This is a genomic window from Streptomyces monticola (genome assembly GCF_042665355.1).
In the GTDB taxonomy this organism is placed as follows: Bacteria; Actinomycetota; Actinomycetes; order Streptomycetales; family Streptomycetaceae; genus Streptomyces; species Streptomyces monticola.
Genome location: NZ_JBHTCF010000006.1, coordinates 1 through 114,606, shown reverse-complemented (window position 1 = coordinate 114,606; position 114,606 = coordinate 1). Strand labels below are relative to the sequence as shown.

Annotated in this window: 102 protein-coding genes, 1 tRNA gene and 4 pseudogenes (1 of these 107 only partly in view); 65 read left to right on the top strand and 42 right to left on the bottom strand. The window is 71.6% G+C overall.

All coding sequences use genetic code 11. The features are described 5' to 3' along the window. Positions 1–719 carry the end of an APC family permease gene (locus ACFQVC_RS16440; protein WP_381831172.1) on the top strand. Its footprint begins 1,216 nt before the window's first position, so only the last 719 of its 1,935 coding nucleotides appear in the window; its start codon lies off the left edge, out of view; its stop codon occupies positions 717–719. Here ACFQVC_RS16440 and ACFQVC_RS16435 read toward each other — a convergent pair whose 3' ends face one another. Further along, positions 720–1,769: a M6 family metalloprotease domain-containing protein gene (locus tag ACFQVC_RS16435; protein WP_381831171.1), complete on the bottom strand. Its 1,050-nt coding sequence runs from the start codon at positions 1,767–1,769 to the stop codon at positions 720–722. It abuts the gene before it with no gap. Positions 1,770–2,121: 352 nt separating this feature from the next. Here ACFQVC_RS16435 and ACFQVC_RS16430 point away from each other — a divergent pair, with 352 nt between their 5' ends. Further along, a complete protein-coding gene (locus tag ACFQVC_RS16430) occupies positions 2,122–2,583 on the top strand; it encodes a hypothetical protein (RefSeq protein ID WP_381831170.1) in 462 nt (153 codons plus the stop codon). 67 nt (positions 2,584–2,650) lie between these two features. On the opposite strand, the gene ACFQVC_RS16425 is transcribed toward ACFQVC_RS16430, so the two are convergent. Continuing rightward, a tRNA-Gly gene (locus tag ACFQVC_RS16425) sits at positions 2,651–2,724 on the bottom strand. Between the two features lie 507 nt (positions 2,725–3,231). On the opposite strand from ACFQVC_RS16425, the gene dcd reads away from it, so the two are divergent. Further along, a complete protein-coding gene (gene dcd / locus ACFQVC_RS16420) occupies positions 3,232–3,807 on the top strand; it encodes a dCTP deaminase (RefSeq protein ID WP_381831169.1) in 576 nt (191 codons plus the stop codon). Positions 3,808–3,839: 32 nt separating this feature from the next. Further along, positions 3,840–4,340, top strand: a complete 501-nt coding sequence (locus tag ACFQVC_RS16415) for a phosphoribosyltransferase (RefSeq protein ID WP_381831461.1) — start codon at positions 3,840–3,842, stop codon at positions 4,338–4,340. 70 nt (positions 4,341–4,410) lie between these two features. Here ACFQVC_RS16415 and ACFQVC_RS16410 read toward each other — a convergent pair whose 3' ends face one another. From ACFQVC_RS16410 to ACFQVC_RS16390, 5 genes are all read right to left on the bottom strand, one after another. Next, positions 4,411–5,334 (bottom strand): Yip1 family protein, encoded by a 924-nt coding sequence (locus ACFQVC_RS16410; RefSeq protein WP_381831168.1) that lies wholly within the window; start codon positions 5,332–5,334, stop codon positions 4,411–4,413. An 83-nt stretch (positions 5,335–5,417) separates the two neighbouring features. Then, entirely contained in the window at positions 5,418–6,842 is a 1,425-nt protein-coding gene (locus tag ACFQVC_RS16405) for an FG-GAP repeat domain-containing protein (protein WP_381831167.1), read from the bottom strand. A gap of 238 nt (positions 6,843–7,080) precedes the next feature. After that, positions 7,081–8,535 carry an FG-GAP and VCBS repeat-containing protein gene (locus ACFQVC_RS16400; RefSeq protein ID WP_381831166.1) on the bottom strand — a complete coding sequence of 485 codons (1,455 nt, stop codon included), beginning with the start codon at positions 8,533–8,535 and terminating at the stop codon, positions 7,081–7,083. Between the two features lie 32 nt (positions 8,536–8,567). Further along, positions 8,568–9,965, bottom strand: a complete 1,398-nt coding sequence (locus ACFQVC_RS16395) for an FG-GAP repeat protein (protein WP_381831165.1) — start codon at positions 9,963–9,965, stop codon at positions 8,568–8,570. A 126-nt stretch (positions 9,966–10,091) separates the two neighbouring features. Next, complete coding sequence (locus ACFQVC_RS16390) at positions 10,092–11,546, bottom strand: FG-GAP repeat domain-containing protein (protein ID WP_381831164.1); 1,455 nt, start codon at positions 11,544–11,546, stop codon at positions 10,092–10,094. 320 nt (positions 11,547–11,866) lie between these two features. On the opposite strand from ACFQVC_RS16390, the gene ACFQVC_RS16385 reads away from it, so the two are divergent. Continuing rightward, on the top strand, positions 11,867–12,841 hold the full coding sequence (locus tag ACFQVC_RS16385) for a hypothetical protein (RefSeq protein WP_381831163.1): 975 nt from the start codon (positions 11,867–11,869) through the stop codon (positions 12,839–12,841). Between the two features lie 155 nt (positions 12,842–12,996). Here the strand turns inward: ACFQVC_RS16385 and ACFQVC_RS16380 are convergent, their stop codons facing one another. Then, complete coding sequence (locus ACFQVC_RS16380; protein ID WP_381831162.1) at positions 12,997–15,264, bottom strand: (Fe-S)-binding protein; 2,268 nt, start codon at positions 15,262–15,264, stop codon at positions 12,997–12,999. Positions 15,265–15,472: 208 nt separating this feature from the next. After that, positions 15,473–16,726, bottom strand: a complete 1,254-nt coding sequence (locus ACFQVC_RS16375) for a nucleotide sugar dehydrogenase (protein WP_381831161.1) — start codon at positions 16,724–16,726, stop codon at positions 15,473–15,475. A gap of 142 nt (positions 16,727–16,868) precedes the next feature. Between ACFQVC_RS16375 and ACFQVC_RS16370 the strand changes: the two genes are divergently transcribed. Genes ACFQVC_RS16370 through ACFQVC_RS16340 form a run of 7 tightly spaced genes read left to right on the top strand, consistent with a single transcriptional unit; the run spans position 16,869 to position 23,885 of the window. After that, positions 16,869–17,909 (top strand): NAD-dependent epimerase/dehydratase family protein, encoded by a 1,041-nt coding sequence (locus ACFQVC_RS16370; RefSeq protein WP_381831160.1) that lies wholly within the window; start codon positions 16,869–16,871, stop codon positions 17,907–17,909. A 12-nt stretch (positions 17,910–17,921) separates the two neighbouring features. Next, the gene (locus ACFQVC_RS16365; RefSeq protein WP_381831159.1) at positions 17,922–19,001 is read left to right on the top strand and encodes an MraY family glycosyltransferase; all 1,080 of its coding nucleotides are present in this window, start codon (positions 17,922–17,924) and stop codon (positions 18,999–19,001) included. Positions 19,002–19,006: 5 nt separating this feature from the next. After that, a complete protein-coding gene (locus tag ACFQVC_RS16360) occupies positions 19,007–19,840 on the top strand; it encodes a WecB/TagA/CpsF family glycosyltransferase (protein ID WP_381831158.1) in 834 nt (277 codons plus the stop codon). Then, positions 19,837–20,580, top strand: a complete 744-nt coding sequence (locus ACFQVC_RS16355; protein WP_381831157.1) for an FkbM family methyltransferase — start codon at positions 19,837–19,839, stop codon at positions 20,578–20,580. Before ACFQVC_RS16360 ends, ACFQVC_RS16355 begins: the two co-directional genes overlap by 4 nt. Continuing rightward, positions 20,577–21,755 carry a glycosyltransferase family 4 protein gene (locus tag ACFQVC_RS16350; protein WP_381831156.1) on the top strand — a complete coding sequence of 393 codons (1,179 nt, stop codon included), beginning with the start codon at positions 20,577–20,579 and terminating at the stop codon, positions 21,753–21,755. Before ACFQVC_RS16355 ends, ACFQVC_RS16350 begins: the two co-directional genes overlap by 4 nt. After that, entirely contained in the window at positions 21,752–22,867 is a 1,116-nt protein-coding gene (locus ACFQVC_RS16345; RefSeq protein WP_381831155.1) for a glycosyltransferase family 4 protein, read from the top strand. Before ACFQVC_RS16350 ends, ACFQVC_RS16345 begins: the two co-directional genes overlap by 4 nt. Continuing rightward, positions 22,857–23,885 (top strand): LCP family protein, encoded by a 1,029-nt coding sequence (locus ACFQVC_RS16340; RefSeq protein WP_381831154.1) that lies wholly within the window; start codon positions 22,857–22,859, stop codon positions 23,883–23,885. Before ACFQVC_RS16345 ends, ACFQVC_RS16340 begins: the two co-directional genes overlap by 11 nt. Positions 23,886–23,921: 36 nt before the next feature. Here ACFQVC_RS16340 and ACFQVC_RS16335 read toward each other — a convergent pair whose 3' ends face one another. From ACFQVC_RS16335 to ACFQVC_RS16305, 7 genes and pseudogenes are all read right to left on the bottom strand, one after another. Further along, positions 23,922–24,938 carry a glycosyltransferase family protein gene (locus ACFQVC_RS16335; protein WP_381831153.1) on the bottom strand — a complete coding sequence of 339 codons (1,017 nt, stop codon included), beginning with the start codon at positions 24,936–24,938 and terminating at the stop codon, positions 23,922–23,924. Continuing rightward, on the bottom strand, positions 24,935–26,095 hold the full coding sequence (locus ACFQVC_RS16330; RefSeq protein WP_381831152.1) for a glycosyltransferase family 4 protein: 1,161 nt from the start codon (positions 26,093–26,095) through the stop codon (positions 24,935–24,937). The genes ACFQVC_RS16335 and ACFQVC_RS16330 overlap by 4 nt, the downstream gene beginning before the upstream one ends. A gap of 29 nt (positions 26,096–26,124) precedes the next feature. Next, a complete protein-coding gene (locus ACFQVC_RS16325) occupies positions 26,125–27,573 on the bottom strand; it encodes an oligosaccharide flippase family protein (RefSeq protein WP_381831151.1) in 1,449 nt (482 codons plus the stop codon). 175 nt (positions 27,574–27,748) lie between these two features. Next, positions 27,749–28,831 carry a glycosyltransferase family protein gene (locus ACFQVC_RS16320; protein WP_381831150.1) on the bottom strand — a complete coding sequence of 361 codons (1,083 nt, stop codon included), beginning with the start codon at positions 28,829–28,831 and terminating at the stop codon, positions 27,749–27,751. A gap of 158 nt (positions 28,832–28,989) precedes the next feature. After that, positions 28,990–29,976 (bottom strand): annotated as a pseudogene (gene gmd / locus ACFQVC_RS16315) (GDP-mannose 4,6-dehydratase); the annotation flags it as partial. Further along, complete coding sequence (locus ACFQVC_RS16310) at positions 29,955–31,265, bottom strand: hypothetical protein (RefSeq protein WP_381831149.1); 1,311 nt, start codon at positions 31,263–31,265, stop codon at positions 29,955–29,957. The pseudogene gmd and the gene ACFQVC_RS16310, both read right to left, overlap by 22 nt. After that, complete coding sequence (locus ACFQVC_RS16305; RefSeq protein ID WP_381831148.1) at positions 31,256–32,098, bottom strand: glycosyltransferase family 2 protein; 843 nt, start codon at positions 32,096–32,098, stop codon at positions 31,256–31,258. Before ACFQVC_RS16305 ends, ACFQVC_RS16310 begins: the two co-directional genes overlap by 10 nt. A 96-nt stretch (positions 32,099–32,194) precedes the next feature. On the opposite strand from ACFQVC_RS16305, the gene ACFQVC_RS16300 reads away from it, so the two are divergent. Genes ACFQVC_RS16300 through ACFQVC_RS16285 form a run of 4 tightly spaced genes read left to right on the top strand, consistent with a single transcriptional unit; the run spans position 32,195 to position 36,112 of the window. Beyond that, a complete protein-coding gene (locus tag ACFQVC_RS16300) occupies positions 32,195–33,259 on the top strand; it encodes a GDP-L-fucose synthase family protein (RefSeq protein ID WP_381831147.1) in 1,065 nt (354 codons plus the stop codon). Next, positions 33,238–34,686, top strand: a complete 1,449-nt coding sequence (locus tag ACFQVC_RS16295) for a tyrosine-protein kinase domain-containing protein (RefSeq protein ID WP_381831146.1) — start codon at positions 33,238–33,240, stop codon at positions 34,684–34,686. The genes ACFQVC_RS16300 and ACFQVC_RS16295 overlap by 22 nt, the downstream gene beginning before the upstream one ends. Next, a complete protein-coding gene (locus ACFQVC_RS16290) occupies positions 34,683–35,594 on the top strand; it encodes a hypothetical protein (protein WP_381831145.1) in 912 nt (303 codons plus the stop codon). Before ACFQVC_RS16295 ends, ACFQVC_RS16290 begins: the two co-directional genes overlap by 4 nt. Continuing rightward, on the top strand, positions 35,591–36,112 hold the full coding sequence (locus ACFQVC_RS16285; RefSeq protein WP_381831144.1) for an arsenate reductase/protein-tyrosine-phosphatase family protein: 522 nt from the start codon (positions 35,591–35,593) through the stop codon (positions 36,110–36,112). Before ACFQVC_RS16290 ends, ACFQVC_RS16285 begins: the two co-directional genes overlap by 4 nt. 69 nt (positions 36,113–36,181) lie before the next feature. Here ACFQVC_RS16285 and ACFQVC_RS16280 read toward each other — a convergent pair whose 3' ends face one another. Both ACFQVC_RS16280 and ACFQVC_RS16275 read right to left on the bottom strand, forming a co-directional pair. Next, the gene (locus ACFQVC_RS16280) at positions 36,182–37,108 is read right to left on the bottom strand and encodes a polysaccharide deacetylase family protein (RefSeq protein WP_381831143.1); all 927 of its coding nucleotides are present in this window, start codon (positions 37,106–37,108) and stop codon (positions 36,182–36,184) included. Continuing rightward, positions 37,105–37,953 carry a class I SAM-dependent methyltransferase gene (locus ACFQVC_RS16275; RefSeq protein ID WP_381831142.1) on the bottom strand — a complete coding sequence of 283 codons (849 nt, stop codon included), beginning with the start codon at positions 37,951–37,953 and terminating at the stop codon, positions 37,105–37,107. Before ACFQVC_RS16275 ends, ACFQVC_RS16280 begins: the two co-directional genes overlap by 4 nt. A gap of 220 nt (positions 37,954–38,173) precedes the next feature. On the opposite strand from ACFQVC_RS16275, the gene dnaK reads away from it, so the two are divergent. The 6 genes from dnaK (at position 38,174) to ACFQVC_RS16245 (ending at position 44,669) form a co-directional block, all read left to right on the top strand. Next, positions 38,174–40,054 (top strand): molecular chaperone DnaK, encoded by a 1,881-nt coding sequence (gene dnaK, locus ACFQVC_RS16270; protein WP_381831141.1) that lies wholly within the window; start codon positions 38,174–38,176, stop codon positions 40,052–40,054. Next, a complete protein-coding gene (grpE, locus tag ACFQVC_RS16265; protein WP_381831140.1) occupies positions 40,051–40,725 on the top strand; it encodes a nucleotide exchange factor GrpE in 675 nt (224 codons plus the stop codon). Before dnaK ends, grpE begins: the two co-directional genes overlap by 4 nt. Before the next feature lie 45 nt (positions 40,726–40,770). Beyond that, positions 40,771–41,961, top strand: coding sequence for a molecular chaperone DnaJ (dnaJ, locus tag ACFQVC_RS16260; protein ID WP_381831139.1), 1,191 nt, complete (start codon positions 40,771–40,773; stop codon positions 41,959–41,961). Positions 41,962–41,965: 4 nt separating this feature from the next. Next, positions 41,966–42,421 carry a heat shock protein transcriptional repressor HspR gene (locus ACFQVC_RS16255; RefSeq protein WP_381831138.1) on the top strand — a complete coding sequence of 152 codons (456 nt, stop codon included), beginning with the start codon at positions 41,966–41,968 and terminating at the stop codon, positions 42,419–42,421. Positions 42,422–42,649: 228 nt separating this feature from the next. Beyond that, positions 42,650–43,558, top strand: coding sequence for a helix-turn-helix transcriptional regulator (locus ACFQVC_RS16250; RefSeq protein WP_381831137.1), 909 nt, complete (start codon positions 42,650–42,652; stop codon positions 43,556–43,558). 7 nt (positions 43,559–43,565) lie between these two features. Then, positions 43,566–44,669: a LuxR C-terminal-related transcriptional regulator gene (locus ACFQVC_RS16245; protein WP_381831136.1), complete on the top strand. Its 1,104-nt coding sequence runs from the start codon at positions 43,566–43,568 to the stop codon at positions 44,667–44,669. Here ACFQVC_RS16245 and ACFQVC_RS16240 read toward each other — a convergent pair. Beyond that, complete coding sequence (locus tag ACFQVC_RS16240; RefSeq protein WP_381831135.1) at positions 44,632–45,612, bottom strand: helix-turn-helix transcriptional regulator; 981 nt, start codon at positions 45,610–45,612, stop codon at positions 44,632–44,634. The two genes, ACFQVC_RS16245 and ACFQVC_RS16240, sit on opposite strands and share 38 nt — an antisense overlap. A 325-nt stretch (positions 45,613–45,937) precedes the next feature. Between ACFQVC_RS16240 and ACFQVC_RS16235 the strand changes: the two genes are divergently transcribed. Next, positions 45,938–46,258, top strand: a complete 321-nt coding sequence (locus tag ACFQVC_RS16235; RefSeq protein WP_381831134.1) for a (2Fe-2S)-binding protein — start codon at positions 45,938–45,940, stop codon at positions 46,256–46,258. 91 nt (positions 46,259–46,349) lie between these two features. Here ACFQVC_RS16235 and ACFQVC_RS16230 read toward each other — a convergent pair whose 3' ends face one another. Next, a complete protein-coding gene (locus tag ACFQVC_RS16230; RefSeq protein ID WP_381831133.1) occupies positions 46,350–46,775 on the bottom strand; it encodes a pyridoxamine 5'-phosphate oxidase family protein in 426 nt (141 codons plus the stop codon). Positions 46,776–46,924: 149 nt separating this feature from the next. Here ACFQVC_RS16230 and clpB point away from each other — a divergent pair, with 149 nt between their 5' ends. Beyond that, positions 46,925–49,510: an ATP-dependent chaperone ClpB gene (gene clpB, locus ACFQVC_RS16225; RefSeq protein WP_381831132.1), complete on the top strand. Its 2,586-nt coding sequence runs from the start codon at positions 46,925–46,927 to the stop codon at positions 49,508–49,510. Between the two features lie 14 nt (positions 49,511–49,524). On the opposite strand, the gene ACFQVC_RS16220 is transcribed toward clpB, so the two are convergent. Further along, complete coding sequence (locus ACFQVC_RS16220; RefSeq protein ID WP_381831131.1) at positions 49,525–50,001, bottom strand: hypothetical protein; 477 nt, start codon at positions 49,999–50,001, stop codon at positions 49,525–49,527. Positions 50,002–50,107: 106 nt separating this feature from the next. Between ACFQVC_RS16220 and ACFQVC_RS16215 the strand changes: the two genes are divergently transcribed. Continuing rightward, positions 50,108–50,644, top strand: a complete 537-nt coding sequence (locus ACFQVC_RS16215; protein WP_381831460.1) for a type III secretion system chaperone family protein — start codon at positions 50,108–50,110, stop codon at positions 50,642–50,644. A gap of 36 nt (positions 50,645–50,680) precedes the next feature. Here ACFQVC_RS16215 and ACFQVC_RS16210 read toward each other — a convergent pair whose 3' ends face one another. Together ACFQVC_RS16210 and ACFQVC_RS16205 are read right to left on the bottom strand one after the other, a co-directional pair. Beyond that, positions 50,681–51,877: a glycosyltransferase family 39 protein gene (locus ACFQVC_RS16210; protein WP_381831130.1), complete on the bottom strand. Its 1,197-nt coding sequence runs from the start codon at positions 51,875–51,877 to the stop codon at positions 50,681–50,683. A 76-nt stretch (positions 51,878–51,953) separates the two neighbouring features. After that, positions 51,954–53,153: a pyridoxal phosphate-dependent aminotransferase gene (locus ACFQVC_RS16205; RefSeq protein ID WP_381831129.1), complete on the bottom strand. Its 1,200-nt coding sequence runs from the start codon at positions 53,151–53,153 to the stop codon at positions 51,954–51,956. 135 nt (positions 53,154–53,288) lie between these two features. Between ACFQVC_RS16205 and ACFQVC_RS16200 the strand changes: the two genes are divergently transcribed. The 18 genes and pseudogenes from ACFQVC_RS16200 to ACFQVC_RS16115 all read left to right on the top strand — a co-directional run bounded on the left by ACFQVC_RS16200 (position 53,289) and on the right by ACFQVC_RS16115 (position 69,931). Next, positions 53,289–53,528, top strand: coding sequence for a hypothetical protein (locus tag ACFQVC_RS16200; protein ID WP_381831128.1), 240 nt, complete (start codon positions 53,289–53,291; stop codon positions 53,526–53,528). Between the two features lie 162 nt (positions 53,529–53,690). Further along, entirely contained in the window at positions 53,691–53,843 is a 153-nt protein-coding gene (locus ACFQVC_RS16195; RefSeq protein ID WP_381831127.1) for a hypothetical protein, read from the top strand. Positions 53,844–54,273: 430 nt separating this feature from the next. Then, the gene (locus tag ACFQVC_RS16190) at positions 54,274–54,792 is read left to right on the top strand and encodes a DUF2617 family protein (RefSeq protein WP_381831126.1); all 519 of its coding nucleotides are present in this window, start codon (positions 54,274–54,276) and stop codon (positions 54,790–54,792) included. A gap of 95 nt (positions 54,793–54,887) precedes the next feature. Beyond that, the gene (locus tag ACFQVC_RS16185) at positions 54,888–56,531 is read left to right on the top strand and encodes a polyamine aminopropyltransferase (RefSeq protein WP_381831125.1); all 1,644 of its coding nucleotides are present in this window, start codon (positions 54,888–54,890) and stop codon (positions 56,529–56,531) included. Positions 56,532–56,613: 82 nt separating this feature from the next. Beyond that, positions 56,614–57,627, top strand: a complete 1,014-nt coding sequence (locus ACFQVC_RS16180) for an SRPBCC domain-containing protein (protein WP_381831124.1) — start codon at positions 56,614–56,616, stop codon at positions 57,625–57,627. A gap of 29 nt (positions 57,628–57,656) precedes the next feature. After that, positions 57,657–58,448, top strand: a complete 792-nt coding sequence (locus ACFQVC_RS16175) for an aldose epimerase family protein (protein WP_381831123.1) — start codon at positions 57,657–57,659, stop codon at positions 58,446–58,448. Positions 58,449–58,658: 210 nt separating this feature from the next. Next, positions 58,659–59,213, top strand: a complete 555-nt coding sequence (gene pyrE / locus ACFQVC_RS16170) for an orotate phosphoribosyltransferase (RefSeq protein ID WP_381831122.1) — start codon at positions 58,659–58,661, stop codon at positions 59,211–59,213. 214 nt (positions 59,214–59,427) lie between these two features. Continuing rightward, a complete protein-coding gene (gene fbaA / locus ACFQVC_RS16165) occupies positions 59,428–60,450 on the top strand; it encodes a class II fructose-bisphosphate aldolase (RefSeq protein WP_381831121.1) in 1,023 nt (340 codons plus the stop codon). A gap of 137 nt (positions 60,451–60,587) precedes the next feature. Beyond that, the gene (locus ACFQVC_RS16160; RefSeq protein WP_381831120.1) at positions 60,588–61,001 is read left to right on the top strand and encodes a DUF3151 domain-containing protein; all 414 of its coding nucleotides are present in this window, start codon (positions 60,588–60,590) and stop codon (positions 60,999–61,001) included. Positions 61,002–61,195: 194 nt separating this feature from the next. Further along, complete coding sequence (locus ACFQVC_RS16155; RefSeq protein WP_381831119.1) at positions 61,196–62,041, top strand: tryptophan 2,3-dioxygenase family protein; 846 nt, start codon at positions 61,196–61,198, stop codon at positions 62,039–62,041. Beyond that, entirely contained in the window at positions 62,034–63,230 is a 1,197-nt protein-coding gene (gene kynU, locus ACFQVC_RS16150; RefSeq protein ID WP_381831118.1) for a kynureninase, read from the top strand. Before ACFQVC_RS16155 ends, kynU begins: the two co-directional genes overlap by 8 nt. Before the next feature lie 189 nt (positions 63,231–63,419). After that, positions 63,420–64,280: an alpha/beta hydrolase gene (locus ACFQVC_RS16145; RefSeq protein ID WP_381831117.1), complete on the top strand. Its 861-nt coding sequence runs from the start codon at positions 63,420–63,422 to the stop codon at positions 64,278–64,280. A gap of 520 nt (positions 64,281–64,800) precedes the next feature. Continuing rightward, a complete protein-coding gene (locus ACFQVC_RS16140) occupies positions 64,801–65,082 on the top strand; it encodes an alpha/beta hydrolase (protein ID WP_381831459.1) in 282 nt (93 codons plus the stop codon). Next, positions 65,061–65,589 (top strand): annotated as a pseudogene (locus tag ACFQVC_RS16135) (LuxR C-terminal-related transcriptional regulator); the annotation flags it as partial. The gene ACFQVC_RS16140 and the pseudogene ACFQVC_RS16135, both read left to right, overlap by 22 nt. 91 nt (positions 65,590–65,680) lie before the next feature. Then, complete coding sequence (locus tag ACFQVC_RS16130) at positions 65,681–66,505, top strand: NAD(P)H-binding protein (protein ID WP_381831116.1); 825 nt, start codon at positions 65,681–65,683, stop codon at positions 66,503–66,505. A 118-nt stretch (positions 66,506–66,623) separates the two neighbouring features. Further along, positions 66,624–67,937 (top strand): sensor histidine kinase, encoded by a 1,314-nt coding sequence (locus ACFQVC_RS16125; RefSeq protein ID WP_381831115.1) that lies wholly within the window; start codon positions 66,624–66,626, stop codon positions 67,935–67,937. Then, on the top strand, positions 67,934–68,662 hold the full coding sequence (locus ACFQVC_RS16120; protein ID WP_381831114.1) for a response regulator: 729 nt from the start codon (positions 67,934–67,936) through the stop codon (positions 68,660–68,662). The genes ACFQVC_RS16125 and ACFQVC_RS16120 overlap by 4 nt, the downstream gene beginning before the upstream one ends. Before the next feature lie 18 nt (positions 68,663–68,680). Next, positions 68,681–69,931 (top strand): cytochrome P450, encoded by a 1,251-nt coding sequence (locus ACFQVC_RS16115; RefSeq protein WP_381831113.1) that lies wholly within the window; start codon positions 68,681–68,683, stop codon positions 69,929–69,931. Here ACFQVC_RS16115 and ACFQVC_RS16110 read toward each other — a convergent pair. The 3 genes from ACFQVC_RS16110 to ACFQVC_RS16100 all read right to left on the bottom strand — a co-directional run bounded on the left by ACFQVC_RS16110 (position 69,914) and on the right by ACFQVC_RS16100 (position 72,210). Next, a complete protein-coding gene (locus tag ACFQVC_RS16110; RefSeq protein WP_381831112.1) occupies positions 69,914–70,180 on the bottom strand; it encodes a hypothetical protein in 267 nt (88 codons plus the stop codon). The genes ACFQVC_RS16115 and ACFQVC_RS16110 overlap by 18 nt on opposite strands. A gap of 55 nt (positions 70,181–70,235) precedes the next feature. Beyond that, on the bottom strand, positions 70,236–70,820 hold the full coding sequence (locus ACFQVC_RS16105; RefSeq protein ID WP_381831111.1) for a Uma2 family endonuclease: 585 nt from the start codon (positions 70,818–70,820) through the stop codon (positions 70,236–70,238). A gap of 106 nt (positions 70,821–70,926) precedes the next feature. Beyond that, positions 70,927–72,210, bottom strand: coding sequence for an adenylosuccinate synthase (locus ACFQVC_RS16100; protein ID WP_381831110.1), 1,284 nt, complete (start codon positions 72,208–72,210; stop codon positions 70,927–70,929). A 175-nt stretch (positions 72,211–72,385) separates the two neighbouring features. Here ACFQVC_RS16100 and ACFQVC_RS16095 point away from each other — a divergent pair, with 175 nt between their 5' ends. Beyond that, the gene (locus tag ACFQVC_RS16095) at positions 72,386–73,243 is read left to right on the top strand and encodes a diacylglycerol kinase (RefSeq protein ID WP_381831109.1); all 858 of its coding nucleotides are present in this window, start codon (positions 72,386–72,388) and stop codon (positions 73,241–73,243) included. Between the two features lie 109 nt (positions 73,244–73,352). Here the strand turns inward: ACFQVC_RS16095 and ACFQVC_RS16090 are convergent, their stop codons facing one another. Next, positions 73,353–73,850: a GbsR/MarR family transcriptional regulator gene (locus tag ACFQVC_RS16090; RefSeq protein WP_381831108.1), complete on the bottom strand. Its 498-nt coding sequence runs from the start codon at positions 73,848–73,850 to the stop codon at positions 73,353–73,355. A 93-nt stretch (positions 73,851–73,943) separates the two neighbouring features. On the opposite strand from ACFQVC_RS16090, the gene ACFQVC_RS16085 reads away from it, so the two are divergent. Both ACFQVC_RS16085 and ACFQVC_RS16080 read left to right on the top strand, forming a co-directional pair. After that, the gene (locus ACFQVC_RS16085; RefSeq protein WP_381831107.1) at positions 73,944–74,858 is read left to right on the top strand and encodes an ABC transporter ATP-binding protein; all 915 of its coding nucleotides are present in this window, start codon (positions 73,944–73,946) and stop codon (positions 74,856–74,858) included. Next, the gene (locus ACFQVC_RS16080; protein WP_381831106.1) at positions 74,855–76,483 is read left to right on the top strand and encodes an ABC transporter permease; all 1,629 of its coding nucleotides are present in this window, start codon (positions 74,855–74,857) and stop codon (positions 76,481–76,483) included. Before ACFQVC_RS16085 ends, ACFQVC_RS16080 begins: the two co-directional genes overlap by 4 nt. A gap of 100 nt (positions 76,484–76,583) precedes the next feature. Here ACFQVC_RS16080 and ACFQVC_RS16075 read toward each other — a convergent pair whose 3' ends face one another. From ACFQVC_RS16075 to ACFQVC_RS16060, 4 genes are all read right to left on the bottom strand, one after another. Further along, a complete protein-coding gene (locus tag ACFQVC_RS16075; protein ID WP_381831105.1) occupies positions 76,584–78,122 on the bottom strand; it encodes a PstS family phosphate ABC transporter substrate-binding protein in 1,539 nt (512 codons plus the stop codon). Between the two features lie 88 nt (positions 78,123–78,210). Next, positions 78,211–79,989: a serine/threonine-protein kinase gene (locus ACFQVC_RS16070; RefSeq protein WP_381831104.1), complete on the bottom strand. Its 1,779-nt coding sequence runs from the start codon at positions 79,987–79,989 to the stop codon at positions 78,211–78,213. Between the two features lie 112 nt (positions 79,990–80,101). After that, the gene (locus ACFQVC_RS16065; RefSeq protein ID WP_381831103.1) at positions 80,102–80,578 is read right to left on the bottom strand and encodes a MarR family winged helix-turn-helix transcriptional regulator; all 477 of its coding nucleotides are present in this window, start codon (positions 80,576–80,578) and stop codon (positions 80,102–80,104) included. Further along, positions 80,575–81,186 carry a type 1 glutamine amidotransferase family protein gene (locus ACFQVC_RS16060; RefSeq protein WP_381831102.1) on the bottom strand — a complete coding sequence of 204 codons (612 nt, stop codon included), beginning with the start codon at positions 81,184–81,186 and terminating at the stop codon, positions 80,575–80,577. Before ACFQVC_RS16060 ends, ACFQVC_RS16065 begins: the two co-directional genes overlap by 4 nt. A gap of 163 nt (positions 81,187–81,349) precedes the next feature. Here ACFQVC_RS16060 and ACFQVC_RS16055 point away from each other — a divergent pair, with 163 nt between their 5' ends. Continuing rightward, positions 81,350–82,030 carry a DUF4956 domain-containing protein gene (locus ACFQVC_RS16055; protein ID WP_381831101.1) on the top strand — a complete coding sequence of 227 codons (681 nt, stop codon included), beginning with the start codon at positions 81,350–81,352 and terminating at the stop codon, positions 82,028–82,030. After that, positions 82,027–82,830, top strand: a complete 804-nt coding sequence (locus tag ACFQVC_RS16050) for a VTC domain-containing protein (protein ID WP_381831100.1) — start codon at positions 82,027–82,029, stop codon at positions 82,828–82,830. Before ACFQVC_RS16055 ends, ACFQVC_RS16050 begins: the two co-directional genes overlap by 4 nt. Here the strand turns inward: ACFQVC_RS16050 and ACFQVC_RS16045 are convergent. Next, positions 82,827–84,182, bottom strand: coding sequence for a sensor histidine kinase (locus ACFQVC_RS16045; protein ID WP_381831099.1), 1,356 nt, complete (start codon positions 84,180–84,182; stop codon positions 82,827–82,829). The two genes, ACFQVC_RS16050 and ACFQVC_RS16045, sit on opposite strands and share 4 nt — an antisense overlap. A 185-nt stretch (positions 84,183–84,367) precedes the next feature. Next, positions 84,368–85,060 (bottom strand): annotated as a pseudogene (locus ACFQVC_RS16040) (response regulator transcription factor); the annotation flags it as partial. 161 nt (positions 85,061–85,221) lie between these two features. Here ACFQVC_RS16040 and ACFQVC_RS16035 point away from each other — a divergent pair. After that, positions 85,222–85,746, top strand: a complete 525-nt coding sequence (locus ACFQVC_RS16035; RefSeq protein WP_381831098.1) for a hypothetical protein — start codon at positions 85,222–85,224, stop codon at positions 85,744–85,746. 113 nt (positions 85,747–85,859) lie between these two features. Beyond that, positions 85,860–87,230 carry an aspartate aminotransferase family protein gene (locus ACFQVC_RS16030; RefSeq protein WP_381831097.1) on the top strand — a complete coding sequence of 457 codons (1,371 nt, stop codon included), beginning with the start codon at positions 85,860–85,862 and terminating at the stop codon, positions 87,228–87,230. Between the two features lie 87 nt (positions 87,231–87,317). On the opposite strand, the gene ACFQVC_RS16025 is transcribed toward ACFQVC_RS16030, so the two are convergent. From ACFQVC_RS16025 to ACFQVC_RS16010, 4 genes are all read right to left on the bottom strand, one after another. After that, positions 87,318–87,968: a hypothetical protein gene (locus ACFQVC_RS16025; protein ID WP_381831096.1), complete on the bottom strand. Its 651-nt coding sequence runs from the start codon at positions 87,966–87,968 to the stop codon at positions 87,318–87,320. Between the two features lie 125 nt (positions 87,969–88,093). Next, positions 88,094–90,559 carry a glycosyltransferase gene (locus tag ACFQVC_RS16020; RefSeq protein WP_381831095.1) on the bottom strand — a complete coding sequence of 822 codons (2,466 nt, stop codon included), beginning with the start codon at positions 90,557–90,559 and terminating at the stop codon, positions 88,094–88,096. Between the two features lie 32 nt (positions 90,560–90,591). Next, positions 90,592–91,257: a GntR family transcriptional regulator gene (locus ACFQVC_RS16015; RefSeq protein WP_381831094.1), complete on the bottom strand. Its 666-nt coding sequence runs from the start codon at positions 91,255–91,257 to the stop codon at positions 90,592–90,594. A 72-nt stretch (positions 91,258–91,329) separates the two neighbouring features. Further along, positions 91,330–91,743: an ArsR/SmtB family transcription factor gene (locus ACFQVC_RS16010; RefSeq protein WP_381831093.1), complete on the bottom strand. Its 414-nt coding sequence runs from the start codon at positions 91,741–91,743 to the stop codon at positions 91,330–91,332. 212 nt (positions 91,744–91,955) lie between these two features. Between ACFQVC_RS16010 and ACFQVC_RS16005 the strand changes: the two genes are divergently transcribed. Genes ACFQVC_RS16005 through ACFQVC_RS15995 form a run of 3 tightly spaced genes read left to right on the top strand, consistent with a single transcriptional unit; the run spans position 91,956 to position 95,834 of the window. After that, entirely contained in the window at positions 91,956–93,698 is a 1,743-nt protein-coding gene (locus tag ACFQVC_RS16005; RefSeq protein ID WP_381831092.1) for an ABC transporter permease, read from the top strand. Positions 93,699–93,749: 51 nt separating this feature from the next. After that, the gene (locus ACFQVC_RS16000) at positions 93,750–95,105 is read left to right on the top strand and encodes an ABC transporter ATP-binding protein (RefSeq protein ID WP_381831091.1); all 1,356 of its coding nucleotides are present in this window, start codon (positions 93,750–93,752) and stop codon (positions 95,103–95,105) included. A gap of 3 nt (positions 95,106–95,108) precedes the next feature. After that, a complete protein-coding gene (locus ACFQVC_RS15995) occupies positions 95,109–95,834 on the top strand; it encodes an MgtC/SapB family protein (RefSeq protein ID WP_381831090.1) in 726 nt (241 codons plus the stop codon). Positions 95,835–95,873: 39 nt separating this feature from the next. Here the strand turns inward: ACFQVC_RS15995 and ACFQVC_RS15990 are convergent, their stop codons facing one another. Continuing rightward, on the bottom strand, positions 95,874–96,674 hold the full coding sequence (locus tag ACFQVC_RS15990) for an SLATT domain-containing protein (RefSeq protein WP_381831089.1): 801 nt from the start codon (positions 96,672–96,674) through the stop codon (positions 95,874–95,876). A gap of 323 nt (positions 96,675–96,997) precedes the next feature. On the opposite strand from ACFQVC_RS15990, the gene ACFQVC_RS15985 reads away from it, so the two are divergent. From ACFQVC_RS15985 to ACFQVC_RS15950, 8 genes are all read left to right on the top strand, one after another. Further along, the gene (locus ACFQVC_RS15985) at positions 96,998–97,342 is read left to right on the top strand and encodes a YbaB/EbfC family nucleoid-associated protein (protein WP_381831088.1); all 345 of its coding nucleotides are present in this window, start codon (positions 96,998–97,000) and stop codon (positions 97,340–97,342) included. An 84-nt stretch (positions 97,343–97,426) separates the two neighbouring features. Beyond that, entirely contained in the window at positions 97,427–98,026 is a 600-nt protein-coding gene (recR, locus tag ACFQVC_RS15980) for a recombination mediator RecR (RefSeq protein WP_381831087.1), read from the top strand. Next, on the top strand, positions 98,019–98,777 hold the full coding sequence (locus ACFQVC_RS15975) for a DUF5063 domain-containing protein (RefSeq protein WP_381831086.1): 759 nt from the start codon (positions 98,019–98,021) through the stop codon (positions 98,775–98,777). The genes recR and ACFQVC_RS15975 overlap by 8 nt, the downstream gene beginning before the upstream one ends. A 55-nt stretch (positions 98,778–98,832) precedes the next feature. Beyond that, positions 98,833–99,540, top strand: a complete 708-nt coding sequence (locus ACFQVC_RS15970) for a L,D-transpeptidase (RefSeq protein WP_381831085.1) — start codon at positions 98,833–98,835, stop codon at positions 99,538–99,540. 227 nt (positions 99,541–99,767) lie between these two features. Next, a complete protein-coding gene (locus tag ACFQVC_RS15965; protein ID WP_381831084.1) occupies positions 99,768–101,039 on the top strand; it encodes an aspartate kinase in 1,272 nt (423 codons plus the stop codon). Further along, entirely contained in the window at positions 101,039–102,133 is a 1,095-nt protein-coding gene (locus ACFQVC_RS15960) for an aspartate-semialdehyde dehydrogenase (protein ID WP_381831083.1), read from the top strand. The genes ACFQVC_RS15965 and ACFQVC_RS15960 overlap by 1 nt, the downstream gene beginning before the upstream one ends. Before the next feature lie 663 nt (positions 102,134–102,796). Further along, positions 102,797–103,372, top strand: a complete 576-nt coding sequence (locus ACFQVC_RS15955) for a SigE family RNA polymerase sigma factor (protein WP_381831458.1) — start codon at positions 102,797–102,799, stop codon at positions 103,370–103,372. Continuing rightward, complete coding sequence (locus ACFQVC_RS15950; RefSeq protein WP_381831082.1) at positions 103,369–104,688, top strand: hypothetical protein; 1,320 nt, start codon at positions 103,369–103,371, stop codon at positions 104,686–104,688. Before ACFQVC_RS15955 ends, ACFQVC_RS15950 begins: the two co-directional genes overlap by 4 nt. 256 nt (positions 104,689–104,944) lie before the next feature. Here ACFQVC_RS15950 and ACFQVC_RS15945 read toward each other — a convergent pair. Further along, positions 104,945–105,734 (bottom strand): annotated as a pseudogene (locus ACFQVC_RS15945) (SURF1 family protein); the annotation flags it as partial. A gap of 287 nt (positions 105,735–106,021) precedes the next feature. Continuing rightward, positions 106,022–107,809 carry a S9 family peptidase gene (locus ACFQVC_RS15940; protein WP_381831081.1) on the bottom strand — a complete coding sequence of 596 codons (1,788 nt, stop codon included), beginning with the start codon at positions 107,807–107,809 and terminating at the stop codon, positions 106,022–106,024. A gap of 160 nt (positions 107,810–107,969) precedes the next feature. Here ACFQVC_RS15940 and ACFQVC_RS15935 point away from each other — a divergent pair, with 160 nt between their 5' ends. Then, entirely contained in the window at positions 107,970–108,353 is a 384-nt protein-coding gene (locus tag ACFQVC_RS15935) for a nuclear transport factor 2 family protein (protein ID WP_381831080.1), read from the top strand. Positions 108,354–108,467: 114 nt separating this feature from the next. Here the strand turns inward: ACFQVC_RS15935 and ACFQVC_RS15930 are convergent, their stop codons facing one another. Then, entirely contained in the window at positions 108,468–108,635 is a 168-nt protein-coding gene (locus ACFQVC_RS15930) for a hypothetical protein (RefSeq protein ID WP_381831079.1), read from the bottom strand. A 379-nt stretch (positions 108,636–109,014) separates the two neighbouring features. On the opposite strand from ACFQVC_RS15930, the gene ACFQVC_RS15925 reads away from it, so the two are divergent. Continuing rightward, the gene (locus ACFQVC_RS15925; RefSeq protein WP_381831078.1) at positions 109,015–111,093 is read left to right on the top strand and encodes an alpha-galactosidase; all 2,079 of its coding nucleotides are present in this window, start codon (positions 109,015–109,017) and stop codon (positions 111,091–111,093) included. 132 nt (positions 111,094–111,225) lie between these two features. Here the strand turns inward: ACFQVC_RS15925 and ACFQVC_RS15920 are convergent, their stop codons facing one another. Continuing rightward, positions 111,226–112,086: a lamin tail domain-containing protein gene (locus ACFQVC_RS15920; protein ID WP_381831077.1), complete on the bottom strand. Its 861-nt coding sequence runs from the start codon at positions 112,084–112,086 to the stop codon at positions 111,226–111,228. 529 nt (positions 112,087–112,615) lie between these two features. Here ACFQVC_RS15920 and ACFQVC_RS15915 point away from each other — a divergent pair. Both ACFQVC_RS15915 and ACFQVC_RS15910 read left to right on the top strand, forming a co-directional pair. Further along, positions 112,616–113,722, top strand: a complete 1,107-nt coding sequence (locus ACFQVC_RS15915) for a ferredoxin reductase (protein ID WP_381831076.1) — start codon at positions 112,616–112,618, stop codon at positions 113,720–113,722. A 57-nt stretch (positions 113,723–113,779) separates the two neighbouring features. Beyond that, positions 113,780–114,606 (top strand): fatty acid desaturase family protein (locus ACFQVC_RS15910; RefSeq protein WP_381831075.1); only part of this gene is annotated, 827 nt, incomplete at its 3' end.

Below are 114,606 nucleotides of genomic sequence, written 5' to 3'. Positions count from 1 at the left end.
ACACCCTGGTCCCGCTGTTCGCGATCGGGGTCTTCGTCGGCTTCACGATCGCCCAGGCCGGCATGGTCCGGCACTGGCACGCCGAACGCGGCCCGCGCTGGCGCGCGAAGTGCGCCCTGAACGGTCTGGGCGGGCTGCTCACCGGTGTCTCGGCGATCGTCGTCACGGCCACGAAGTTCCACGACGGGGCCTGGCTGATCGTGGTGGCGCTGCCCGTCCTGGTGGCCGCGTTCGAGACCGTCCACCGTGCCTACGCGAAGATCGGGGACCGCCTCGGCCTCGGCCGTATCCCCGAAGGCCCGCACCGCGACCGCTCGCTGGTGGTCGTCCCGGTCTCTTCCCTCTCCCGGCTCACGAGCGAGGCCCTGACCGTCGCGGTCTCCCTCGGCGACGAGGTCCGCGCGGTCACCGTCTGCCACACCGACCCGGAGGACCGCGCGGCGACGGAGGCCCTGGAGCGCGACTGGTCCCTGTGGAACCCCGGCGTCGACCTGATCCGTCTGCCCTGCGACCGCCGCACGCTGGGCCGCCCCATAGCGGCGTACGTACGAGACCTCGCCGCCGCGGAACCCGGCACCCGCGTCACGGTCCTCATCCCGGAGGTGGAGCCCGCCCGCCTCTGGCAGCGCGCACTCCAGAACCAGCGCGGCGCGGTGGTGGCACACGCGGTACGCACATCCACGGACGCGACGATCTGCAGGCTGCGACTGCGCCCGTGACTACCGCGCCGCAGGCGGCAGCCCACCCACCGCCTGACGCCCCAAGGCAACCCGCACCCGATAACCCTGATGGCCCTGATGGCCCCCCGAGCCGTCCACACCAAGCACCTGCACGGCAACAGAACGCCCCGGACCGGTAAAGGTCTGTCCCGGCAGATAGGTCGCGTCGCTCAGCTCGGTGGCGACGTCGTCCGCCAGCTCGCACCCGCCGCTGCCCGGCCGGGCGTCGAAGACGCGCACGGGCCCGGCACCGGACTTGACGCCCACGCCCACGGTGGACACGAGCACGCCGGGCCGGCAGACGGCGGGATCGAGCTCACTCTTCGTACGGACCTCGATGTTGATGGCCCACCGGTCGTTCAGCCGCACGGAAACGAGCTTGAGGCCACCGGCGTCGGACACCGGCGTGAGCGTGAACTCCCGTACCCCCGGCCCGGACACACACCCCACCTGCTCACGGTCGAGCCAGCCGAGCTTCCACTTGTGCCAGGCCATGAAGTCATTGGTGGGCCCCCAGTCCTCGTCCATGGGATCCCAGTGGCCGACGGGATGCGGGGGGTACCCCTGGAAGCCGTACAGATCGGGAAGGCCGAAGGCATGCGCGTTCTCGTGCGCGAGGACCCGCCAGGCACTGTCACCGGTCTGCCGGCTCCAGATGAAACTCGTCCCGCCGAAGGTCACGGAGAGCACCTTCTCGGTGGCGGGCGGCCCGGCGTTGGGAGTGAAGAGAACGTTGAGAAGGTCGTACGAGGAGAGATCCACGCCGTCACCGACAGCCGCGTCCACCTCGGCAGAGACGGCCGAATACCCCGGCCGGAACGAGACCCCACGGTCGATCCCATACGCAGCCAGAGGCTTGGCCATCCGAATCCACCGGAACCGCGGCGTCGACTCGTACCGCAGCTTGCCGTACGAGCTCTTCGCGAAGTAGTCGGGCACGGCCGGGAAGAACTCGCGGTACCGCTCCTGCGGGGTGCCTTCGGCGGGAACGTCGGGAAAGTCGACGAAAACGGTGTACGCCTTCACCACACCGGCAGCCTTACGGAACACCCCCGGCGTGGGCACCCCTTCAGAGCTCTCCCGCACACTGCCAGGAGCGAGCGCACACGGCCCGGCGGGAGTATCGGCCACAGCCCCCGCACCACTGACACCGAACACCCCGAAGACCACGGCGACGACAAGCGAAAGCCGAAGACACATCCACGACATATGGCTGGCTCCAACACTGCTGCCCCCTTACCGACCTACCGCCCTGAACGCCCCCCCACTCACCCAGCACAAACCCACCCTCCCCACCCCGCACCTCACCTGCTCCGACTGGCCCAAGCCGCCCGCCGCCCGCCGGAGGCCGAGGGCCTGGTTAGTGCTGGTGCTCCTGAACGAGCCGACCTAGTGTGCGGCTGTGGATATCGGGACGCTGATAGGCACGGGACTGGGCGCGGTGGTCGGAGTCGGCTCCACGCTGATGGCCGACCGTGTGCGGTGGAAACGAGATCGCGCGGCACGTCGGGAGGACCTCAAACGCGAGCTGTACGGCGAGTACCTGGCGGCGCTCACCAGGACCAGGAACCAGCTCAAGGACCTCGTCAAGGCACGGAACTTCACCCCGGACGAGCGTGCCCATCAGGCCGGAGAGCTGTACCGGGAGGGCGGCGCTTACGAACTCCGCTACCAGATGTCGATCACGGCACCGGAGCAGGTCGTCAAGCGTTCCGACGACGCGCTGAGAAAGCTGCGAGACGTGCGGGACAGGCTCCAAGAGCAAGTCACAGACAGCGAGTTGGACACCGAATTCACCCGCCTGATCAAGTCCGTCAAGAGCCTTCGAGACGCCATGAGAGCTGACCTCGGAGCGGATTCATAAGGGCGGCTCGGCCCGGGCGAGGCCGGACAACGAAGAAGCCCCGGGCGCTTGGCCTGGGGCTTTCTGCTGGAGCGGGTGACGGGAATCGAACCCGCGCTCTGAGCTTGGGAAGCTCATGTTCTACCATTAAACTACACCCGCATGATGCGCGGCCGTGACCTGTCGCATCGTTCGGACACGATACCTCATCCCAGGCTCCCGGTGTATGCGCAGGCTTCTCACCGTGGGGCCTTTGTGGTGTTCGCGGGGTGGAAGCGGCTGCGGGGTGCGGGAGTTGGGGCGTACCGTTGGTGTGCGGAGTGCCGCCTGGAGCGGCGTCCCTTTCATCCCGTAATGTGAGCTTTCGTCGTCAGCGACTCAGCGACCAGCGACACTCACTGGTGTGGGGAAGGGACTCGAGGACTTGATGGAGCGCACCGTCGTCCGATGTGCCGAAGGGCACGTGTTCAGCACCGCTTCGTTTCCGATGCAGCAGCTCGGTTCCGAGCGGATCGGGCCTGGACGGCTCATCCGCTGTCCGCGCTGCGCTCGGCTACGGCATGCCGTGCCGGTGAATCAGTCGGCCAAGCGGTAACGAGCACGGTTCGTCAGAGCGCGTGGGCGACGTCCGATTGGGGCGGGCCCGCGCGCTCTGCGTATCCTCGGGGCGTGCTTCTCTCAGACAAGGACATCCGGGCCGAGATCGATGCCGGGCGGGTGCGGATCGACCCGTACGACGAAACCATGGTGCAGCCCTCGAGCATCGACGTGCGGCTGGACCGCTACTTCCGGGTGTTCGAGAACCATCGCTATCCGCATATCGATCCGGCCGTTGAACAGGTGGATCTGACGCGGATGGTCGAGCCGGAGGGGGATGAGCCCTTCATCCTGCACCCCGGCGAGTTCGTGCTCGCGTCGACCTACGAGGTCATCAGCCTGCCCGACGACCTCGCGAGCAGGCTTGAAGGCAAGAGTTCCCTCGGGCGGCTCGGGCTGGTCACGCATTCCACCGCCGGATTCATCGACCCCGGATTCTCGGGGCATGTGACGCTCGAACTGTCGAATCTCGCGACGCTGCCGATCAAGCTGTGGCCGGGCATGAAGATCGGGCAGCTGTGTATGTTCCGGCTCAGCTCGCCGGCTGAATTCCCTTATGGGAGCGAGCGGTACGGCTCGCGTTATCAGGGGCAGCGGGGGCCGACTGCCTCGCGGTCCTTTCTCAACTTCCATCGGACGCGGGTGTGATGAGCGGCGTGAGCAATGAGGTGCGCAACGAGGTGAGCGACGGCGTGCGCGAGAACCTTACGTACGAGGGGTTCGGCCGGGCCGTTCGCGAGCTGGCGCAGGCGGTCGCCGACGACGGGTACGAGCCCGACGTCGTGCTCAGCATCGCCCGTGGCGGGGTGTTCGTCGCCGGTGGTCTGGCGTACGCGCTCGACTGCAAGAACATTCACCTGGTGAATGTGGAGTTCTATACGGGCGTCGGCACCACCCTTGAAATGCCCGTCATGCTGGCTCCCGTGCCCAACGCGATCGACTTCTCGAACAAGAAGGTGCTGATCGCGGATGACGTCGCCGATACCGGTAAGACGCTGAAGCTTGTTCATGACTTCTGCCTCGACGCCGTCGCCGAAGTCCGGTCCGCCGTCATTTACGAGAAGTCGCATTCGCTCGTGAAGTGCGAGTACGTGTGGAAGCGCACCGACGAGTGGATCAACTTCCCCTGGAGCGTGGAGCCGCCCGTCGTGCGGCGTGCGGGGCAGGTTCTCGACGCCTGAGCCCCACCCCCGGTGTACAAAGGGCCCCGCCTCACGGCGGGGCCCTTTGCCGTTCGTTCGTCTCAGCGGCTCAGAACGTGCCCAGCTTGATGATCGACAGCAGTGCGATCAGCTGGATCGCCGAGGCGCCGAGGGCCTTCGGCCACGGCAGGTCGTGGGACTTGCTCACCATCGTGGTGAGCAGGGCGCCCGCCGCCAGCCAGGTCGCCCAGCCGAGGATCTGGACCAGCGGGGCGTCGCCGCCGAGGAACATGGCGAAGACCAGACGCGGGGCGTCCGTCAGCGACATGATCAGCATGGAGAGGCCGACCGTGGGCTGCCACGCGCCGTCGCCGCCCAGCTGGCGGGCCAGGGTGTGGGTGACCGCGCCGAGCACCAGGGCGCTGATCACGATGGCCACGCCCGTGGTCAGGACGATCGGGATGCTGGTCGCGAGGGTGGCGTTGATCGCGTCCTCGCGGGCGCCGTCGAAGCCGAAGACCGCGAGCAGGCCGTAGATGAAGGTGACGATGAGCGCCGGGGCCCACATCGCGTGGTCCCGCATCTGCAGGAAGGTCGGGCCGGGGCGCAGGACGATGCCGCGCAGCAGCTCCTTCCAGTGCAGGCGGGGGCCGACGGGCGCGGGTGCGGTGCCCGCGCGGTAGGTGCCGCCCTGGCTGTACGGGTCCTCGCCGATGGAGAACGCCTGGGTGTGACCCGGGTTGTTGTTCGGTGCGTACGGGTCGTGCGGGGCGCCCTGCTGCGGGTACTGGTGCTGCTGCTGATACGGATCGCCGAAGTACTCCGGCTCGCCGTGCGCGCCACCGTGACCGCCGTGTGCCCCGCCTCCCTGCGGGCCGCCCGCCGGGGGCCACTGCTGCTGGGGGTACGGGGGCGCGGGCGGGCCGCCGTACGGCGGGGCCTGCCCGGCGTACGGCTGCTGCTGCGGTTGTTGTTGCGGACGCGGTCCCTGTGAGCGGTTGTCCCGGCCGCGTCCGATCCTGAATCCAGCCACGTATTCGAACGTACCTGGTCTCGGAGAGTGGTGTGTGACGCCCGTCGCAATGAGGACGGTTTGCTGCCGAGCTGTGACAACCCCTAGGGGACGGTCCCCAGGAAAGCGGGCCGGTCCGTGGGGGATGTGCCCTCGGTGACGTAGAGCTTCGCGCCCTGCATCAGCGCTCCCCTCACGAAGACCACCTCCTCGCGGCCGTCACCGTCGAAGTCCCGGATCGCGTGGGGTGTGGTGTTGCGGGGGATGTGCGGGAGCGCGCGCGGGGCGCGGGTGGCGGAGAGGAGTGTCACACCGAGTGACTCGGGCGATGCCGGGTCCTCCATCTCGTCCTCCGGGTCGCCGTGTCCGATGAGGAGTTCCTCGGGGCCCGTGCCGTCCAGGCGGCCCGCGTCCATGGGGGCGGCGGCCTTGGGGATCCTGACCGTACGGGCGACCCGGGTGCCGTCCAGGATCTTGACGGTGGTCGCGGCGCCGGGCGGCGGCTCCCACTCGGGCCCGGACTCCTCCTCCACGTAGAAGTCGCACGTCGGGTCGTTGGCGACGGCCACTTCGCGGCCGGGGTCGCCGTCGAAATCGCCCCAGGCCGGCAGGCTGCCCGCGGGGATCTCACGGGGCGGGCCGAGGCCCGCGGGGCCCGCGCCGAACAGCAGGCCGGAGTCCTTGCTTCCGGTGTGGCAGGAGGCGGCCACGACGCCGGTGGCGCGGCCCGGTGCGATCTCGTCGACGTACAGGCCCTCCTCCCGCATCCCCTTGTGCTCGGTCACCCTCGCGGGCTCGCCGGCGCGGGAGAAGGGGCCGTAGAGGACGAAGAAGCGGTCCGCGGTGCCGTCGCGGCCCGCACCGGACGCGAGCAGGTCGTGCTTGCCGTCGCCGTTGAAGTCGCCCCGTTCCAGGCCGCTTTCGGGACTGATGCGATGGCCGCCGAGCCGGACACGGGTGGCCCTGCGGCCGGGGCGCGGGCCCTTGGGGGTGCCCCAGCTGATGTACGCCTCGGTGCGGCTCGTGCCGGTGCCCGCGGTGTCGTCGGGGGTGCGGTCGCGGGTGGTGGCCACGTCGGCGTAGCCGTCGCCGTCCAGGTCGGCGGTCTTCACGGGCGCGGTCAGGGAGGTACGGGGGGTGTACTCGTCGTGGAAGACGCGGCGGGTGGGCAGGCCGAGACCGGCGGCGTCGAGGATCGTGCGGGTCTTCGGGTCCGGGCCCTTGCCGGTGCCGTAGAGGAAGGCGACATGGGTGGGGACCAGGGCGTCCTTGTCGCCCGCGTGCAGCTGCAGCTCCGGGCGGCCGTCGCCGTTGAGGTCGTCGGGCAGGGTGCTGCCCTTGCCCGCGGGGATCGGCCTGCTGGTGTACGGGGGGTGGGTGGACGGCACGTCGGAGGGCGGCGGCCGGTCGCTGCCCGTGCACCCGGTGAGCAGGAGCGCCCCGCAGACCGCCCCGCACAGTGCCGTACGCCCCGTGCGCCCTGCACCCTTCGTACGCCTTATGGACCTCGTGGACCTTGTGGACCTCATGGCAACAAAGATCACGGCGTACGTTCGCACGGTTGCGGCGCGGCGGTTGCGATCGGACAACAGCCGCGCCGCACAAGGGATTCAGCCGTACCAGGGATGTACCTGCCCGGCACCGATCCGTAAGGGATTCAGCCGTACCAGGGATGTACCTGCCCGGCACCGATCCGTAAGGGATTCAGCCGTACCAGGGATGTACCTGCCCGGCATCGATCCGTAAGGGATTCAGCCGTACCAGGAATTACCTGCCCAGCACCGATCCGTAGGCGAAGGCGCCGGTGATCTCCAGCTTCGCCGGGGTGATGGCGCGCGACACGGCCGGGGTGCCCGTCGCGCCCTGCAGGTACCAGACGCCGCCGGTGGGGGCGTTCTCGCCGGGTGCGCCCGCGGCCACGTCGTGCAGTCCGTCGCGGCTGTAGTCGGCCGAGGCGAGCGCGGCGCCGAAGCGGTCGCCCGCCTCCGCCGTACCGGGGATGCCCGCGGAGTTCTGCGTGAGGGAGAAGGGCCGCTGCACCTGGCCGTCGGCCGCGCCGAACAGATACGTGAGCGAGCCCGCCTCCTTGAGGCTGCCGACCGCCTCGCGGCCGGTGCCGGCCACCAGGTCGTCGAAGGTGTCGCCGTCGATGTCACCGGCCGCGAGCGCCGCCCCGAAGTCGTCCTCGGTCTCCGCGGTGCCGGGCACCCCGGGAGTGTTCTGGGTGACGCACTGGTGGTGCCGGCCGAAGCCGTCCAGGCGTGCGCCGTACATCATCAGGACCGCGCCGCCGAGCCGGTCCGCGCAATGGGTGCTGTCCGCCTCGGGGTTGGGGCGCACGAGGCCGACGGCCAGGTCGTCGGGGCCGTCCCCGTCGAAGTCACCGGCCGCGAGGGCGGCGCCGGAGTCGGGGTCCGACCAGTGCCGCGCCGGCTTGCCGTCCGCGCCCCAGCGGTAGATGACGGTGCCCGCGTCCTCCATGGCCGACCAGGTCGCCGCGAGGTCGTCGGTGCCGTCGCCGTCGAAGTCACCGCTGGCCAGGGCGCGGGCGCCGCCGCCCATGCCGAAGGAGCGGATCGCGGAGGTGGACGTGGGCGAGCCGGCGGTGAACGGGCCCGGCCGCAGCCGCAGCGAGCCGCCCTCCTCGCCCGCCGCGCCGAGCGCCAGGTCCCGGTCGCCGTCGGCGTCGTAGTCGCCGCTGGTCAGGGTGCGGCCGATGGCGGCGAACTCGTCGGCGCCCTTCGCGGCGGTGAGCCCGCCGCGGGAGAAGCCGGTCGCCGTGCCCCAGATGACGGAGACGGTGCCCTCGTTGCGGGTCGGCGTGTCCGTCAGGGACTCGCCGGGGGTGCCCACGATCAGATCGCTGTAGCCGTCCGCGTCGAGGTCGGCGGCCTCGACGGCGGTGCCGAAGCGGTCGTCGGCCTCGGGGGTGCCGGGGACGCCGGGCAGGGCCTGGGTGACGACATCCGACGCGACCGGGTCGAGGCCGTCGGCGCTGCCCCACACCACGCTGACGTACCCGGCCTTCGCCTTGCCGCCCGCGGTCGCGTCGGGCACGCCGACCGCGAGGTCCGCGTAGCCGTCGCCGTTGAAGTCGCCCTTCGGGCCGGCGGGTGCGGCGGCGGGTGCGGCGGCAGGCGCCGCACCGGCGCTGGGAGCGGTCGGGCCGAGGACGGCGACGGTGGCGCAGACGGCCGCCGCCAGCAGCGTCTTCCTGGTCATGCTGTCTCCAATTCGCGTACGGAAAAGGGGAGTTAGCGCAGTACGTCGCCGAAGCCGCGGCCCGCGCCGCCGATGCCGAAGTCCGAGCCGTTGAAGGACGTGGCGTACGACGTGGTGAGGCCGGTGGCCGTGCCGCGCAGGACCCAGACGGCGCCCGCGTCCACAGCTGTGGAGATGTCCTCGCCGATCGCGGCCGTCGCGAGGTCGGCGCGACCGTTCCTGTTGATGTCCTTGAGGCGGACCGTGGAGCCGAAGTGGTCGTCCGCCTCCGGGGTGCCGGGCACGCCCGCGGTGCCCTGGTGCCACGACGTGCCCGCGCCCAGGCCGCTGGTGCCGGTCTTGTGACCCTTCAGGAGGACGACGTTGCCCACGCGCGTGGTGCTGCCCACGGTCTCGCCGGGAGCGCCCACGGCGACGTCGGCCGCGCCGTCGCCGTCCACGTCGCCGACGCTCACCGAGGCGCCGAAGCCGTCGCCGGGCTCGGTGGTGCCGGGCACGCCCGGCTCGTCCTGGGTGTACGTCTCGTCGCCGCGGGCCTCGCCCAGGCCCTGGGAGCTGCCGTACCAGACGGTGACGAGGTTGTGCGCGCGGTTGCCGGTGACGAGGTCCGGGTAGCCGTCGCCGTTCACATCGCCGGTGGCCGCCGTTTCGGAGGCGGCGCGGCGGTCCGGGCCCGCGGCGAGGACGCGCAGGCCGTGGCCCACGTCGCCGGGGCCGCCGGGGACGAGCGCCAGATAGCCGCCGCCGTCGGCGCGCTTGCCGTACACGGCGTACTGCCCGCCGTTGCCGCTGTCGGTGAAGTCGGCGCCGGTGACGCCTTCGAGGCGGACGCCGGCCGGCAGGCCCTCGCCCTCCAGGCCGATCGCGCCGCCGTCCGGAACCCCGTCGGCGTACCACCAGAAGCGGTTGGCGCCGACGACGACGAGGTTGCCGTAGCCGTCGCCGTCGAGGTCGATGAAGGAGGCGCCCTCGCCGAAGCGGATGTCCTCTGCCGTGGGGGCGTTGAGGACCATGCCGCCCTTGGTGAAGCCGCCGGACGACCCCCACACGAGCGTCATCGACCCGTCGGGCTTGCCGTCGACCTTCTCGCCGGGCGCGCCGACGATCAGATCCGCGAACCCGTCGCCGTTCACATCCGCGCTGGTGACGTTCTCGCCGAACTCGTCGCCCGCCTCGGTGACCCCGGGCACCTCGGCCGTGTCCTGGGTGACGGTCACGGAGCGGGACGGGGAGACGCCGGAGGCCGAGCCGAAGGTGACCGTCACGGCGTTCGCCTTCGGCGTGCCGATGGCCAGGTCGCGGTAACCGTCGCCGTTGAAGTCGTCGCGCAGGGCGGTGGCCGCGGCGGCGGTGCCCGCGAGGGGCAGGGTCAGGCCCGTGGCGGCGAGGGCCGCCACGGTCGCCGCGACGGCAAGGGACTTGGCGCGCAAGAGGAACTCCCGGAGTCCGGACGTGGGGGGGCAGGCTTCCGGGGGTGTGACTCGTGAGGTGTACGAAGGGTTGTGCGCGGGTGACGCCTCAGCGAACCCCGGCAAGTGGGTCCGGCGCGGTGCGCCTCATCGCGTCCCCGTCACGAACGCCGAAGTGGAGAAGGTGAGTTCGGGGCTGCGGGCGAGCCCGGTGCGTGTGCCCCGGTAGAGGGCCACTTCGTCCTCGGTCTCGCCCTTGTGCGTCCGTACGACCAGATCGTCCATGCCGTCGCCGTCGAAGTCGCCGGCCGTGATCACTTCCGAAGTTCCCTTCGCGGCGGGGGACAGGGTGGTCGAGGCGGAGCGTGCCAGGCCCTCACGGCGCCCCTCGTGGACCGTCAACTCCCGTCCGCCCACGACGAGTTCGCTCCGCCCGTCGCCGTCGAAGTCACCGGACTCCACCGTGAGGGCGGGGCCGGCGGGCGCGTCGAGGGTGGCGCGGCGGGTGCCCGGCACGTCGTAGCGCAGGGCGATGCCGGTCTTCGTGGCGATGGCGGCGTCCAGGGCGGCGCCCCCGTCGAACCGGCCGAACGCCAGGCCCTGGCCCGCGGGGAGCACCACCGCCGTACGGGTCGGCCCCGCGGGTCCGCCGAGCACCAGGCTGCTGCGGGACGTGCCGCCGCCGGCGCGCACCAGGAGGTCGTCGTACCCGTCGCGGTTCACGTCCACCGCGGGGCCGCGCGGCACCGTGCCCGGGGCCTTGAGCACCTTGCCGGAGCGCGGGGCGCCGCGCTCGGTGAACGGGCCGCGCAGAAAGCTGACCTGGGCGTTGCTGGCGTGGACGACCAGGTCCTGCGCCCCGTCGCCGTCGAAGTCCCCGCACACCGGCTGGTCGGGCCACTCGTTGCCGTCCCTGGCGCCCGCCGGGATCGCCAGCTTGACGGCCTTGCCGGTCAGGCCGGCCGGGGAGCCGAAGAGGATCTGCAGCGGTACGGGGGGCCGGCCGATGCCGTTGTACGGCGGGTCGGTGGCGACCACCAGATCCGTGAAGCCGTCCTTGTCGAGGTCGCAGCGGGCCGCCGAGTCGAAGGCCGCGGGCAGCTCGCCCTTGGTGGGCGCGGCCTGCTTCGCGGGGCTGAGCAGCTGCCGGGTGCGCACGTCGACGGCGCGCCCGTTCTGCGCCGAGCCCTTCGCCGAGCTCTTCGCCCCGTCCTTCGCCCCGCCTTCAGCGCCGCCCTCAGCGCCGCCTTCAGCGCCGCCCTCCGCGCCGCCCTCCGCGCCGCTCTTCGGGCCACGAGGCGCCCCGTACACCACGCCGATGCCCGCGTCGTCGCCGTGACTGTCGTGCACCAGGTCGTCCAGGACGAGATCGCGCAGCCCGTCACCGTTGAAGTCGTCGCCCCGTGCGGCGCCACGGTCGCCGTCGCCCCGCGGCACGGGCAGCAGCGGCACGGCCGCCGCCTTGTCGGCCCGGGGCGCCGGCCGCCGGTCCGCACCGCCGCGGTCGTCGTCGGCCGGGCCCCCGCAGGCCGTGGCCGTGAGCAGCAGTGCGCAGCCGGCCACGGTCACCCCCATCGCCGCCGCCCGTCTCCGTACGATCACGACCGCGTCCACGACCCGTATCCGCACGACCCGCCCACCCCATCCGTACCGCTCGAATCAACCTCCCCATGATGCTGTGGGCGCGTTCCGGAGATAAGGCGCCGAAGGCAACGGACGGATCCCGATTACGGCGCTGAGTGTCCGTGATGTCGCTGAGTGTTGGTGATTGCTGGAAATGTGAAGCGCTTTACGATCTCGCTGGCAAGGCTGAGGCCGGTCGTTACATTCCTTACCGGTTACGCAGACATCGCCCTCCTAACTTCGTAGTCATCAGCACCGCATCAGCACCGCAGACCACGAGTGACGACGAGGGACACAGCATGCGCGCCACCCGACGCACCATCCGTACCGCCGCGATCGCGACGGGGGCCGTCGCCGCCTTCGCCCTCCCGGCCGGTGCCGCGTTCGCCGACGCGTCCGCCGCTCCCTCCGCCACTCCGTCCACGGCTCCGTCCGACGCTCCGGCCACCGGAGCGCCCACGCAGCCCGCCAAGCCCACGCCGCCTGCGCAGTCCGCGAAGCCGAAGCCCACGCCGCCCGCGGAGTCCTCGAACCCCGCCAGGCCCGCCAAGCCCGGCACCGTCCGTGAGTTCATCGGCACGACCAGGCTGGAAGACGGCTCGGTGGCCAAGGTCTACAAGGTGTCCGCGGACCGCGTCGAGGCCGAGATCTGGGCCGACGGCAGCAAGCTCGACACCCTGGTCTCCGAGGGCGGCAAGCCCGCGCACGGCGAGAACAACGGCCTGCACATCACCGTCAGCCCCGACGCCACGGTGAAGTCCTGGACCGACGGCGGCAAGGGGACGGGCAAGGGCAAGGACAAGAAGCGGTCCGCCGCGTCCGCCGTGAAGGTGACGATGCCCGACGGCCGGATCGCCCGGCTGATGGACGGCCCGCGCATCGAGATCTCCATGCCGAACGGAAACGTCCTGGGCACGCTCGACCGCACCAAGATGACCACCGTCAACGACGGCTGGACGTACAAGATCGACCGCAGCGGCCATCTGCACAAGTTCGTGGTCGTCGACGGCCGCAGCGGCTGCACCTGGGTCTACGACTTCGGCGGCAAGCTGATCGAGAAGTACTCCGTCAAGGGCGGCAAGCGGGTCTCCACAGCGAGTGACAAGAAGATCGCGGCTCCGCAGGGCGGCGTGAAGGCCGGTGCCGAGGGTGCCGAGGCCACCGCGGAGCGGACCACGGGCAGCGCCCCGATGGTCGCGGCCGGCGGCGGCATGGCCGCTCTGGGCGCGGCGGGCCTGGGCTTCGCGATCCTGCGCCGCGGCACGAACGGCTGAGCCGCTCACCGCACCGACAGCTGAACGCAGCTCAAAACAGCTCAAAACAGCTGAACACAGCCGAACACAGCTGAACCGGCCCGGTTTCAGGGGGGGCCGAGAACTGACTGAGGGGGCCGTCACGGGGCGGCCCCCTCAGTCGGTGTGCGCAGGTACTACTTCACCGGCTCGGGCTCCGGCTCGCCCGCCGTCTCCTCGGAACCGGCCGGGTCCACCGGGGTCCTGACCGAGTCGAGCAGCAGCTGGGCGACATCCACGACCTGCAGGGACTCCTTGGCCTTGCCGTCGTTCTTCTTGCCGTTCACGGAGTCCGTGAGCATCACGAGGCAGAACGGGCAGGCCGTCGACACGATGTCCGGGTTCAGCGAAAGGGCTTCGTCCACGCGCTCGGTGTTGATGCGCTTGCCGATCCGCTCCTCCATCCACATCCGCGCACCGCCGGCGCCACAGCAGAAGCCGCGCTCCTTGTGGCGGTGCATCTCCTCGTTGCGGAGGCCCGGGACCTTGCCGATGATCTCGCGCGGCGGCGTGTAGATCTTGTTGTGGCGGCCCAGGTAGCAGGGGTCGTGATAGGTGATCAGGCCCTCGACCGGGGTGACCGGGATCAGCTTGCCCTCGTCGATGAGGTGCTGGAGCAGCTGGGTGTGGTGGATGACTTCGTAGTCGCCGCCGAGCTGCGGGTACTCGTTGCCCAGGGTGTTGAGGCAGTGCGGGCAGGTCGCGACGATCTTCTTCGCGGTCTTCGGCTTCTTGGTCGACTCGTCCTCGTCGTCCTCGCCGAAGGCGGCGTTCAGGGTCGCGACGTTCTCCATGCCGAGTTCCTGGAACAGCGGCTCGTTGCCGAGGCGCCGTGCCGAGTCACCGGTGCACTTCTCGTCGCCGCCCATGATCGCGAACTTGACGCCCGCGATGTGCAGCAGCTCAGCGAAGGCCTTGGTGGTCTTCTTGGCCCGGTCCTCGAGGGCGCCCGCGCAGCCGACCCAGTAGAGGTACTCGACCTCGGTGAGGTCGTCGATCGTCTTGCCGACGACCGGCACCTCGAAGTCGACCTCCTTGGTCCACTCCAGGCGCTGCTTCTTGGCGAGGCCCCAGGGGTTGCCCTTCTTCTCCAGGTTCTTGAGCATCGTGCCCGCCTCGGACGGGAACGCGGACTCGATCATCACCTGGTAGCGGCGCATGTCGACGATGTGGTCGATGTGCTCGATGTCGACCGGGCACTGCTCGACACAGGCGCCGCAGGTGGTGCAGGACCACAGGACGTCCGGGTCGATGACGCCGTTCTCTTCGAGGGTGCCGATCAGGGGGCGCTCGGCCTCGGCGAGCGCGGCGGCGGGCACATCGGCGAGCTGCTCGGCCGAAGCCTTCTCGTTGCCCTCCATGTCCTTGCCGCCGCCCGCGAGGAGATACGGCGCCTTGGCGTGCGCGTGGTCCCGGAGCGACATGATCAGCAGCTTCGGGGAGAGCGGCTTGCCGGTGTTCCAGGCGGGGCACTGCGACTGGCAGCGGCCGCACTCGGTGCAGGTGGAGAAGTCGAGCAGGCCCTTCCAGGAGAACTGCTCGACCTGGCTGACGCCGAAGGTGTCGTCCTCGCCCGGGTCCTCGAAGTCGATCGCCTTGCCGCCGCTGGTCATCGGAAGGAGCGCGCCGAGCGCGGTGCCGCCCTCGGCCTCGCGCTTGAACCAGATGTTGGGGAAGGCGAGGAAGCGGTGCCAGGCGACACCCATGTCGGTCTTCAGGGCGACGGTGATCATCCAGATGAAGGACGTCGCGATCTTCAGGCCTGCGAAGAAGTACGTGAGGTTCTGCAGCGTGGCGAGGTCGAGGCCCTCGAGCGCCGAGACCACCGGGTACGAGATGAAGAACGAGGCCTCGTAACCGTCCACATGGTGCTGGGCGCCCTCGAGCGCGTGCAGCATGAAGATGCAGACGCCGACGATGAGGATGACGGCCTCGACGAAGTACGCCTGTCCGGTGTTGGAGCCCGCGAAGCGGGACTTGCGCCCCGGGCGGCCCGGCCGGTTCAGCTGCCGGATGACGATCAGGGTCAGGATGCCGAGCACCGTCATCGTGCCGAGGAACTCGACGAAGACGTTGTACGGCGCCCAGTCGCCGATGACCGGAAGCAGCCAGTCGGCCTTGAAGAGCTGGCCGATGGCGTTGACGATCGTCAGCAGCAGTGAGAAGAAGCCCACCGCCACGAACCAGTGCGCCACACCGACGATGCCCCACCTGTTCATCCGGGTGTGGCCGAGGAACTCCCTGACCACGGTGAGTGTGCGCTGGGCGGGGGCGTCCGTCCTGGTACCTGCGGGCACGGGCTGGCCGAGCCGCATGAAGTGGTAGATCTGCAGGATGGCACGGCCGAACAACGCGACGCCGACCGCGATGAGGACCAGCGACACAATGATCGCGGCGAGTTGCATGGGCGGGCTCCTCGAACCTGCGAGAGCGGGCATTACTAACGGCATTACTAAGCGGTAACTTATGCAGTCCGTCTGAGACTACCCACTTATGGGGCCGCACTGTAGCCAGGGGTGCGGTGATCTGTGTCGCTCAGGCAACCCTGAGTACCTGCCTTGCTCACTCCCGGTCCCGTCGGGCCTCTCCGGGGACTCACTCGGGCGCAACCCGTCAGAGCCGGTCGATGTGCGCGGCGCGGCAGCGGTTACGGGTGTCGAGGACGTACGACGCCTCGTGTGCGACCAGGTCGTAGTCGAAGGAGTCATGGTCGGTGGTGATCACCACGCCGTCGGCGGCGCGCAGCTCGTCGGCGGTCAGTTCGACGCAGAGCACGTCGGCGGGCAGTTCGCGCGGGTCGGCGTAGGGCTCCACGGCGCGTACCCGGGCGCCGCGCGCGAGCAGGAGCCCGGCCACGGTGACGGCCGGGGACTCGCGCACGTCCCCGGTGTTGCGCTTGTACGCCAGGCCGAGGACGAGCAGCCGGGCGCCGGCCAGTTCGCGGCCGATGCCCGCCTCGACGCGGTCCACCACGTGTTCGGGCATGTGCTCGTTGATCTCCTGGGCGAGGGAGACGAAGCGGACGTCGTGCCGGAGCTGGCGGCGTACCTGCCAGGAGAGGTACGAGGGATCGACGGGCAGGCAGTGGCCGCCGACGCCGGGCCCCGGGTAGAAGGGCATGAAGCCGAAGGGCTTGGTGGCGGCGGCCTCGACGGCCTCCCAGATGTCGACGCCGAGCGGCCGTGCGCACATCGCCAGCTCGTTGACGAGGGCGATGTTGACCTGTCTGAAGGTGTTCTCCAGGAGCTTGGTGAGCTCGGCGGTGCGCGGTGTGGAGACCGGCACGGTGCGGTGCACGAGACGGTCGTAGAAGGCCTCGACGGCTTCGAGTGAGGCGTCGTCGATGCCGGAGACCACCTTGGGGGTGTTCTCCAGGTGCCAGTGCGGGTTGCCGGGGTCGATCCGCTCGGGGCTGTAGCCGAGGTGGAAGTCCTGGCCCGCGCGAAGGCCGCTGCCCGCTTCGAGCAGGGGGCGCAGCACCTCGTCGGTGGTGCCGGGGTAGCTGGTGGACTCCAGGACGACGGTGGCTCCGGGGCTCAGCTGCGGGGCGACGGCGCGGCCCGCGCTCTCGATGTGGGACAGATCGGGGGCGCCGTCGCGCAGCGGCGTCGGCACGGTGATCACGCAGATGTCGAACCCGGTGGCTTCGGCCGGGTCGCGGCTCACCCGCAGGCGGCCGCTGTCGAGGGCGGTGAGGAGCCGGTCGGAGGAGATGTCCTCGACGTAGGAGTCGCCGGCGCCGAGGCGTTTGACGCGCTGCTCGTCGATGTCGAGGCCGGTCACCCGGAAGCCGGCTTCCGCGGACCGTACGGCCAGCGGAAGTCCGACGTAGCCGAGGCCGACCACCACGACGTGTGCTGTTCCCATGCGCTGCCCTCGTGTCCTCGTTCGATGAGAAGTGAATCGTGTTATTCGCGACATATTTGGACATAGGGAACTAGCTTGTTGGTGGCTTGGTCCTGGTGCGCCCGCCCCGCATCACCCCGATACCGCAACAGAACGGGCAGCTATGGCATCCACCTACTTGATCACCGGCGGCGCCGGCTTCATCGGTTCGCACCTCGTGGAAGCGCTGCTCGGCCAGGGCGAATCGGTCGTCGTGCTCGACGACCTCTCCACCGGCGACAAGGCGAATCTCGCCGCCGCCTGGTCGAACCCACGGCTCCGGTTCGTCCGCGGCTCGGTGCTCGACGAGCGGCTCGTGGAGGAGCTGACCGGGCGCTGCGACACGGTGGTGCATCTCGCGGCCGCCGTCGGCGTCCGCCTCATCGTCGAGCAGCCGCTGAAGTCCTTCACGACGAATGTGCGCGGCACGGAGAACGTCATCGCCGCCGCACACCGCCACGGCCGCCGCGTCCTGCTCGCCTCCACATCGGAGATCTACGGCAAGAACCCGGGCCCGCTCACCGAGGGCTGTGACCGGGTGCTCGGCGCCACCAGCGTGGCCCGCTGGTCGTACTCCACGGCCAAGGCCGTCGACGAGATCCTCGCACTCGCCCACCACCGCGAGTTCGGTCTGCCCGTGACGGTGGCCCGGCTCTTCAACACCGTCGGCCCGCGCCAGTCACCGGCGTACGGCATGGTCATCCCGCGTCTGGTCCGCCAGGCCGTCGCGGGCGAGCCGCTCACCGTGCACGGCGACGGACGTCAGCGCCGCTGCTTCGCCCATGTCGCCGATGTCGTCGACGCGCTCCTGCGGCTGCTCGCCCACCCCGGCGCCGACGGCCGGATCTTCAACGTCGGCACGGAGGACGAGATCTCCATCGCCGGACTCGCCGCCCGCGTCGTGGCCCGCGCGGGCAGCGCGTCACCTGTGGTCCTGGTCCCCTACGACCAGGTGTACGGCGCCGGAGCGGGCGACTTCGAGGACATCGAGCGCCGCCTTCCCGACACCACGCGCCTGCGCGAACTCACCGGCTGGGCGCCACGGCGCGGCCTCGACGACATCCTCGACGCGTCCATCGCCGAGGCCCGCGCGGAACAGGCCGCCCTGCCGGGGCAGCCCCGCGCCCAGGACACCCCCCAACTGACCGCGCACCCCAGGGTCTGACGGAAGGACCCCATGCTCTACGGCATCGTGGCCGCCGTCGCGGCCCTGCTCATGACCGCCGTGCTCACCGGCTTCGTCCGCAAACTCGCCCTGCGCGCCGGACTCGTCGACCGCCCCGCCGTCCGCAAGGCGCACACCCGGCCCACCCCGCACCTCGGTGGCGTCGCGGTCGTCGCGGGCACCGTCACCGTGGTCTGCACCGGCTACGCGCCGCTCGGCCCCGGCATCGCACCGCTCCTCGCCGCCGCCGGCGCGGTCGCCCTGATCGGCCTCGTCGACGACCTCAAGCCGCTCGGCGCCCGGCCACGCCTGGCCGTCGAGACCGGCGCCGCGATCACCGTCGTGTACGGCAGCGGGCTCTCCGTCGCGGCCGCGGTCCTCGCCGTCGGCTGGATCGTCCTGATCACCAACTCCTTCAATCTCCTTGACAATTCGGACGGCGCGATGAGCACCGTCGGCGTCGTCACCGCCCTCGGTCTCGCGCTCTGCGCCGCCGCCGAGGGCCGCGCAAGCCTGGCCCTGCTGCTGTGCGTCCTGGCCGCCGCGCTCACCGGCTTCCTCACCCAGAACTGGCACCCCGCCCGGATCTTCCTCGGCGACTGCGGCTCGCTGTTCACCGGCTTCGTCCTCGCCTCGGCGGCGGTGCTCGTGCACACCGGGCACGACGCGCTGCCCAGCGCGGTCGGCCTGTTCGCCCTCACCGTGGTCGTCACCGCCGACACCGCCCTGGTGCTGCTCTCCCGCCGCCGCGCCCGCCGCCCGGTCTTCATCGGCGGCACCGACCATGTCGCCCACCGGCTGCGCCGCCTCGGCTTCACCGTGCCGGGCGCCGCCGTGGTCCTCGGCGCGGTGGCGTTCGCGGGGGTGCTCACCGGGGTGCTCGTGCACCGCGGAGTGATGGGCCCGATGGCCGTGACCCCGCTGATGCTGGCGATGGTCGCCGGGGTCTGGGGCCTCCTGAAGGTCCGGGTGTACGCACCCGCGGGCGGCCGGCGTCCCGCACGGCCCAGGGTGGCCAAGGTGGCCCACCCGCGCAGCCCGCGGACCGCGGCCCGCCGCTCCCGCACGGCCGCCGACCTGGCGAGGGGCTGAGCACCGTGACGATCACAAGCCCGCCGGACCCGGCCCCGGGGCCGGTCGCCCCGCTCACCGGCGCCGCCGTCGCCGCCGCGACCGTGCCCTGCGCGGGCGTCCCGATCGCCGCGATCACACCCGCACAGGCCGCGGCCGCCGTCGTCCGCCTGGCCGTCTCCGGTGTCACCGCGGACGTCCACCTCTTGAACGCGTACTCGCTGGCCGTCGCCGACACCGACCCGGTCCTCAAGCACCGGCTGTGCGAGGCGACCCTGAACCTCCCCGACGGACAGGGCGTCGTCTGGGCCAACCGCCTCACCCACCGCGACCGCACCCTGCCCCGCGACCGCGTCTACGGCCCCGATCTGTTCCTCGACGTCTTCCGCACCGGCCAGCAGGTGGGCCTGCGGCACTATCTGCTCGGCTCGACGCGCGAGGTCCTCGACCGGCTCGCCGCCGAGCTCCTGGCCCGCTATCCGCGCGCCCGGATCGTCGGCACCGAGGCCCCGCCGTTCCGTGAACTCACCGACGAGGAACGGCGGTCACAGGCCGTACGGATCGCGGCCAGCGGCGCCCAGGTCGTCTGGCTCGGCCTCGGCACCCCCAAGCAGGACCACGAGGCGGCCCTGCTCGCGGCCACCGCGTCCGGGCATCCGTGTGTGTACGTCGCGGTCGGCGCCGCCTTCGACTTCGTCTCGGGCAACAAGCCGCAGGCACCGCGGTGGATGCAGGACGGCGGCCTGGAGTGGCTGTTCCGGCTGTGCAGCGAGCCGCGCCGGCTGTGGCGCCGGGTCCTGTGGGGCCATCCCCGGTTCATCAGGGCAGCATGCAGAGGATTCAGAGGAGTGCGCACATGACCACCCTTCTCCACCGGGTGCGCGGCGTCGCCCAGCGCTTCGGCGTCGACATCGCCCGCTACCCCGCCACCTGGTCGGGGCCTCAACTCGTCCAGCTCATCGAGCGGTTCGAGGCCGATCTGGTCCTCGATGTCGGCGCGCACGCGGGCGGCTACGGCACCATGCTGCGGCGCAGCGGCTACCGCGGCCGGATCGTGTCCTTCGAACCGCTCGACGGGCCGCGCGCGGAGCTGCAGCGGGCCGCCGCCGACGACGCCACCTGGAGCGTGCTGCCCTACGCCCTCGGCGACGAGAACGGCAGCACCGTCATGAACGTCGCGGGCAACTCCGGCGCGAGCAGCTCCGTCCTGCCGATGCTGCCGCGCCACCGCGAGGCCGCCCCGCACGCCCAGTACGTGGCCCGGCAGAGCGCCGAGGTGCGGCGCCTGGACGAGCTGTGGGAGCAGGTCGTGGCACCCGGTGAGCGGGTCTTCCTCAAGCTGGACGTGCAGGGCTACGAGGCCCATGTGCTGCGCGGCGCGGGCGAGTACGCCGACGAACTCGCGGGCCTGCAGCTGGAGACGTCGTTCGTGCCGCTGTACGCGGACGGGCTGCTGTTCAACGAGGCACTCGCCTTCGCGCAGCACACCCTCGGGATGTCCCTGATGTCGATCGTGCCGGGCTTCACGGACCCGAAGTCGGGCCAGATGCTCCAGTGCGACCTCGTGATGTTCCGCGAACAGCGGCCGGCCGCGGCATGACCCTGCGGATCGCGGTCGTCCACAGCTTCTACCGGATGTCCGTGCCGGGCGGCGAGAACATCGTGCCCGTCGACCAGGTGGCGGCGCTGCGCCGCGCGGGCCACGACGTGCACCTCGTCTCGGTCGGCACGGACGACGTGCAGGACCGCCCGCTGCACGCACTGCGCTGCGCGGCGAGCGTCGCCACCGGGCGGGGCCGCTCCCCCCTCGACGCCCTGCGCGCCCTCGCCCCGGACGTCGTGCACGTCCACAACCTCTTCCCCAACTACGGCCGCTCCTGGGCCGACGGCTGGCCGGGCCCCCTGGTCACCACGCTGCACAACTACCGCCCCCTGTGCGCGAACGCCGTCCTCTACCGCGACGGCGCGACCTGCACCCGCTGCCCCGACGGCGACCGCTGGGCGGGCCTGCGCCACGGCTGCTACCGCGACTCGCGCCCCGCCACCCTGCCGCTCGCCTGGGCGAACAGGGGCGGACCCGCGGCCGATCCGCTGCTTCGGCGCGCGGACCGGGTGATCGTGCTCTCGGAGCTGGCGCGCGCCACGTACGAGAAGGCGGGCCTCGCGGCCGGGAAGATGACCCTGATCCCCAACTTCGCGCCCGACGCGGGCAGTTCCCTCCGGGCCGCCGACCCCCCCTGGGTGTACGTCGGCAAGCTGATCCCCGAGAAGGGCATCCTCGACCTGCTGCGGCGCTGGCCCGCGGACCAGCCCCTCGACGTGATCGGCAGCGGCCCCCTGGAGGCCGACTGCCGGGCCGCCGCCCCCGCCCGTGTCCGCTTCCTCGGTGCGCTGCCCCGCACCGAAGTGCAGCAACTCCTGCCGCGCTACCAGGGGTTGGTCTTCCCGGGCCGCTGCTACGAAGGCGCCGTGCCGCAGGTGTACTGCGAGGCCCTGGCCGCCGGAGTCCCGGTGCTCGGCCTCGAGGGCTCCGCCGTGCCGCTCGCCGTCCGCGCCGAGGGCACGGGCATGACCGCGTCCTGGGACGAGCCCCTGGCCGGGCTGCTGCACACCGCCGCCGCCCGCTTCCCCGGGCTGCGGGCGCACTGCCGCACGGTGTACGAGAGCTCCTACGCGGAATCCGTGTGGCTGGAGCGAATGGAGCGCCTCTACTCCGGCCTGTGCGGCGCCGACCGTGCGGCGGCCCGGCGCAGGCCCGCTGGGGATCCGGTATGAGCACCCGCCGTGCCACGGTCCTGCTGCCCTACCTCACCCCGTACCGGCTGCCCTTCCTGCGCCACCTGGACCATGAACTCGCGTGTCGCGGAGTGGAGTTGACGGTCGCACACGGCGCCGCCACCGGCCTGTCCGCCGTCCGGCAGGCCGCCGCGGGACCCGCGCTCCCCGGCGCCGTGCCGCTGCGCCAGCATGTGGCCAGGGCCGGTGGCCGTGAGCTGATCTGGCACCGGGTCGGGCGACTCGCGCGCGAAAGCGACGTCCTCGTCCTGCCGCAGTCCCTGCACCATCTGCGCCTCTACCCGCTGCTCGCCCACCGGCCCCGGCGGATCGGCCTGTGGGGTCACGGCGCCACCCACGTCTCCGCCCACGGCCGCTCCGCGCAGTGGGCCAAGGCGGCACTGACCCGGCGGGCCGGCTGGTTCTTCGCGTACACCGACACGGGCGGCGCCTATGCGCGCACCGCGGGCCTGCCGCCCGAGCGGATCACCGTCGTACGCAACTCCCTGGACACCACGGCCCTCGTCGCCGCCCGCCGCCGCGTCACGCCCGAGGCCCAGGACCGGGCACGGCAGCGCTACGGCCTGACCCCCGGCCGCACCGGCCTCTACATCGGCGGGCTCGACGAGCTCAAACGCATCCCGTTCCTGCTCGAAGCGGCCGAGCGGATCGCCGCCCGCGTCCCCGGCTTCCGCCTCCTCGTCGCCGGTGACGGAGTCCAGCGCGAACTGGTCGAGCGCTCATCCGTCGCCGTCTACGCGGGCCGTGCGGACGACGACGGCAAGGCGCTGCTCGGTGCCGTGTCCGACGTGATGCTGGTGCCGGGGGCGGTCGGCCTGTGCGCGGTCGACTCCTTCGCTCTCGAAACCCCCCTCGTCACGACCCCATGGCCCTATCACGGACCGGAGTTCGGCTACCTGGAGCACGCACGGAACGCCCTCGTCGCCCCCGACGAGCAGTACGCCGACCGCGTCGCCGAACTCCTCACCCGCCCCCGACTCTCGGCCGCCCTGCGCCGCGCCTGCCGCTGCGACGCGGCGCGCTACACGGTCGAGTCCATGGCCGCACGTTTCGCCCACGGCATCGAAGGGCTGCTCACCCATGCCACTTGAGGACCGCACCCGCCGCATCCTGCGCCGCACCGCCATCACCGCAGGCGCGGCCCTGCTCGCCCTGGCCGGGGTGGGCTGGCTGCTCTACGCCAAACTCGACAGCAACATCCGCACCGACACCGCCACCGACCGCGCCCTGCGCGCGGACCACGGCTCGCGCCCCGAACGGCCCGCGGGCCAGGCCCGGAACATCCTGCTCCTGGGCACCGACAGCCAGGCCAACTGGGGCTCCACACGCGCGGACACGGCGATCCTCCTGCACCTGTCCGCTGACCGCCGCCGCGCCTCCATGACGAGCGTGCCGCGCGACATGATGGTCGACATCCCCAGCTGCGTACGCCCCGACGGCGGCCGCACGGAACCCGAGTACGCGCAGTTCAACTGGGCCTACGAACGCGGCGGCGCGGCCTGCTCCATCCGTACCTTCGAGAAGTTCAGCGGTATCCGCGTCGACCACCACCTGGTCGTGGACTTCTCCGGCTTCATGAAGGTCGTGGACGCGGTCGGCGGCGTGGACGTGGACGTGGCCGAGCCGATCAGCGAACCCGAGTACGGCATCACGCTCCAGCCCGGCCGCCAGCGCGTACAGGGCAAGGACGCCCTGGTCTTCGTCCGCACCCGGCAGGGCGTCAGCGACGGCAGCGACCTTCAGCGCATCGAGCGCCAGAAGGGCTTCATGCGGGCCCTCGTCGACAAGATCACGGACACCGGCACCCTGACGAGTCCCTCGCGGGTCTACCCGCTCCTCGACGCGGCCACGTCCTCGCTCACCGCCGACGGCGGCATGGACTCACCGGCCGAGCTGTACTCGCTCCTGAAGAGCGCCCGTTCGATCCCGCCGTCCGAGCTGCGGATCGTCACGGTCCCGTGCGTGGAACACCCCGACTACCAGGGCCGCTACAAGATGGTCCCCGACCAGGGCAAGTCACTGTTCGCCGCCCTTCGTTCGGACAAGGAGCTGCCCGGCCGGCTCTACAACGCGTACACGAAGGACGGCCAGCGGAACGAGCCGTACTGAGCGCTCCGCGCAAGACCGTCCGGGCGGAGGTCTGGGTCAGCGGTCCCAGGGAGCCCCGCGGGGCGGCGTGAGCGGCAGATACGGGGCCAGCATGTGCCGCAGGGCGTGGGTCTCGGTGAGGTGGCCGAGGGCCCAGCGGCGCATGCGGGCCGCCCGGCGGAGCAGTGCCCCGGGGTCCTGGGCCAGCAACTCGCGTACCACGGAGGCCGCTTCGGCCGGGGTGTCCAGGAGGTGCAGGCCGTCATCGGGGCCCGGGAGCCACTCCAGGTCCGGGTGGCGGGACGAGACGTGGACGCGGCCCGACGCCATGGCGATGGGCAGGCGGTCGGAGTAGAACCCGGGGTAGGCGCGATAGCGGTTCCAGCCGGCGGTGATCAGGGCGCGGCGCATCGCGGCCTGCTGCTGGAAGTAGGGGACGGGGCCGTGGGCGTGCGGGCCGCGCCAGCCCTTGCCGTACACGTGCAGGCCCGAGTGCGGCAGGCGACTCAACTGGCGTACGAGTGCGGCGCGTTGGCGGTCGTCGCGGACCAGCTCAAGGCCGCAGTACGTCATACGGGTGCCGAGCAGCGCGACCCCCGTGGGCCGGGCCGTGGCCGTTTCGTCGGCGGCGAAGGCGAGCGGCACGGTGTTGGGCACGTAGCGCACGGGGCGCCCGCAGGCGCGGTGCAGCAGCTCGGCCTGCGGGCCGTGCGCGACGCTGAACACCGTCTCCGCGCGCCGCATCCACGCCACGTTGCGGGCCCGCAACGGCTTGCCGCGTCCGCCCCAGGCGTCGCCCTCCCACACCACGAGGGGCGGCGAGCCGAGGCGGTGCAGCAGTCCGGTGACCTCACGGTCGGTCCAGGGCGTGGGCTGCGGGGACTGCAGGAGGACGAGGGCGGGGCGTTCGCCGTCGGTGAGTGCGGCGGCCGGGTCGCGTTCGGCGGCGGGGATGACGCAGCGGTGCCGCAGGACGCCTTCGCGGGCCAGCTCGGTGAAGCCGCGCACGAAGCTGTTGTCGGTGCCGTAGCAGCGGTCTTCGTTGCTGATGTGCAGGACGAGGGGCGCGGTCATACGGGGAGCTCCTCGGTGAACCAGTCCAGGTAGGCGCGGGCGGTGTCCTCCAGGCGGAAGTGACGCTCGATCCGGGCGCGGGCGCGGGCGCCGAGTGCCGTGCGGCGCTCCTCGTCGCGGGCCAGGGAGAGCATCGCGGCGGCGATCAGACCGGGGCGGTCGATGTCCGTGAGGACTCCCGTGTCGCCGACGAGCCACGGCACGCCGCCACTGCGCCGCCCCCCGATCACCGGGATACCCAGGCCCATGGCCTCCGCGCACACCATCGGGCAGGCCTCCACGCGCGAGGGGTGCAGCAGCACATGGGCCTCGGCGGCGAGCCGGCCGAGGGCGGTGGCGTGCGGCACGTAGCCGGCGAACTCCACTCCCTGGGCGAGGCCCCGGGGTCGCGCCCAGGTGTGCGCGGGGCCTCCGTCCTCGTGGCCCGCGCCCAGCAACAGCAGTCGTGCGTCCGGGAGTTCGGCGCGTACGAGGGCGAACGCACGCAGTCCCGCGGCTGCGTTCTTCAGGCGGCCCCAGCCCTGCAGGGCCATCGCGAACACCGGCCGGTCGCCGGGCGGCGGCGCCGACGGGGCGGGCAGGGCGGCGAGGTCGTGGCCGTTGGGGATCGTCAGGACCGGGCGCCGCACGCCGAGGCAGCGCCTCAAGTGGCGGGCGGTGTAGGGGCTGACGGCACTGAGCGCGTGGGCGCGGTGCACGACCGGGGCCGCCAGGGAGTGCCGCAGCCAGCGGTAGGCGCTGCGCATCTCCCAGGCGCAGCGCAAAGGCGCGTCGTGCGCCGTGACGAACGCGGGGCGGCCGCAGGTGACGGCGGCGTGGGCGTACTCGTACGTCCAGTGGGCGCTGATCAGATCCGTGGGGTGGTCACGGAACGCGGCCGTCAGGCCGAGCCGTTCGGCGCGGAACAGATCGCGCGCCTCTCCGGCGGTGCGGCGCGGTACGACGACGAGCCGCAGCCGCCCGTCGCCGTGGCTGTCGTACACCTGCCGCTCCCGCGCCCCGTGCCCGAGGGCGAACACGGTGACACGGTGGCCGCGCCGCCACCACGCATGGACCAGGCCCCCGGTCACGGGGCCGCCGGAGACGGCGGGCAGCGGCCGGGCGAACAGCGGCCGCAGCAGATCCAGGTCCACCGGTCCGGTCAGGCCGATGTGCATGAGCGGGCTCCGTTCAGGTGGCGGGCGTCTCAGGTGGCGGGTGTCAGGGTTCGGGTGTGCCGCCGGGGGATCAGGCCGCGGCGTACGACGACCTCGACGACGGGCAGGCGGGAGCGCAGCGGCCAGCAGGCGGCGGCCACGGCGAGGACCGCGGCCGTGGAGCCGAGGGCGCCGGCCGGGGCGGCCAGGTGGCCCGCGGCGCACAGGGCGGTTCCGGCCGTGGCGTGCGCGGTGTGGGCGCGCAGCAACGGGCGGACGGCGACGACCTGTTGGGACAGCCAGCGCTTGAGCTGGACCGCGTGGCCGAGCGCGGGCGCGGCCGTGGCCAGGGCGAGGACGGTCACGCTGCGGGTGAGCGCGGCCAGGGCCAGAAGGGCGAGCGTGGCCGCGACGACGGCGCTCTGCGCGGTGACGCAGGCCCTGGGGTCGCGCCGCACCTCGTCCAGGGAGATACCGGCCGAGTACAGCAGGGCGCAGGCCGCTCCTACGGCGAGGGCGGGCAGCAGGGCGGCGGCGGTGTCCCAGCCGGGCCCGAGCAGCAGGCCGAGGCCGCCGGGCCCGGCGCCCGCGACGGCGCCGAAGCCGAGGAACGCGGCGGCCGACGCGGCGCACATCAGGTCGTGCACCGTCTGCCGTGGCACCCGCCCGGAGTGCGCGGCCCGCGCCTCGGCGAGCACGGGTGCCGTGGCCCGCTGCAGCCCGGTGGCCAGGGCGGTGAGGGGGATGCCGGTGCACAGGGAGGCACGGGAGAGATGGCCGGTGGCGGTGGGCCCGAAGAGCGCCCCCGAGCACCACAGGGGGGCGTTGTTGGTGAGGGACTGCGCGAGGTTCAGACCGGCGAAGAACCCGGACTGGCCGAGGAGTTCACGGGGTGGCACGCGCTCCCCGTCCGGGAGGGCCCGTGGCCGCGCGAGCAGCGCACCGGTGAGCAGCACCAGGCAGCTCACGGGCCCGGTGGCGGCCAGACCCCACGGGGACCAGCCCGCACCGAGGAGGGTGAGCCCCGCGGCGCAGCCCGTGATCTGCCCGCAGGTCTCCAGGAGCGCGGCGGCCCTGGCCCGGCCGATACGGCGCAGGGCGGCCAGGGCCACGGACGCGGCGGGCCCGAGAAGGAGCTGCAGGGCGAGCAGGCGGAGCAGTCCCACGGCTTCGCTGCCGTGCCACCGGGCGGCGGCGAGCAGGGCCACACCCTGGACGGCGGCGCAGCAGACCAGACCGGTCTGGGCGGCCACGAGCCAGGCGCCGCGCAGCAGTTGCCGGGTGAGGACATCGGCGCGCAGCAGGCAGGTGGCGAGCCCGGCGTTGGAGAAGTGGCCGAAGACGGTGATGACGGTGGCGGCGAGGGCGTACTGCCCGAAGGTCGCGGGGCTGACCAGGCGGGCCGTGCAGGCGGTGTAGCCGAGCAGCACGAGGACGGCGGCGACGGACCCCGCGTAACTCCAGCCGAGCCCGCGCAACACGACGCGACCCCCGCTCACGCCGGAACCCCGCTCAAGCCCGGAACCGCGTTGAAGCCCCGGACCCCATTCACGTCCGGTCGCCCGCTCAAGCCCGGAACCGCGTTGAAGCCCCGGACCCCGTTCACGTCCGGTCGCCCGCTTACGCCCGGACCCCCGCTTACGCCCGGACCCCCGCTCAAGCCCGGACCCCCGCTCACGCCGGTACCAGTGCGTCCATGGCCCCGATGGCCGCCCATGGGTCCGCGGGCGGTGGGGCCACGTTCACGTGTGAACTGAGCATGTAGCGCAGGGCGTTGAGTTCGGTGAGGCGGCCGCGGACCCACTCGTGTCCGGCGAGGCCCGCCGTGTGCAGTTCGTCCGGGTCGCCGCGAAGGAGCGTCCGTACCCGGTCGACGGCCTCGTCCACGGAGTCGACCAGATGCAGTCCGTGCTCGGTGCCGGGCAGCCAGTCGGTCTCCGGGGGGCGGGTGGTGACATGCGGGCGGCCCGCGTACAGGCTGATGGGCAGCCGGTTGGAGACATAGCCGGGGCGGCCCTGGAAGTGGTCCCAGTTGGCGGTGATCCGGGCGGTGCGCAGGGCGCCGAGCTGGTCGTCGAAGGGGACGGGACCGAGCGCGCCGGGGCCCCGCCAGCCGGGCCCGTGCACCGCGAACCGGCAGTCGGGCAGCTGCTGCAGGGCGCGGACGAGCCGCTGCCGCTCCCGCGCCCCGTCGAGCCGCTCCAGAACGCCGAGGCGCACGAAGCAGCTGCCGATGTGCATGACGTCATGGGCGGCTTCGGCGGGCGGCGGCACCGGGTCGGCGCCGGTGTCCCACAGGCGCTGCGGCACGGTCTGGGCGATATAGCGCACCGGCTGCCGGGTGAACCGGCCGAGCAGCCGGGCCTGTTCGCCCATACCGACGGTGAACACGTCGTCCGCGCGCCGCAGCCAGGCCTTGAGCGCGGGCGCCAACGGTTTGCGTCCGCCCCAGGCATCGCCCTCCCACATGATCACGGTGGGGCCGCCGGCCGCCCGCAGGAGCTGGGCCACGTTCTCGTCGGTCCAGGGGAAGGCGCTGGGGGACAGCACGAACAGCACGTCGGGACGCATCTCCTGGATGATCTGGCGGATCGTGGCCAGGGCCCGGGTACGGCCGTTCGCGAGGTGGGCGAGGGGGACGACGGGCAGATGGCGCAGGGCGTCCGTGGCGGCCAGCTCGGCGAAGGCGCGGCCGAAGTTGAGGCGCGGCCCGTAGCAGGTGTCGTTGCTGATCTGGACGACGACGGGCGGGGTCACAGGGCCGGTTCCTCGATCTTCGGGGCGCGGGCGCCCGGTGTGTCCTCCGTGAGCTGCGGGGCGCGGGCGCCCGGTGTGTCCTCCGTGAGCTGCGGGGCGCGGGCGCCCGGTGTGTCCTCCGTGAGCTGCGGGGCGCGGGCGCCCGGTGTGTCCTCCGTGAGCTGCGGGGCGCGGGCGCCCAGTTCGGCGTCCGTCATGATCCGGGCCAGCTCGGGCGCGAGCACGGTCGGCGTCCAGCCGAGCTCGCGGGCGGCCTTGCCGGCGTCGCCGACCAGGTCGGGTACCTCGGCGGGTCTCAAATACCGTTCGTCGAAGCGGACATGGCGCTCCCAGTCGAGCCCGGCGTGCGCGAAGCAGTAGCCGAGGAAGTCGCGGACGCTGTGGCTGGTGCCGGTGGCGACCACATAGTCGTCGGGGGTGTCGCGCTGCAGCATCCGCCACATCGCGTCGACGTATTCGGGTGCGTAGCCCCAGTCGCGGCGGGCCTCCAGATTGCCCAGGTGAAGGAGGTCCTGCTCGCCGCGGGCGATCCGGGCCGCCGCCCGGGCGATCTTGCGGGTCACGAAGGTCTCGCCGCGGCGCGGTGACTCGTGGTTGAAGAGGATGCCGTTGACGGCGTGGATGCCGTACGCCTCCCGGTAGTTGCGGGTGATCCAGTACGCGTACACCTTGGCGGCGGCGTACGGCGAGCGCGGGTGGAAGGCCGTGGACTCCGACTGCGGGGGCGGTGTGATGCCGTACATCTCGGAGCTGGACGCCTGGTAGAAGCGGCACGGCAGGCCGGTCATGCGGATGGCTTCGAGCAGGCGCGTGGTGCCGAGGCCGGTGGTGGCGCCGGTGAACTCGGGCTCGTCGAAGGAGACCCGGACATGGGACTGGGCTGCCAGGTGGTAGACCTCGTCGGGCCGGATGTGTTCGAGCAGGGTCACGATGCGGGAGCCGTCGGCGAGGTCGCCGTAGTGGAGTCTCAGGCGCGCTCCGGGTTCGTGCGGGTCCTGGTAGAGATGCTCGATCCGGGCCGTGGAGAAGGTCGATGAGCGGCGGATCAGGCCGTGCACCAGGTAGCCCTTGGAGAGCAGCAGTTCGGCCAGATAGGAGCCGTCCTGTCCGGTGATGCCGGTGATCAGCGCGGTGCGACGGGACATGGCGGCTCCTGTGTCTGGGGTGCGGGGAAGGCCACGGGGGAGGCGGCGGTGGGCAGCGGGGCGCGGGTGAGGGCGAGCGTGAGGCCGATGAGGATGGCCTGCTCGGGGTAGAGGGGGCAGGTCATGCCGAAGGCGAGCTGACCGGCGACGAGCAGCCGGAGCAGGGGCCCTTCGGGGATGCGGGCGGCGTCCTTCCACATCCGCAGGAACAGCAGCAGCAGGGCGCCGACGCCGAGCAGGCCGAGGTGGAGCAGGACGTCGAGGTAGGCGTTGTGCGAGGACAGATTGACGACCACGCCGTCCATGAGGCGCTCGAAGCCGGAGCCGAAGGGGCGCCCGGTGAGCCACTCCACCGGGCCGCCCACGGTGGGCAGGAGCGCGAGCCAGCCGGCCACGCGCCAGGAGAGGGTGGTGTCGTCCTGGCTGGAGGCGAGCAGCCCGTCGGCGAGGGAGCCGCCGAGGCCGAGCAGGCCGACGAGCAGGACCGCGGCCGCGGCCGTCGCGGCCTTGGCGAACGAGGTGAGCCGTGACGTGTGGGCGCGGCGGGTGAGCAGCAGCCCGGCGAGCATCACGACGAGGGCGGCCCAGGCGGTGCGGAACTGCAGCAGGACGACGGTGAGCACCAGGGCGGCCGCCGCGCAACGTACCGCGGGTGACCGGCCCTTGAGGAAGAGCAGCAGCACCGCGGCCTGCGCGATGATCAGGGCCGCGGGCGCGCCGAGCGGCCGGGACTCGGAGACGACACCTCCGATGAGGACGCCCTGGCCGGCCCCGCCGATCCCGATCGAGACCCACCACAGGGTGGCCGCGGCACACAGCACGGCCGCGCAGCCGAGCCAGATCCGGGTGACGGTGACGAGGGCCGCGCGGGTCGGGGGCAGCGTCGCCGCGTACAGCGTCACCGCGCCCAGCTGGAACAGGCCGCGTGCCTCGACACCGGCGGGGCCGAGCCCGAAGTCCGGGATGCCGCGCAGCGCGGACCAGGCCCACATCGCCGCGAAGGCGAACAGGGCGCCGAGCGCGGGGTGGGCGCCGCGTGCGGTGCCCGCGAGGCGGACGGCGCCGGCGCACAGCAGGCACAGGGCGACCAGGTCGGAGGCCATCAGGTCGATGCCGATGCCGACGAGTCCGCCCGCGCCGCCCTGCTGCAGCAGTTCCCAGAGGCGTACGGCCGCGTACAGGCCGATGCCCCAGGCGTAGAAGCGCCGGCAGCTCCACATGAGGAGCCCGCAGACCAGCAGCCCGGTCGTGCCGAGCAGCACCCCGGAGGGATCGAGGATCAGCTCCACCGGGCCACCGCCGTCCGGGCCGCGGTCTTCACATACGGCGACACCATCAGGACCGGCGCCCAGGGCCAGCCGTGCCGCAGGCAGTACACCCACCAGGCGCGGGGCGGCAGTTCACGCACGGAGGTCATCCGGCGCAGCGCCTCGCGCACCGGGAGGCCGGGTTCGCGGGAGCCGGTCAGGGGCGGGTTGCTGTCGCAGGCGCCGACGTGCCGGGGCGCCACATAGGCGGGCACGCCGAGCTTGCGGGCGCGCAGGCCGTGGTCGTAGTCGCCCATGCCGTGCGGGAAGCGACGGTCGATGTCGCCGACGCGCTCGCGCACCGCGCGCGGCAGGAGTACGACGTTTCCGTTGTACGTGTCGCAGGGCTCGGCCCGTCCGCTGGGCTCGACCAGGGCGAGCCGGCGGCCGCGGCGGCCGGAGTAGGTGGTGCGGGCGGCGTCGTGGGCGCGGACGGCGCCGACGATCACGGCGTCCGGATGGTCCTGAGAGGCCGTCAGGAGGTGGGCCACGGCGTCGTCGTGGAGGGTGACGTCGTCGTTGAGCCAGAGCTGGTGGGTCCAGGGCGCGCTGTCGGCACCACGGCTGTTGCGGCTGGCGATACGCATGCCGTGGCCCCAGAACACCTCGGTGCCCACGCTCATCAGGTGGACGCCGGGGTGGTGGCGGCGTACGGCCTCGGGGGTGCCGTCGGTGCTGCCGGCGTCGACCAGATAGACGCGGATCGCACCGCCTTCGGGCAGACCGCGCTGGCGCGCGAGGGCGTCGAGGGCGGAAAGGGTGGTCGTACGGCGATTGTGACTGGTCATCAGAACAGCTAGCTGCGGCGGCACCACATGGACTCCTTGCGTCGGGTGCTACCGGAAGAGTGCCGCATGTCTGGCTAATCTCATGGTTTGGACATACCGGTACGAATCGGATGGGGCGTCAGTTTGGAACTCCGGGATCCCGCACGCGTCGGCACCGAGGAGCCGGTCGGCGCCGCGCAACGCCGTGCACTCGACCGCACCGCCCGGGTGCATATCGCCGGCCACCGCGGACTGGTCGGCTCGGCCCTCGTGCGGCACCTCACCAAGGAGGGCTTCGGCGATCTGCTGCTGCGCTCATCGGCCGTCACCGATCTGCGTGACCGTGACGCCGTCCGCCGCCTCTACGCCGCCGAGCGCCCGCGGGCCGTGATCCTGGCCGCGGCCCGTGTCGGCGGGATCGCCGCCAACGCCGCGAAGCCCGTGGACTTCCTCTCCGACAACCTGCGCATCCAGCTCAACGTCCTGGACGCGGCCCGCGAATTCGGCGTCGAGCGGCTGCTCTTCCTCGGCTCCAGCTGCATCTACCCCAAGCACGCCCCGCAGCCCATCCCCGAGTCGGCCCTGCTCACCGGCGCGCTCGAAGCCACCAACGACGCCTACGCCATCGCCAAGATCGCGGGCCTCCTTCATGTCCAGGCGCTGCGCCGGCAGTACGGACTGCCGTACATCTCCGCGATGCCCACCAACCTCTACGGCCCGGGCGACAACCTCGACCCGCGCACCTCGCACGTCCTGCCCGCGATGCTGCAGCGCACCCACGAGGCCCACGCCCGGCGGGCCTCCCGCATCACGCACTGGGGCAGCGGCACCCCCCGCCGTGAGTTCCTGCACGTCGACGACCTGGCCCGGGCCTGTCTGTTCCTCCTGGAGCACTACGACGGCGACGCCCCCGTGAACGTGGGCACCGGCGAGGACATCGAACTGCGTGAACTCGCCGCCCTCATCGCGACGACCGTCGGCTACCGCGGCTCCGTCGACTGGGACACCACACGCCCCGACGGCACCCCGCGCAAGCTCCTCGACACCACCCGGCTCACCGCCCTCGGCTGGAAACCGGAGATCACCCTGCGCGAGGGCCTCGACCAGACCTACGCCTGGCTCAGGACCCGCCACCTGGACCCCCGCGCCCATGACCCACTCTTGACCCCACTCTTGAGGAGCACACCGTGGACCTCCGCGGATTTCTGAAGGTCATCGCGAGACGCTGGCCCGTCGCCCTCGTCTGCCTCCTGCTCGGCACGGCCGCCGGATGGACCGCGACGGCCCTGTCGACCCCCGTCTACGAGGCCCGCGCCCAGCTCTTCGTCGCCGCCCGCGTCGGCGCCGACACCACCCAGCTCAACCAGGGCCAGAGCTTCTCGCAGGCCCGCGTCCAGTCGTACGCGGCGATCGTCGCCACCCGGCAGGTGACCGCGCCCGTCGTGCAGGAACTACGGCTCGACCGCAGCCCTGAGCAGCTCGGCTCGCAGATCAGGGCCGAGGCCCCGCTCAACACCGTGCTGATCAACATCAGCGTCTCCGACACCAGGGCCGACCGCGCCGCGAAGATCGCCAACTCCGTGTCCCTGCACTTCGCGGACGCCGTCGAACGCCTGGAGACCCCGCCGGGCAACCACCTCGCCCCGGTCTCCCTCGGCATCACCCAGCAGGCCGCGAAGCCCGCCGCCCCGGTCTCGCCGAACGGCATGCTCAACCTCGCGGCGGGACTGCTCGGCGGCCTCCTGCTCGGCGCCGCGCTCGTCGTGCTCCTGGAGACCCTGGACACCAGCCTCAAGAACAGCGAGGCACTCGGCGACCTCGTCAAGCTGCCCGTGCTCGGCACCATCCCCTTCGACAGCCACGCCCCCGACCAGCCGCTCGCCAACGCCGACTCCGCGCACTCCCCACGCGCCGAGGCCTTCCGCCGGCTGCGCACCAACCTGCAGTTCGCCCAGGTCGACGACCGTCCACGGGTGCTCGTGGTGACCAGCTCGCTGCCCGGCGAGGGCAAGACCAACACCGCCGCCAACCTGGCACTCTCGCTCGCCGAGGCCGGTGTCGGCACCTGCCTCGTCGACGCCGACCTGCGCCGCCCCTGTGTGGCCCGCACCTTCGGCCTGGTCCAGGACGCCGGGCTCACCACCGTCCTGATCGGCCGCGCGGGCCTGGAGGACGTCATGCAGCAGGGCCCCGGCGGGCTCGCGGTCCTCGCCAGCGGCGCCGTACCGCCCAACCCGACCGAGCTGCTCGCCTCCGACCGCATGGGCGAGACCCTGCGCGAACTCGCCGGGCGCTACGAGGCCGTGATCGTCGACACCGCCCCGCTCCTGCCCGTCGCCGACACCGTCGGCCTCGCCCCCCTCGCCCAGGGCGCGCTGCTCGTCGTACGCGCCTCCAAGACCTCCCGCGACCAGGTCCGCACCGCCGCCGACGCGCTGCGCACGGTGGGGGTACGCACCCTCGGCACGGTCTTCAGCATGGCGCCGCTGGCCAAGTCCAAGAAGTACGGCGGCGCTTACGGGAGTTACGGCGAGTCCGTACCCGCCACCCGTGGCCGCACCATGCCGCCGCCGCGCCCCGGCCGGATCCGGCCACGCGACGGCGTCGCCCTGACCCACCTGGCGGGCGACAAGTGACCGCGGTCGCCGTCGCGTTCACCCCGCAGAGCGCCCGGGCCGAGATGTACTACCGGGCCCTGTCGGTGACCCTTGCCTCCGTCCGCCGCTGGCACCCGGGTCTGCGCACCGTCCTGGTCACCGACACCGAACCCCCGCCGTACGTGAGGGAGTTCGCCGAGGTCCGGTTCACGGCCTTCCGGCACCGGCCGCCGGAGGGATTCGTCACCGAGCCGATGCGCGGCTGCCTCTACACCCTCGACGCCCTTGACGCCCTGGCCGGCGATGACACCCTCCTCGTCGACCCCGACGTGCTGTGCACGGCGCCCCTCGACGGCCTGTTCGCCCGGGCCGGCGACAAGCTCGGGGCCTATCCCCTGGAGGTCGCCCCGGAGCATGACATCTACGGCCAGACCCGCGCGGGCGCCGCGGTGCTCCATCAACTCCTCGGCACCGACGGCGCGTTGCCGCCCCTGCACTACGGCGGCGAGTGCTACTGGATCCCGGCCGGCCGCGCCCCGGAACTCCGCCACGCCACAGACCGTGCCTGGCGCCTCTCCCTCTCCCGGCACGCACGCGGAGAGACCTGGCTGCCCACGGAGGAGCATCTCCTGGGGTACGGACTGAACACGCGCCCGGTGGTCGACCTGTCGCCCTACGTACGCCGCGTCTGGACCGCGTCCCGCTACCGCACCGTCGACGGCTCCGAACACACCCTTCCCCTATGGCATCTGCCGGCCGAGAAGAACCGTGGATTCCAGACGCTGTATGCGGCGGTCGTGGACCGCTCCTCGTGGTTCTGGAGCACGCGGCGTGCGGAGTTCGTGGCCCGGGCCGGACGTGTGCTCAGCGTCACCGGGCGCACTCCCGGCAAGCTGGTCCGCGACGGCCTCGGCCAGGCCGTACAGCTGATGGCGGCCGCGCGGTGAAGGTCCTCTTCGTCTGCACGGGCAATGTGCACCGCTCCGCCCTCGCCGAGCGCCTCCTGGCCCTGCACGCCCCCTCCGTGCAGTCCGCCGGCGCGGGTACGGAGGCGACGCACACAGCGGGCATGGACGCCGCGACCCGCTCCGTCCTGGCCGAACTGGGCGGCAACGGCCGTGATTTCACCTCACGGCGGCTGACCCCCGACCTTGTCGAGGACGCGGGCCTGGTCCTCGGCCTGGCGCGCGAGCACCGCGAGGCGGCGGTCCGCCTCTGCCCCGCGGCGTTGCGCCGCACCTTCACGCTCCGCGAGTTCGTCCGGCTCGCGTCCCCCGGCGGCACCCCGGCGGAGGTCGTGGCGCGTGCGGCGGCGGCCCGGGGGACGGTGCCCCCCGGGGCGGACGACATCGCGGATCCGTGGGGCGCGGGGTACGACGCCCTGCGGGCGTGCGGCGCGGAGATCGACGGGCTGGTGCGGGACCTGGCACGGATCCTCCTCCCCCTCCACGCCCCGGCCCGGTAGTCGCGCGGGGCGGGGGCGGGGAGGGCTTGGGCGCGGGGCCCGGAGCGGAGTCCGGGGCGGGGTTCCCGGTTACGGGAAAGGGCGGGTCCGGGGAAGAGCGCCGACCCGCCGAAGCCCGCTCACCGCTCCGCGCCCCGTCCGGTACACCGCCGGCTGCAGGCCCGAAAGGACCGTCTCGAAGCGGGCGGGTGTCGTCAGCGTCGACACCCGCAGCCGGCTCAGGCGCAGCGGATGCTGCAGGCCGGGCGCCGCGAGCCGGTGGTCGCACAGGAGCCCCGTCCGGTACCCCGCCTGCGCGAGCAGCCGCTCCGCGCGCGCGTCGAAGTCCCCGTTCGGATACGCGAAGGACGTGGGCGCCTGCCCGAGGTGTCCGGCCAACAGGGTGTGCGCGTCGAGGACTTCGGAACGTACGACCGCCTCCTCGCACCGGTTGAGGCAGGGATGCGTCAGCGTATGGCTGCCGATCTCCACGCCGCCGTCCCGAAGGGCCCGCAGCTCCGCGGCCGTCAGCTGCGGATGGCGCGGGCGCGGCGGTCGGGCCGCGAGCACCCGGCGGCGCTCGGCGTCGGGCAGCTGCTTGACCGCGTACGCCTGCTCCGCGTCGAGCCCGTCCCACCAGAAGGGCTCGTCGGTGCCGATGAGGGCGGCGACGACATAGGCGACGGCGGGGATCCGGCGGGCCGCGAGCAGGGGAAGGCCGTGGGTGTAGAGGGACCGGTCGCCGTCGTCGAAGGTGAGCAGCACGCTGCGCGGAGGCAGCGGCGCACCCTCGTACACCGCCGCCTCGACCTGCCGCAGGGACACGGGCGTCGCGCACCGGGCGAGCCGGTCGAGCTGGGCGGCGAACGCGGCCGGGTCCTCGATGGAGTGGTAGCAGAGCACGGCGAGCCGGGTGGCGGCCCGGGAGCGGAACCAGGCCTGCGCGGGGGAGCGTCGCAGCGCGCGGTCGAGGCCGTGCCAGCGCTCGTAACGCTGGTACCAGGCGGTGAGGTTCATCGCACCGTCCCGGTGGGCGCGGGGAACGAGGCCCCGTACCCCTCACCGGGGTGCCAGTGGCCCGCCGGGTCCTCGCGGAAGTGCAGAAACGTCCGGCCGGTGCGCTCGGAGAAGTCGGCGAGCGAGGTCAGCCAGTGGCTGGTGGTGGACAGGATGATGCCGCGGGGGCTCAACGCCCGCTCTGCGGCGGCCAGTTCGGCGCTTTCGTGGGCGTCGCCGACGTAGGTGTCCAGGAGCAGCAGATCGACGCTGCCCGCGGGCTGTGCGGCGAGCGCGGCGACCGAGTCGCCGATGACGCGGTCGGTCACCGCGGCGTAGCGGCCCTCGCGGGTCAGCTCCCCCGACTGCGGGTCGATGTCGACGGTGGTGAGGCGGCCGCAGCCGTTGCGCAGCAGGGCCGCGGCGATCAGGCAGCTGGTGATGCCGCGGTGCACTCCGGCCTCGACGACATGGGCGGGGCGCAGGGACCGTACGACGGCGTAGGCGGCGGCTCTGCGGGCGTAGCGGACCAGGTGGTCGCAGGTGCGGCGGCGGGGGCTCGCGGCGAGCGTGGAGCGCAGATGCTCGCGCAGGGCACGGTCGGCCTCGGCCTCGTCGAGATGGGCGCGGACCTCGCCGACCGGCCGGCCGGTGACGGTCGCGGTGAACCAGGCCAGGTGCTCGCGGTTGACCGGCTTGAGGTCGTAGGTGAAGCAGGCGTTCTCGCGGGAGCGCAGCAGCCAGCTGCCGGAGCGCTTGAGGACATCGGCGTTGTAGCGGGCGACGGTGGCGAGACGGATCGGGAAGGCGGCGGCGGGGGCGAGGGGGCCGGCGGCGATACGGCGGGAGAAGGGGGTGGGTTGCACGGGCCTCAGGCTAGGAGGACATTTGGACAAATCGGACACATGGGGAGGGTGGGCGGCTCCGTGTCGCCACCCCGTGGGACGGTCACTGCAGGCTCAGGGGCCCCATGGTTGCCGCTAAAGGCGGGATAAAAGTTGAGTCGAGGCCACTCAGGTCTGTTGACTCCGGAAGATCCGTCATGCATCCTTGAGCCTGTTCCACTCAAGTCATGGAGGAATTGAAATGGCACGTGCGGTCGGCATCGACCTGGGCACGACTAACTCCGTCGTCAGCGTTCTGGAGGGCGGCGAGCCCACCGTGATCACCAACGCCGAGGGCGCCAGGACCACGCCGTCCGTCGTCGCCTTCGCCAAGAACGGTGAGGTGCTCGTCGGCGAGGTCGCGAAGCGTCAGGCGGTCACCAACGTCGACAGGACCATCCGGTCCGTCAAGCGTCACATGGGCACCGACTGGTCGGTGGACATCGACGACAAGACCTTCAACCCGCAGCAGATGAGCGCCTTCATCCTGCAGAAGCTGAAGCGCGACGCGGAGTCCTACCTCGGCGAGAAGGTCGTCGACGCGGTCATCACGGTGCCCGCGTACTTCAACGACTCCGAGCGCCAGGCCACCAAGGAGGCCGGTGAGATCGCGGGTCTGAACGTCCTGCGCATCGTCAACGAGCCCACGTCCGCCGCCCTGGCCTACGGCCTGGAGAAGGACGACCAGACGATCCTCGTCTTCGACCTCGGTGGCGGCACCTTCGACGTCTCGCTCCTGGAGATCGGCGACGGCGTCGTCGAGGTGAAGGCCACCAACGGCGACAACCACCTCGGTGGTGACGACTGGGACCAGCGCGTCGTCGACTACCTGGTCAAGCAGTTCAACAACGGCCACGGCGTGGACCTCTCCAAGGACAAGATGGCGCTCCAGCGCCTGCGCGAGGCCGCCGAGAAGGCGAAGATCGAGCTGTCCTCCTCCACGGAGACCACGATCAACCTGCCGTACATCACGGCGTCCGCCGAGGGCCCGCTGCACCTGGACGAGAAGCTCACGCGCGCTCAGTTCCAGCAGCTCACCAGCGACCTGATCGAGCGCTGCAAGACCCCGTTCCACAACGTCATCAAGGACGCGGGCATCCAGCTCTCCGAGATCGACCACGTCGTTCTCGTCGGTGGCTCGACCCGTATGCCCGCCGTCGCCGAGCTCGTCAAGGAGCTGACCGGCGGCAAGGAGGCCAACAAGGGCGTCAACCCGGACGAGGTCGTCGCCATCGGCGCCGCCCTGCAGGCCGGTGTCCTCAAGGGCGAGGTCAAGGACGTCCTGCTCCTCGACGTCACCCCGCTGTCCCTCGGTATCGAGACCAAGGGCGGCATCATGACCAAGCTGATCGAGCGGAACACGACGATCCCGACCAAGCGGTCCGAGATCTTCACCACCGCCGAGGACAACCAGCCGTCCGTGCAGATCCAGGTCTACCAGGGCGAGCGCGAGATCGCGGCGTACAACAAGAAGCTCGGGATGTTCGAGCTGACCGGTCTGCCGCCGGCCCCGCGCGGTGTCCCGCAGATCGAGGTCTCCTTCGACATCGACGCCAACGGCATCATGCACGTGACCGCGAAGGACCTGGGCACGGGCAAGGAGCAGAAGATGACCGTCACCGGCGGCTCCTCGCTGCCGAAGGACGAGGTCGACCGGATGCGCCAGGAGGCCGAGCAGTACGCCGAGGAGGACACCAAGCGCCGCGAGGCCGCCGAGTCCCGTAACCAGGGCGAGCAGCTCGTCTACCAGACGGAGAAGTTCCTCAAGGACAACGAGGAGAAGGTCCCGGGCGAGGTCAAGACCGAGGTCGAGGAAGCCGTCACCGAGCTGAAGGAAAAGCTCAAGGGCGACGACACGGCCGAGATCCGCACCGCCACCGAGAAGGTCCAGGCCGTCGCGCAGAAGCTGGGCCAGGCGATGTACGCCGACGCCCAGGCCGCGCAGGCCGCGGGCGGCGAGGCCCCGGGCGCGGACGCCCCGGGCGCCGAGCAGGCCCAGTCCGCGGACAACGCTGACGACGTCGTGGACGCCGAGATCGTCGACGACGAGAAGCCGAAGGACGCGAAGGGCGGCGCCGCATGACGGAGGAGACCCCGGGCTTCGACGAGCAGTCGCAGCAGCCCGACGTCCCCTCCGGCGACACCCCCGATGGCGCCGAGTCGAAGGCCGCCTCCCCCTCCGAAGAGGGGGAGGGGGCGGCCCCGGCCGGGGACGCAAGTGCAGCGAACGCCGGTCTGACGGCCCAGCTGGACCAGGTGCGCACCGCGCTCAATGAGCGCACCGCGGACCTCCAGCGGCTGCAGGCCGAGTACCAGAACTACCGCCGCCGGGTGGAGCGTGACCGGATCGCGGTCAAGGAGATCGCCGTGGCGAACCTCCTGACCGAGCTCCTGCCCACCCTCGACGACGTCGGCCGCGCCCGGGAACACGGGGAGCTGGTCGGCGGGTTCAAGTCGGTGGGGGAGTCACTGGAGACGGTCGCCGCGAAGATGGGCCTGCAGCAGTTCGGCAAGGAGGGCGAGCCCTTCGACCCGACGATCCACGAGGCCCTGATGCACAGCTACGCACCGGATGTCACGGAGACGACCTGCGTCGCGATCCTGCAGCCGGGGTATCGCATCGGCGAGCGCACCATCCGCCCCGCGCGGGTGGCCGTGGCCGAACCGCAGCCCGGCGCGCAGACCGTCAAGGAGTCCGAAGAGGGTTCCGCGGCGACGGACGACAAGGAGAGCGGTGGCCCGGACGAGGGCTGACGCGACCACGGCCGTTACCGGCAACTGGAAGGAGGGACGCCGGGGATGAGCACCAAGGACTTCATCGAGAAGGACTACTACAAGGTCCTCGGCGTCCCCAAGGACGCCACCGACGCCGAGATCAAGAAGGCGTACCGCAAGCTCGCGCGGGAGAACCACCCCGACGCCAACAAGAACAACCCCAAGGCGGAGGAGCGGTTCAAGGAGATCTCCGAGGCGAATGACATCCTCGGCGACCCCAAGAAGCGCAAGGAGTACGACGAGGCCCGCACCCTCTTCGGCAACGGCGGGTTCCGTCCCGGGCCCGGCGCCGGAGGCGGCGGCACCTTCAACTTCGACCTGGGCGACCTCTTCGGAGGCGGCGCCCAGGGCCAGGGCGGCGGTGCCGGCGGCGGCTTCGGCGGCGGCGGCCTCGGGGACGTCTTCGGCGGTCTGTTCAACCGCGGCGGCGCCGCGGGCACCCGGACCCAGCCGCGGCGCGGCCAGGACATCGAGTCCGAGGTCACGCTGAGCTTCACCGAGGCGGTGGACGGGGCCACGGTCCCGCTCCGGATGTCCTCGCAGGCTCCCTGCAAGGCCTGTTCGGGCACCGGCGACAAGAACGGCACACCGCGCGTGTGCCCGACCTGTGTCGGCACCGGCCAGGTCTCGCGGGGCGGCGGTGGCGGATTCTCGCTCACCGACCCCTGTGTGGACTGCAAGGGCCGCGGCCTCATCGCGCAGGACGCCTGTGAGGTCTGCAAGGGCTCGGGCCGTGCGAAGTCCTCCCGGACGATGCAGGTCCGTATCCCGGCGGGCGTCAGCGACGGCCAGCGCATCCGCCTTCGCGGCAAGGGCGCACCCGGTGAACGAGGCGGCCCGGCAGGAGACTTGTACGTGGTGGTCCATGTCGACGCCCACCCGGTCTTCGGCCGCAAGGGCGACAACCTCACCGTCACCGTGCCGGTCTCCTTCGCGGAGGCAGCACTCGGCGGCGAGGTGAAGGTGCCGACCCTCGGCGGTCCCGCCGTCACCCTGAAGCTCCCCGCGGGCACTCCCAACGGCCGCACCATGCGGGCCCGCGGGAAGGGCGCGGTGCGCAAGGACGGCACGCGCGGCGACCTTTTGGTCACCGTGGAGGTCGCGGTCCCGAAGGACCTGGCCCCCGAGGCGCGTGAAGCACTGGAGACCTATCGCAAGGCGACTGCGGACGACGATCCGCGGGCAGAACTGTTCCAGGCCGCGAAGGGAGCTTGACGAGATGGACGGCCGTCGTCGTAATCCGTATCAACTCACAGATGAGACGCCGGTGTACGTCATCTCGGTGGCGGCCCAGCTCTCCGGACTCCACCCGCAGACCCTGCGGCAGTACGACCGGCTCGGCCTGGTCTCCCCCGACCGCACCGCGGGCCGCGGCCGGCGCTACTCCGCCCGTGACATCGATCTGCTGCGCCAGGTGCAGCAGTTGTCGCAGGACGAGGGCATCAATCTCGCCGGGATCAAGCGCATCATCGAGCTGGAGAACCAGGTCGCCGCGCTGCAGTCCCGGGTCGCCGAACTGACGGCGGCGGTCGAGGGCGCGGCGGCGGCCATGCAGCAGCGCGAGGCGCAGGTGCACGCCTCGTACCGCCGCGACCTGGTCCCGTACCAGGACGCCCACCAGACGAGCGCCCTGGTGGTCTGGCGCCCCAAGCCCAAGCGCCCCGGCCCGGAGTAACGCTTCGCCGCTCCGTGCCCCTGAGTGATCCGTGTGAGGCCCCCGGCCCTGTGGCCGGGGGCCTCACAGGCATATCCGGACACTTTTCAGCCCCTTCTCCGTGGCGTGATCAGGGTCGTTACGGTGTTCTGGCGGAACTGGGGGTGAGATGTGGACGGGCACGAAGCGGAGCAGAGGTCGCATCGGCACGGGGCGGAGAGCCTGTGCGAGGCCGGGGAGCGCGTGTACGTGCGGGCGCTGACGGACGGGCGGATCGCCCGCGCCGAGGCCCGGGAGGCCCGCTGCCTGATCGAACTGGGACTGCTGCATCCGGATCCGGGCGACAAGGAGTGGCTGCTGCCCGTCGGGACGGGCGAGGTCATGGCACAGCTCCTGCGGGTCATGGAGGAGGATCTGGCCGCGGTGCGCAGACGTGCCGCCGCGATGGCGGAGACGGCGGAGCGGTTCATGGCCGTCGAGGCCAGGGACGTGCCGGCGAGCGACGCCGTGCGGGTACTCGAGGGGCCCGCGCGGATCGATGCCGTCGTGCGGGCCGCGGCCCGTGAGTGCGGTGCGGAGTTCCTGTCCGTCAGAGGCGGCGGGGCCCGTCGTGAACACCCCCTGGAACTCGCCCTGCCCGGGGCCCTCGACCTGCGGCGCCGCGGGGTGCGGACACGGACCATCTCCCACCATGCGGCCCGGCACGGCCACGGTGCGTCCGGCTCCCCCGACCGGCTCGGGGACATGGTGGAGGCCAGGACCCTCGACGAGGTCATCGACCGAACGATGATCTTCGACCGCAAGGTGGCCTTCGTCTCCGGCAGCCCCGACCACACCACCGTCCTGGAGATCAGGCAGCCCGAGCTGATCCGCTATCTCGTCACGGTCTTCGACCGGCTGTGGCGCCTTGCCACGCCCCTGTCCGAGCCGCTGGGGGCGCCGGGCGACATCGAGGGGCTCACCCACAGGGAACGCGCCATAGCGGCCCTTCTCGCGGAGGGCCACAACGACACGGAGGTCGCCGAGCGGCTCGGGATCAATGTGCGGACCTGCCGTCATCACATCAGCAAACTGGCGGAGGCACTCGGCAGTTCGAGCCGGGCACAGCTGGGGGTGCGGATCGCCCAGGCCGGGCTCGACGTGCCCCCGCGGGGGTGAACCGGCGATGAGCGCGGAGCGGGGACGGGAGTACGCACAGGAGTTGACGCGGATGCTGCGCGGCGTGGCGGCGGACCTCGCGGCGGCACGGCGGCGCACGGCCGCGCTCGCGGACACCGCGGCACGGCTGATGGGTGTGACGGGCGAGCCGGTCTCCATCAGTGAGGGGGTGCGGACCGGCGCGGGAATCCGGGTCCTTGAGGGCAAGGCCCGTATCCAGCCTGCCGTCGACGAGGCCATCGCCGGGTGCCGGGAGGAGTTCCTCTCCGTCAAGGCCGGCGGTGTGCGCTCCGAGAGCGAGCTGGAGTACGCCCTGCCCAGGGCCCTGGACCTGCAGCGGCGCGGGGTGCGCACGCGCACCCTCTACAACCACACGGCCCGCCACGGCCACGGTCTCGCCGTCTACATGGAGCAGTTGGAGCGCTCGGTGGAGGTGCGCACCCTCGACGAGGTGCCCGACCGGCTGCAGTTGTGCGACCGGACGGTCGCGTTCCTGGCGGGCAACGCCGACAACACGGTGGCCCTCGAGGTGCGCCAGCCCGAGCTCGTGCGGTATCTCGTCACCGCTTTCGACTGTCTGTGGCGGCTCGCCGTGCCCTTGAGCGAGCCGCTTCCGCTGATGAGCGACATCGCCGGGATCACCCACCGGGAGCGGGCCATAGCGGCGCTGCTCGCCGACGGTCACACCGACACGGAGGTCGCCGAGCGGCTCGGGATCAATGTGCGGACCTGCCGTCATCACATCGGCAAACTGGCCGAGGCGCTCGGCAGTTCGGGCCGGACCCAGCTCGGGGTGCGGATCGCCCGGGCAGGGCTTCATATCCCGCCGCGGGTCACCGGTCACTTCCCGCCGGAGACCGCCGGATCGCCCCCGCCGGAGGCTGCCGGATCGCCCCCGCCGGAGGCCGCCGGTTCGCCCCCGCCGGAGGCTGCCGGATCGCCCCCGCCGGAGGCTGCCGGATCGCCCCCGCCGGAGGCCGCCGGACCGCCCCCGCCGGAGGCCGCCGGATCGCCCCCGCCGGAGGCCGCCGGACCGCCCCCGCCGGAGGCCGCCGGTGCCGACCCGTCGACGGCTACTGGTCCTCCTCCAGAATCCCCGACTGGGCGATGAGATAGCCGAGTTGGGCCCGGCTGCCGCTGCCGAGGGCGGCCGCGAGCTTGGCGATGTGGGAGCGGCAGGTGCGTACGTTCATGCCGAGGCGGCGGGCGATGGCCTCGTCGACATGGCCCTCGATGAGCAGCCTGGCGATGGAGCGCTGGACGCCCGTGATGCCCTCGGTCTTGAGGTCGTAGGGAATCTCCTCCCGTATCGGCACGGCCAGATTCCAGAACTGGTCGAAGACGCCGACGAGATAGGCGACCAGGCCGGGGTGGCGGAGTTCCAGGGCCACTTGGCGGTCGCTGCGGGCGGGGATGAAGGCCACTTCGCGGTCGACGACGATGAGCCGGTCGATGATCTCCTCGAGCGTGCGCACCTCCACCTCGGGGCCCACCTGGTCGAGGTAGGTCAGGGTGAGCTCGGTGTGCCGTGCCGTGTGCTGGTACAGCGTGCGCATCTGGATGCCGCGGCCCAGGAGCGGCTGCACCCGGTTGAGGCCCTTGCTGAGGGCTCCCGCGTCGCGGCCGCCGCCCGGCTGGACGGTGAGCAGCTCGTACGAACAGCCCGCCACCACACGGTCGAGGGAGGCGTTGATTCTGCTGAGCCCTTCCAGCACAGTGATGGCGTGCGTGGTGGGCGGATCCAGGGCGCTGATGGCCATGAATGGCTCGAACACGTCGGACAGTTCGACGACGGTCCGCCTACGCTCCAGGATCTCTCTCTCGATGGGCTGGAGCAGTTGCGCGAGAGCCGCGGACGGCGGCGTGGGACGCAGCCAGTCGGTGTCGTCCGGGTCCGGGTGGAGCAGCGCCAAGTCGAGAAGGCAGGGCGCACCGTACACCTCTGACCGGGCTATTCGCCCCGTGCGCAGGGCACTCGCATAGAGCTTGGAGCCCTCCTCGCACAGTGCCGCAGGCGTATGAGGGTGGCCCGATTCGTTCATCTTTATCTGCATCTGTGCACCCCCAGGCTCCTGCATCTCAGGAACATGATGCATGGAGCCAGTGGTGCAAGCACAAAGACTGAGCCATCGTCTTTGCTGCGGGGGTCAAAAGGCGAAGCCAACAAGTGAGGTTGCTCGGTGATGACCAAGAAGCTCATGCGCACAGTGGTAGCCGGTGTGTTCGTCGCCGCTGCCGCGGTGGGGATCCTGGGTCAAGCAACTGGCCAGCCGACGGAGCGAGAGCAGGTTGTGCAGGTGGCGGCACCTGGAGACCCAAGCTGGGACATAGCCGCCGAGTCGATGTCACTGCCTGGTGACCCGAGCTGGGGCTGAGGAAATGACTGTCCCCGAAGACACCCGCTTCCGCCGTGAAATGGCCACCGCCTACCGCTCCGGGTGGCACTTCATCGACCTCGTCACGGCTCTTCCGGGCCCCGGCGATTCGTTGATGGTCACCCTCTTCGGTGAGCCGATCGTCGTCGTACGCGATGAGGAGGACGACGACGTACGGGCCTTCCGCTGTCTGCGTAAACCCCGTGGGGCGCCGCAGCCGGTGCGATGTGCCATTCGTTACGGAATGATCTTTGTGAACCTCGATCAGCGTGACCATGAGCTGGTCGAACCGGAAACCATCCCCGCCACCCCCCGCAGTGCCTGACGCGATTCCCCCGTCGTTAAAGATCGCCCAGGCGCTTCCCCCCGCAGCGGCGCCACCGTGAACCTGAATCACGGTGGCGCCGCTGTGCGTTTCAGGCCGGATCCCCGGCAAGGCCGCGGTTGCCCAGGGCGCGGCTGAGCGTGATCTCGATCAGTACCCGGTCCGGGTTGGGGGACGGGGTGCGGCCGTAGCGTTCCGCGTAGCGGCGTTCCGCTTCCGCGACGGCCTCCGCCTCCACACACACCCGGGCCCGGCCCTCAAGCGTGGCCCACCGGCGCCCGTCGACCTGGCACACGGCGGCCGCGGCGCCGTTCGCGCCCCCCGCCAGGATGTTGCCGACCTTGGTGCTGGCTTTGTCCGCGATGATCCGGGCGAGCCCGGCCGCCGGGTCGTAGGTGACGCCGACGGGCACCACATGCGGGCTGCCGTCGGGGCGCAGCGTCGTCAAGGTGCACAGGTGGCGCTCACGCCAGAAGCTGAGATAGGCGGGAGCGGGATCGCGCGGGTCGAGGGCCATGACCCGGAATCTAACGCCGGGCCCATGGGCACCCGAACTTCGCCCCCCACGGGCTCGCCCGTATCACCTTGAGTGGAATAGACTCAACTTTGTGCACGTTGGAAGGGTCAGTGTGCGACAAAAGCGGAGACCAAGGAGGTAGCGCGCACGTGGATGCCGAGCTGACGAACCGGAGCCGGGATGCGATCAATGCGGCCACCAGCCGGGCTGTGTCCGAAGGGCACCCGGATCTGACGCCGGCGCATCTGCTGCTCGCCCTGCTCGAGGGCCAGGACAACGAGAACATCACCGACCTGCTCGCCGCCGTGGACGCGGACCAGGCCGCCATCCGTCAGGGCGCGGAGAAGGTTCTGGCCGCGCTGCCCAGCGTGACCGGTTCGACGGTCGCGCCCCCGCAGCCCAACCGTGAGCTGCTCGCCGCGATCAACGACGCCGCGCAGCGCGCCAAGGACCTGGGCGACGACTATCTCTCCACCGAGCATCTGCTCATCGGCATCGCCGCCAAGGGCGGCCAGGCCGCGGACGTACTGAAGGAACAGGGCGCGAGTGACAAGAAGCTGCTTGAGGCGTTCGGCGAGGCCAGGGGAGGACGCCGCGTGACCACCCCCGACCCCGAGGGTCAGTACAAGGCCCTGGAGAAGTTCGGCACCGATTTCACGGCTGCCGCCCGAGAGGGCAAGCTCGACCCCGTCATCGGCCGTGACCAGGAGATCCGCCGGGTCGTCCAGGTCCTGTCGCGGCGCACGAAGAACAACCCGGTGCTCATCGGTGAGCCCGGCGTCGGCAAGACCGCCGTCGTCGAGGGCCTCGCCCAGCGGATCGTGAAGGGCGATGTGCCGGAGTCCCTGCGGGACAAGCGGCTCGTCTCGCTCGACCTGGGCGCGATGGTGGCGGGCGCCAAGTACCGCGGTGAGTTCGAGGAGCGGCTCAAGACCGTGCTCTCCGAGATCAAGGAGAGCGACGGCCAGATCATCACGTTCATCGACGAGCTGCACACGGTCGTGGGCGCGGGCGCCGGCGGTGACTCCGCCATGGACGCCGGCAATATGCTCAAGCCGATGCTCGCCCGCGGTGAGCTGCGCATGGTGGGCGCCACGACCCTGGACGAGTACCGCGAGCGGATCGAGAAGGACCCGGCCCTGGAGCGCCGCTTCCAGCAGGTCCTGGTGGCCGAGCCGAGCGTCGAGGACTCCATCGCGATCCTGCGCGGCCTCAAGGGGCGCTACGAAGCCCATCACAAGGTGCAGATCGCGGACTCCGCGCTCGTGGCCGCCGCGACGCTCTCCGACCGTTACATCACCTCGCGCTTCCTTCCGGACAAGGCCATCGACCTGGTCGACGAGGCCGCGTCCCGGCTCCGTATGGAGATCGACTCGTCCCCGGTCGAGATCGACGAACTCCAGCGCTCCGTCGACCGGCTGAAGATGGAAGAGCTGGCCCTGAGCAAGGAGACCGACCAGGCGAGCAAGGAGCGACTCGACAAGCTGCGCCGTGATCTCGCCGACAGGGAAGAGGAGTTGCGCGGTCTGACCGCGCGCTGGGAGAAGGAGAAGACCTCCCTCAACCGCGTCGGTGAGCTCAAGGAGAAGCTCGACGAGCTGCGCGGTCAGGCCGAACGCGCCCAGCGCGACGGCGACTTCGACACCGCGTCCAAGCTCCTGTACGGCGAGATCCCCACTCTGGAGCGCGAACTCCAGGAGGCCTCCGAGGCCGAGGAGGAAGTCGCCAAGGACACCATGGTCAAGGAGGAGGTCGGGCCCGACGACATCGCGGACGTGGTCGGCTCCTGGACCGGCATCCCCGCCGGGCGCCTCCTCGAGGGCGAGACGCAGAAGCTCCTGCGCATGGAGGACGAGCTCGGCCGGCGCCTGATCGGCCAGACCGAGGCCGTGCGCGCGGTGTCGGACGCGGTGCGCCGCACGCGCGCCGGGATCGCCGACCCCGACCGGCCCACCGGGTCCTTCCTGTTCCTCGGCCCGACCGGTGTCGGCAAGACCGAACTGGCCAAGGCGCTCGCGGACTTCCTCTTCGACGACGAGCGGGCGATGGTCCGTATCGACATGAGCGAGTACGGCGAGAAGCACTCCGTCGCGCGTCTGGTCGGCGCCCCTCCCGGCTATGTCGGGTACGAGGAGGGCGGCCAGCTCACCGAGGCCGTCCGCCGCCGCCCGTACAGCGTGGTCCTGCTCGACGAGGTGGAGAAGGCGCACCCCGAGGTCTTCGACGTCCTGCTGCAGGTGCTCGACGACGGCCGTCTCACCGACGGCCAGGGGCGGACGGTGGACTTCCGCAACACCATCCTGATCCTCACCTCCAACCTGGGCAGCCAGTACCTCGTGGAGCCGCTCACCTCGGAGGAGGAGAAGAAGCAGCAGGTCCTGGAGGTCGTACGGGCCTCGTTCAAGCCGGAGTTCCTCAACCGGCTCGACGACCTGGTGGTCTTCTCGGCCCTCACCAAGGACGAGCTCCAGCACATCGCGGGGCTCCAGATCGACCGCCTCGCACGCCGGCTCGCCGAGCGCCGGCTCACCCTGGACGTCACCCCCGGGGCCCTTGCCTGGCTGGCCGACGAGGGCAACGACCCGGCGTACGGCGCGCGCCCGCTGCGCCGCCTGGTGCAGACCGCGATCGGCGACCGCCTCGCCAAGGAGATCCTCTCCGGCGAGGTCAAGGACGGCGACACGGTCCGGGTGGACGTGGCCGGTGACGGACTGCTCGTGGGGCCCGCGCAGTGAGTGCCTGAGCTGCTTCAGGTACTGAAGGCCGACAGACGTACGAGGGCGGTGTCACCGTCCTCGTACGTCACGTCGATCCGCACCCCGTGGACCGAGGAGCCCGCCGTGCCGTGCTCGAAGTCCTGTCTCAGACACAGATCGGTCCCCTCGCCGCAGGACGCGGTGTCCAGATCGCCGTCCGGGTAGGTGCTGCTCAGCCAGGAGCGTGCGTCCGCCCGCGGCATCCGGAAGGTGCCGCTCGCCTGGTCGTCCATCCAGTTGTGGAACTCGCAGTCCTGGTCGGTGACTTGATCGGGCAGAGAGCCGTTCGCGTAGGCCATCGCCTGCCCGCAGCTGATGTCGGAGCCGGTGAGGAACGGGTCGTCGCCGCCGTTCGCGACGTACAGGATCACGAGCCACACCACGTAGCCGACGAAGGCCACCGCGACCACCAGACAGATCCCCCACATACCCCACAGCAGCCGACGCGGTCCCCGCCCCATGGTCGCCATGCGGCCAGATCATGTCAGCCCGCAGCGGATCGCCTCCGCAGGGGGTTGCGGGTACCCGCCGTCGATGGTGGAGGATGGGCGCAATCCGTACGAAGGGAAATACACGGTGAGCATCGACCCGTCCTCGATTCCGAACTTCGGGGGCCAGCCAGAACCGCAGGCCGCAGGACCGGCGGGCCCCGTCGTCCCCGATCAGGACCTGGTGAAGCAGCTCCTGGATCAGATGGAGCTCAAGCACGTCGTCGACGACGAGGGCGACCTCGCGGCGCCGTGGGAGGACTTCCGCACGTACTTCATGTTCCGTGGCGAGGGTGACCAGCAGGTCTTCTCGGTCCGGACGTTCTATGACCGGCCGCACCCGGTCGAGGCCAAGGCACAGATCCTGGACGCGGTGGACGACTGGAACCGCCGCACCCTGTGGCCCAAGGTCTACACCCACACCCACGAGGAGGAGGGCGCCGAGACGACCGTCCGCGTCGTGGGTGAGGCGCAGATGCTGATCGGCACCGGCGTCAGCCTCGAGCACTTCGTCTCGTCGACGGTGAGCTGGGTGCGCGCCGCCATCGAGTTCGACCGCTGGCTGGTTGAGCACCTCGGCCTGGTCGAGGAAGTCGATTCGGCGGAGAAGCCGGACGAGGAGTAGTCACCCTCCGGGCGCCCAGTGGGCACCCTGCGCGTGTCATAGAGGCATACGGGCAAGCGTCACCAGATACGTCCCGTAGCCGAGGGAGAGCCCGGCCAGGGCCGCCACCACCAGCGTGGCGTGCACCGGCCGGGCTTTCGCCGTTCTGGCCAGGGCCCGCGCGAGGGGGATGAGCAGCGGAAACGCGGGCAGCAGGAAGCGCGGCTTGGACTCGAAGAAGCCGGAGCCGCCGACCGCGATGAGCAGCAGCACACCGCTGTAGACGAGCAGCGGCAGCGGGGCGCGGTCGGCGGCGAGCAGCGCGAAGAGCAGCAGCGCGGCGCCGACCAGGGCCAGGGTGACGGGGAAGACGAGGCGGTCGCCGTCGAGCAGCAGATGCTTGATGAACGCGAGATTGCCGAGGCCGAAGTCGAAGCGGGAGCCCCAGCCGCGCTGCACGGCGAAGTAGCCGCCGAGCGGATCGCCCTTGCGCAGGCCGACCCACAGCACGTAGCCGCCCCAGCCGAGCGGCGCGAGCATGGCACCCGCCCACAGCCGGCCCGGCACTTTTCCGCGCCGCTTCCACAGCTCGTACGCCGCCGCCGCGCCGACCGCCGCGGCCACCGCGAAGCCGTTGGGCCGCGAGAGGCCGGCGAGGGCGGCCAGCGAACCCGCCCACAGCCAGCGGCCGCTGAGCACCGCGTACAGGGACCAGGCGGCGAAGGCGGTGAGCACCGGCTCCGTATAGGCCATGGAAAGCACCACGGAGTGCGGCATGAGGCCCCACAGGAGGACCAGGAAGGCGCCGGTGGTGCGGCCGTGCAGGCGTCGGCCGATCACGTAGAGGCCCCAGGCGGCGGCCGCCGCGGCGAGCCAGGAGATCAGCAGTCCCGCGGCGCCGCCGGACAGCGGGAAGGCGGCGGTGAGCCCGCGCACGAGGCCCGGGTAGAGCGGGAAGAAGGCGAGGTCGCTGTGGATGACACCGGGCTCGAAGTGGAGGGTGCGGCCGTAGCCGTGGGCGGCGATGCCCGTGTACCACTCGGAGTCCCAGGAGCCGCCGAGCAGTTCGAAGGTGTCCTGGTCCGTACGGCGGGCCGCGAGCGCCACCGTGACCATGCCGGTGAGCCGCGCCACGGCGAACAGGCCGAGCGCGGTCACGGCGGTGGGCAGGCGCTCCGCATGCCGGACGAACTGGGCGCGGGCGCGGGCCCTGGGTGAGGGAACGGAGGCGGTGGCAAGGTGCGGCTGGCTCACAACCGAACCCTGCGGCCCGCACGGGACGGGCGCGAGCGGGCGCACCCGAGTGGGGGTCAAAGCGACATCGGGCGGGCTACTCCTGCCGCGCGGGCGCCAGCGACTTGAGGCGGACAACGGCCTCTTCCAGTATGGAAAGGCGCTTGCAGAAGGCGAACCGGACGAAGGGCGCGCCCTCGTCGCGGTGGTCGTAGAACACGGCGTTGGGGATCGCCACGACCCCGGTCCGCTCCGGCAGCGCCCGGCAGAACGCGAAACCGTCGCTCTCGCCGAGCGGGCGGATGTCGGTGGTGATGAAGTACGTGCCGGCCGGGCGGTGCACCGTGAAGCCCGCGTCCGTGAGGCCCGCCGCAAGCAGATCGCGCTTGGCCCGCAGATCGTCCCGCAGGTCCGTGTAGTACGTCTCGGGCAGTGCGAGCGCCTCCGCGACCGCGTACTGGAACGGCCCGGCGGAGACATAGGTGAGGAACTGCTTGGCGGAGCGCACCGCCGTCACGAGCTCCGGCGCGGCCGTCACCCAGCCGACCTTCCAGCCCGTGAACGAGAACGTCTTCCCGGCCGACGAGATCGTGACCGTGCGCTCGCGCATCCCGGGGAAGGACGCGAGCGGCACGTGCTCGCCGTCGAAGACCAGATGCTCGTAGACCTCGTCGGTGACCACGAGCAGATCGCGCTCCACGGCGAGCGCGGCGATCTCGGCGAGCTCGGCGCGGGTCAGGACCGTGCCCGTCGGGTTGTGCGGGGTGTTGAGGAGCAGCAGCCGGGTGCGGTCGGTGACGGCGTCGCGCAGCTCGTCGAGGTCGAGGTGAAAGGCGCCGTCCTTGGGGCGCAGGGTGACCGGCACCCGGGTGCCGCCGGCGAGGGCGATGCTCGCGGCGTACGAGTCGTAGTACGGCTCGAGGGCGATCACCTCGTCGCCCGGCTCGACCAGGGCGAGCAGCGACGCGGCGATGGCCTCGGTGGCGCCGGCCGTGACCAGGACCTCCGTGTCCGGGTCGTAGGCCAGGCCGTATCCGCGCTGCTGGTGCGCGGCGATCGCGGTGCGCAGCTCGGGGATGCCGGGGCCCGGCGGGTACTGGTTGCCGCGGCCGTCGCGCAGGGCGCGCACCGCGGCCTCCCTGATCTCCTCGGGCCCGTCGGTGTCCGGGAAGCCCTGACCGAGGTTGATCGCCCCGGTCCGCAGCGCGAGCGCCGACATCTCGGCGAAGATCGTGGTGCCGAACTCGGCCAGGCGGCGGTTGAGGAGCGGACGCGGTGTGCGGGGCGCGGAGGTCATGGGCGTCATCCTCCGCCGAACCTCTGGACTTCCTCAACTCTGCTTTCGGCTCGCCTCACTCCGGGGATCTCCCTTCCACGACACAAGGTCACAAAGGAGCGGCCGATCGCTTCGGGGGAACGAAAGGAGAAGGTCATGGAGATCTTCTACGTAGTGCTGGCTCTGGTGGTTCTGTTCGCCGGCATCCGGTTGGTCACGGGCTCGGGCGGCTCGGGCGGGGGTTCGTACAGCGGCTCCGGCGGCTCGAGCGGGAACGGCGGCTGGTGGGCCGGCGGCAGTGACGGCGGCGGTGGCAGCTGCGGCGGCGGCTCGTCCTCCTGCGGGGGCGGCGGTGGCGGTGGTGGCGGCTGCGGCGGTGGCGGCGGGGGCTGCTGAACCAGCCGGGGCGGGCGGGCCCACCGCGCCCTGTGCGGCGGTTGAGCCCGAACCTCTGGACTTCCTCAACTCAGCTTTGACGTCCGGCAGTCGGGGGCATCCCCCTGGCACCCGAATCGGGGGATCCGGGGGAACGGAGATCGGGGGAAGGGGGTGGGGATCATGGTGTTCGGCATTGTTTTCGCGGCCGTCATCACGGTCTTCATAGTGGGTCTGCTCGGCGCGGCGGTGAACGCGACCCGCCCACGTGCCCAGGCGCGTGGCAGCCGCGATGTGCACACGAAGAGCTCGGGCGGCTGCGGCGGAGGCAGCTGACACGGGGCAGCTGGTCCTCGCAGCATCTGCCAGTGGCGTATTCACCTCGGCAGCTGCCCTGCTCAGGCGCCCGGCGGGAGTCAACTCCCGCCGGGCGCCTCGTCGTTGGGGCCTGCGGGGCATGGGTTCCCGAAGGTGGGGTACGCGAGGGCCGGATGGGTGACGGACGACCGGAGGCGGTTTATCCGGTCCTGTTTGGGTGAGTTGAGAACAGGTGAACTGTGGGGCCCTCGGGGGGATGGAAACCCTACGAAGTTGGGTAAAAACGCTGTGGCACCGCTCCCGTTCATGATTCCCTCTTATCCATCAACGCAGCCCTCGGACGACTCGTGGGCAGTCAGCCGGTGTTCCCCTTCCATTGGTGCGCCTTCCGGTGCATCGTGCAGGACCGCCATGGCTCAACCTCCACTGCATGCCCCGGAGCCGACCCATGCTCACGACGCTCAAGACCTCCTACACCGACACGCGCGCGGCCGACCTCGCCTGGGCCCTCGGCCGCGAGCCGCTGCCCGCACTGGCCGTCCTCGACCTCGAACTGGCAGACGCACAGGTGCAGTTGAGACTCCTCGGCGCCTCCCATCAGGTTCTGCTCGAACAGGACCAGGGCAGTTGTTCGGAAACCGTCGCCTGCATCCCCGGCAGCAGCACACCCCTGCCGCTCGGTGTCGCCAAGCGCATGGGCGACTGGGAGTACGAATTCGCCGCCCGGGTGGAAACCCTCTCGCCGGGCTCCTTCGCGGGCCGCGCCCAGGAGTTGCTCGCCCTCGTCTCCGACCACCCCAACGGCCTCGCGGGGGTCTTTCCCGGCAGCCCGCATGCCTTCACCGCGATGCTGGTGCAGCGCCATGAAGGTCAAGTCCACTGGCGTACCTGGCACGCGTACCCCCAGGAGGGCCAACTCGTAGCCACCAGAACACGTGTGGGTGTCCGCCTGCCCGCGCCCGCCTGAGCTTGTCCGACGCGCCGTGGTACGCCTGCCCCGGCGGCCTTTTGCACACGTGTGGGTGACTGGATGGGCATGGGCGGTGACGTAGCGTTCCCACCGTGATCGAACCGTCGCTGCCCGTGCCGTCCGGCGCTCCGCCGACAGCGGAGCCGCAGGGCGCGGCGGTGCTGCCCGTATCCCCCCGCACCGGCCGCTTCCTGGTCCTCGCGGGCGTCTTCATCTGCGCGGCCTGCGGACTGGTGTACGAACTCGAACTCGTCGCCCTGGCCTCGTACTTGATGGGCGATTCGGTCACCCAGGCCTCCGTGGTGCTCTCCGTCATGGTCTTCGCCATGGGGGTCGGCTCGCTGCTCGCCAAGCGGCTGCGCTGCCGTGCCGCCGCCGGCTTCGGCGCGGTCGAGGCGGCCCTCGCGCTGGTCGGCGGCTGCAGCGCCATGGCCCTGTACGCCGGGTTCGTATGGGGCGGCGAGACCCGGGCGCTCCTGGTCGCCTTCTCACTCGCCATCGGTGTCCTCATCGGTGCCGAAGTCCCCTTGCTGATGACCCTGATCCAGCGCATCCGGCGCCAGGACGCGGGCGGCGCGGTCGCCGATCTGTTCGCCGCCGACTACGTGGGCGCGCTCGTCGGCGGCCTCGCCTTCCCGTTTCTGCTGCTCCCGCTGCTCGGCCAGCTCACCGGCGCGCTGCTCACCGGCGCGATCAACGCGATCGCGGGCGGCGCCCTCGTGCTCTGGCTGTTCCGCCGCGACCTGACCCGGCGCAGCCGCTGGCTGCTGCTCGGCGCCAACCTCGCCGTGCTCGGCACGCTCGCCGCCCTCGCGGCCGAGGTGGAGAGCTTCGAGAAGGCCGCACGGCACGCGGTGTACGGCGCCGACGTACGGGTCGCGCTGCAGACCGACGTCCAGGAGGTCGTCCTCACCGGCGGCGGGCAGGGCCCCCTCAACCTCTATCTCGACGGCCGGCTGCGGGTCAGCGGCGGCGACGAGCACCGCTACCACGAGGCCCTCGTCCACCCCGCCATGCGCGGCCCGCACGCCCGGGTCCTGATCCTCGGCGGCGGCGACGGCCTGGCCGCCCGCGAAGTCCTCGCCCACTCCGGGGTCCGCCGTGTCGACCTGGTCGAACTCGACGCCGAAGTCGTCGAGTTGGCCCGCTCCGACGCCGCGCTCAGCGCCCTCAACCGGCAGGCGTTCGACGACCCGCGGCTGCATGTCGTCCACGATGACGCCTTCCGCTGGCTGCGCTCGACCGGCGGCGGCCCACGGGGCCCGGCGTACGACGTGGTGATCTCCGATCTGCCCGACCCCGGCATCACCGAGTCCACCAAGCTCTACTCCCAGGAGTTCTTCGGCCTCGCCGCCCGCGCCCTCGCCCCCGGCGGCCGGCTCGTCGTACACGCCGGCTCCGCGACCCGCCCGCGGGTCTTCTGGACGGTCGACGCCAGTGTCCGTGCCGCCGGCCTGAGCACCGTGCCGTACTGCGCACAGGGCCGGCTCGCCGGTTTCGCCGCCGGACCCGACCGTGCCCTCGACAGCGCCCGCGCACCCCGCGACTGGGCCTTCCTGCTCGCCGCCCGCACCCCGCCCGCCCTCACCCTCGACGACCGCCCCGCCCGGCGCGCCCTCACCCCGGCGGCCCTGCACGCGGGCGCCCGCGCGGTGGAGCGCACCCGCATCCAGGGCCTCGCCCCGTCGACCCTGGTGCATCCGCGCTATGCGCACGGTGTGGTGCCGGAGGGCTGAGTCCGGCGGCGGAACGGCCGACGGTGCCGAAAGTGTGGATACGCGGGTGCGCCCGGCGATCCCCTGGGTAGGCTCGGCTGACATGGAGCATGAGGTGTTCGTTCCGGTGGAGGCAGAGCCCCTGCGGCAGGCGCTCGGTGACGCGGCTCGCGTCGCCCGCAGCATCCCGGGGCTCCAGCGCGATGCGAACGAGGGGGCGGCGCCCCTCGCGGGCCGTCTCAAGGTGCGCATCGCGGGGCACACGATCACCTACCGGGGCGCGCTGCGGGTGACCGAGGACTCCGGGCACTCCGGACCGGCCTTCGCCGTGACGGGCGAGGCGTCCGAGGTACGGGGCTCGGGCACCGTGGAACTCGCCCTGAACGTACGGCTGTTGGCGGCCGACGGCGGTACCCGCCTGGTGTACTCCGGCACCGGCAAGGGCGACGGACGGGTCGCGGACCTCGAATCCTCCGCCGTGGAGTCGGCTGTGCAGCGGCTGCTGAACCGTTTCTCGGAGAGCCTGGGACGGGCGGTGGAGCCGGCGCCCGAGCCTGGCGGGGCGAAGGCGGGAGCCGCGGAGGCGGCAGCCGCTCCCGAAGCCGAGACCGAGTCCCAGTCCGAGTCCGAGACCGAGGCTGAGTCCGAGACCGAGGCTGAGGCTGAGGCTGCGACCGAGGCTGAGTCCGAGACCGAGGCTGAGGCTGCGACCGAGCCTGCCGTCGAATCCTCCGCCACCGAGGGGCACTCCGAGGGGACCGCGACCGCCGGGGACCCCGCACCCGAGCCCGCGGACCCCGAAGCCCCCGGCCCGGAGCGCACCTCCGTCTTCGAGACCGCGGTGCCGCCCTCCTCGCTCGACCCGGACCCGTTCCACGAGGACGCCGGTGACGAAACGTTTATCGCGCCGCCCGCCGAGGCCGCCCACGCCCGCCGCACGATGATCGGGCGCAGCGCCGAGGAGGTCGACCACGCACCGCCCCGCGGACGGTATGCGCCGGTGCCGGCGCCGCAGGCCTCGACCGCCACCGACACCCTGCGCTGGGCGGCGCCCGCGGCGGCCCTGGTGCTCGCATCGGCGATCGTCGTCGGCCGGGTTCTGCGCCGCCGTAAGTAGCGGGCGGCCACCTCAGTAAGGTCGGGAGCGTGACTACACAGGACACCACGACCCTGACGGCGGGCGACGCGGAACTGACGGTGCAGACCTGGAACGGCTGCCGTATCGGGAGCCTGCGCATCGGCGGCACCGAAGTGCTGCGCCAGGGCGACCACTACGGCTCGTTCGTGATGGCCCCGTGGTGCGGCCGTACCGAGAACGGGCAGTTCAGGAATGGCGGCAAGGTCCACCACCTGCCCGTGAACAACCCGCCGCACGCCATCCACGGCACCGTCAGGGACCAGGCCTGGCGCACGGTGCGCACCAGCGCGACCGAGGCGTCGTTCACCTACGACCTGACCGAGCCCTGGCCCTACAGCGGCCGTGTCACGCAGCTCTTCGAGCTGAGCGAGAACGCGCTGACGGTCCGGATGGGCCTGGAGACATACGCCGACTCCTTCCCGGCGCAGCTCGGCTGGCACCCCTGGTTCAACCGCAGCCTCGGCGGCGAGGACGTCACGCTGTCCTTCGACGCGGCCTGGCAGGAAGAGCGGGGCGAGGACCATCTGCCCACCGGCAAGCGCATCGCTCCGCTGCCCGGGCCCTGGGACGACTGCTTCGGCATGCCCGACGGCGTCGACGTCACGCTCACCTGGCCGGGGCAGCTGGAGCTGAAGGTCGCCGGTCCCGAGCAGTGGGTCGTCATCTACGACGAACAGCCCGAGGCGGTCTGCGTGGAGCCCCAGACGGGCCCGCCCAACGGCCTCAACACCCAGCCCCGCCTGGTCACGCCCATCGAGCCGCTGGAGGCGGAGATGCGCTGGGAGTGGCGAACCCTGTAGCGCACCGTCACTGCTGCGTACCGTCACGGGGGCTGCGCCCCGGGCCCCCGGAGTCGCCCTCCGGGCTCCGTCCTCAATCTCCCCCAGCTACCGCTGGGAGGTGCCCCCGGACGGGCTCAAAATTGAGCCCGTCCGGCGATTGAGGACACCGGGCCCGGGGCGGAGCCCCGTGACGGTGGGCACCGGTAGCGGCCGCTTAAGCTGGCAGTCATGAGTGACGTACGCGGCGCGCTGCTGCAGCAGATCAAGGACAAGGCCGTGGTGCACGGCAAGGTGACCCTCTCCTCGGGGATCGAGGCCGACTACTACGTCGACCTGCGCCGCATCACCCTCGACGGCGAGGCCGCCCCCCTGGTCGGGCAGGTGCTGCTCGACCTGGCCGCGGACGCGGGCCTCGACTTCGACGCCGTGGGCGGCCTGACCATGGGCGCCGACCCCGTCGCCGCGTCGATGCTGCACGCCGCCGCGGCCCGCGGCCGCCGCCTCGACGCCTTCGCCGTCCGCAAGGAGGCCAAGGCACACGGCCTGCAGCGCCGCGTCGAGGGCCCGGACATCAAGGGCCGCCGGGTGCTCGTCGTCGAGGACACCTCCACCACCGGCGGCTCACCGCTGACCGCCGTGGAGGCGGTGCGCGAGGCCGGGGCCGAGGTCGTCGGCGTCGCGACGATCGTGGACCGGGCCACGGGTGCCGACGAGAAGATCCGTGCGGGCGCCGGAGTGCCCTATCTCTTCGCGTACTCGAAGGACGAGCTCGGCCTCGACTGAAACCCTGGGGGGCCGGGGAAAGACCGGGGGAGCCGGAGGAGGGCTTGAAGGGACCTAGGTCCCTTCAAGCGCAGGACTCGGTCGGCTGGAGCAATCCCGCAAGTCTGGAAAGATAGGGACGACGATGACGTCGCCCCCTCAGAGAATCACTCGGTGAGGGGCCCTCCGGTCAGGGCCAGTAAACCCACACCCGCACATCACAAGGAGCGGACAGATGCCCATCGCAACCCCCGAGGTCTACAACGAGATGCTCGACCGGGCGAAGGCAGGCAAGTTCGCCTACCCGGCCATCAACGTGACCTCCACGCAGACCCTGCACGCTGCCCTGCGCGGCTTCGCGGAGGCCGAGAGCGACGGCATCATCCAGATCTCCACCGGTGGTGCGGAGTTCCTGGGCGGCCAGTACAACAAGGACATGGTGACCGGCGCGGTCGCGCTCGCGGAGTTCGCGCACATCGTGGCCAAGAAGTACGACGTCACCGTCGCGCTGCACACCGACCACTGCCCCAAGGACAAGCTGGACGGGTACGTCCGCCCGCTGCTCGACATCTCCGCCGAGCGTGTCGCCAAGGGTGAGAACCCGCTGTTCCAGTCGCACATGTGGGACGGCTCCGCCGAGACCCTCGCCGACAACCTGGCCATCGGCCAGGAGCTGCTCGCCAAGGCCGCCGCCGCGAAGATCATCCTCGAGGTGGAGATCACCCCCACCGGCGGTGAGGAGGACGGCGTCAGCCACGAGATCAACGACGAGCTGTACACCACCGTCGACGACGCGATCCGCACCGCCGAGGCCCTCGGCCTGGGCGAGAAGGGCCGCTACCTCCTGGCCGCGTCCTTCGGCAACGTCCACGGCGTCTACAAGCCGGGCAACGTCGTGCTCCGTCCCGAGCTGCTCAAGGACCTGCAGCAGGGCGTCGGCGAGAAGTACGGCAAGCAGTCGCCGTTCGACTTCGTCTTCCACGGCGGCTCCGGCTCCACCGCCGAGGAGATCGCCACGGCCCTGGAGAACGGCGTCGTGAAGATGAACCTCGACACCGACACCCAGTACGCCTTCACGCGTCCCGTCGCGGACCACATGTTCCGTAACTACGACGGCGTCCTGAAGGTCGACGGCGAGGTCGGCTCGAAGAAGACCTACGACCCGCGCACCTGGGGCAAGCTCGCCGAGGCCGGCATGGCGAAGCGCGTCACCGAGGCGTGCGCGGCGCTGCGCTCCACGGGCACCAAGCTGAAGTAGGACCGCGCAGGGTCCGCAGCCCGCAGTGGCAGGGCCCGCGGAGTCCGCAGTCGAAGGCCCGGGTTCCCCGAGGGGAGCCCGGGCCTTCGCGCTGCCCGCACCGGATGCACCGCCCCGCACAAGGCAGACTTGGGGGCATGTCCATTCACGAGAACCTTCTCGGGGGCCCGCCCCCGACCCATCTGCCCGACGACCCCGAGCCCCGCGAACTCCTCGCGACCGGCACGGCCCCCGCCGACGTCGCCGCCAAGTACCCGGCGTCCTCGCTCGCCTGGGCCCAGCTGGCTGACGAGGCCTTCGAGCGCGGCAGTGTCGTCGAGTCGTACGCCTACGCCCGCACCGGCTACCACCGCGGCCTCGACGCCCTGCGCCGCGCGGGCTGGAAGGGCCATGGCCCGGTGCCGTGGGAGCACGAGCCCAACCGCGGTTTCCTGCGCGCCCTGCACGCCCTCGCGCGCGCGGCGCAGTCGATCGGTGAGCAGGAGGAGTACGAGCGCTGCTCCACGTTCCTGCGGGAGTCCTCGCAGGCCGCGGCCGACACCCTCGGCTGAAGCTGAAGCTGAAGCCCGGGCTGACGCCGAAGCTGAGACCCGCTCGCGTACGGCAGGACCTGCCCGGTCAGTGTGACCAGGCAGGTCTTGCCGTGACGGGGGAGAATTACGGAGGATGCCGGTGGGGACCGGGGCCCCCGTGCCGGCATCGGCAGGGGCGGACCGCTACCCGGAGCAGTACCAAGGAGACAGCGATGTCCCACGAGGCGGAGACACCGGCCGAGGAGACTCCCGAGGCCCCGCATCTCGACTTCGCAGGCACCACGCCCTACGAGGACTACGTACAGGCGGATGTCCTCACCCACCTGCAGCACCCGCTCTCCGACGACCCGGGAGAGATGGTCTTCCTCGTCACCACCCAGGTGATGGAGCTGTGGTTCACCGTCATCGTGCACGAGTGGGAGACCGCCGCGGCCGCGCTGCGCAACGACGACCTGCCGCGGGCGGTGGCCGCCCTCAAGCGCAGTGTCCGCGAGCTGGAGGCGCTCAACGCCTCCTGGAAGCCGCTCGGCCAGCTCACCCCGGCCCAGTTCAACTCCTACCGCAGCGCGCTGGGCGACGGCTCCGGTTTCCAGTCCGCGATGTACCGGCGGATGGAGTTCCTGCTCGCCGAGAAGTCCGCGTCCATGCTCGTGCCGCACCGCGGCGCCCCCCGCGTGCACGCCGAGCTGGAGAAGGCGCTGCACGAGCCGAGCCTGTACGACGAGGTGCTCAGGCTGTTCGCCCGTCGCGGCTACGAGGTGCCCGCGGCCGTCCTCGACCGCGATCTGTCGCAGCGCTACGAGCCCACGCCCGAGGTCGAGGCCATCTGGGCGGCCGTGTACGCGGGCGACCAGAACGGTGAACTGGTGCGCCTGGGCGAGGCGTTGACGGATGTCGGCGAGCTGGTGTGGCGCTGGCGCAACGACCATCTGGTCGCCACCCGCCGCGCCATGGGCAGCAAGACGGGCACGGGCGGCTCCGCGGGCGTGGCCTGGCTGGAGAAGCGGGCCCGCAAGAACGTTTTCCCCGAGCTGTGGACGGCGCGCAGCCATGTCTGACACCGAGAGCCTGCAGAGCCGGGCGGCGGCGCTCGACGCCGCGGATGAACTGGGCAAGCTGCGCGAGCAGTTCGTGCTCGATGACGGCGTGTATCTCGACGGGAACTCTCTCGGTGCGCTGCCCCGGGCCGTGCCCGGACGTCTCGCCGATGTCGTGGAGCGGGAGTGGGGGCAGCGTCGTATCTGCTCCTGGGACGAGGCCGGCTGGTGGACCGCGCCCGAGCGGACCGGCGATCTGATCGCCCCGCTCGTCGGCGCCGCGGCCGGGCAGATCGTCGTCGGCGACTCCACAAGTGTCAATGTCTTCAAGGCGGTTGTGGGCGCGGTACGGCTCGCGGGCGACGGCCGTGACGAGATCCTCGTGGACGAGTCGACCTTCCCCACGGACGGCTATATCGCCGAGTCCGCGGCGCGTATGACGGGCTGCACGCTGCGTCCGCTCGCCCCGGCGGACATCCCGGGCGCGGCCGGGCCGCGTACCGCCGCCGTGCTCGTCAACCATGTCGACTACCGCACCGGGCGGCTGCACGACCTGCCCGGCATCACCGCCGCCGTGCGGGCCGCGGGCGCCCTCGTGGTGTGGGACCTGTGCCACAGCGCGGGCGCGCTGCCGGTCGGCCTGGACGAGCACGGAGTGGACCTCGCGATCGGCTGCACGTACAAGTACCTGAACGGCGGCCCGGGTTCACCCGCGTACCTCTATGTCGCCGCACGCCACCAGGGGGCCTTCGACTCGCCGCTGCCGGGCTGGAACTCGCATGCCGAGCCCTTCGGGATGCGGCCCGGTTTCGAGCCCGCCGACGGCGCGGCGCGCGGTCGCGTCGGCACCCCGGACATCCTGTCCATGCTGGCCCTCGAAGCCGCGCTCGGGGTGTGGGGCGGGGTGTCCCTCGCGGCGGTACGGGAGAAGTCCCTCGCGTTGACGGACTTCTTCCTGGAGTGTGTACGCCACCATGTGCCGGACGGGCACGTGGAGTCGGTGACCCCCGCGGCACACGCGGAGCGGGGCAGCCAGGTCGCCCTGCGCTGTGCGGACGCGGCCACGGTGATGGACGCGTTGATCGCCCGGGGTGTGGTCGGTGACTACCGCGCCCCGGACATCCTGAGGTTTGGCTTCACACCGCTGTACGTGGGCTTCGCGGACGCCGAGCGGGCGGCGCGGGTCCTCGGGGAGGTCATCCGGGGCTAGCCGGGTCCCGGGGTCTCAGGGTCCCGGGGTCTCAGGGTCCCGGGGTCTCAGGGTCCCGGGGCCCCGGTGAGGGGCGGGCTTTCAGGAAGGGGCCGGGGTGCGGAATGATCACCCCGAACCGCCCCGCCCGCCCCGCCCCTCACCCCCTCCGCGCACCGGAGAACCCACGAACACGAAAGGGCACGCGCCATGCCGGACGACGCCGCCGAAGCCGAGTCGGCCTTCTCGCACCCCACCGTCGCCCCCGACGCCACCGCCGCGTACGGCGACCACCCGGACCAGGTGGTCGACTTCTACGCGCCCCGGGGCGGCACCGGGGGGCCCGTCCCCCTCGTCGTCGTGCTGCACGGCGGTGCCTGGCGGGCGCCGTACGACCGGCAACACCTCACCCCTTTCGCGGACTTCCTCGCCCGCCGCGGCTTCGCCGTCGCCAACGCCGAGTACCGGCGCGGCAGTTCGCTTCCGCACCAGGGCGCCGACGCACCCCTCGCCGGGCGCTGGCCGGAGACCTTCGACGACGTCGCCGCCGCGGTCGACGCCCTCCCCGCTCTCGTACCGCAGCATCTGCCGGACGCCGATCTGCGCCGCACCGTCCTGACCGGGCACTCGGCGGGCGGCCACCTGGCGCTGTGGGCCGCGTCCCGGCACGTGCTGCCCGAGGACAGCCCCTGGTTCCTGCGGCGCCCCACGCCGCTGCGCGGGGTCGTCGCGCTGGCGCCGATCGCCGACTTCACGCGGGCCGTGGAGCTCGATGTGTGCTCCGGTGCGCCGGTGCAACTCCTCGGGGGCGAGGGCAGGTTCGAGGAGCGGCGCCCCCACGCGGACCCGTCCGAGCTCCTCCCCACCGGCATCGCGACGACGCTGGTGCAGGGGCGTACCGACGTCACGGTGCCCTTCGAGGTCGCCGAGGCGTACGCGGACGCCGCGGCCAAGTCCGGTGAGGTCGTGGGCCTCACGCTCCTGGAGGACGTCGGCCACTTCCCGCTGATCGACCCTGCGGCCGACGCGTGCGCGGTGGTCGCGGAGGAGATCGCCCAACTGGCCTTCTGAGGGCCCGCAGCCCTCCCCTGTACGTCTCTGTACGCCCTGTCATACCTGAGAGCTACGCGGCGGGTCAGCTCCCCGGCGGGACGCGGTCGACCGGCCCCGGTCCTTAGTTCTCTTCCCTGATCGACGAATCGGGAAGAGGGGGGCCTTTGATGGGGACCGGGAGCGGGACCGGGCGGCGGCAGAGGCTGCGGCTGTGGCAGAGGCTGCGGCGTGCCTTTCTCGCCGCGCTGGTCGTCGCGGCCGTCGTCGTGCCGTTGTCCGGCGCCGGGAGTCCCCGGATTCCGGCGCCGGACCCGGTGCGGCTCGCCGCCACGGCAGACCTGGACGCCCGCTACGCCGCCCACCGCGCGGCCGCCGCCGAGGCCGCCCGCATGGCCGACGCCGCCGGTGCCCGGGGCCGGGCGGCGGCGCTGCGGGCCATGGCCGGGTCTGGCCGCCACTTCCTGGAGTTCGACGCTCGTGACGGCGGCCGGTCGGCCGAGGTGCTCGGCGATCTGCGGACCGCCGAGCGCGCACCGTCCTGGTACCGGGCTCGGACACCGGCTTCGACACCTACGAGCGGTTCCGGCGCGGTGCGCTCGCCCTGCACGAGCGGCTCGGCCCGCGCGTCGCCGTCATCGCGTGGCTCGGTTACCGGACGCCGGGGACGGTCAGCCCCGAGGCGCTCACGCCCGGCCGGGCGGACGACGGTGCAGGCGAACTGACCTCATTTGTAAGGGGGTTGGGCCGCGCCTCCGGACGGCCGGGCCCTCGCCCCGTCTCCCTGCTCTGCCACTCCTACTCGCCCCGGACGTCGTCCTGATGGACATCCGGATGCCGGAGCTCAGCGGTATCGAGGCGGCCCGCCGGATCACCGAAGCCCCGGGTGCCCAGGTCAAGGTGCTGGTCCTGACCACCTTCGACCTCGACGAGTATGTCTACGAGGCCCTGCGCGCCGGTGCCTCCGGCTTTCTCCTCAAGGACGCGTCGGCGGACCAACTGGCCGAGGCGGTACGGGTTGGTGGCGGCCGGCGAGGCACTCCTCGCACCCGGTATCACCAAGCGCCTCGTCGCCGAGTTCTCCCGCCTCGGCGCCCCGCGCGCGCCCACGAAGGAACGGCTCGGCGAACTGACGGAACGCGAGACGGAGGTGCTCTCGCTGATCGCCCAGGGCCTGTCCAACGCGGAGATCGCCACCCGGCTCGTCGTCGCCGAGCAGACGGTGAAGACCCATGTCGGCCGGATCCTGGTGAAGCTGGGGCTCAGGGACCGTACACAGGCGGCGGTGTTCGCGTACGAGACGGGGCTCGTGCGGCCCTCGGGCTGCTGAGGAGCACCCACCCCCTTGTTCGCGGACAGAAGCTGACCGCATCGCTTCCTACGGTGGTTCCACCAGCCGATCCGAGCAGGAGGAAACCCCGATGACCTTTCTCGTCACCGGAGCCACCGGAACCGTGGGCCGCCAGATCGTCGAGCAGCTGCTGCTCAAGGGCGTGCCTGTGCGGGCCCTGACGCGTGACCCGGCCAGGGCGGACCTTCCCGCGGACGTCGAGGTCGTAGGCGGCGACCTCGCGGCACCCGACAGCCTGGCGGCCGCCTTCGAAGGGGTGGAGGCGGCCCATCTGATCACCTTCGGGGGCGAGGCGTTCGCACCCCTTGAGACCGGCCCCGAGCTGGTGGCGCTCGCCGAGAAGGCGGGGGTGCGGCGCGTCACCGTGCTGCACGGCGGCGGTCCGAGCCCGGTCGAGGACGTGGTGCGGGCGAGCGCGCTCGACTGGACGGTCCTGATGCCGGTCGAGTTCATGAGCAACGCCCTGGAGTGGGCCGAGCCGATCCGCACCGCCGACGAGGTCCGTGAGCCGTTCGTCGGGCGGCTGAGCGCGATGGTGCACGAGGCGGACATCGGCGCGGTGGCGGCTGCGGCCCTCACGGAGAGCGGGCACGCGGGCCAGGAGTATGTGATCACCGGCCCTGACGTGCTGACGCTGTCCGGCAAGACCGAGGCCATCGCGGCGGCGCGGGGGCGTGCCGTCCGCCTGGTCGAGCTGACCGAGGACGAGGCGCGCGGACAGTGGCGGGCGCAGGGGATGCCCGAGTCGACCATCGACTTCCTGGTGATGGTCTACCGCGACACCCCGCCCGAGGGCCGCACGGTGACGGACGTGGTGCAGCGGGTCACGGGCCGCCCGGCGCGCACGTTCGGGCAGTGGGCGACGCAGCACGCGGCCGCCTTCACACGCGCGTAGGAGCGGAGCGCACGCGACCACGTACACACCCGAGGGCTGAAGTAGTACCTGAGACGGACCCGGCAGGATCCGCATCGCAGGTGACGACGCCCCTCACCGCAGCGCCTACCGTTTCAGCGTGACCGAGACCCAGACCCTCCGCACCGAGGCCCGCTTGTTCCGCACCGCTCTGCAGGCCCTCCGTGAGGACCTCCTCACGGGAGCCTTCGCCTTCCGGCCGCTCCCTCCGCTGCCGGAAGGCCAGGGCTCCCGGGTGCTGCGGCGGATACCGGAGCGGGCCCGTCCCTACGTCCGCTGGCTGCCGCACGCGGCGGTGCTGTTCGCCGCGTTCGTGGTCTTCCTGATCGGGATGGGTTCCCATCATGGCTACGGGGCGTCCGAGACGGCGTTCCTCGGCCTTGTCGCCGCGGCGCCCGTGGTGCTGACGCTGTTCCGTCCGGTCGCCGCGTTCTGGACGTCGATGGCGCTCACGTGCGTGACGGGCACGGTGCTCGCCTCCTGGGGCGAGGTCGTCTACCCGTGGAGCGTGCCGGGATTCGCCGCGCACCTGGTCGTGATGGTGCAGGTGGCCCTGCGCTCCCGGCCGCGGGTGGCGGCGGAGATGTATGTGCTGACCCTTGCTCTCGGCCTGGCCGCGACGGTACTCACCGGGGTGGACGGGGGGCCGACCCTGGCCATGGGGGTGCTCTCCGCGTTCTCGCTCGCCGCGGCCGTCGCCGTGCGGGCCGCGAGTTCCGCGAAGCGGGAGGTCGTCGCCAAGGAGGAGGTGACCCTTGTCGAGCGGTCCAAGCGGACCCTCCTGGAGGAGCGCACCACCATCGCCCGCGAGCTGCACGACGTCGTCGCCCACCACATGTCGGTGGTGGCGATCCAGGCGGAGGCCGCGCCCTACCGGGTGGAGAACCCGCCGCCCGAGCTCGCCCAGGCCTTCGCCACCATCCGTGAGAACGCCGTCGCCGCGCTCACCGAACTGCGCCGCGTCCTCGGTGTCGTCCGCGCGGAGGACTACGAGGCCCCGGACGCCCCGCAGCCCACCCTCGCCGACCTGGACGCGCTGCTCGCCAACGTCCGTGACGCGGGCCTCGTGGTGGGCAGAACGGTGACCGGCGCGGTGCGTGAACTCCCGCAGGGCGTCGAGCTGTCGGCGTACCGCATCATCCAGGAGGCGCTCAGCAACACCCTGCGCCACGCACCCGGCGCCACCGCCGAGGTCGAGGTGGCCTATGTCCTCGGGGGCCTCGGCCTGCGCATCGTGAACGGGACACCGGACCGGCTCGCCAAGGACTCACCCGGCGCGGGCCACGGACTGACCGGGATGCGGGAGCGGGTCGCGATGCTGGGCGGCGAGATGACGGCCGAGCCCACCGACAGCGGCGGCTATGAAGTGGCCGTGTTCCTGCCCGTGCAGAACACGCAGGGGGACTCCGCATGAGCGCGCAGCCGGACCCGTGCCCGCACCCGCACACAAACGCCTCCGATACGCCCGCCGCCGACGCCATCCGTGTCCTGATCGCCGACGACCAGATGATGGTCCGCGAGGGCTTCTCCGTCCTGCTTGGCGCCATGCCGGGGATCGAGGTCGCGGGCGAGGCGGTGAACGGTCGTGAGGCGGTCGCGCAGGTCGCGGCGCTGCGCCCGGACGTCGTCCTCATGGACATCCGGATGCCGGAGCTGAACGGCATCGAGGCGACCCGTGAGATCGTCGCCGCCGGCACCGACACCAAGGTGCTCGTCCTGACCACCTTCGACCTCGACGAGTATGTCTACGAGGCGCTGCGGGCCGGTGCCTCCGGCTTTCTGCTCAAGGACGCGTCGGCACGCCAACTCGCCGACGGCGTCAAGGTGGTGGCCTCCGGTGAGGCGCTGCTCGCGCCGACGGTGACCAAGCGGCTGATCGCCGAGTTCTCCAAGCTGGCCACGGTGTCCACGGCGAAGGCCCCGGCGGTGGCCCAGATCGGAGACCTCACCGAGCGCGAGACAGAGGTCCTGGTGCTGATCGCGCAGGGCCGGTCGAACGCGGAGATCGCCGATCATCTCGTCGTCGCGGAGTCCACCATCAAGACCCATGTCAGCCGGATCCTGGTCAAGTTGGGCCTCAGGGACCGCACGCAGGCGGCGGTCTTCGCGTACGAGGCACGTCTGGTCACGCCGTCCTGAGGGAGGTTGACTGACCCCATGGTGTCTGCCCCGTCCGCCCGGTCCGCCCGGTCCGCCCGGTCCGCCCCCGCGGTGTTCGCCCCCTGGTCGCCCGGTTTCGCCGCCGACCCCTACCCGGCCTACGCCGAACTGCGCGCCCGGGGCCGCGCCCTGTGGTTCGAGCCGTCACGGCAGTGGCTGATCCCGCACCACGCCGACGTATCGGCGCTGCTCCGTGACCGGCGCCTCGGCCGTACGTATCTGCACCGCTTCACACACGAGGAGTTCGGCCGCACCCCGCCACCGCCCGGTCACGAGCCGTTCCATGTCCTCAACGACAACGGCCTGCTCGACCTGGAGGCACCCCGGCACACCCGGATCCGCCGTCTGGTCTCGAAGGCGTTCACGCCCCGGCGGGTGGAGCAACTGCGGCCATATGTCGAGCAGTTGGCGGCAGACCTGGTGGCCGGGCTGGTCGCCGACGGCGGCGGTGACCTGGTGGCCCGGGTCGCCGAGCCGCTGCCCGTCGCGGTGATCGCACAGATGCTGGGTATCCCCGAGAGCGACCGCGGGATGCTGCGGCCCTGGTCGGCGGACATCTGCGGGATGTACGAGCTGAACCCTCCGCAGGAGACGGCCGATCGCGCGGTCCGTGCCTCGCTCGAATTCTCCGCCTATCTGCGGGAGTTGATCGCCGCACGGCGCAAGGACCCGGGCACGGACCTGATCTCGGGCCTGATCGCCGCGCACGACGAAGGCGAGAGGCTCACGGAACAGGAGATGATCTCCACCGCGGTGCTGCTCCTGAACGCCGGTCACGAGGCGACCGTGAACTCGACGGGCAACGCCTGGTGGGCGCTCTTCCGTCACCCCGGGCAACTCGCGGCCCTGCGCTCAGGCGCCGCCTCACTGTCCACGGCCGTGGAGGAACTGCTGCGCTACGACAGCCCGCTGCACCTCTTCGAGCGCTGGGTCCTGGAGGACATCGAGGTGGGCGGCGTCCGGATCCCGCGCGGCAGCGAGGTCGCCCTGCTCTTCGGCTCCGCCAACCGCGACCCGGCCGTCTTCGCGGAGCCCGACACCCTGGACCTGAACCGTGCCGAGAACCCGCACGTCAGCCTCGGTGGCGGTATCCACTACTGCCTGGGCGCACCGCTGGCGAGGATCGAACTCGCCGCGTCCTTCGGACAGTTGCTGCGCCGGGCCCCGGGTCTGCGGCTCGCCGCCGAGCCGCGCTGGAAGGACGGCTTCGTGATCCGGGGGCTGCGGGAGCTACTGGTCGAGCTCTGACTCGGCGGCGCCGCGACGCCCGAGGAACCGCCCGATGAGCACCCAGACCAGGGTCGGCACCGCGCACCCGGCGACGGCGACCAGGGGCAGCTCCGTCCACAGCACGGACAGATCCATGCCGTTGTTCTCGAACCCGCCGCCCAGGTGCACCCGGGTCCGCTCGGAGGTTCCCCACAACGTGACGGCGCCGATCGCCCCGACGAACCCCGCCGCACAGCCGCCGCACCCTATGAACTCGTCGCGCCCCATGATCCTGAAGGACGCGGTGCGCGGCGCCGGGGTTCCGGCGATCAGGGGCCCGCTCTCAGCGGACGTAGTTCTTCAGGACCTCGGTGTCGAGCGTGATGCCGACCGGCTCGGGCAGGGTGGCCCTGTCCCCGAAGGGGGCGATGTGGCGGTCCAGGTAACGGCTGTTCCCGACGTCCGGGTTCGTGTGGATCACGAGGGTGTGGTCGTCGCGGTCGATCAGCAGATAGACCGGAATGCCTGCCGCTGCGTAGGCAGCGGGTTTCTCCTGGCGGTCGCGGCGGTCCGTGTCCGCGTCGTACGAAGTGATCTCGACGGCCATCAGAACACCCGAGGCATCTCCCCAGTCACCCTGGCCGGCGAAGTGGGCGACAGGAGCCAACGTGCCATCGGGACGCGCCCGGCCCTTGCGGTACGTCTCGACCCTCAGCCCTTTGTTCGGGTACAGGTCCAGGTCTGGACGGGCCTGCATGCACTGCCTGAGCAGCCACATGAAGATGGTCTCGTGATCTCCGTCCGGCACGCTCTTCCCCTCGACCCGTCCGTTGATGAACTCCAACGTGACGGTCTCGGGCGCGGCGGAGGCGATCTCCTCGAACTCCTCCACGTCCATCTGCTGCGTGCGCTCTGCCATAACCGTCATGCTGCACTCCCCTCCTGAGGAGCGCCAGTGTTGCCGGGCATGAGCAAGGGGTGGGTCGCTTCCCGTGCGACCCACCCCTACGAGTGAACAGAGAACCGAACCCGGCTCAGATGAACGAGTTGATCTCGATCGTCTCGTCCCGGCCGGGGCCGACGCCGATCGCGGAGATCGGTGCGCCGGACATCTCCTCCAGGGCCTTCACATACCCCTGCGCGTTCTTCGGCAGGTCGGAGAAGGACTTGGCCTTGGTGATGTCCTCGGACCAGCCCGGCAGGTACTCGTACACCGGCTTCGCGTGGTGGAAGTCGGTCTGGGAGTACGGGAGTTCCTCGACGCGCTTGCCGTCGATCTCGTACGCCACACAGACCGGGATCTGCTCCCAGCCGGTCAGGACGTCCAGCTTGGTGAGGAAGAAGTCCGTCAGGCCGTTCACACGGGTCGCGTAGCGCGCGATGACGGCGTCGAACCAGCCGCAGCGACGGTCACGGCCGGTGGTGACACCGCGCTCGCCGCCGATCCGGCGCAGCGCCTCGCCGTCGTCGTCGAAGAGCTCGGTCGGGAACGGTCCGGCGCCCACACGCGTGGTGTACGCCTTCAGGATGCCGATCACCCGGGAGATCTTCGTGGGGCCGACGCCCGCGCCGGTGCAGGCGCCACCGGACGTCGGGTTCGACGAGGTCACGAAGGGGTACGTGCCGTGGTCCACGTCGAGCAGCGTGCCCTGGCCGCCCTCGAAGAGGACGACCTTGCCGTCGTCGATGGCGTTGTTGAGGACCAGCGTCGTGTCGGCGACATACGGCTTGATCTGCTCCGCGTACTGGAGCATCTCCTCGACGATCTGCGGCGCCTCGATCGCACGCCGGTTGAAGACCTTGGTGAGGAGCTGGTTCTTGGTGTCGAGGGCCGCCTCGACCTTCTGCTCCAGGATCGACTCGTCGTACAGGTCCTGGACCCGGATGCCCACGCGGTTGATCTTGTCGGCGTAGGTGGGACCGATGCCCCGGCCGGTGGTCCCGATCTTCCGCTTGCCGAGAAAGCGCTCCGTGACCTTGTCGACGGTGACGTTGTACGGCGTGATCAGGTGGGCGTTACCGCTGATCAGGAGCTTTGAGGTGTCGACACCGCGCTCGTTGAGGCCGCTCAGCTCGGAGAGCAGCACCGCCGGGTCGACGACGACACCATTGCCGATGACCGGGGTGCACCCCGGCGAGAGGATCCCGGAGGGAAGGAGGTGGAGCGCGTACTTCTGGTCGCCTACGACAACCGTGTGGCCGGCGTTGTTGCCGCCCTGGTAGCGCACCACATAGTCAACGGAGCCACCGAGCAGGTCGGTGGCCTTTCCCTTGCCCTCGTCACCCCACTGAGCACCGAGCAGCACAAGTGCGGGCACAGGCGTACACCCCTTCCGGGTGGGGCATGTCCAAGGTCAGGGGCGTACGCGAATACGTACACCAGCGACCCTCGTTGGCCGCACCCGTCGGACCGGTGCCCCGGAATAGACGAAGCCCCTGGCGCAATAGCGCAAGGGGCTCTTGCACAAAGATGCTACCCGAGGAAGGACCGAGGTGTCGGCTCCAGAGCCCGCCGCGTACAGCGCGCAGCCGGTACAGCCTCTCCTGCTGGTGATCGACTCCTCGGCCCGCAAGGCCGACGGGGAGTCGGTGCGGATCGCGAAAGACGTCCTCTGTGCGGGCAGCGCGGGCCTCGGCCCGGTGAAGATCTGCCTGCCCGACGGCCCCGAGGAATTCGCCCGCGCCCTGGCCAGACGCGGCGCCCGCAGACCCGTCGTGGTGGGCGACGACCGGGCCCTGGTGCGGGCGGTGGCGGCGCTGCACCGTGAGCGCGAGCTGGCCTCTTCGGTGCTTTCCCTGGTCCCGGTGGGTGCGTCGACCGCGCTCGCGGCCGCCCTGGGGGTGCCCGCGGGGGCGGTGGCGGCGGCCCGAGCGGTACTCGACGGGGCGCCGCACCGCCTGGACCTCCTTGTGGACGACAGTGACGGTGTGGTGCTCGGGCAGCTGGTGATCCCGGTGCCGGTGACCGCCGCGGCGCCGCCGGCGGAGTCGGGTTCGCTGCTGCGTACCGCCCAGTCCCTGGTCCGCACGCTGGTGCGGCCCGCGCCGGTCCGTGCGGCGGCGCCGGGGCCCGCACGGCTTCGGGTGGAGGCGGACGGCGTCATGCTCGTCGATCTGGACCAGCCGGTGGACGGGGTGTCGGTGGCGCCGGCCAGGGGCGGTGTCGCGCGGGTCGAGGTGCGGTCGTCGTCGGCGGTGTCGCCGGTGCGGGCGGAGGCGCACCGGATCACCATCTCGGGACCGGACTTCCGCTACCGCGCGGACGCCGTGACCTCGGGCCCGGTACGGACCCGGACGTGGACGGTACGGGCGGGGGCGTGGGCCCTGACGCTGCCGTCGGCGTCGGCCTGAGCGGCCGGTCGGGGCCGAAGCCGGTGGGTGCAGCGGGTCGGTGCCGGTGTCAGGCCTGAGTGGCTGGCCGGTGCCGGTGTCAGGCCTGAGTGGCCGGTCGGTGCCGGTGTCAGTTGGCGCTGAACAGCTCGTCCCGGCGTTTCCGCCACCGCTCCAGCATCAGTGGCAGCTCCCCGCTGATGAACTCGAAGAAGGCCAGGGTCTCCGCCATCCGCCGCCCCGCGGGGGTCTCGCGGCCCAGGCTCTGGACGCCGTCGCGCAGCGCCTCTTCCCAGCGCTTGAGGATCTGGTCGCGGTTGGCGAGCGCCTCGTACCACTGGTTGTTGCTGACGCGGTAGCGGTCCCGGCGGGTGCCGGGCTCGCGTTCGCGCGAGACCATGTGCTGCTGCGTGAGGTAGCGCACCGCGCCGGACACCGCGGCCGGGCTGACCTGGAGCTGGTCGCCCAGTTCGGCGGAGGTCATGGCACCCGCGTCGGAGGCGAGGAGCGCGGCGAAGACGCGTGCGGGCATCCGCTGCACACCGGCCTCCACGAAGATGCCGGCGAAGCCCTCCACGAAGCGTGAGACGGCCTCTTCGTCCCGTCCGGTCTCGTTCTCCTGTGCCATCGCCCGATCATCTCCCCTGCTCACCGGCCTGCGCGCGAGTTTATACGCTTCCTTAACTTCACAAGTTTGTGAAATCAACGTACGTTCAAAATCATGACGAAGGCAATCACCGTCTCCGGACTCCACAAGTCGTTCGGGCGGACACACGCGCTTGACGGCCTCGACCTGGCGGTCGAGACCGGTGAGGTGCACGGCTTCCTCGGGCCGAACGGCGCGGGCAAGTCCACCACCATCCGGGTTCTGCTCGGGCTCCTGCGCGCCGACTCCGGCGCCGCCCAGCTGCTCGGCAAGGACCCGTGGAGCGACGCGGTCGAGCTGCACCGGCGGATCGCCTACGTCCCCGGCGACGTGACGCTGTGGCGCAACCTCAGCGGCGGTGAGGTCATCGACCTCTACGGGCGGCTGCGCGGGGGACTCGACAAGGCCAGGCGGGCGGATCTGATCGAGCGGTTCGAGCTCGACCCGACCAAGAAGGGGCGCACCTACTCCAAGGGCAACCGCCAGAAGGTCGCCCTCGTCGCCGCCTTCGCCTCGGATGTGGACCTGCTGATCCTGGACGAGCCGACCAGCGGACTCGACCCGCTGATGGAGGAGGTCTTCCAGGACTGTGTGGAGCAGGAGCGCGACCGTGGCCGCACCATCCTGCTCTCCTCGCACATCCTCAGCGAGGTCGAGTCGCTCTGCGACCGGGTCTCCATCATCAGGAAGGGACAGACGGTCGAGACCGGCTCCCTGGCGGACCTGCGCCATCTGACCCGCACCAGCGTCACCGCCGAACTCGCGGGCGCCCCCCACGGGTTGAGCCGCCTTCCCGGAGTGCACGACCTGGACATCCAGGGCCACCGGGTCAGGCTGCAGGTCGACTCGGACAAGCTGGACGCCGTCCTGCGCTCGCTCACCGAGTCGGGTGTGCGGTCCCTGACCAGCACGCCGCCCACCCTCGAAGAGCTGTTCCTGCGCCACTACCAGGACGACGTACGCACCGAAGAGAAGGCGATGTCGCGATGACCGCCGTAGCCGACGCGACCCGTGGCGGAGCCGGTGTTCCGCAGCGCCGCGGCTCGGGCCAACTGGCCGGTACGGGCACGCTGTTGCGGCTCGCCCTGCGCCGGGACCGGGTGATGGTGCCGCTGTGGGTGCTGTTCCTCGGCGGCACCACGGCGAGCTCCGCGGGCACCCTCGGGGAGATCTACGGCACCCAGGCCGAACGGGCCGGTGTCGTCACGTCGATCGCCGCGAACAGCTCGCTGCGCTCCCTGTACGGGCCGGTCTTCGACGACTCGCTCGGGGCGATCGTGACCTGGCGGTATCTGGCGTTCATGGCCGCCTTCGCCGCGATCATGAGCCTGCTGATCGTCGTACGCCACACCCGTGAGGAAGAGGAGACCGGGCGCCAGGAGATGCTCTCCGCCGCCATGGTCGGACGGCGGGCGCCCCTCACCGCGGCGCTGCTCGTGGCGCTGATCGCCAACGCCGGGATCGCGCTGCTCGTCACGCTCGGCCTGGCCGGGGAGGGCGCGGGCGGTGCGCTCGCGCTCGGGCTCGCCATCGGCGGTGTGGGCATGGTGTTCGCCACCATGGCCGCGATGATGGCGCAGCTGACCGAGACCGCACGCCTCGCCAAGGGCCTCACGGCCGCCGTGCTCGGACTCGCCTGGGTGCTCAAGGCCGCGGGCGACGCGGCCGCCGACGACGCCTCGCATGTGCTGACCTGGCTCTCGCCGATCGGCTGGGCGGAGAACCTGCGGGCGTTCGCCGGTGAACGCTGGTGGGTGCTCGGCCTGATCGCCGCCGCCGCCGTGGTCCAGGGCGTGCTCGCCTACACCCTCGCGGGCCGCCGGGACATCGGGATGAGCTTTCTGCCCGCACGGCCGGGCCCGGCCGACGGCCGGCTCTCCTCGGCGGGCGGCCTCGCCTGGCGGCTGCAGCGCGGCAGCCTGCTCGGCTGGGGCATCGGCTTTCTGCTCACCGGCGTGATGTTCGGCGGAATGACCGAGGGCGCGGCCGACCTGGTCGGCGACAACCGGCAGACCAAGGAGATGCTCACCCGCCTCGGCGGCCAGGCCGGGGTCACCGATGCGTTTCTCTCCGCGATGGTCTCCATGCTCGGCATGGTCGCCGCGGTCTACATCGTGCAGTCGGTGCTCAGGCTCAACGGCGAGGAGACCTCGCAGCGCGGTGAGCCCGTCCTCGCGGGCGCGGTCGGCCGGGTGCGCTGGGCGGCCGGGCATCTGGTGATCGCCTTCGGCGGTGCGGCGCTGCTCATGCTCCTCGCCGGACTCGGCCTCGCCCTCGGCCACGGCAAGCAGCCCGCCGCCGTCCTGGGCGGCTGCCTCGTCCTGGTCCCGGCGATCTGGCTGATCGGCGCGGTGGCGGTACTCGTCTACGGCCTGGTGCCGCGGGCGGCGGTGCTCGGCTGGGCGTACGCGGGGCTCTCGTTGGCCCTCGGCTGGCTGGGCGCGGCGTTCAACCTGCCCGACTGGGCCCTGAAGATCTCGCCGTTCGCGCATCTGCCGAAGCTGCCGGGCCACGCCATGGAGTGGGGACCGTTCGCGGTGCTGCTCCTGCTTGCGGCGGCGGGCACGGCGGTGGGCCTCGCGGGGCTTCGGCGGCGGGACATCCAGACGGGCTGAGGCGCCGGGGCGAGGGCCGGTACGGGGGCTGGGGCGAGGGCCGGTACGAGGGCCGGTACAAGGACCGGTACGAGGGCCGGTACAAGGACCGGTGCGGGGCTCAACCCGAGCCCCGCACCGGCACCCCGCAGGCGCGCAGGCCCTCCACCGCCTGGCACGGCAGATGGCCATGGGTGCGCACCACGTCCTGGCCGCCCAGGCGGATCGTGTAGTTGAGGAAGCTGGAGACCAGGGAGTCCGCGGGCGGCCTGCCGTACGTGTAGGCGTACTCGATCTCGCGGAACGGATACGCCGACGTACCGATGTCGTCGACGGCCGGCGCGTGCCCGTCGAGGGCGAGCCGGCGCAGCCCCTTCGGGGTGGTGCTGGAGCGCAGCTCGCTGTAGCCGATCGCGCCGGGCACCTTCGCGACCGTGGCGAGCAGTTCCTCCGTGCTGTCCGCCTCGCAGCGGATGATGCGGGCCCTCGGGTCCTCCTTGCGCCGGCAGTCGGCGGAGGAGGGTGCGTTCTCGAAGCCGCGCAGGATACGGCGCTGGAAGACCGCGCGCGTACCGGAGTTGGAGTTGCGGCTGACCAGGACGACGGGCAGCGCGGGCAGTGCCGGGTCGAGGTCGCGCCAGGTGCGGGCCTCGCCGCGGTAGACGCGGCGCAGATCCGCGAGGGAGAGATCCTTCAGCGGCACCCGGTCGTTGAGGACCATCGCGAAGGACGACACCGCCACCCGGTTCTCGCGCAGCCGCGGATGCCCGGCCGCCTTCGGGCCGTCGGAGAAGGCGACGATCGCGGGGGAGTTCTTCGACGCGGCGCCCTTCTCGTCGAGTTCGTTGACCCCGGGCGCGCTGCCGTGTGCGTCGACCGTGATGCGGGCGCCCGGACAGTCCTTCTCGTACTTGTCGGCCAGCTCGTCGGCGACCGGCTTGAACGCCGTGGAGCCCACCACCGTCAGATCGCCTTCGGCACAGCCCATGGGCGGCCGGTCGCCGCGTACCACCACGACCGTGGAGAGGGCCACCACGCACACGGTGAGCAGAAAGGTCAGCAGGCGGGCGGGGCGGCTGAGGAGCGGCGGGACGTCGTCGGGTGTGGTGCTGCGGTTGGGCCTGACCTCGCCGTCGCGGATACCGCCGGTGATCCGTATCCCGTCGCCGACATGGCCGCCGGTGAGCAGCACCAGGAGCTTGAAGTGCTCGCCGCGGTTGAGCGGTACCCGCGGGATGTACAGGGTGCCGTCCTGGTGGCGCAGGCCGAAGGCCGGCGCGAAGTGCTCCATGAGGTGCTCGGCGTCACCGGGCTGCGTGACCGCTATGCCGCGGATGGTGCGCCCGCTGAACTCGGCGGTCAGACCGTGCAGTTCGCGCCCGGTGTAGTCGGCGTCGGCGATGCTCTGGGAGCCGTCGTTCTCCACCCGCAGCAGCACCAGGGTGGCGTCCGACATGGACGGGTCCTCGTCGAAGAGGCCGAGCCGCACATTGCGGCCCGCGCCCTCCTCGCTGCCGATGGGCGTGTCCATCTGCACGCGGTAGCCGAGCCGCTTGCGCCGCGGCACCCGGCGCTCGTACCAGAGGGCGGCCACCGAGGCGAGTACGCCAAGCACGGCGGTGCCGACCGCGATCACGTTTTCGGTGCTGACCCAGTCCACAAGGGGGACGGTATGAGCCAGTCGGCCCGTACGGTGCCCAAGTCCCGTGGGTTCGCGGTCTGTTCACTCCGCCTTCGTGTACGCCGGGTCACCCGGGGGACTTCTTGTACGTCAGAGGCGTGCCGCCGCTGCCGATCAGTTCGCGTACGAGGGTGCCGTCGCCGGGCAGCGTCAGTTCGCTGACCGGTCCCGGCTTGCAGTGCTGCGGATCGCCCCGGGTGACCTTGGAGGGGCCGAGCACGAGACTCGTACCGGCGGAGCGCAGCGTCGCGGTCCAGCGGCAGTCGTGCGCCGGGCCCCTGCCCTCCAGACGCATCACCTGCTCGCCGCGCAGGCCCTGAGTGAGGGTCAGGACCCGGGAGTTGGAGCCGCCGCCCGCCTGGAAAGCGGCGCGCCACGTGCCGAGGTAGTCCTGCGGGATCTCGCCCCGCGCGGGCGCCGGAGCGTTCCCGGACGGCACCGGCGAAGAGGGCTGTCCTGGTGTGTCTCCTGGTGCCGGAGGGGCGCTGGAGGCGGGCGGCCTCGCGCCCTCACGGCCGTCCTTGGAGCCGGCCCCCTCACCCTTCATCACCGCGTACACCGAGCCGCCCGCGCCCACCGCCACGGCCAGGGCAACCGCGATGAGCAGGGCCGTGGCCCGGCCGCTGCGCCGCAGTGGCGGCTCCGGCGGTTCGTAGTGCCCGGCCTGCGCGTACCAGGCGTCGCTTCCGAACGGCGGTCCCGGCGGCCGGCTGCCGTACTGGGGAGGGTCGGCGACCGGATGGCCGTACCCCACAGGCTGTGGATAGTCCGGCGCGGCCAGGGTGTGGGGGTCGGCCGCCAAGGTCGGCAGCCGGTCGAGGCGCGGTTCCTCGACCGCCTCCTGCACCTCCTCCGCCTCCTGCACCTCCTCCGCCTCCTGCACCTCCTCCGCCTCCCGCACCTCTTCCGTCCTCTCCGTCTCCTCCGTCTCCAGTTCCTCCGTCTCCAGCAACTGCACGGCGTGCCGCCCCAGTTGGGCGATCAGCGTGCCCGGCAGCCAGGGTTCGACGGCCCGTCCGCCGGCCACGGTGTGCTCGGCGCCGGTGCGTTCGAGGAGTTCGTCGAGCGAGGGCCGTGCCGTCGGCTCCTTGGCCAGGCAGTCGTGCACGAGGTCGCGCAGCGGGTCCGGCAGGCTGTCGAGGTCGGGCTCCTCCTGCGCGATCCGGAACATCAGGGCGTGCGCCCCGCTGCCCTCCGCGCCGAACGGCAGCCGCCCGGTGGCGGCGTACGCGAGCACCGAGCCCAGGCAGAACACATCGCAGGCCGGTGTGATCAGGTCGCCGCGCACCTGCTCGGGCGCCATGAATCCGGGGGAGCCGACGAGGGCGCCGGTACGGGTGAGACCGCCCTCGGTGACCGTCTCCAGGGCGCGGGCGATCCCGAAGTCGATGACGCGCGGGCCGTCAATGGTGATCAGGACGTTGGACGGCTTCAGATCGCGGTGCACGATGCCCGCGGCATGCACATCCCGCAGGGCGTACGCGAGTCCCGCGGCCATGGTGCGCACCGACCGCTCGGGCAGCGGCCCGTGCTCGCGCGCCACCGTCTGCAGCGAGGGTCCCGCGACATAGCCGGTGGCCAGCCAGGGGGTGCGGGCCTCGGGGTCGGCGTCGAGCACGGGCGCCGTCCATGCGCTGATCACCTGCCGCGCGGTCCGCACCTCCTGCTCGAACCGGCGCCTGAACTCCTCCTGCTCGGCCAGCTCCTGGCGCACCACCTTCACGGCGACGGTGCGTCCGCCCGGCGACCGGCCGAGGAAGACCTGCCCCATACCGCCCGCGCCGAGCCGCCCGAGCAGCCGGTACGCCCCGATGCTCCGCGGATCCGAAGCCCCCAGCTTCTCCATGGCCCCCGCCCTCCCCGCGCCGGCCCCGCCGGCTCACCGCAGCCCAACAGACCGAGGATAGTGGGACGAAGGCCTCAGAGCCCCCAGATCGTCGAGGCCGGGACCGTACGCCCTACGGTTCCTGGCCGGTCCCCAGGGGTTGCGGTTTCGAGGCGGTCTCCAGCGCGTGCATGGCCTCGGACAGCCGCTCCAGGACCCGTACGGTCTCGGCGAACTGCTCCTCGCCGAGCTCGTCCGCGAGCCGCGCGGCGAGGCCGGAGTGGCCGGGGGTGATCCGCCGGATCGCGGCCCGCCCCTCCTCGGTGGGGGCGACCAGCTTGGCCCTGCGGTGGGCGGGGTTGGTCCGGTACTCCGCGAGCCCCTTCTCCACGAGGAGATCGGCGATGCGCTGCACACTCTGCCGCGTGATGCCCATCGCGCGGGCGATCCCGGCCACGGGCAGCGGCTCGTGCAGCACGGCGCCGAGCACCTGCCACCAGGCCGCGGTGAGCCCGGCGGGCCGCGCCAACTGCTCGGACACGGCAAGGAATTGACCGTTGAGCCGGAACACCCCGAGGGCGGTACGGCTGAGTGCCTCGGTGTCCTTCACTTCGCCCCGGCCTCCGCCGCCGCGAGCACTTCGTACGCCGCCGGGTCCGAGTCCTGGAAAAGGCGGTACCAGGCGTCGAGCACCTCGCCCTCGAACACCCCGAGGCGGCCGAGGATCTCGCGGGCGAAGGCCTCGGGGGCGGTGCTGTTCGCGGTGATCAAGTCGCCGTCGGTGACGGCGAGTTCATCGGCGTACCGCGCGCCGCCCTTGTATCCCGTGGCCTCCAGGTAGAAGGAGACGTTGCTGGTGTGCGCCCGGTCGTCGAGCAGCCCTTCACGGGCAAGTCCCGCCGTGGCCCCGCAGATCGCGGCCACCGGCACCCCCGCGTCCAGGAACGCCCGCGCTTTGCGGGCGAACGGCACCAGCTCGTCGCCCGCGTCCCACAGTTCGGCGCCGGTGAGGATGAGCAGGGCGCTGTCCTCGGGCCGTACGGAATCGAGGGTCATGTCAGGCGTGACGCGCATACCGCCCATGGTCGTGACCGGGTCGGGGGTCGCGCCCACGTACCGGATCTCGTGGCCGCCGCGGGCCAGATGGGCGGTGGCGTGCCCCGACTCCCAGTCGGCGTAGGTGTCGTAGACGGCGACGTGCACGGGCTTGCGGTTCATCGCTGCGCTCCCAGGGTCTTCGTCCGGTCTCGTCCTCATAGGCCGATCTCGATGCCAGCATCCTGTCGAAAAGGCAGCATGCTGTCAATTGGTGAACGGGTGACCGCCCGCGTTAACCGCTCATGGGGGCGGGCTTAACCCCGCCGTCCCTAACGTCCCGGGCATGGAGAACCTGCAGAGCCTGCCAAGCCTGGCCGCCCACCTCGGCCTCGATCTCGTCGCCGTCTCGGTCCTCACCTTCGGCGTCTTCTATCCGCGTCATCGCAGGCGTGAGCTCGTACCGGCGTATCTCGCCCTGAATGTCGCCCTGTTCGCGGTCGTGGCGGCACTGGCGCGCGGCGGCACGGGCGGTGGTCTGGCGCTCGGTTTCGGCCTCTTCGGGGTGCTCTCGATCATCCGGCTCCGCTCCGACACGGTCCAGCACCAGGAAGTCGCCTACTACTTCACGACCCTGGTCCTCGGCCTGCTCTGCGGCCTGCCGGGGCTCGGTCTCGGCACGGCGGCGGCCCTTGCGGGCGTGCTGCTCGCGGTGGTGTACGCGGCCGACCACCCGCGCCTGTACCGCCGGGACCGGCGGGCGGTCGTCACCCTCGACGTGGTGCACCGGGAGCCCGCGGCCCTGCGTGCGGATCTGGCCGAACGCCTCGGGGAGCCGCTCGGCTGGACTGTCCGGGAAGTCGACTATGTACGAGACTTGATGGTGGTGGAAGTCCGGTTCCGCCAGCCGGAAGATGGGGAACGATCGTCGGACGCCACGCGTCCCTCACGTACCGCCGTATCCGCCACTCGCTCCGACAGGTCCCGCACGATCGCCCCCCGTCCCCCGCACAAGGAGACCGTGTGATCCCCGCCGTACGCGCCATCAGCCGTGCCGCACTCGCCGCCCACCCGATCCAGCTGGCCGAAGTCCTCGCCAGGGCCGAGCTCCTGGCCCGTTTCGACAACAGCTATCTGGTGCCGGTCGAGGTGTTCGACGACTTCGCGGCGCTGCTGACGGACCCACGACGGCCCGGCGGGGCCTTCCGTGCCCTGTCGATCAACGGCAAGCGCTGGTTCGACTATCACTCCGTCTACTACGACACTTCCGACCTGCGCACCTTCCACGATCACCGGCAGGGGCGGCGGCTGCGCTTCCGGGTGCGCGAGCGGCTCTACCGGGACACGGGGGAGCGGCAGTTCGAGATCAAACTCAAGGGACCGCGGGGCGAGACGGTGAAGCGGCGCGAGCGGCTGTGGGCGAAGGACCATCCGCTCGACGACGCCCGCCGGGACTTCCTCGCCGGGGTGCTGCGCTCCGAGTACGGCATCGAGGCACCGGACGAGCTGGTGCCGTCCCTGTCCACGGACTATCTGCGGGCCACGTTCGTCGCGGACGGGCAGCGGGTGACGTGCGACGCGGGGCTCGTCGTACGGGAGGAGTCGGGGGCGGGGCGGTCGGCACGTGCCGCGGGCGGTCTCGTCCTCGTCGAGACCAAGACCCGCGGCCACCTGACGGAGGCCGACCGCCTCCTGCACCGCTTCGGCCTGCGGGCCTCGGAGTTCACGAAGTACGCCTGCGGATTCGCCGCGCTGCGACCGGAGCTGGGGGTGAACCGGTGGGCGCGACCGGTGCGGGAGGTCTTCGCGGGCCGGCTGTCCGGCTAGCCCCGCCGGGGGCCCTGGGGGCCCTGGGGGCCCTGGGGGCCCTGGGAGCCCTGGGGGCCCTGGGGGCCCTGGGGAAAGGCCAGCGTCACCCGGGCCCCGCCCCCGTCGGCGGCACTGATCGCGAATCGCCCCCCGGACATCTCCGCCGTACGCCGCGCGATGTCCAGGCCGAGGCCGGTGGATCCCGCCCCGCTGGTGCCCCGTTCCGTCGCCGTGGCGTCCGCGAATCCCGGTCCTTTGTCGCGCACTTCGAGGGACGCTTCGCCCCCGGGCGCCTGCGCGACCGCGATCAGGAAGTCCGTGCCCTGCGGCGTATGGTCCAGGACATTGCCGATCAACGCGTCGAGCGCGGCGCACAGTTCGTCCTCCGGCACGGCGACCGGAACCCGCAGCGCCGACGGCACGTCGACCGTGACCGCACGTCCCTGATCCTCCGCCAGCGGCAGCCAGAACTCCGCCCGCTCCCGCGCGACCCCCGCCAGATCCGCCTGCTCCGGCCCGTCCCGCAGGGGCCTGCGCGCCCGCCGGATCACCTCGTCGACCTGCTGCTCAAGGGCCGCGACCCCCGCCGCGATCCGCTCGCCCTCCTCCGCGTCCCGCAGTCCCTCCGCGTCGAGGCGCAGGGCGGCCACCGGGGTGCGAAGGCGGTGGGCGAGGTCGGCGGCGTTCTCGCGTTCGGCGGTGCGCAGTTCGTCGATGCGCGCGGCCAGGTGGTTCAACTGACCGGCGACAAGGCGTAGTTCCGGGGGGCCCTCCGGTTGGGCGCGGGCCGTGAGGTCCCCGCCGGAGAGCCGCTCGGCGACCCCCGCGAGGCGCCGGGTGGAGCCCACGAGCCGGGCGCCGAGGCGGTCCGCGATGAGCAGGCCGACCAGGACGAGGCACGCACCGATCCCGGCGAAGATCAGCCACGACGCCAGCATGCCGTCGTACAACTGCTGCTTGCTGACGGCTACTTGCACGACGGCCGTGCCGCCCTCGGGTCCCTGCACCGGGACCAGGACGAGGCGCCCGCCGCCGGGATCGGCGTAGGTGAAGGCCCGCCCGCGCCGCGCGAGGCGGATGGCGTCGCCGACCCGCGTGGGCGCACCGAGCACCCGGCCGTCGGCCAGGACGACGGAAGTGGCTGGTCCGGAAGGGGTGTTGGCGCCGTCGACGAAGGAGGCCGCGGCGCGGCCCGAACCCGAGCCGAGGGTGGCGCCGACCCCGGATGCCACGTACTGCGCCCGCGCCGTGGCCTCCGCGGTGGCCCGCTCCGCGGCGTGGGTACGGGTGAGCAGCGCGAGCGGTACGAGCAGCGCGGCCAGGACGAGGGCCGTGGTCGCGGCGGTGAGGACGAGCAGCCAGCGCCGCATCAGCCTGCCGCCGCCGCGTCGTCCGGGGGCGTCGCGTCATCGCGCGTCGACGTGTCGTCGCGTGTCGACGTGTCATCGGTCGGCGGCGTGTCATCGGGCGGTGGCGTGTCGTCGCGTGTCGACGTGTCATCGGGCGGTGGCATGTCGTGGGGAGGCGGCGTGGCATCGGGCGGTGGCGTGTCGTCGGGAGGCGGCGTGTCGTCCGGGGGCGCGAGCTTCACGCCCACCGTGCGCACCGTATGCAGATAGCGCGGCGCCTGCGCCGTCTCGCCCAACTTCCGCCGCAGCCACGACAGATGAACGTCGACGGTCTTGTCCGCACCGCCCAGCGGCTGCTGCCACACCTCCGCGAGGAGCTCGCGCCGCGACACGACCTGGCCCGCGCGCCGTACGAGATGGGCGAGCAGATCGAACTCGCGGGGCGTCAGATCCAGGACCCGCCCGTCGAGGGCCACTTCGCGGGCGGCGAGATCCACCCTGAGCCCGCCCACCCGCAGTGGCTCCTCCGGCTCCGGCGCCCCCAGACGCCGCAGCACCGCCTTGATCCGGGCATCCAGCTGCGCGGCCCCGAACGGCTTCACGATGTAGTCGTCGGCCCCGGATTCGAGCAGCGCCACCATGTCGGGCTCCTCGTCCCGTGCCGTCGCCACGATCACCGGGACGTCGCTGACCGCCCGCAGCATCCGCAGCACCTGCGCCCCGTCGACATCCGGCAGGCCGAGGTCGAGCACCACCAGGTCGGGCCGTTCGGTGACGGCTGTGTCGAGACCGGCCATCCCGGTGGGCGCGGTCGCCACGGCATGACCCTTGTCGCGCAGCGCGCGCACCAGGGCCCCGCGCAGCTGCGGGTCGTCCTCGATGACCAGGAGGTGGGGCATGGGCCCACGGTATGAGGGCAGTTCAGGGCAGGGGCAAGGGGGTACGGGGGAGTGGGCCGCTCTTTGGCCGGGCCTTAACCGGACGTTAGGAAACGGTGCGAGAGGCTGGAGCCCGTAACCGGAGAGGCTGGAGCCCGTACCGGAGAGGGGAAGGCCTGGGCATGAGGTGGCGGAGCGCGGCGGTGACCGCGGCATGGGCGGCGCTCGCGACCGTGGCGGGCGGACTCGGCGCGTGGACCCTGGCCGGGTTCGACGGGGCGGCGGGCGACCGCAGCCGGCCGCTCGACGACGCGGCGGTCCGCAGGGCGCTGGCGGCCGGCCAGGGCCCCTCGGCACCGGCCTCCACCAGGGACCCGGACACGGCTGGGCCGACGCGGAAGCCGACGGCGAGTCCCACCCCGGGGACGGCGAGTCCCACCCCGGCCCCCACTCCCACCCGCCACTCCACCCTCCGCTTCACCGGCGGCACCGCGACCGCCGAGTGCCGCCCCGACGGCACGGTGTACCTGGTCTCCTGGAGCCCGGCGGACGGTTACCACGTGGAGGAGTACGCGCGGGGCCCGGCGCCGATGGCCCGCCTGGAGCTGGAGCCGAGCGCGGAGGACGCGGACGACATCGCGTACCGGATCAGCTGCGGCGGCTCGGGGAAGGCGACGGCGGTGCGGGCACCGGACGACGACGACTGAGGGCCCGGCCGATGGGCACTCCTGAGGGGCTCGACAGACTGTCGGGGCGCACCGGCGGGTACCGAACACGACGCCGATGTTCTGTCCGCATCCCGGACATTTACTCTCGGCCCATGACCCCTCATGTCACCCCTCAGGCCGATCCCGCGAAGGGCGCCGCAGTCAAGGCCGCCGACCGCGCGCATGTGTTCCACTCCTGGTCGGCGCAGGAGCTGATCGACCCGCTCGCCGTAGCCGGCGCCGAGGGTGCGTACTTCTGGGACTACGAGGGCAACAGGTACCTCGACTTCACCAGCGGCCTCGTCTACACCAACATCGGCTACCAGCACCCCAAGGTCGTGGCCGCGGTGCAGGAGCAGGCCGGGCGGATGACGACCTTCGCCCCGGCCTTCGCCATCGACGTACGCTCCGAGGCCGCACGCCTCATCGCCGAGCGCACCCCGGGCGACCTGGACAAGATCTTCTTCACCAACGGTGGCGCGGAGGCGGTCGAGAACGCCGTCCGCATGGCCCGGCTGCACACGGGCCGCCCGAAGATCATGAGCGCCTACCGCTCGTACCACGGCGCCACCGCCGCCGCGATCAACCTCACCGGCGACCCGCGCCGCTGGGGCTCGGACAACGGCTCGGCGGGCGTCGTGCGCTTCTGGGCCCCGTTCCTGTACCGCTCGCCGTTCTACGCGCAGACCGAGGCGGAGGAGTGCGCGCGGGCGCTGCAGCACCTCGAGGACACCATCGCCTTCGAGAACCCGAACTCGATCGCCGCGATCGTCCTGGAGACGGTGCCCGGCACGGCCGGCATCATGACGCCGCCCCCGGGCTATCTCGCCGGGGTCCGCGAGATCTGCGACCGCTACGGCATCGTCTTCGTCCTGGACGAGGTGATGGCGGGCTTCGGCCGCACCGGCGCGTGGTTCGCCGCCGACCACTACGACGTCGTACCCGACCTGCTGACCTTCGCGAAGGGCGTGAACTCGGGGTACGTCCCGCTCGGCGGTGTGGCGATCTCGTCCGCCGTCGCGGAGACCTTCGCGAAGAAGCCGTACCCCGGCGGGCTCACGTACTCCGGGCACCCCCTTGCCTGCGCGGCGGCCGTGGCGACCCTCCAGGTCATGGAGGAGGAGCGGATCGTGGAGCACGCCGCCCACATCGGCGAGCACGTCCTCGGCCCCGGCCTGCGCGAACTGGCCGAGCGCCACCCGTCGGTGGGCGAGGTGCGCGGCCTCGGCGTCTTCTGGGCCCTGGACCTGGTGCGCGACCCCGAGACCCGGGAGCCGCTGGTCCCGTACAACGCGACGGGCCCGGCGAACGCCCCCATGGCGGCCTTCGCGGCAGCCTGCAAGAAGGGCGGTCTGTGGCCCTTCGTGAACATGAACCGCACGCATGCGGTGCCGGCCTGCACGGTGAGCGAGGCGGAGGTCAAGGAGGGACTGTCCGTCCTCGACGCGGCGCTGTCGGTGGCGGACGAGCACATGGTGGCTTAGCTCCGGCCCGAAAGCCCTCAAGCGCCGGACGGGCTGATTTATCAGCCCGTCCGGCGCTTGAGGACGAAGAGGGGGGACGGCTGCGGCTCAGCTGAAGACGATCATCGACCCCTGCCCGAGGCACCGCGTGGCCGCCGCATGCAGCCCGAGCCACACATGCCGCTCCCGGGCGAACGGACTCTCGTCGTACGCCACCGGAGCCGCGGGCTCCTCAAGTGACGTGGGCCCCGGCGGCGGCGCCGGGGCGGCCGGCGGATTCCCCGGATCGATCCCGATCGACGGCGCCACATACTCCAGCTCACGCAGCAGCGCCTGCGCGGACCCCAACGGCCCGCCCCCGGCGAGGAGTTCCTCGTTGGCCAGCGGCGCCGCGAAGTCCACGGGCACATACGCCCCCGCGTGGTCGTAGTGCCACACCAGGTGCGATTCCTTGGCGGTGGCCTCGAACATTTCGAGGAGCTGTTCGTAGTCCCCGCCGAGTTCGTCGACGGGGGTGACGGCGAGCCCGCAGATCTGCAGCAGATACGCCCGGCGCAGGAAGTGCAGGGCGTCGTAGTCGAACCCGGCCACCGGGGCCACATCCCCCGAGAGTCCCGGCATGTACGCGAAGACCGGCACCGGCGGGAGCCCTGCCTCGCCGAGCACCTTGTCGTAGAGGGCGAGTTCTTCGGCGAAGGGGTTGTCGGGGCTGTGGCACAGCACGTCTACCAGGGGGACGAGCCACAGATCACAGGCCAAGAGAGCTCCTCGTGTCAGCGGTGGTGCGGACAGTGCTGGCAGCGTAATCCCCGAGCAGGGCCCTCATCTGCCCCTGTGCAGCAGCTGGGAGCGGCCCACGAAAGGAACGCGCCGGGCCGGGGTGCTCACCGCACGTCCCAGACCCACACCCCGCCCACGAGCCGCCCTTCGCTCCCGAGCAGCTGCCGCACCGTCTCCCGCAGCGCCCCGTCGTTCGGCTGCGGCGCGAGCACGACGGCGCCGGCCTTCCAGTACGCGAGGTCCGCCGCGGCCTGTTTCCGCCAGGCGTCACTGAGCCCGGGGACTTCGCCGCTGTAGCGCACGTCGCGCAGAAGGTTGGAGGTGTGCCGGGGCGCGGCGCCGTAGATGCCGACGCGCTCCTCGCCCCAGGGACCGTTGAAGTAGCCGCCGGGCAGCTTGAAGCCGAGGCCCGCCGCGGTCTGCCAGTGCAGGGCCTCCGCACCGCCGGGGTCGGGCAGCGGCACCGGCACCAGGGACTCGCCGCGTGCGGTGTCGACGTACGACTTCCAGGTGCCGTCGGCGATGAAGGGCGGCACGGGTGCCCGCTCCACCGTCGTCAGCGGCAGCGGCACGATCGGCACCAGGGCGGCGGCGACGGCGGTGAGGCCGACCGCGCGGTGCGCGGGCCGTGCGGTGCGCAGCCGGTCCACGGCGAGCGCGACGAGCAGGCCGAGCGCGGGTGCGCAGATCATCGCGACCCGTGACTCGATGACCGACTCGAACAGCGGCTGGTGGGCGAGGAGCCGCCAGGGCCCGGTGAGCACCACATCCGTCATCGGAATACGGAACTCCGCGCCCAGGGACAGAAACGCCGCCGCCACGGCCGTGAACGCCAGGGCCTTCACGGCGGCCCGCTCCCACAGGCGTACGACGATCGCGAGGGCGAGGGCGACGAGCGGCCAGCCGTAGAAGGCGTTCTGCTCGGTGATGTTGAGGGCGAGCCGTTCGGAGAGCGCGCGGTCACCGGCGAGCGACCGGTCGGCGAACGAGAGGAGCGCCAGCGGACTGTTGGCGGCGCCTTCGCCGTGCAGCACCGAGTGGTAGCTCTGCGGCCCGAAGAACTGCCAGTACAGCGGGAAGGCGACCAGCGGAAGGGCCACCGCGACACCGGTACCGAGCCCCTTCGCGAGCGGCCGCCAGGCGGCGCGCGCGACATCCCGGCGCACCACCGCATGGGCGGCCGCGAACAGGAGCAGCCCCATCGCCGCGAGCAGCAGCGGCTCTTCGCCGAGGAAGATCTGGTACGCGGCGAACAGACCGAGGACGACGCCGTTGCGGACGGGCGGGCCCTCCCGCAGACAGAGCCGCAGCGTCCGGTCCACGATCAGCGGGATCATGAACAGCACCACGAAGTTGGGGTGCGCGTTGGCATGGCTGGCCATCGGGGGAGCGAAGGCGGCGAGCGCCCCGCCGACGACGGCCGCGGCCCGGCCGGTACCGAGCCGTCTGCGGATCAGCCAGTACCAGGCGAACCCGGTCGCGGCGAGGCCGAGCGTCATGACGAGCGCGAGCGAGAGCGCGGGCCCGAACAGGGCGGTGACGGGCGCGAACGGCACGGACAGACCGAGCATGACCGTGTTGGCCATCAGGTTCACACCGTCGGGGAAGCCCTGCAGATCGGTGAAGAGCGGATTGCGCAGATGCAGCACGTTCTCCGCGGTGACGGCGAAGAACCACTCCCACTGGTTCTGGTCCTGCAGCGAGTCCGTGAGATAGCGGGCGCCCGGGTCGGGCCAGCGGCCCTTGTTGAGCAGGAACGAGGCGAGCAGGAAGAGGCCGAGCACGCCGAGGCTCGCGGGCCGCACGGTGCGCGCCTTGAGGGCGGCCAGTTCGCCGAGGACCTTCGGATAGTCGAGGGCCCGTACCTTCGAGCCCTCCTGGTGGGCCCAGCGCACCGGCACTTCGGCGAGCGGCAGATCGCGCCGCCTGAGGTACTGCAGCACCTCCACGTCGATGGCCCAGCCGTCGGTACGGGAGGCGGCGAAGGCCTCGCGGGCCAGATCACCGTCGAAGAGCTTGAAGCCGCACTGGGTGTCGCGGATGCCGGGCACCGCGACGGCCCGTATGAGGAAGTTGCCGGTGCGGCCGAGGAGTTCGCGCAGCCGGTGCTGATGGGTCTCGATGGTGGCGCCCGGCTTCGCACGGGAGCCGACGGCGGCCGCGCAGCCGCCGGTGAGCTCCTTCTCCAGGTGCTCCAGCTCTTCGATGGGCGTGGCCAGATCGGCGTCGGTGACCAGGACGCGGCGGCCGCGGGTGACGGCCACGCCCTGGCGCAGGGCGTGGCCCTTGCCGCGGTTGCGGTCGCAGGCGACGACCCGGATCCGGGGTTCCGCTGCGGCCGCGGCCTCGGCGACGGCGCGGGTGCCGTCGTCGGAGCCGTCGTCGACGACGACGATCTCCCAGCTGTCCCGGTCACCGGAGCTGTCGCGCTTGTCGGCACCGTCCCGCTCACCGGCGCCCAGGTACCCGCGCAGAGCGTCGAGCGTGGGCCGGAGCCGGTGCTCCTCGTTGTACGCGGGCACGACGACGCTCAGTTCGACGGGACGGCCGGCTGCTTCGGCGGGTGCCACGGCCGAGGTCGTACCCAACGGGAGCCCCACGCTCACCGGGCAAGGCGTTCGACGAGGGCCAGGGAGTGCTCGTTGTACGCGGACACGATCGCGTACGCACCGGCGGCGTCCAGGCTCGCGACGGCCTCGACGAGCTCGGTGTGCCCGCTCCACAGGCGCCCCTCCAGGTCGTGGGCGCGGCGCAGATACGGCACCGCGAACACCCAGGCCTGGACGCGCAGGCGGTGCAGGAAGTCGGAGAGGTAGGGATTGCCGTACAGGGAGCCGAGTTCGCGCCAGAACCGCAGGTCGTAGCCGATCAGCACGTTGAGGTCACCGGCGATGGCGGCGCGCTGGGCCTCTTCCGCGCGGCGCCGCACGGAGCCCATCGCGTCGGCGAGCGGCCCCGTGCCGCGGTCGGCGATACCGCGGAAGATGGCCTCGGAGACGAGGGCGCGGGCCTCGACCATGCCGCGGTAGTCCGCGACGGAGAACTCGTGCACCTTGAAGCCGCGGTGCTGCACGGAGTCGAGCAGCCCTTGTGCGGACAGGTCGACCAGGGCCTCGCGGACGGGGGTCGCGGAGACGCCGTACTGCTCGGCGATCTCCTTGACGGTGAATTCCTGGCCGGCCTTGAGCCGCCCGGCCAGGACCTCCTCGCGCAGGGCGTCGGCGATCTGCTGGCGCAGAGTGCTGCGGGTGACCGCGGTGCTGCGCATGGTTGTGGGCTTCCCTCCCCCGTGCCGCCGGCGTGCGTGCCGCCGGTCTATGGGCCGTCGGAGCTGGTCACCTTACGCGCCCGGGGCGGGCCGGACCGAGCGGCGGCGGGCGGCCGCGGGGGCGGCGGCGGTGGCCTCGCGGGTACGTCCAGGGGGCGCGGCCCGGTCGGACGCCTGCGTCTGCGCACCGGCCCCGGCACCGGCGACGAGAAACGCGTCCTCCAGGAGCGCGCGTACGTGCTCCCCGCTCGCCTTGTAGTAGATCCGGGTGCCCTCGCGCCGTGATGTGACGAGACCGGCGGTGCGCAGGCGGGCCAGATGCTGCGAGACGGCGGCGACATGGGCGCCGGTCAGCTCGGCGAGCTGTCCGACGGGCCGTTCGCCCTGGGTGAGTGCCCACAGCACGGTGAAGCGGGTCGGGTCGGCGGCGGCCTTGAGCACGGCGACGGCGGCCGCCACCTGGTCCTGTCCTTGTTGCGCATCCACGCAACCAGGGTACCCCTGACATGCATCGGTTATTTGCGCGCATACGCAAGTAAGTGTCAGACTGCCGTGGCGGGCCGTGCGGCCCGCGGGCCGTGTGCTCTGCAAGGGTGACCCCTGTGTCCCCGCTGGGGCGATTTATCCAAGTTACGTAGCATTCGCGCTGACCGTGCTGCAAACCCGATGCGGTTCCGTGCGCCAGGGGGTCCCACCCGATGAGCCCGATCAAACTCACCACCGCCAAGAGCCCCGCGGGCGTCCGCGCCGGGCGCGGGCTGACCTGGGTCGACCTCGCGGTCGCCGCCGCCGTCCTGGTGCTCGGCTATCTCATCCTGCAGGTGGGCAAGGGCACCACGGTCAACTTCGACCCGGCCGACGTCGCCGATGTCGACACCGACCCGGCCCGGCTGCCGTACTACGCCGCCCGCAGCCTGCTGCGGATGTTCATCGCGCTCGCCGCGTCCGTCCTGTTCACCTTCGTCTACGCGTACGCCGCCGCCCGCAGCCGCCGTCTCGAACGCATTCTCATCCCGGCCCTCGACATCCTGCAGTCCGTCCCGGTGCTCGGCTTCCTCACCATCGCGGTCACGGGCTTCATCGCGCTGTTCCCCGGCTCGCTCCTCGGCCTCGAATGCGCCTCGATCTTCGCGATCTTCACCTCGCAGGCCTGGAACATGACGTTCGGCTTCTATCAGTCCCTCACCTCGCTGCCCCGCGAACTCGACGAGGTGTCACGGTCGTTCGGCTTCACGCGCTGGATGCGGTTCTGGAAGATCGAGCTTCCCTCCGGCGCCATCGACCTCATCTGGAACGGGATGATGAGCTTCGCCGGCGGCTGGTTCTTCCTGGTGGCCTCCGAGGCCATCAGCATCAGCAACCACAACTACGCACTGCCGGGCGTCGGCTCCTACGCGGGCACCGCCATCGGCGAGGGCGACCTCGGCAAGATCGGCTGGGCCATCGCCACGATGGCGCTGATGGTGATCGGGGTGAACTTCTTCTTCTGGCGGCCGCTCACCGCCTGGGCGGAGAAGTTCAAGAACGAGCAGTCCGAGTCCACCGACGTCCAGCGCTCCCTCGTCCTCGACTTCCTGCGCCGCTCCCACTGGCCGCAGCTCATCGGCCGCTGGACCGCGCCCCTGCGCGAACTCCTGGCCTGCGCGGGCCGGATCCTCGGCCGTGACGACCGGCCGCTGACCGTCGACCCGGTCAGGCGCCGCACCGGCGACCTCGTCTTCGCCGCCGTCGCCGTCGCGCTGATCGCCTGGGGTGTGTACGACCTGCTCCGCTATCTCGCCGACGAGAAGGGCCTGGGCGTCTTCGGCGAACCGCTCCTGCTCGGCCTGGTCACCCTCGTCCGCGTCCTGGTCCTGGTCGCCGTCGCCACCGTCGTATGGGTGCCGATCGGAGTGAAGATCGGCTTCAGCCCGAAGCTGGCCAAGACCGCACAGCCGATCGTCCAGGTACTGGCGAGCTTCCCGGCCAACTTCCTCTTCCCGCTGGCCATGTGGGTCTTTCTGCACACCGGCCTGGACATCAACATCGGCTGCACGCTCCTGATGGCGCTCGGCGCCCAGTGGTACATCCTCTTCAACACCATCGCCGGCGCCATGGCCGTCCCGTCCGACCTCAAGGAGGCCATGGACGACCTGGGCGTACGCGGCTGGCAGCGCTGGAAACGCCTGATCATCCCCGGCATCTTCCCGTCGTACGTCACCGGCGGTATCACCGCGTCGGGCGGCGCCTGGAACGCCTCGATCGTCTCCGAGGTCGTCACCTTCAGCGGCACCACGCTCAGCGCCACCGGGCTCGGCGCGTACATCTTCCACGCCACCGAGGACGGCGACTTCCCGAAGCTGATCGCCGGTGTCGCGGTGATGAGCCTGTACGTCGTCACCCTCAACCGCGTCCTGTGGCGCCGCCTCTACCGCCTCGCCGAAACCCGCTACGCCCTCTGAAATCCCCACTTCCCGCGGCCCGTTCACGCACCCCCGAGGAGGGGATACCCCATGACCACCACCGCGACCACGAACCCCCCGGTCCTGCTCGCCGCCCACGACGTCACCAAGTCCTACGCCGGCGCCGACGGCGAACTGCCCGTGCTCGGCGGTATCGACCTGGACATCCACGAGGGCGAGATCGTCGCCCTGCTCGGCAAGTCGGGCTCCGGCAAGTCGACCCTCCTGCGCTGCCTCGCCGGGCTCATCCCGGCCAGCTCGGGCTCGGTGACATACAAGGGGGAGGAGCTGAAGGGCGCCAACCCGGGCACCGCCATGGTCTTCCAGACCTTCGCCCTGCTGCCCTGGCTCACCGTGCAGCAGAACGTCGAACTCGGCCTGGAGGCAAAGGGCGTGGGCCCCCGCGAGCGCGCCGAGGCCGCCGTACAGGCCATCGACCTGATCGGCCTCGACGGCTTCGAGTCGGCGTACCCGAAGGAACTCTCGGGCGGTATGCGCCAACGCGTGGGCTTCGCACGGGCGCTGGTCGTGGAACCCGACGTCCTGATGATGGACGAGCCCTTCTCCGCCCTCGACGTCCTCACCGCGGAGAACCTGCGCGGCGAGCTGATGGAGCTCTGGGAGTCAGGACAGTTCCCCACCAAGGCCGTCGTCCTCGTCACCCACAACATCGAAGAGGCCGTCCTGATGGCGGACCGCGTCGTCGTCCTCGGCTCCCGGCCCTACGGCACGATCCGCGAGACCTTCGACGTCTCCCTGGCCCGCCCCCGCGACCGCCAGTCACCCGACTTCGAGCGCATCGTGGACGCCATCTACCAGGTGATGACGGGCCGTACGAAGGACACGCCGAAGCTCTCCGAACCCGCCCCCGCCACCCGCCGCACCCCCGCGAACACCCCGCTGCCCGAAGCCTCGGTCGACGGCCTCTCGGGCCTCGCCGAGATCCTCGCCCAACACCCCGGAAGCCGCTGCGACTTCGCCGACCTCGCCGATGAACTGGGCCTGGAGGTGGATGACTTGCTGCCCCTGGTCGACGCCCTGGAACTCCTCGGTCTCGCCGAGGTCCACGACGGCGACCTGTTCCTGACCGAGCGCGGCACGGCGTTCGCGGGCGCCGACGTCCAGGACTCCAAGAAGCTCTTCGCCGAGGCGGCCATCGACGCCCCCTTGGTCCATCTGATCACCAGCACGCTGCTGCGCACCGGCACCCAGCAGAGCGGCTTCTTCCGTGACCTGCTGGCCCACCACTACACGAGCGAGCAGATCGAACAGCAGCTGGAGACGGCCACGGACTGGGGCCGCTACGCGGAACTCTTCTCGTACAACGCGGACACCGAGGAGTACCGCCTGGACGAGGAGGCCGGACTGCGGGTCGCCGCGGGCACCGGCACGGGAACGGAGGGGTAGGCCATGACCGGTCTCACCACTCTGGCCGGTTCGCTGACGTCGGCGTTCGCAGCGGGCCACTTCGCCGGAGCCCTCGGCGCCGGCATGCTCGCGGGCGCACTCATCGGCATCGAGCGCCAGTGGCGCCAGCGGATGGCGGGCCTGCGCACCAACACTCTGGTGGCGGCGGGCGCGGCCCTCTTCGTCCTGCTGTCCTCGTCCTTCGGCTCGGGCGATCCGAGCCGCGTGGCCGCACAGGTCGTCTCCGGCATCGGCTTCCTCGGCGCGGGCGTCATCATGCGCGACGGCCTCAATGTCTCCGGCATCAACACGGCGGCCACGCTGTGGTGTTCGGCGGCGGTCGGCTCCCTGGCGGGCGCGGGCCTGCCCGCGTACGCCCTCGCCGGCGCGGTGGCCGTCGTCGCCGTGAACACGGCCCTGCGCTATGTCGCCCACCGCATAGACCGCCAGCCCGGCTCGGGCGTCGAGGTGACCACGCCGTACCGCGTGGAGGCGGTCGTGGCCGCCGACCACGAGGCCCAGGTCCGAGCCCTGCTCGTCCAGTCCCTCACGGCCTCCGACGGCACGCTCCGCTCCGTCGAGTCCGAAGACCTCCCCGAGGACAACCGGGTCCGCATCCGCGCGGAGGTCACCGCCGAGGGCACGAGCACGGAGTCGGTGGAAAAGGCGGTGGGCCGGATGTCCATGGACCCGTCGGTCTTCTCGGCGGCCTGGCGCCACGCGGGCTGACGTCCCCTGCGGCCCCTTTCACCCCGCGTCAGGCGGCCGCTACCGCGCGTCGGGCGGCCGCTGCCGCGGCATGTTGGGCCGGGCCCCGGGCGGCATGGGGAAACGCCCCGGCGGCGGCCCCTCGGGCCGGGCCCCCGCCGCCACGGACGACTGCATGACCAGCGGCGCGGGCCCGGACCTGAACTCCACCATCCAGTCCGCGGTCTCCGACCGCACCAGCTCCGTCACGTCCTCGGAGAACTTCCGCAGCACCCCGAGGCACCGCTCCGCCGCCTCACTGGCCGTCCCTTCCGTGGGCCCGAGCACCTCCCGCACGCTCTCCGACGCCCAGTCGAACTGCAGCACCTGAAGGCGCCGCTGCACGGCCTGTGCCGTGGCCACGTCCCTTATCCACCCGGAGGTCAGGCCGAAGTACCGGTCGCACCCCACGCACGCCACCGCGAGCAGCAGCGCCAGATATCCCCAGGGAGCGATCCCGTCCACCGCCGCGTCCGCCTTCGACGTCAGATCGAGCAGCGGCAGCGCCGCCCCCGCCACCGCGCCGAGCGCCGAGCCGAGCCGCAGCAGCCGGGCGCCGCGGCGCTTCCAGGCGCGGTCCGTCAGATACCACTCGGCGGTGCGCAGCGCGTCGGCCTCGACCCAGCGGTAGAGCTCGTCCAGGCGCTCCGCAGGCTCGCCCCAGTCGCCGAGCGGGAACGGCCGCCCCGTGAGATCCTGCCCGGCCCGCGAGTCCGCCGCGCCGCCGCCCGCCGCCCCGGCACCCGCTCCTTCGCCTTGACCGCCCCCGCCCCCGCCCCCGTCCGGGCGCGGCACCTCGGGCTGCATCTCCGGCTGGCTCACCCGGTACTCCCTCGACTGGGTACGGACTTGTCTGGCTCGACTCATGGGGTTCATGCCGCCCCGCCTGGGGCGGGTGGGGCTGTGGTGGTGCAAGCACCCTTCCTACCGCCCAATGGGTGGCCATGAGCCCGGTTTCAGGGCTTTTCCGCCCGGAAGTGGGCCTTGATCAGGTATAGGGCGCCGCGCTGCCTCACTCGAAAGAGTGCTGGAGCGATCAGCCCCCTGAACACGTAGGCTCGTGCCAGGCGGAAAATCCCGCGTACCGGCCCTGTGCCGAGCCCTGTACCGACCCTTCAACGACCCCGATACACCAGGAGCTGATCGTGATCCCCGGTGGTGGCCAGCCCAACATGCAGCAGCTGCTCCAGCAGGCCCAGAAGATGCAGCAGGACCTTGCGAACGCGCAGGAGGAACTGGCGCAGACCGAGGTCGACGGGCAGGCGGGCGGCGGCCTGGTGAAGGCCACCGTCACCGGCTCCGGCGAGCTGCGCGGCCTGGTGATCGACCCGAAGGCCGTGGACCCGGAGGACACCGAGACCCTCGCCGACCTGATCCTCGCCGCGGTCCAGGCCGCGAACGAGAACGCGCAGGAGCTGCAGCAGCAGAAGCTCGGCCCGCTCGCGCAGGGCCTCGGCGGCGGCAGCGGCATCCCGGGGTTGCCCTTCTAGCCCGGGCGCCGCGTGCCCGCTCTACCTAAGGCGGGTGCGCACCAACTACCGTACGCATCAAGGATGTAAGAGGAAGGCAGTCCGTTGTACGAAGGCGTGGTCCAGGACCTCATCGACGAGTTGGGCAGGCTGCCCGGCGTCGGTCCCAAGAGCGCGCAGCGGATCGCCTTCCACATCCTGCAGGCGGAGCCGGCCGATGTCCGCAGGCTCGCGCACTCCCTTCTCGAAGTGAAGGAGAAGGTCCGCTTCTGCAGCGTCTGCGGCAACGTGGCGCAGGAGGAGCAGTGCGGGGTCTGCCGTGACCAGCGGCGCGACCCGGCGATCATCTGTGTCGTCGAGGAGCCCAAGGACGTCGTCGCCATCGAGCGCACCCGTGAGTTCCGCGGCCGCTACCACGTCCTGGGCGGCGCGATCAGCCCGATCGAGGGCGTCGGCCCGGACGATCTGCGGATACGGGAACTCCTCGCCAGGCTCGCCGACGGCACCGTCACCGAGCTGATCCTGGCCACGGACCCGAATCTGGAGGGCGAGGCCACGGCGACGTATCTCGCCCGCATGATCAAGCCGATGGGCCTCAAGGTCACCCGCCTGGCCAGCGGCCTTCCCGTCGGGGGAGACCTCGAGTACGCGGACGAGGTCACTCTGGGCCGCGCCTTCGAAGGGAGACGACTTCTCGATGTCTGACACCACGCAGCTGAAGAACGGCACGGAGGGCGGCGCGGAAGAGGGCGCGCAGACGGGTGCGCAGGGCGCCGCGCCCGCCGACTCCACCGCGCCCGCCGCGCTCGGCCCGCAGGACCCCGGGGACTTCGCCGTCCAGATCGCCGACCAGGTCGAGAGCTTCATCCTCAGCGTGGCCGAGGTCGCCAAGGGCGACGAGCCGGACTCGGCCGTGCCGTACCTGCTTCTGGAGGTCTCCCAACTCCTGCTCGCGGGCGGCCGGTTGGGCGCGCACGAGGACATCGTCCCGGACGAGCGGTACGAACCCGACGTCGGCCCCGAGCAGGCCGTGGAAGAGGCGGACGAGCTGCGCGAGCGCCTGGCCGCACTCCTCGACCCGGTCGATGTCTACTCCGAGGTCTTCGACCCGTACGAGCCGCGCAAGGCCCCGGTGGCCTGCCGGATCTCGGACGACCTGGCCGATGTCGTCACCGATCTGCGGCACGGAATGGCGCACTACCGCGCGGGCCGCACCGTAGAGGCCCTGTGGTGGTGGCAGTTCTCGTACTTCTCCAACTGGGGCTCCACGGCGTCCGCTTCGCTGCGCGCCCTGCAGTCCCTGGTCGCCCATGTCCGCCTCGACCAGCCCCTGCAGGAGCTCGACGGCCTGGACACCGACCAGGACCTCGGCGGGGAGGACGAGCTGGCGGAGGAGGCCGGCAAGGTCATGGCCGAGGAGATCGCGGGCCCCCTCGGGCTGCGCCCCGTCCAGTAGAGGGAAAGTTCCGGCGGCGCGGTCGGGGCCGTGCTCCACGTGGCATGCACAGCCCGTGCGTACCTCGCGAAACTCTTCGACGGCCCTGGCCGCTTTCGCCGCCGTCTGTGCCCTGCTGCTCCCGACCGCCCCCGGAGCCGCCGCCGCCCCCGAAGCCGCTGCCGCCCCCGGAGCCGCCGCCCCCGGAGCCGCTGTCACCACCGTGCCCGAAGCCGCCGCCGCCCCCGGAGCCGTCGCCGCCCCCGAAGCCGCCGCCGCGCCCGGAGCCGCCGCTGCGCCCGAAGCCGCTGCCGCCCCCGGAGCCGTCGCCGCGCCCGGAGCCGCTGCCGCCCCCGGAGCCGCTGTCACCACCGTGCCCGGAGCCATCGCGCCCGTGCCGCGCGGCTGTCCGAAGGCCGCGGGCCGGCTCATCTGCGTCAGCCTCAGCCATCAGAAGCTGTGGCTGACCCGCGACGGCAAGCGCGTCTGGGGCCCGGCCCCGATCCGCAGCGGCCGCCCCGGCCTGGCCACCCGCACCGGCTGGCACCGCATCACCCAGCGCCGCAAGGACGACTACTCATGGCTCTACAAGGCGCCCATGCCGTACGCGCAGTACTTCAACGGCGGCCAGGCGATCCACGGCGTCTACGGCCATGTCCACACCGGCCGCGGCTCGCACGGCTGCGTGAACCTGAGGCACGCGGACGCGGCGCAGCTGTGGCGGCAGACCAGGACCGGCGACCGGGTCTACGTCTGGGGAGTGCGCCCCGGGCGCCTCGGGTGAATCCGGGGTTGCGCCCCCGGCGCCTCGGCTGAGCGGTTTGTGACCCGCCCCACTTTCCGGAGTGGGTTGCTCCGCAGCGGGCATGTGCCGTTCTGGAGCGGCCGGGGTGACAGGGGCCCCATGATCACTTCGTGAGCGGGACATCTCACGATGCGATACATACGGGGCGAGAACCGGCCGCTCGTTAAACTGAGCCGACCGCACCATGAATTGAGCGAGGAGCGCACGTGGGCCTTGTCGTGCAGAAGTACGGAGGCTCCTCCGTAGCCGATGCCGAGGGCATCAAGCGGGTCGCCAAGCGCATCGTTGAGGCCAAGAAGAAGGGCAACCAGGTGGTTGCCGTGGTCTCCGCGATGGGCGACACGACGGACGAGCTGATCGATCTCGCCGAGCAGGTATCCCCGATCCCTGCCGGGCGCGAGCTCGACATGCTGCTGACCGCGGGAGAGCGGATCTCCATGGCCCTGCTGGCCATGGCGATCAAAAACCTGGGCCAGGAGGCCCAGTCGTTCACCGGCAGCCAGGCAGGTGTCATCACTGACTCGGTTCACAACAAAGCGCGCATCATCGATGTCACGCCGGGCCGGATCCGCACCTCCGTCGACGAGGGCAATATCGCCATCGTCGCCGGGTTCCAGGGCGTGAGCCAGGACAGCAAGGACATCACCACGCTCGGCCGCGGTGGCAGTGACACCACGGCGGTGGCCCTCGCGGCCGCCCTCGACGCCGATGTGTGCGAGATCTACACCGATGTCGACGGTGTCTTCACCGCCGACCCGCGGGTCGTGAAGAAGGCCCGCAAGATCGACTGGATCTCGTTCGAGGACATGCTGGAGCTCGCCGCCTCCGGCTCCAAGGTGCTGCTCCACCGCTGCGTGGAGTACGCCCGCCGTTACAACATCCCGATCCACGTGCGGTCGTCCTTCTCGGGACTGCCGGGCACATGGGTCAGCAATGAACCGCAAGGGGATCAGCAGGTGGAGCACGCCATCATCTCCGGAGTCGCCCACGACGTCTCCGAGGCCAAGGTCACCGTCGTCGGCGTTCCCGACAAGCCGGGTGAGGCCGCGTCGATCTTCCGCGCCATCGCGGACGCCGAGATCAACATCGACATGGTCGTGCAGAACGTCTCGGCGGCCTCCACGGGCCTGACCGACATCTCCTTCACGCTGCCGAAGACGGACGGCAAGAAGGCCACCGCCGCCCTGGAGAAGATCAAGCCGAGCGTGGGCTACGCCTCGCTGCGCTACGACGACCAGGTCGCCAAGATCTCCCTGGTCGGCGCCGGCATGAAGACCAACCCGGGCGTCACCGCGCAGTTCTTCGAGGCGCTCAGCGACGCGGGCGTGAACATCGAGCTGATCTCCACCTCGGAGATCCGGATCTCGGTCGTCACCCGCGCCGACGACGTCAAGGAGGCCGTGCAGGCCGTGCACTCGTCCTTCGGTCTCGACAGCGACTCCGAAGAGGCCGTGGTCTACGGAGGCACCGGCCGCTGATGACCTCTGTGCCGACGTCTCCGGGCGCACCGCACCACGACCGGCCCACACTCGCGGTCGTGGGTGCGACCGGGGCCGTCGGCACGGTCATGCTGTCGATCCTGTCCCAGCACGCGGACATCTGGGGCGAGATCCGGCTGATCGCCTCCCCGCGCTCCGCCGGCAAGAAGCTGACGGTGCGCGGCGAGGAGGTCGAGGTCGTCGCCCTGGCCGAAGAGGCCTTCGAGGGCGTGGACGTCGCGATGTTCGACGTTCCCGACGAGGTCGCCGCGCAGTGGGCGCCGATCGCCGCCGCCAAGGGCACGGTGGTCGTGGACAATTCAGCCGCCTTCCGGATGGACCCGGACGTTCCGCTGGTCGTTCCCGAGGTCAATCCGCATGCGGCGCGGGTGCGTCCGCGCGGCATCATCGCCAATCCGAACTGCACGACGCTCTCGATGATCGTGGCCGTCGGCGCGCTGCACGCCGAGTTCGGCCTGCGCGAGCTCGTGGTCTCCTCGTACCAGGCGGTGAGCGGCGCCGGGCTCGCGGGCGTCGAGGCGCTGCGCGCGCAGCTGAAGCTCGTCGCGGGTACGGAACTGGGCACCACCCCGGGCGATGTGCGCCGGGCCGTGGGCGATGACACCGGCCCCTTCCCCGAGCCGATCGCGCTCAATGTGGTGCCGTGGGCCGGGTCACTGATGGACGACGGCTGGTCGTCCGAAGAGCTCAAGGTCCGTAATGAGTCCAGGAAGATCCTGGACCGTCCCGATCTGCCGGTGAGTGTCACCTGTGTCCGCGTACCGGTAATCACGACCCATTCGCTGACGGTGCACGCGCGCTTCGAGAACGAAGTGACCGTGGACCGCGCCCACGAAATCCTTTCCACGGCCCCCGGTGTCGTGCTCTTCGACAACCCCGGCGCCGGTGAATTCCCCACCCCCGCCGACGTGGTGGGCACCGACCCGACCTGGGTCGGCCGGGTGCGCCGCTCGCTGGACGACCCGACGGCGCTCGAACTCTTCGTCTGCGGCGACAATCTGCGCAAGGGTGCCGCGCTGAACACGGCACAGATCGCGGAGCTGGTCGCGGCGGAGCTGCGCGGCAACTCCTGAGGTCGAGCGGCAACTCCTGAGGTCGAGCGGCAACTCCTGGGGTCGAGCGGCAACTCCTGGGGTCGAGCGGCAACTCCTGGGGCCGAGCGGCAACTCCTGAGGCCGAGCGACAACTCCTGGGGTCGAGCGGCAACTCCTGAGGCCGAGCGACAACCCCTGAGGCCGAGCGACAACTCCTGGGCCGAGAGGCAGCTCCGGCGCCGGACCGAACAACCCCTATCGGTTAAATCGCCCATAGCGCACCGGAGTTCACGTTGATTGCCCGCGCCCTCCGGCGAAATTCTTTGTGTGTTCTGTGTAAGTTGTGTGTCCGGCTTGTTGGTCCAGGCCACTTGAACTGGACCACCGGGACGTTCGACGATTCGCTCCCCGATTCCCTTCGGTTCTCTGCAACCGGGCACAGGGCGGGGAGCGTCTTTGCGGTCGCCCTTCCAAAGGCACCGTGTCGACTGGGGCATATCGGGGCGTAGGGGAAGAGCTGGTACGCATGTGGGCTAGTGATGCACCGTCAGCATCAGCACGCGCGGTATGCACCGCAAATGTGACGCCTGTCGCGTACAACCCTGACGGGGGGAAGCGTGTCCAACAGGCGTGGCAGAGGTACTCAATTTCACGATGGTGCAAGCCGGCGGCGCAGCAGCCGTGCGGCCGCAGCGCGGCGGCATGCCGGTGATCGCCCCCATGCCCGCGACGCGGCCCGCCCGCATACCCTCCCAGCGCGACGGCGCTGAGGACGCGATGGCTTCCGGCACCACGGTCGATCACCTCACCGAGACCTATCGCGCCCACTACCGCTCGCTGCTCGGCCTCGCGGCGCTCCTGCTCGACGACACCGCGTCCTGTGAGGACGTCGTGCAGGAGGCCTTCATCCGCGTGCACTCCGCGCGCAAGCGGGTCCGCGACCCGGAGAAGACCCTGGCCTATCTGCGCCAGACCGTCGTGAACCTCTCCCGGTCCGCGCTGCGCCGCCGCATCCTCGGCCTGAAGCTGCTCTCCAAGCCGATGCCCGACATGGCGAGCGCGGAGGAGGGGGCGTACGACCAGCTGGAGCGCGACGCCCTGATCAAGGCGATGCGCGGACTGCAGCGCCGCCAGCGCGAGGTCCTGGTCCTGCGCTACTTCGCCGACATGACCGAGGCCCAGGTCGCCGAGACCCTCGGCATATCGCTCGGCTCGGTCAAGGCTTACGGCTCGCGCGGCATCGCTGCCCTGCGCGTCGCCATGGAGGCGCCGGCATGAGCAAGTTCGGGCAGCACGAACACGAGCATGAGCACGGGCGCGGATATGAGCACGAGCACGGGCAGCACTTCCGGAGTCACGGCCATGACGGCCACGACGGCCATGAGCACGGACAGCACGATCAGCACGGACAGCACGGACAGCACGGCGGGAACGAAGCGGTGAACAGCGGCTCCAAGGACACCGGCGGTCCCCAGGACATCCCCGGGACGGCACGGGCCCGCAGACCGCACCTCGCGGGAGTGCCTCAGGACCCCGGCGGTTCTGACGGGCCGGGCGGGCCGGGCGGGCCGGGTGGAGCAGGTGGCCCGGGCGGTTCCGACGCGGCCGAGGGGCTCGGCCAGGACGAGCTGGCCCTCCGCCGGCTGCTGCAGGGCGCCGTCAAGGAACTCGAACCCTCCGACCAGGCCCTCGACCGGCTGCGCCACGCGGTCCCCGCACGCCGGGCCCGTAAGCGCCAGGCCGTTGTCGGCGTGGCCGCGGCGGCACTCTTCATCGGCACCGCGGTGCCGGCCCTCGTCCATGTCGCGGGTTCCCCGAGCTCGAACGACGACCGTCCCTCCGCCATCGGCCACAGCTCCGAGATCCCCGGCGGCAACGGCTCCGCCAAGAACACGGGCGGTGGTGAGCAGGAGGGCGGCAAGCCCTCCGGCAAGGACGACAAGGACGGCAAGAGCAAGGAAGAGGAGAAGAACGAGGACGGCAAGGGCGAGAGCGATACGGCACCGAGCGGCGGCGCCTCATCCGGCGCCGACCCCACGGCCACCGAGGCGGTGACGGCCACCACGTGTGACGCCGCTCAGCTCGGCAGCGCCACCGCGACCACCTCCGCCCCCGACGCCGAAGGCAAGGTGTACGGCGCCTTCCGCGTCTCCAACACCTCCGACGCCGAATGCACGGTCGGCGGCGCCGGCAGCGTGGTCTTCGCGGCGCAGGGTGCGGCGGAGCCCTCCAAGATCAATGTGGCGGACCACACCGCCGGGGACCCGGCCACCCAGCTGCCCGCCCCGCAGACCCAGTCGACGGCCCTCGTGCTCAAGCCCGGCACGGCCTACGAGGTGCGGTTCGCCTGGGTGCCGTCGGAGAGCTGCCCGAGCACGGGCGCCTCACCCGATCCCACGCCTTCGGGCGACGGAGCCAGCGGCGGCACCGAGCAAGGCGGCCCGCAGACCCAGTTGGGCGGCGAGGAGGGCACGGCCGACGGCAGTGTCTCGGTCACCCACACCGCGGAGCCGGGCGCGCCCAGCGCGGGCGCGACGATCACCGGCGCCTGCGCGGGAACGATCTACCGGACGGGCGTGCTCGCCGCGTCCTGACCGCCGCCCTCACCGCTCTTCGCCGCAGGCACATCCGCCTTCGCGTCGTCCCGGGCGTCAGGCGTCTCCGCGTCGTCCGGCGCATCCGGTGTCCCCGGGCCGTCCGTCGCCTTCGCGTCGTCCGGCGCATCCGGTGTCCCCGGGCCGTCCGTCGCCTTCGCGTCGTCCGGCGCGTCCGGTGTCCCCGGGCCGTCCGTCGCCTTCGCGTCGTCCGGCGCATCCGGTGTCCCCGGGCCGTCCGTCGCCTTCGCGTCGTCCGGTGTCTCCGAGTCGTCGTCCGGCGTCTCTTCCGGTACGAGACCCAGCTCGGCGTCCTTCGCGAACTCGATCTCACGTCGCAGCAGCCGGAACCACATGAACACCACGAACCCGGCGAAGATGAACCACTCGCCGGTGTAGCCCAGGTTCTGGAAGGCCTTCAGGTCGAGGCCGCTGCCCTGCGGCGCGCTCGGCGGCACCGGGGTCATACCGCCCGCCGCCTTGTCGACGGTGACCCAGGCGTCGTACACGTCGTACGGCACAAGGTTCACCAGCGCCGCCGCGCTGATCAGCCCCAGCTGACCCTCGGGCAGCCCGCCGGCCGCGCTCACGCCGTTGCTGCCCGCGCTCTCCGAGGCCTGCAGCGCACCGGTCACGGTCACCTGGCCCGAGGGCAGGTCGGGCACCCGGGCCTTGCCGGCGTCCCCGGGCAGCCACCCGCGCACCACGGGCAGCGCCTTGCCGCCGTCGGTCTTCAGCAGCCCGAGCACATAGAACCCGCGCTTGCCGTCCAACTCGCGGTCCGGCACGAGCAGTTGGCGATCCCAGCGGCCGGACGCGGTGGCGCGCCTGCCGGAGGTCTCCTTGTCGACGGGCAGCAGCTCGGCAAGGGGCCGCGCCGCCTCGTGCTCGGCCGCCTCGCTCTGCTTCTCGGCCGTCTGATGGCTCTCCACGCGGTCCTCGAACCGCCCGAGCTGCCAGGACCCCATGAACACGCAGAAGGGGATGGCCAGCACGAGGAAGAGGTTGATCCCCCACCACCGCGGAGTCAGCAGAAACCGGTACACGCCTTACACGGTACGGTGCGGCGCCGGAGCCCCGGCCTCAGGGTGCGCCTAACCGCAGCCCGTGCGCTCAGCCGCAGCCCGTGCGCTCAGCCGCAGCCCGTGCGCTCAGCCGCAGCCCGTGCGCTCAGCCACAGCCCGTGCGCTCAGCCGCAGCCCATACGCTCAGCCGCAGCCCGTGCGCTCAGCCGCAGCCCGTGCGCTCAGCCGCAGGCCTGCGGGAGGGCGCCCCTCACACGGCCCTCATGAACCGTGAGCCTCACGGGGCCTCCCCGCCGGCCACCGGACCCTCACCCCAGGTGCCGGGTCACGAACTCCAGCTCCAGGCGGACCTGCTTGATCCGCTCCTCCACGACCAGGGAGCCGTGCCCCGCGTCGTACCGGTACACCTCATGCACCGCGCCGCGCTCCGCGAGCCGCTCCACATAGTTCTCGACCTGGCGGATCGGGCACCGCGGGTCGTTCACCCCCGCCGAGATGTAGACCGGCGCCCGCACCTGGTCCACATATGTCAGCGGCGACGACGCCTCGAAGCGCTCCGGCACCTCCTCGGGTGTACCGCCCATCAGCGTGCGGTCCATCGCCTTCAGGGCCTCCATCTCGTCGTGGTACGCCGTGACGTAGTCCGCCACCGGGACCGCGGCCAGGCCGAGCGCCCATGCCTCCGGCTGCGTGCCGAGCCCGAGGAGCGTCAGATATCCGCCCCATGAGCCGCCGGACAGCACCAGCTTCGCCGGGTCGGCGAGCCCGGAGGAGACGGCCCACTCCCGCACCGCGGCGATGTCCTCCAGCTCGATGAGGCCGACACGGTGCTTGAGGGCGTCCGTCCACTGCCTGCCGTAGCCGGTCGAGCCGCGGTAGTTGACCCGCACCACCGCATAGCCGTGGTCCAGCCAGGCCGCGGGGCCCGCGGCGAACGCGTCGCTGTCGTGCCAGGTCGGCCCGCCGTGGATCTCGAAGATCGTCGGGAACGGCCCCTCGCCCTCGGGCCGCTGCACGAGCGCGTGGATACGGCCGCCGGGACCCTCCACCCACGCGTCCTCGACAGGAACGGAGCCCGGCGCCTTCATCCCCGGGGGATCGAGGACGACCGCGCCCGTCGTCGACCGCACCTGCGGGGGCTGCGCGGCCGATGACCAGAGGTACTCCACCGTCCCGTCGGGCCGTGCCGTCGCCCCCGACACCGAGCCCTTGGGCGTCGGCACCTCGATCAGCTCCCGTGTCCCCAACTCGTACCGGAACAGCTCGCTGCGGGCCTCGAAGCTGTGCGCGATGAGCAGTGCGGAGCCGTCCGGATACCACTCGGCGCTCACGTCACCCGGCAGTTCGAGGGCGAGGTCGAGCTCTTCGCCGGAGGCCACGTCCCACACCATCGGCTCCCAGCGCCCGCGCCGCTGATGCCCGATGAGCAGCCGGGTGTCGCCGTCGACCGGGGCGAACCCGAGCACTTCGAGGCCCAGCTCCTCGATGCCGCCCCTGGTGTCGTCGAGGTCGGCGACCGTACTGCCGTCGAGCCGGACCACGCGCAGCGCCGAGTGCATCGCGTCGCCGTGCTCGGTGTGTTCCAGGGCGATCAGCGTGCCGTCGTACGAGAGGTCGCCCACGCCGGCCGACTCCCGGTGGCGGTAGATCTCCGCCGGCTCCTCGCCCGCGCGCACGATATGGATCGTCGAGCCGTCCTCGTCGGTGGAGCACCCGACGACCGCCGTGGTGCCGTCCCGGCCGAGCGCGAGCCCCGCCGGATAGGAGGGGTCGAGTCCCGGGGTGGCCGGCTCGTCCGAGCCACCGGCGAACGGCTGGCGCAGCCACACGCCGAACTCGTCCCCATCGGTGTCCGAGAACCACCAGATGCTCTCGCCGTCCGGGGTGAGCACGCCGTCCGTCGTGCCGTTCGGCCGGTCCGTCACCTGGCGCTGCTCGCCGGTCGCCCGGTCCCAGGCGTACAGCTCGAACGTGCCCGTCGCGTTCGACACGAACAGCGAGCGGTCCGGTGCGTCCTCCGCCCAGTCGGGCAGCGAAACTCGTGGCGCCCTGAAGCGCTTCTCCCAGTCCGGAAAGTCCGGCGTCTCCGCAGTCATGACCCCATCTTGCCTGGCCCTGCCCCCATCCCGCCGACGAGGCCCCCAGCCTGTGGATAACTTCGCGGCTTCGCAGGTCGGGGGGTGGGACGGCGGCCGGTCGGGGGTGGGCCGGTGGCGGACCGATGGCGTTGTCAGTGCCGGGGTGCACACTCGCCGTATGACCGAGACGACCGAGCTGCGCAAGACAGTTGAGACGTACTGGGCATCGGCCGAGGCCCGTGACTGGACGGCGTTCGCGGACACTTTGGCGGACGACGTGGTGTACGAACTGCCGCAGACCCGCGAGCGCGTCCGCGGCAAGGAGAAGTACGTCCGGTTCAACCGCGAGTATCCGGGCGACTGGCATCTGCGGACCGAGCGCATCGTTGCCGACGGCGACCAGGTGGTCACCTGGGTCCACTTCACCGTCGGCCTGGAGGAGATGTACGGCATCTGCTTCTTCAGCGGCGACGCGCGAGGCCGTATCGCCGCGATATCCGACTTCTGGCCCGAGCCGTATGAACCCCCGGCGGGCCGCGAGCACTTGGTGGAGCGCTACTGACCCCCGGTTCGCGGAATCACGTGCCCGGCGTGGCCAGGGGCCCGGTCCGGCGTGCGGACCAGGCCCCTGACGGATCATTCGCGGTTCTCGGCGGCCTCAGCGTTCTCGGCGGCCTCAGCGGTTGCCCTGCCGACGGGCCTGCGCCTTCTGCTGCATCCCCCGAGTCTTGGCCGAGATCGACTGCACTTCCGGGTTGGTGCCCTTGGCGCGAGCCTGCTCCGCGGACAGTTTGGAGTGCTGGGGATCCTTCGGATTGCTGTGGCCGTGGACGTTCTTGGGCATGGCCCACTCTCCTCCTCGCATAGGAGCGGCATACGCCATCCACTGTCCCCCCGCCGCCCGGCATCGGCATCTCGATCACCAGACAGCTCACCGGGCAGCACCCCTGAAAGCGGCTCCCACCTGCACAGATGACGCCGTGGACGGGCGCCGTCACAGACAGAAGGGGTTCCCTGAGGCACGTCTAGCCGATGTACTTGCCGTCCCCGCACTTACCGTCTCTGTACGTGCCGTCCCTGCACTTGCCGTCTCTGTACGTGCCGTCCCCGCACTCGCCGTCTCTGTACGTGCCGTCCCCGCACTCGCCGTCTCTGTACGTGCCGTCCCCGCACTCGCAGCATGCCGCCCCCGCCCCCGCCCCCGTACCGCCGGAGGAGCCCGTATGCCGGAGCGACCGATGCCGACGTCCACACCCGCGCCCCTCATCCTGACCGCCGCAGGAACCAGCCTCGTCCTCGACCGATCCGGCGACGGAATCCCCCAAGTCCTCCACTGGGGCACGGCAGTTGACCCGAAGGACCTGGAGAGCCCGGAAAGCCCTTTCGACCCGGCCCTGTTCCCCACCCCGCCGCCCTGGCCCGGCCGCCCCGCCCTGACCGGCATCCGCGACGGTTCCCACCCCCATCTGCGCCTGGTCCGCACCGCCCCCGTCGAGCACACCGCCGCCACGGTCACCGTCCGTACCGCGGACGAAGCGGCGGCCGTCGCCGTCGTCACGGAATTCCACCTCGACCCCCACGGCACACTGCGCCGACGCCACACGGTCACCAACACCGCCACGGACGGCTCGACTTGGAGCCCGTCGGCGATACGCGGCACGCTCCCGCTCCCCGAGCAGGCCACGGAACTCCTGGACCTCACCGGCCGTTGGGGATATGAACGCGTCCCGCAGCGCACCCCTTTCGCGTACGGAACACATCTGAGGGAGACCCGGCAGGGCCGCCCCGGCCATGATTCCGCCACCCTCCTGGTCGCGGGCACCCCCGGCTTCGGCTTCCGGCACGGCCAGGTGTGGGCCGTGCACACGGCCCACAGCGGTGAGAGCGAGCACTCCGCGGAGCGGCATCCCGGCGCCGGCGGCGTCCTCGCGGGCGGCGAGATCCTGGCCCCCGGCGAACTCCGCCTGGCCCAGGGCGAGTCGTACACCTCGCCCTGGATCTACTTCCTTCACTCGGACACCGGCCTGGACGGCATCAGTGAGCGTCTGCACCGCCATCTCCGTGCCCGCCCGCACCATCCGCGCACCCCCCGCCCCGTCCACCTCAACACCTGGGAGGCCGTCTACTTCGACCACGACCTCGACCGCCTCAAGCGTCTGGCCGACCGCGCCCGGGAAGTGGGCGTCGAGCGCTTCGTGCTCGACGACGGCTGGTTCAAGGGCAGGCGGGACGACACCGCCGGACTCGGTGACTGGTATGTCGACCCGAAGGTCTGGCCCCAGGGCCTGCACCCGCTCACCGGCCATGTCCGCGCCCTGGGTATGGAGTTCGGCCTCTGGGTGGAGCCGGAAATGGTCAACCCGGACTCCGGCCTGGCGCGCGCCCACCCCGACTGGCTCCTGTCGGCACCGGGCCGCACTCCCGCGCCCGTACGCAATCAGCAAGTGCTCGACCTGGCCCACCCGGAGGCGTACGCCTACGTGCTGGAGCGCCTGGACGCGCTCCTCACCGAATACCCCATCGCCTATCTGAAGTGGGACCACAACCGCCCCCTGAAAGAAGCGGTGCACGCGGGAGTGGCCGGCGTCCACGCCCAGACAAAGGCGGTCTACGCCCTCCTGGACCGCCTGCGCGCACTCCACCCCCGTCTGGAGATCGAGTCCTGCGCGTCGGGCGGCGCCAGAGTCGACCTGGGCATCATCGAACGCACCGACCGTGTCTGGGCCTCCGACACCAACGACCCCGTGGACCGCCAGCACATCCAGCGCTGGACGAGCCTGCTCCTGCCCCCGGAGCTGATCGGCACCCATGTCGGCCCGCCGACCACGCACGTGACCGGCCGCACCACCCGCCTGTCCTTCCGCTGCGCCACCGCGCTCTTCGGCCACGCGGGCATCGAATGGGACATCACCGGGTGCACCGGGCAGGAACTCGACGAACTCCGTGCCTGGATCGCCGCGTACAAACGCCTGCGCCCGCTGCTGCACACCGGCACGGTCGTGCGCGCCGACCACCCCGACCCCTCGGCCCTGCTCCATGGAGTGGTCGGCGAAGACCGCACCCACGCGCTCTTCGCATACGCCCAACTGGACACCCCTGTACCGGAGTTCCCCACCCGCCTCCGTCTCCCGGGCCTGGCCCCCGAAGCCCGCTACCGCATCGCCCCCGTCCTCCCCTCGCACACCCCGTTGCCCCCACTGCCGCGCACCGCCACCGGCCGGGCCCTCACCACCATCGGCCTGCCCTTGCCCCGCCTGGCACCGGCGGACGCGGTGATCCTGGAGCTGACATCACCCGGCTGAACCGCCCGCGGCTCACGCGCGCCGGTCAGGACGTTCACCGGCGCGCGAAAGACACCGCGAAGCCACCGAGAAGCCACCGAGAAGCCACCGAGAAGCCACCGCGAAGCGGCCCCGGGGACGGAGTGATGGAGGTTACGGAGTGCCGGCGGCCGACCCGTACGCGTACTCGGATACGAGGTTTCCCGACGTGTCGCGCAGCTTCGCGGCATCGCCCTGGTCGTTCCAGATGGGGCGCCCGCTGCCGTAGGTGTAGCCGCCCCATTCGGCGTGCACCTGGTTGGTGTGGATGCGGATGCGCTGGCCGGGCAGGAGCACGGTGCCGGCCGGGAAGGTGAAGTTCTGCCCCGCGTCGTCGGCGCCCAGGACCCAGCCGGAGACGTCGGCGGGTGCCGTGCCCCGGTTGACGACCTCCACGTACTCGTCGCTCTGGGTGCGCTTGACCTCGCCCTTGAAGCGGACGGTGGTGATGTGCACATCCGGCTGACCGGTGCGGGCGAGCACGGCGACCAGGTCGGCGCTGTTGGCGGCGTTCTCGGGGCTGATGAACCTGGTGACGATCTGGCCGCCCTGCTTGAACCCGGTGATCACGACGGCGTACTCGGTGTTGTCGATGGTCACGGTCTCCGGGGAGACCCGCGTGGGCAGATCGACGATGTCCTCGGGGTTGGGCCCGACGTTGGGCGTCTCGTTGTGCTGGAAGCGGAAGCTGAAGTCGTGCGGCACCTGGTCCTCGAAGACGACCCGGGCGGCGAGGTCGACCTCGAACTGGTTCTGCGGCATCCCCTGGATCGGGAAGTTCTGGTGAGTGAAGGTGCCGAGCGTGAACTCCGTGCCGTCCAGCAGAACATCGACGGTCCCACCGGCAAACAGATAGCCGCTCTTGCCTCCGCCAGCGGGCACCCCCCACTTGACGTTGTCGGAGGCGAGACCTTCGAGGTTGGGCGGGTTGATGCTGATGGCGGTCCAGGTACCTGACGTGTCGACCTTGGACATGCGTCGATCCCCTCTCCCTGATCGAGCACCTGCCCGGCCGGTCGACCGGGCGAGGAGAACGTAGCGCCCGGGATGCGCCTTAGAAAGCTAAATCCCTTTCTGGCGGGTCTAGTTGGGATAAATGGCTGATTGAGCAGGGATACGTAATTAGCCACCGGACCGCACCCGCGTCAGTCACCGGACCGCACCCGCGTCAGTCACCGGACCGCACCCGCGTCAGTCACCGGACCGCACCCGCGTCAGTCACCGGACCCGAGGGCGCCATCTGGCCATTTCCCGCTCGGCTCCGGGCGGTCCGCTCGCCGGAGCCCCGCGCACCGAGGCCCACGGGCAGCTGTGGGTTTTGCTGTCGACGTTGAATCCCCGTGCGTTCGTTGCTTGTTGGCGTACGGCGGTGCCTGTTGGCGTATGGCGCGATAGCGGCGAGCGGTCTTCCTGGCGGACGGGCGGTCATGGTTAGGCTGCCGTCATCGGGTCGGGACCCCGCCGCAAGCACCTGCCGTGCACTGTGACGAGAGGACCCCCTTGCATGCCTGAACTCCCGGGCCTCGCCGGCCTTCTGCGGTCGGCCGCCGGCCTGTTGACCAGCCCTCTCGGTCTCGACGACTACCTTGGCCTGCTCGATCCACTCCTCTGCGTACGCCGGCCCGCGGGCCGTGTGACGGCTGTGCGGCCGGAGACCCCGGACGCCACGACCCTCGCCATCAGGCCGGGGCGCGGCTGGTCGGGCCACCGGGCCGGGCAGTATCTGCCCGTCGGAGTGGAGATCGACGGCATGTGGCACTGGCGCACCTACTCCCTCACCTGCCCTCCAGGAGGCAGGAACGGGCTCCTGACGATCACCGTCAAGGCCACACCGGGCGGCCGGGTGTCCCCGCTTCTGGCCCATGGCACCATGCCGGGTGCCTTGTTGCGACTCGGCCCGGCGCAAGGGGACTTCACCCTCCCGTGCTCCCTCCCGGCCCGGCTTCTGATGATCACCGGCGGCAGCGGCATCACCCCGGTCATGGGGCTGCTCCGCTCACTGGCGCGTTCCCGTACCGGGGCTTCGCAGCCGGATGTGACGCTTCTGCACCACGCACCCAGCGCACGCGACTCGATCTTCCATGACGAACTGCTCGCCATGGAGCGGGAGTTGCCCTGGTTCCGGCTTCATGAGCAGCACACCCGCTCGGGTCCCGGTCCCGGTGCGCGTCTGACTCCCGAGCGCCTCGTGCACCTGTGCCCCGACTGGCGCGAGCGCGAGACCTGGGCCTGTGGCCCCGCCACGCTGCTCGATTCCGTCGAGGGCCACTGGGAGCGGGCGGGACTCGGCGACCGGCTCCACGTGGAGCGGTTTCGGCTCGCCCCGGTGCTGCCGCCGGGCCCTGACGGCGAGGCCGGCAGCCGAGTGCTGTTCACCCGTACCGGCGCCGAGGCCACCGGGCACGCCGCCACCCCGCTGCTCGCCGTCGGAGAGGCGGCGGGCGTACGGATGCCGTACGGCTGTCGGCGCGGTATCTGCTTCGGCTGTCTCACGCCGGTGACGTACGGCCGCATACGGGACCTGCGGACCGGCGAACTGCGCGACCGTACCGGCCAGTTGATCCAGACCTGCGTCTCGGCGGCAGCCGGACCGCTGGCCCTCGATGCCTAGCCCCGTATCCCGATGGCCAGTCCCGAAGCTCGATCCCTGGTCCCGAAAGGAGTCTCCGTGACCACGACCACGACCACGAGCGCGACCACGACCGGTAACGCCAGCACCACGGATAACGCCAGCACCACGGATAACGCCAGCACCACCGCGCCCACCGACACCACCCACGGCAAAGAACTCAGTGCGGCCCTCGGTGAGGAACTCGACCGGATACGTGCCGATGTTCTCGCCGCACGGGGCGCCGAGGACGCCCGCTACATCCACGCCGTGATCGCCACCCAGCGGGGCCTGGAGGCGGGCGGCCGGCTCGCCCTGGCCGTCTCGCTCCTGCCGCCCGCCTGGATCGCGGGCACCACCATGCTCTCCGTCGCCAAGATCCTGGAGAACATGGAGCTGGGCCACAACGTCCTGCACGGCCAGTGGGACTGGATGGGCGACCCGGCGATTCACTCGACCACCTGGGAGTGGGACTTCCTCACCCCCGCCGACGCCTGGAAACACACCCACAACCACCTCCACCACACCTGGACCAACGTCGTCGGCCGCGACCGGGACCTCGGATACACCGTCTTCCGGATGAGCGAGCAACAGGACTGGCGTCCGCGCCATCTCGCCCAGCCGCTCTACAACTTCGTGCTCGCGCCCCTCTTCGAGTGGGGCATCGCGCTGTACGACCTGGAACCCGACGCCGTCGCCGCCGGCCGCAAGTCATGGCGTTCCTTCGCGGCCGATCTGACCGGATTCCTCACCAAGGCCACTCGCCAACTGGGCAAGGACTATGTGCTGTTCCCACTGCTCGCCGGGCCTTCCGCGCTGCCCTGCCTGCTCGGGAACCTCACCGCCAACACGGCACGCAACCTCTGGTCGCACACCGTCATCTTCTG

Coding starts and splice junctions, on each gene's coding strand:
- ACFQVC_RS16405 (WP_381831167.1), bottom strand. CDS start 6,842: ATGAGGTCCACAAGGTCCACGAGGTCCATAAGGCGTACGAAGGGTGCA.
- ACFQVC_RS16400 (WP_381831166.1), bottom strand. CDS start 8,535: ATGACCAGGAAGACGCTGCTGGCGGCGGCCGTCTGCGCCACCGTCGCC.
- ACFQVC_RS16385 (WP_381831163.1), top strand. CDS start 11,867: ATGCGCGCCACCCGACGCACCATCCGTACCGCCGCGATCGCGACGGGG.
- ACFQVC_RS16380 (WP_381831162.1), bottom strand. CDS start 15,264: ATGCAACTCGCCGCGATCATTGTGTCGCTGGTCCTCATCGCGGTCGGC.
- ACFQVC_RS16375 (WP_381831161.1), bottom strand. CDS start 16,726: ATGGGAACAGCACACGTCGTGGTGGTCGGCCTCGGCTACGTCGGACTT.
- ACFQVC_RS16370 (WP_381831160.1), top strand. CDS start 16,869: ATGGCATCCACCTACTTGATCACCGGCGGCGCCGGCTTCATCGGTTCG.
- ACFQVC_RS16365 (WP_381831159.1), top strand. CDS start 17,922: ATGCTCTACGGCATCGTGGCCGCCGTCGCGGCCCTGCTCATGACCGCC.
- ACFQVC_RS16355 (WP_381831157.1), top strand. CDS start 19,837: ATGACCACCCTTCTCCACCGGGTGCGCGGCGTCGCCCAGCGCTTCGGC.
- ACFQVC_RS16350 (WP_381831156.1), top strand. CDS start 20,577: ATGACCCTGCGGATCGCGGTCGTCCACAGCTTCTACCGGATGTCCGTG.
- ACFQVC_RS16345 (WP_381831155.1), top strand. CDS start 21,752: ATGAGCACCCGCCGTGCCACGGTCCTGCTGCCCTACCTCACCCCGTAC.
- ACFQVC_RS16340 (WP_381831154.1), top strand. CDS start 22,857: ATGCCACTTGAGGACCGCACCCGCCGCATCCTGCGCCGCACCGCCATC.
- ACFQVC_RS16335 (WP_381831153.1), bottom strand. CDS start 24,938: ATGACCGCGCCCCTCGTCCTGCACATCAGCAACGAAGACCGCTGCTAC.
- ACFQVC_RS16330 (WP_381831152.1), bottom strand. CDS start 26,095: ATGCACATCGGCCTGACCGGACCGGTGGACCTGGATCTGCTGCGGCCG.
- ACFQVC_RS16280 (WP_381831143.1), bottom strand. CDS start 37,108: ATGAACCTCACCGCCTGGTACCAGCGTTACGAGCGCTGGCACGGCCTC.
- dnaK (WP_381831141.1), top strand. CDS start 38,174: ATGGCACGTGCGGTCGGCATCGACCTGGGCACGACTAACTCCGTCGTC.
- grpE (WP_381831140.1), top strand. CDS start 40,051: ATGACGGAGGAGACCCCGGGCTTCGACGAGCAGTCGCAGCAGCCCGAC.
- dnaJ (WP_381831139.1), top strand. CDS start 40,771: ATGAGCACCAAGGACTTCATCGAGAAGGACTACTACAAGGTCCTCGGC.
- ACFQVC_RS16255 (WP_381831138.1), top strand. CDS start 41,966: ATGGACGGCCGTCGTCGTAATCCGTATCAACTCACAGATGAGACGCCG.
- ACFQVC_RS16245 (WP_381831136.1), top strand. CDS start 43,566: ATGAGCGCGGAGCGGGGACGGGAGTACGCACAGGAGTTGACGCGGATG.
- ACFQVC_RS16240 (WP_381831135.1), bottom strand. CDS start 45,612: ATGCAGATAAAGATGAACGAATCGGGCCACCCTCATACGCCTGCGGCA.
- ACFQVC_RS16235 (WP_381831134.1), top strand. CDS start 45,938: ATGACTGTCCCCGAAGACACCCGCTTCCGCCGTGAAATGGCCACCGCC.
- ACFQVC_RS16230 (WP_381831133.1), bottom strand. CDS start 46,775: ATGGCCCTCGACCCGCGCGATCCCGCTCCCGCCTATCTCAGCTTCTGG.
- ACFQVC_RS16220 (WP_381831131.1), bottom strand. CDS start 50,001: ATGGCGACCATGGGGCGGGGACCGCGTCGGCTGCTGTGGGGTATGTGG.
- ACFQVC_RS16205 (WP_381831129.1), bottom strand. CDS start 53,153: ATGACCTCCGCGCCCCGCACACCGCGTCCGCTCCTCAACCGCCGCCTG.
- ACFQVC_RS16200 (WP_381831128.1), top strand. CDS start 53,289: ATGGAGATCTTCTACGTAGTGCTGGCTCTGGTGGTTCTGTTCGCCGGC.
- ACFQVC_RS16195 (WP_381831127.1), top strand. CDS start 53,691: ATGGTGTTCGGCATTGTTTTCGCGGCCGTCATCACGGTCTTCATAGTG.
- ACFQVC_RS16190 (WP_381831126.1), top strand. CDS start 54,274: ATGCTCACGACGCTCAAGACCTCCTACACCGACACGCGCGCGGCCGAC.
- ACFQVC_RS16180 (WP_381831124.1), top strand. CDS start 56,614: ATGGAGCATGAGGTGTTCGTTCCGGTGGAGGCAGAGCCCCTGCGGCAG.
- pyrE (WP_381831122.1), top strand. CDS start 58,659: ATGAGTGACGTACGCGGCGCGCTGCTGCAGCAGATCAAGGACAAGGCC.
- fbaA (WP_381831121.1), top strand. CDS start 59,428: ATGCCCATCGCAACCCCCGAGGTCTACAACGAGATGCTCGACCGGGCG.
- ACFQVC_RS16160 (WP_381831120.1), top strand. CDS start 60,588: ATGTCCATTCACGAGAACCTTCTCGGGGGCCCGCCCCCGACCCATCTG.
- ACFQVC_RS16155 (WP_381831119.1), top strand. CDS start 61,196: ATGTCCCACGAGGCGGAGACACCGGCCGAGGAGACTCCCGAGGCCCCG.
- kynU (WP_381831118.1), top strand. CDS start 62,034: ATGTCTGACACCGAGAGCCTGCAGAGCCGGGCGGCGGCGCTCGACGCC.
- ACFQVC_RS16145 (WP_381831117.1), top strand. CDS start 63,420: ATGCCGGACGACGCCGCCGAAGCCGAGTCGGCCTTCTCGCACCCCACC.
- ACFQVC_RS16130 (WP_381831116.1), top strand. CDS start 65,681: ATGACCTTTCTCGTCACCGGAGCCACCGGAACCGTGGGCCGCCAGATC.
- ACFQVC_RS16120 (WP_381831114.1), top strand. CDS start 67,934: ATGAGCGCGCAGCCGGACCCGTGCCCGCACCCGCACACAAACGCCTCC.
- ACFQVC_RS16115 (WP_381831113.1), top strand. CDS start 68,681: ATGGTGTCTGCCCCGTCCGCCCGGTCCGCCCGGTCCGCCCGGTCCGCC.
- ACFQVC_RS16110 (WP_381831112.1), bottom strand. CDS start 70,180: ATGGGGCGCGACGAGTTCATAGGGTGCGGCGGCTGTGCGGCGGGGTTC.
- ACFQVC_RS16105 (WP_381831111.1), bottom strand. CDS start 70,820: ATGACGGTTATGGCAGAGCGCACGCAGCAGATGGACGTGGAGGAGTTC.
- ACFQVC_RS16090 (WP_381831108.1), bottom strand. CDS start 73,850: ATGGCACAGGAGAACGAGACCGGACGGGACGAAGAGGCCGTCTCACGC.
- ACFQVC_RS16085 (WP_381831107.1), top strand. CDS start 73,944: ATGACGAAGGCAATCACCGTCTCCGGACTCCACAAGTCGTTCGGGCGG.
- ACFQVC_RS16080 (WP_381831106.1), top strand. CDS start 74,855: ATGACCGCCGTAGCCGACGCGACCCGTGGCGGAGCCGGTGTTCCGCAG.
- ACFQVC_RS16070 (WP_381831104.1), bottom strand. CDS start 79,989: ATGGAGAAGCTGGGGGCTTCGGATCCGCGGAGCATCGGGGCGTACCGG.
- ACFQVC_RS16060 (WP_381831102.1), bottom strand. CDS start 81,186: ATGAACCGCAAGCCCGTGCACGTCGCCGTCTACGACACCTACGCCGAC.
- ACFQVC_RS16055 (WP_381831101.1), top strand. CDS start 81,350: ATGGAGAACCTGCAGAGCCTGCCAAGCCTGGCCGCCCACCTCGGCCTC.
- ACFQVC_RS16045 (WP_381831099.1), bottom strand. CDS start 84,182: ATGCGGCGCTGGCTGCTCGTCCTCACCGCCGCGACCACGGCCCTCGTC.
- ACFQVC_RS16035 (WP_381831098.1), top strand. CDS start 85,222: ATGAGGTGGCGGAGCGCGGCGGTGACCGCGGCATGGGCGGCGCTCGCG.
- ACFQVC_RS16030 (WP_381831097.1), top strand. CDS start 85,860: ATGACCCCTCATGTCACCCCTCAGGCCGATCCCGCGAAGGGCGCCGCA.
- ACFQVC_RS16015 (WP_381831094.1), bottom strand. CDS start 91,257: ATGCGCAGCACCGCGGTCACCCGCAGCACTCTGCGCCAGCAGATCGCC.
- ACFQVC_RS16005 (WP_381831092.1), top strand. CDS start 91,956: ATGAGCCCGATCAAACTCACCACCGCCAAGAGCCCCGCGGGCGTCCGC.
- ACFQVC_RS16000 (WP_381831091.1), top strand. CDS start 93,750: ATGACCACCACCGCGACCACGAACCCCCCGGTCCTGCTCGCCGCCCAC.
- ACFQVC_RS15995 (WP_381831090.1), top strand. CDS start 95,109: ATGACCGGTCTCACCACTCTGGCCGGTTCGCTGACGTCGGCGTTCGCA.
- ACFQVC_RS15975 (WP_381831086.1), top strand. CDS start 98,019: ATGTCTGACACCACGCAGCTGAAGAACGGCACGGAGGGCGGCGCGGAA.
- ACFQVC_RS15960 (WP_381831083.1), top strand. CDS start 101,039: ATGACCTCTGTGCCGACGTCTCCGGGCGCACCGCACCACGACCGGCCC.
- ACFQVC_RS15955 (WP_381831458.1), top strand. CDS start 102,797: ATGCCGGTGATCGCCCCCATGCCCGCGACGCGGCCCGCCCGCATACCC.
- ACFQVC_RS15950 (WP_381831082.1), top strand. CDS start 103,369: ATGAGCAAGTTCGGGCAGCACGAACACGAGCATGAGCACGGGCGCGGA.
- ACFQVC_RS15940 (WP_381831081.1), bottom strand. CDS start 107,809: ATGACTGCGGAGACGCCGGACTTTCCGGACTGGGAGAAGCGCTTCAGG.
- ACFQVC_RS15935 (WP_381831080.1), top strand. CDS start 107,970: ATGACCGAGACGACCGAGCTGCGCAAGACAGTTGAGACGTACTGGGCA.
- ACFQVC_RS15930 (WP_381831079.1), bottom strand. CDS start 108,635: ATGCCCAAGAACGTCCACGGCCACAGCAATCCGAAGGATCCCCAGCAC.
- ACFQVC_RS15925 (WP_381831078.1), top strand. CDS start 109,015: ATGCCGGAGCGACCGATGCCGACGTCCACACCCGCGCCCCTCATCCTG.
- ACFQVC_RS15920 (WP_381831077.1), bottom strand. CDS start 112,086: ATGTCCAAGGTCGACACGTCAGGTACCTGGACCGCCATCAGCATCAAC.
- ACFQVC_RS15915 (WP_381831076.1), top strand. CDS start 112,616: ATGCCTGAACTCCCGGGCCTCGCCGGCCTTCTGCGGTCGGCCGCCGGC.